The organism is Thiothrix subterranea (assembly GCF_016772315.1).
Classification (GTDB): domain Bacteria; phylum Pseudomonadota; class Gammaproteobacteria; order Thiotrichales; family Thiotrichaceae; genus Thiothrix; species Thiothrix subterranea.
The window spans coordinates 2358777-2472837 of the sequence record NZ_CP053482.1 but is presented as its reverse complement, the minus strand read 5'-3'; the positions used below and the strand labels follow the sequence as shown (position 1 = coordinate 2472837).

Sequence of the window (114061 nt, the reverse complement as noted above, 5' to 3'; positions counted from 1 at the left end):
GGTGAAACGCTCGGCATTCGCACTCGGTGCTAATGGCTCGATGCTTTTAGCGGTTTTGTCGTGTTTGCCCATAGCGGCAGGATTGCTGGTATGGCAAGTCGCACAACTCCAGTCGTTGGCGTGCGTCTTATTGAAAAATTGCTCGCCGCGTTGCGAATCAAACGCTTTGAAATCAGGGCTTTCTGCTTGTGCCTCCGCCTTGTAACCGTCCAACAGTTGTTGCGGCGTGTCTGCCCATGTTGGGGTACTGCCGCACACGCTGCCTACGAGGATAAGCCAGCCGTATAATTGATGACGTTGCATCTCAAAAACTCCATAAACCTAACAATAGGCTTAGAATGCGCTAACATCAGCAGTTAACGCTATCCGCCAACCGTCCATTAGCCGTCAGGCATTTAACCGATAGCCAAGGCTTGGGACAGTTGCCTACAATGCTTTACCCACACATTAGCGAGAAATGTCACCACCATGGCGCGTTACAAAGATCACTTTTTGCTGTTTATTTTGATTTTACTGGCAGCTCCCTATCTGCTTAATTTTATTCATGAATTTACTGAAGATTATCACGGTATCAATTACCTGATCATGGAAGGCATTATCACCTTGCTGGCGCTGTGCGGTGCTTCTATTGTGGTTTGGCAAATGCGGCAGCGTTACCAAGAAAACAAGGAATTGCACCGTACCTTAACGCTCACTCGTGCCGATTTACAACACGCGCATAGCGATCTTGACGCGCTCAATACAAAATTACGTGATACCAGTAAACAATACAGTGCCGTGATTCAAGAACAACTCACTGCGTGGGATTTAACCCCCAGTGAAAAAGCCGTGGCACTGTTATTGCTTAAAGGTTTGAGCTTTGAAGAAATCTCCAGCGTGCGCGATACCAAGGAAAAAACCGTGCGCCAACAAGCCAGCAGCATTTACCGCAAATCGGGGTTGAATGGACGGCATGAATTTGCGGCGTGGTTTTTTGAAGATTTTCTCGGTTAAGGAGCTTTTCATGCACAATACGGTTATTAACACCACACGGGAGGCGCTTGTCACCATCAGTAGGCATTCCCGCAGTTTTTCAATGTTGGTCATTCAAGACGATTCGGCGCTGAAAAACTTGATTTGCAGCTTTTCGGAACAGGATCAAGAACTCTATGCGGCGGTCATCGCCCCCGCTGATGATCGGCAACGGCTGGCACACCGTGTGGTGTCGTTTTTGAGTGCGCATTTGCGCATTAGCGATACACACGCGATGGAACGTGAAATTTTGCGCTGCATCGAAAGCTGTTTATCGCACAGCAAGGCGTATTCAAAATGACACTTGCCGTCGGATTTATCTTAATGCAGGAAATCCTCAAAAAACCATGCCGCAAATTCATGCCGCCCACTCAGCCCTGATTTGCGGTAAATCGCGGTTGCCTGCTGGCGCACGGTTTTTTCCTTGGCATCCCGAATACCGGCGATTTCGTCAAAACTCAAGCCTTTGAGCAACAGCATGGCAATCTCTTTTTCGCTGGGCGTAAATTCCCAAGTGGTTAATTGCGCTTGAATCACCTCGCTGTATTGGCGGCTGGCTTGACGTATTTTGTCATCCATCGCGTTCAAGTCTTTGCGGGTCGTTTTTAGCTGACGCCGTAACACATCCGCTTCGCGACTTCGCTGCTGAATCACGCGAATCAAGAATGCAATCCCCAACGTCGAGGCCAGAATCACAAAAGCTTCTAAGGTAAGATTCCAAATACCGTAATCACCGTCGAGATACTCGCCATAATCGTTGTAAAAATCGTAGATATTCAGCAGGGTAATAACGACCAATAAACTGATAAAAAACAACTCACTAGCACGGGGCATGTCGTGCACTCCTTCCTTGGCAGCTATTGAAAAAACAAGCACTTTGGTTGGCTAGTTAAGCCCCGGTGCTGATCACAACACCGGGGCTTTTATTGTCATCATTAGCCAGAAGAGATTACGCGAAGGTGTCGTTAAACAGATTCGTTGTCCAATCAAACATGCGGTTGTAATACTTATTGCTGGGCGCAGCGGCAGCACCGAAGGATTCCGGCACCAGTTTCATTGTGCCACTTGCCAAATCATACGCATACACGGCGGTTAACCACGAAGCCGTATCACTGGAAATCGGGCTGTAACACGCCGAATTGGTCACAGGCGCAGCATAAGGTTGTTGACCTGCCAATAAGCGCAAAATCGCATCCGCACACACTTTGGCTTCTGCATTGGCAATATGCCCCGCCTTGGGTTGCCCCGTGCCTTGCGAGTCACCCAATATGTGAATATTCGGCACGGCAGTGGATTCATAACTCAAAGGATTCACCCCAGCCCAACGCCCGCCACCCACATTTGCCAACCCTGACTTCGTGACCAAATCGCCCGCGCGGTGCGGTGGAATCACGTTCAACACGCTGGCTTTGAATTCGCCTGCACTGGTGTACGCAATCTTTTGATCAGAATCGACGCTCTGCAAGGTCGCATTCGGTACATATTGCACCCCGTATTGCGCAAACGCAGTGCCAAAAATGGTCGGCTCAACCGTAATCGCGGGGTTAGCATCCAACACCACAACTTTGGAGCCGGGTTTATTGATGCGTAACCAATCCGCCACCACGCAAGCCCGTTCATACGGCCCCGGCGGGCAACGGTAAGGGGCAGCAGGAATGGTCATCACAAACGTGCCACCGGCTGGCATCGCCGCGATTTGTTGTTGCAACAACGTCGTTTGCGCCCCCGCTTGCCAGGCATGAGGGATTTTATTGCTGTCTAAACCCGGTACATCCATGAACTGAATTCCCGGCGCAACAATCAAGCGGTCGTAATTCAGCACCGCGCCGTTGCGCAAGGTAATCGACTGGTTGGGCGCATTAATGCTGTCCGCCCATTCCTGAATCACTTTCACCCCGTATTTTTGCGCCAAGGTGTTGTAATTGAAACTGATCTGCCCAAGGTTGCGTTGGTTGTTTAACACCAGATTGCTGAGAATCGGGGAGTAATACGTGGCATTACCCTCGACCAACGTCACATCAATCGCGTTTGACCAATAGCGCAAATATTTCGCAGCGGTTGCGCCAGCAAAGCCACCACCGACCACCACCACATGCGGACGAGCATCGGCTGCTTTGCTCAGTTGGCTAAAGGTTAACGTTGCAGCAGCGGCGGATGCCAACCCTAAGGTTTGTAAAAATTGACGACGATTTAGGTTAGCCATTAGTCATTCCCTCCATTGGGGTCTTTTGGCAGAGCAGACAAGTATTGCGCCATGGAGCGGATTTCGTCTTCGCTATAGCCTTTGGCTTGGTAGTGCATAATGTCGACTTTGGTGCTGTATTTCATTTCCAGCATTTCTTCCACCAAACTGGCGGCGCTTTCTCCGGCAATGCTCTCAATACCGCTGGCAGAAACGCCATTCATGCCGTGGCATTGGAAGCATTGCGAGGCCAGCAAGCGTGAGCCATCCGGGGCGGTGATCGCAGGGGCAATACTGCCGCTCGCCGTGGTCGTGGTTGTCGTGGTGGTATTAGCTGTCCCGGTTGTGCCGGAATCATTATCACCACTGCTGGTAGTGCCGGTAGTGGTGCTACCGCCGCCACCGCAGGCGACAAGTAAAGCCCCTAGCGCAAGTGCTAAAGGAATGTTTATACTGGCTTTCATGAGGTTTTCTCCATTTGCCATTTACCAAAGTGCTTACCCAATCACTGGGTGAGTTGTTGAATGCTCCGGTACTCGTAATACCGGAGCATTTTTTTAAAAACCAAAATCTTTGAGTGACACTTCATCCGCCACCAACACGCCTTGCGCATTGATTTGTCCGTCTACTTCCACCAAAGCGTTTAAGCGCAGCGCACTGGCAGCACCATCCTCGAATTCGGTATTCGCCGTCGTTACCACGGCTTGCCGATTGACGCTAAAATCAGCGATAGAAACAAAGCGTGTGACTACTCCTTCCAATTCCACCTCCACACCCGCATCAAGGCGGTCGTGGTCATCTTCGAGTTCCACCTTGCTGGCTTGCAGCTTGCTACCTTGCAGAGGTTGAAGGGTTTGCACTTCCACATACTGGTCATTGGCAAGCGCCACCGCCCCAAAGTCTTCCAACAGCGCCTGCGAATAATCCACGGTCAAACCACCCATTTGGAACGTCTTATTCCGCCCATCCAACTGGCGGATGATGCCTTTGACTTCCAGCGTCGCCCCCGGCACATAGTTGGTTTGTTTGAGGGTAATACTGGTTGCTACCAATACATCCTGCCCGTCGCGCACCCCGGAAACTTCCACCACATTGCCCGTCATCAGCTCGGCAAGCAGGGTAAAACCGTGGAACACCGTCAGAGCATTGACCCGAATCACCTGCCCCATAATGCCAACCGTAACCCCATCGGTGGAAACATGCGTAACCGTGCCTTCCAGCTCATTGCTGAACGCCACCTCGCTGGCCTTGCCTGTCGCACCGTCGGGGTTAATCTGGCCTTTGACCGTGACGTATTCACCAATGCGGTATTCGTTCTGCCCGCTGGCAGGCTGACCGTTGCGAATCAGGGTCGCCTGCTCAATGTCGTATTTCACACCATTGACAACAATGCTCCCAAAACCGGTAATCGGCCCGCTCGAAATCCCTGTGCCGCCAATGCCACCCGTCGCAAGCTGCGTGAAGTTGCTTTCGCCACACGCCATCAACAGCGTTCCGAGCAATAAAGTGGCAAACCCTGTTTTAAACGTCATCGCTGTTCCTGTCCTCTGGCTGCGCGGCAACCGGCTCCTCGAAATAGTAAATGCCGACCCCGGCACGCATACAGCCCGTACCCTCAACCTGCGGGTTACTGTCCCGGTCTTGGGTAGCGAGGTATGCATTGAATTTGATGAGCAAATCCAGCCCATCCCTAGCAACCATTGCCTTGAAAACCGGCAATGCTTCCACGGGTAAGTTGTCATAGCTGACCTTGCGCTGGAAATGCAGTTGGCTGCGTTCCTGAGTTGTCAGGTTATGAGCAATGGTATTCATCAGGGCTGCCACGTCAGTTCCCAAAATCGACAGCTTTTCTGCCTCATCCGAATGCGGAATGTAGCCAGCCGCCATCAATTGCACCTGCCCCGCCGCATCCCGTTGCACCGCCCCTACCCGTTCCATTTCCTGAAACATGGCGCGGGTCGGCATATCCCCGCTGTAGCGACTGACCAACGCCGCAAAACTGCCGCGCTCACCGTGCAGCGGCAAGTGCGCCGGTTTGCCCTCAGCATCCAGAAATTCGGCATCAGCCAGCCAGCCGGTCATGACCCGCGCTCCTCGGTTATAGCTGCCGGTAGGCGCATCCACGTCCACCGCTATTGCCTGCCGTAACTGGGCAACTTCCTTGCGGGTCAGCCCGGTAGCAATCGCAATCCTTGAGGTAGTGGGACGTTCGCCCGCTGCTGCCAACACGTCTTCTGATACCTCCACGTAAATCTGCTTCAACATCTCATTCAGCTCACCCACTGCCACACCCTTCCGGTGCAGGATGCGCACCAGCGGTTTTAGGATGTGGCGAATGGCGTACTTCAGTATGTTTTCCATAATTTGGGAATTTAGTCCCAAAATTACCCCCCTGTCAAAGCCGCATTGCTGCCAGAATTACCACCTGAGACATTTGCGCGATAAGGCGGCACACATGTACCACGCCCCGTTTATCCACGCGCGGGCAGCATCCGCAGCAAGGTGTTGTCACGCTGGATGTAATGGTGATAAAACCCCGCCAGTGCATGGAAGCCGATTAGGAAATAACCGCTGGTTCCAACAATCTCATGCAAACCCTTCAGCGATTCCGCCAATGCCTTGTCAGGCGCGATCAGTGCAGGCAATTCCAACCCCAACCAGATCACCGCTTTGCCTTCGCCACTCAGCACCGCCCAGCCCAATATCGGCATCGCCAGCAATAAGGCATACAGCGCAACATGCATCACGCTTGAAAATAACCCTTGCCAATACCCAATAGACGCTGCCTTGGCTGGTGGTGGGTTCATCCAACGCATGACCAAACGCAGCAAGGTCAAACCAAAGACGCTCAAGCCCAGCATGAAATGCCAGCTTTTCAGGGCATTGCGCGGGTCACTGCCTTTGGGATAAAACTCACGCAACTCAATGCAGGCATACACGGCAATCAACAGCAGCAAGGTCAGCCAATGCAAGGCGATAGGGAACGGTTTGTAACGGGACATCGTGTCAGACATGGTATTTCTCCTGGGTTCAACGTAAATGGTGTTCGTTGAGGTAGCTTGCGGGAAACATTCCGTGTTACCAACCGACAAACCTCACAAACCGTAAGCCAATGCATCAGCCAAACGGCTTACACGGTTTGCCCCATGAATCACACGCGGTAAATATTGCCCGGCATACCCCCCAATAAGACATTCGCCGGATTCATTCAGCTCGATTGCTGTTAGAATGCGCAGTTTTTAGCAATATTCTGGCATCACCGTGTTTTTGAAATTCCCCTGGTCTCCTGCTCGTCTCATTACTGTTGTCGCCTTGTTTGTGACAGTGGCTTACAACCAAACCTTATTTGCAGAATTGCATTCACGCCTCAATGTCTTCTCATGGGATGCGGGTGGTTTTGTGGTAACGCTATTTGCCTTGATGTTGGCATTGTTGGGGGTGCCGCTGTTGCTGCTGGCGCAAAGCGTTTTACTCAAGCCGTTATTGATGAGTGTGGTGATGTTGGCGGCGGTATTGAGCTATTTCACCGATTCACTGGGTATCGTGTTTGACGTGGATATGATCCGTAACACTGCCGAAACCGTGCGTGACAATAATCAGCAAGAAGCACGCGAACTCCTGTCCCTCCCCCTTATTTTGCATGTTTTACTGTGGGGCGTAGCACCCAGCATTGTCATCGCACTAATCCCCATGAAGCGCCACCAACGTTGGTGGCACGGCGCGGGCATTCGCACCGCTTATGCCGTCGGCTTGATAGTCATCGCGACGGGCTTGTTTGTGGTGAATAACAAATATGCGACATTTTTCGGGCGTGAGAACGCCGGGTTAAAAGTGTATATCACCCCGTTGTTTGCACTGCATTCGAGCTATCGCTACTTCGACACCTTATACGCAGGCAAAGCACAACCGTTTGTCACCCTCGGCAATGATGCTCGCCAACAAAAAGCAGCCCCACGCCGCACCATCGGCATTATGGTGGTCGGCGAAACGGCGCGGGCGGATCACTTTTCCTTGAATGGTTATGCTCGCCCGACGAATCCGCGTTTAAGTCAGGAAACCTTGGTCAGTTTTGCAAACGTCGCCTCCTGCGGTACCTCCACCGCTTATTCCGTGCCGTGCATGTTCTCGTTTCTTGGGCAGGCCGATTACTCCCCTGAAGCCGCCGATAGGCAGTCGAATGTGTTGGATGTGCTGCAACACGCGGGCGTTAAAGTGGTCTGGATTGATAACAATTCCAGTTGCAAAGGCGTGTGTGCTCGCATTGAAAATACCAATATGACCCAAAACGCCAATCCAGCAGATGATCTGTACAGCGATCACGGTTATTACGACGAAGCGATGCTCACCGATTTGCCGCGTTATGTGGCGGGAGATCAGGACGTGTTAATCGTCTTGCATACCCTTGGTAGCCACGGCCCGACTTACCACAAACGTTACCCGCCGGAATTTGCGCAATTTCAGCCGTATTGCCAACACGACACCCCGCACACCTGCTCTTCCGAAGAGGTGATTAATGCCTATGACAACACCCTTTTGTATACCGATTACGTGTTGAGTAAAGCGATTGACTGGCTAAAATCACAGAGCGCTCAGGCCGATACGTTCCTGCTGTATGCGTCTGATCACGGGGAATCGTTGGGTGAAAACGGCATTTACTTGCACGGCTTGCCTTATTTACTCGCCCCCAAAGCACAAACGCACATCCCGATGTTATTGTGGCGACCCGAAAGCTATTGGCAACAAAATCCGCAAGCTTGGTCAACCTTACAGACCAAAAAATCAGTGGAATTGTCGCATGATAATTTGCCGCATAGCCTGTTAGGGATATATGCAGTGCACACCGGCGTATACCAAACGGGGCTTGATTTGTTACGTTAACTTAAAAATTCAAGGTAAATCTTGCAAAACGTGTTAGCCATCACAGAAACGGCGCAATAGTTGGGAGATAATTCCTCCCATGCAATCACTGCAACCCATTAATGCCAGATGACCTGATTAAACCGTAGCGTAGGAGCGATAAAAATGTTCAAGTTTGCCGTCACACTCACTTTATCACTGACCGTTTTTGCTGCGGTTGCAAGCTCTGATCAACTCGCATCGGCTTCCGCTACCAAAAGCACTGTTCAAGTTATTGTTCAAAATGAGGCGATTGCACCAGGGTTGTGCCGCCTGCATTTTGAAGATGCCAGCACCAAAGACGTTGCTTGCAAGTAAACCAACACCGCGTCAACACGGTTTTTATGTCCCCGCTTTACCTCTCTGATCGACTCCGGAGAGGGGGCGGGGATTATTTTGTTTGTTCACGCCATTCCCCACTCGCCAAACCATCCAGCGTCCACTGCCCAATCCGATAACGAATCAAGCGCAAGGTAGGAAAGCCAATCGCGGCGGTCATGCGCCTTACCTGCCGGTTACGCCCTTCACTAATGGTAATTTCCAACCACGTATCAGGAATGCTTTGGCGCACCCGAATCGGCGGTACACGCGCCCACAAACCGTGCGGCTCAGCCATGACGCGCACTTCTGCCGGACGAGTCATGCCATCTTTCAAACGAATGCCTTGGCGTAAGGGCTGCAAATCGGCATCGGTTGGCGCACCTTCGACTTGCACCCAGTAGGTTTTGCTGGTTTTGTGTTTGGGGTCGGCAATGCGGTGTTGCAAACTGCCATCATCGGTTAGCAGCAGCAAGCCTTCGCTATCGCGATCAAGACGCCCGGCGGTGTAGACATCCGGCACGGGAATGTAGTCGGCGAGTGTCGCCCTGCCTTCCTGATCGGTAAATTGGCAGAGTACGTCAAACGGTTTGTTGAATAAAATAATGCGGGGCATAACAACACTGGTGAATCCATGACGCCAGTATCATACCAACATTATGCCCCGCCTGCCCCCTTTGCCCTTCCTTATCCTTGGTGATGCAAAGCTTGCATGACTTGCTTATTGCGAATTTCCAGCCTGACTTTGCCATCACCTAAATCTTTGAGCGTGGCTTCGTCGGTCTCGCGCTGCCACAACACACCCGTGGCTTTTGCCTCATCGGGCTTGCCAAACAGATTCAGAATTTTTTTGCCGTGCGCGTCGTACAAGGCTTCGTAATCACCGCTCGTATTCAGTTGCAATTCCAAACTGCATAACTGGTCTTCCACAAAGACAGCTTTGAAGAAACCGAGTGGCTCATTCCATAATTTGCCGACAGTGCCATTGGTTGGCGTGGCGGTGCATTCTTCCAAGCGGTAGGCTTTGCGTTTGTCGCCTAGGCCGGTTTTGCCGGGTTTGCATTCCATCGGCTGATTGAGCAACGCCTGCAATTGCTTGGCTGCCTCTGGGCGTTTTTCGCCTAGCTTCACGGTATCCAAGCCGTAACGGTCAATCGAGGTATCATCGGGTGCGGATAGCATGTCTTGTTCCAGCCGCTCACATCCCGCTAAGGCGAACAAGAGCAACGCTGACACACAGTAATGAATTATTTTCACAGTAGCCCTCATAAGCTGTGGCGGAAAAATACCTCCCCGCCTAATGTTCGGGGAGGAAGATTGTCGGAGGAGTCCACGACTTGATACCAGCGTATCAATGCCTGTATCACCGATTATGACCGATGATTATTTAAAATGTTCAACGCAACTTGAATATTAAGAAAATGTGATATAAATTTGAGAATCATTTTCAGATGCAGGTAGCCAGCGCATGAGCTTAGCCGATGCCCAACCTCTCTCGACCTTGACGGAAAGCAGTTCCGCCCACATCCACGTCATCCAAACCGACAATGCCACACGCATCCGCTTATTAGGCATGGGTATTGGCAAAGGTTCACGCATCGACGTATTGCGCAACCGCAATGGCGATATTGTCTTGGGCAATGGTAACAATCGCATCAGCCTTGGGCGTACTATTACCGATCACATTATGGTTCACGTGCAGGAGTAAGCCATGGCGCAGGAATGTTGTAACGCCAACGAAAAACGGTGTCCCCGAAACGCCCTGCATCGTGAAGTTGCCTTGCTCGGCAACCCCAACGCGGGCAAAACCACGCTATTCAATTTGCTCACCGGCGCACGCCAACGCACCGGCAACTGGCCGGGTGTCACTGTTGAACGCAAAGAAGGCCAATGCCGTTTGCTCAACGAAGATTTAAATGTCGTTGACCTCCCCGGCACGTATTCACTCGATTACAGCGACACCTCGGCGGATGAGTTGGTGGCGCGTCAGTTTGTGCAGCAATACCCGGATTACTTGTACATCAATATTGTGGATGCCAGCACGCTGGAGCGCGGCTTATACCTCACGCTGCAATTGCGCGAGTTGAACGTACCCATGATCGTGTTACTCAATATGATGGATGTAGCCGAACGGCGCGGCAGAAAAATTGACGTGCAAGCCTTGCACGAGCGGCTGGGTTGTCCGGTAATCCCGGTTTCGCTGCGCCAAGACAAGGATTTGCACCCGGTTCATCACGCGATTTGCCACTACATTCCCAGTTATTCCACCCTGCATTTTGACATTGCCTACCATGCAAGTATTGAAAACGCGCTGCAACACTTGCAAAAGCAAGGCATGTCACGGGTTGACGCGCTGTTAGCCTTGCAAACCCAGCAGACCGCGCCAGAAATTGCGCCCCTGCATCAACAAATAGAAGCGGAAACGCACGAGGAACTCGATTTTTTGCTGGCAGATGCCCGCTTTGATCTGGCAACCCGCATTGCGCAAGACGTGACGCAAGAACGCGGTAAAATCAGCCGCACCCTTTCCGATAAAGTCGACCGCTGGGTGCTGGGTCATTGGACAGGCATTCCCATTTTCTTGGTCATGATGTACTTGCTATTTCTGTTCAGTATCAACCTTGGCGGCGCGTTCATTGATTTCTTTGACCTCAGTGCGCAAACCTTGGCAGTCGATGGGGTACGGCATCTGTTGAGCAGCATTAGCACGCCCGAATGGTTGATTACCCTACTGGCAGATGGCTTGGGTGGTGGCTTGCAAGTGGTGGCAACCTTTATCCCAATTATTGCGGCACTGTATCTATTTTTGACCTTGCTGGAAGAATCCGGTTACATGGCACGCGCCGCCTTCGTAATGGATCAGTTTATGCGCAAGCTGGGCGTATCCGGCAAAGCATTCGTGCCACTGATTGTGGGCTTTGGTTGCAATGTCCCCGCTATCATGGCGACTCGTACTTTGGATAGCCCACGCGAGCGTATCCTCACCGTGTTAATGGCACCGTTCATGTCATGCGGCGCACGCTTAGCCGTTTATGCCTTATTTGCGGCAGCTTTTTTCCAGAGTGGTGGGCAAAATATTGTGTTTCTGCTGTACTTAATCGGGATTGGCTTTGCGATTCTCACCGGCTTGATTATGCGTAAAACCTTGCTACAAGGCGGCGCTGATCATTTCGTGATGGAAATGCCAACCTACCAAGTACCGGGTTTACGCAATATTTTGATCAATACCTGGAACAAGTTGCGCGGCTTTATTGTTGGCGCGGGCAAACTGATTGTCATGGTGGTCATGGTGATTAACGTGGTCAACAGCTTGGGTACTGACGGCAGTTTCGGCAACCAAAATACCGAAAAGTCGGTGTTGAGTGCCGCCGCTAAAACCATAACGCCGGTATTTGCGCCAATGGGGATTCAGCAAGACAATTGGCCTGCCACCGTTGGCATTGTCAGCGGCTTGCTGGCAAAAGAAGTGGTTGTTGGCACATTGGATGCGTTGTACAGCCAGATGAATACTGGCGCGGAACTTGCGCCCGAAACCGCGCCCGTTTTCAGTGTCAGCGCGGGTTTGCAAGATGCCTTGGCAACCATTCCCACCAACCTCGCCGAGGCGCTGGCGAATGTGGGCGACCCCTTGGGTTTTGGGGCGATTGATGCCGAACCTGAAGTCAGCAGTGCCACGTTTATTGCGATGAATCAGCATTTTGATGGCAAAATCGGGGCGTTTGCTTATTTGCTGTTCATCCTCATGTATTTTCCGTGCGTGGCAGCGACTGGCGCGATGTACCGCGAAGTTGGGGCGCGTTGGGCATTGCTGGGTGTCACTTGGAGCACCGGCTTGGGCTACGGGGCGGCAACGGTGTTTTACCAGAGTGCGACCTTCAGCCAACACCCCACACAATCATTGTTGTGGGTAACAGCGATGCTTGGTACGTTTGCGGCGGCGGTGTATGCTTTTTATCGAGTGGGGAACAAATCAGATGCTATTAGGGGAAATTCGCGATTACCTGCAACAGCGCGGTAGCGCCAACTTGACGGAAGTTGCTACCCATTTCGACATTGCGGCGGATACGGCGCGTTTTGCACTGCACTATTGGCAACGTAAAGGCAAAATTCGCGAACAAGCAGCGGGTACTTGTAGCAGTGGCGGCTGTGGCTCAAACAGTTGTGGCGGCACTAAGGCCGCCACACACTACGAGTGGGTGAAGCGCGATGTGCCGCTCCACTGGTTTCCTACCCGCTCTTAATCAGCGATCAGACGGATGTGGTCATTGATCTGATCAACCATGTTATGCGCTTTAATTTGACCGTTTGCCAATTTATTAGAGAAGCTTACCGCTTCGCGTTGCGACGGCGCCCCAGCAACTGCGGTAGCAGACCAATATGCATACACAAACGGACGACCATCGGTATCGCTACCATCGAATGCAGTACTGCCCAAATCACTGTAAATATAAGGTGCAGTGGTCTTGCTAGTATCCAGCAATCCTAACAATTCAGCCGATGTAGGTAAGCGCCAAGTTGTTTTGTTACACAAGCCTTTGCCAGTATTCATCGCATTCACAGCCTTGACATAAGCGTCTGTATTACACTTGGTCAATGCGGAACCCACACCCGAACATGCACTTGTCGCTACAGTCGCATTGGAAATGGCAGGCGTACCAGCGGTGGAGCCGACATTAACACCCCAGAAGTAACCGTAATCGACATCACGGAAATCAGATTTTGCTACATCAGCAGCATTGGTTTTTACTTCCCAGAACTTCTTGGTTTGAGAGTCCTGAACACAACCGATCGTTTGAACGCCATCTGCCACGTAAGCAGCACCTGTGAGATTTAGCTTAGTAAATGTTTTCGCCGCAGGCGTTGTGGGAGTAGTCGTAATCGGCGTTGTAGGGGGAGTCGTAACAGGAGTAGTTACAACTGGTGTTGTTGGAGTAGTTACAACTGGTGTTGTTGGAGTAGTTGTAATCGGTATTGTATCAGCCGTTGCCGCCGTGCCACCGCCGCCGCCACAAGCAGTCAGTAGAGAAGCGGAAAGTGCGACTGCCAAGAAAAGCCCACTTTTCTTATAAAAATTAACGTTAGATTGTACTGTTGTTAGCTTAGTCATTATCCTGCCCTATAAGATGATTAGTCGATGAGTTACATTTAATAGATAACAATAATATTTATAGCATAGTATAGAAGAAAAGCAGATTTTTTTGATATATGCGTAATAATTTTTATGATAAGTGGTGGACAGGGCGACAACATGTAGAGCGAAGGGAAGCCCCTTCGCCCTTACTTAAAGCATATTATTCACAAATCAAGCGAATGTGACCAGCGAGATCTGACCCAACCGCCGGAGCCATTCCCAATAAACTAATCGCATCAACGCTGCTGCCAGCGGGAATTGAAACACCGTAAGCAACTTGGCGTGCATCACCAGAGTTAAAGTAGAAACCATCAGCCACAATATCAGGGAAGAAAGCAGCCGGTGGCATATAACCCGTAGCCGTGCTTGTCACTTTGCCAGCAGTGGTTGGCACACCCGCAACAACAGGTGTTAAGAATGCGTCAGGAAAGCTCAGATAAATCAATTCTGGATGCGTGGGCAAACGGCAAGTCCGGGCAGTGCCGCAAGGAGGAGCTGCCGCTGCATTCACTGCTGCAACATAAGCATCAGGCGAACATGCCGTTAATTTGTCACCGCACGCACCGGCTGCACCTGTTTTCGCATAAGTCCAGTCCTTATCACGCAAACCAGCATCGTCAGTTTTGACTTCCCAGAAGTTACCAAGCAGCTTGTCTTGCACACATGACCACGATGTTGCAGAGTCATCCAGCAAAGAACCGGTGCTATCAAACTTGCAGAAACGGGGATCAGCACATTTGGCGGCGGCTGGCGGTACTACCGGTGTAACGGGTGGTGTAACCACTGGAGGATCAACAGGCGTAGGCGCAGGAACGGTAGGGCTAACCGCATTATTTGCACTGCTTGCATCACAATCGCCGTCACAATCACACGCACTCAGTAGGGATGCACACAAAACCATCGCCAACACCAGGCCACTTTTTTTAATTACTGGGATTTCTTTGGGAGCAAAAACTTCTGGCATAACTATTATCCTAATATATTCTAAACAAAGAAATTTCAGCCATAATCATTCAGGCTAAAAAAGGTTATAGCACAGCCCAGAAAAATCGCTGGCACATTTTCATCGCAGCGATACACACCAGATTAAATATCAATTAAAAACAATAAGATAATGATTGATCAAAAACAAAACAGTCGCCAAAAATCAGGCAAAGCTATTGATTAAAATAATTGAGTTATTTGAGTGATCTTGCTACTTTTTACTCAATACCTGCCGAAAACCCACCGTATCGGCTGTTTCAAACCCTTCGTCAGTTCGCCAAATAAAATAAGCATTAATGCCGTGTGTGTCAGCAAATGTTTTGCCCTGCTGTTCGCCCAAGGCCATTAACAATGTCGCATAAGCGTCTGCCAACGTTGCATCCGCCGCCACTACCGATACCGATGCAAGATTATGCGTCACCGGAGAGCCTGTTACCGGATTCACGGTATGCGAGTAGCGTTTGCCACCCTCGACAAAAAAGTTGCGATAATCACCAGAAGTCGCCAAACCCGCCTCTTGCAAATTCACACCCTGCTGAATCACCCGCCCCTCTTCCACCGGCTTTTCAATCGCAATGTGCCAGGCATCCCCACGCGGACTCAAGCCACGGGTGCGTACTTCTCCCGCAATTTCCACCATGTAATCACGCACGCCCAACGCCTCAAGGTAGCGCCCTGCTTGATCAGCCGCGAAGCCGTCCGCTACTGAAGCAAGATTTACCAGAATATCCGCTTGCGACTTGCGTAAGGCAGGTGGCTCAAGACGTACTTGCAATTTTTGATAGCCCACTTTTGCTCGCGCAGCATCAATAGCCGTCTGCTCAGGCACGGCTGTTACACCGGTGTGCGAATTAAATCCCCATAATTTGATCAACGGCCCGATGGTTACATCGTATACGCCGTTACTTTGCTGACTGAGTTGCAACGTTAGCTCAACCAACTCCGCCAATTCTGGGGCAACGGCAAACCAGTCCGTTCCTTGATAACGGTTAAATTGCGACAATACCGAGGTTTCATCCCACGTTGCCAACCATTGGTTAGTTTGTGCGAAAGTCTGATTTAAGCCCGCCTGTAATTCAGCCTGATTGAGGGTAGCGGGCGGATGCGTGAGAGTGACGTGCCACAGTGCCGTGCCCTGCATTCCCTCCAGATACCATGCAGGGCTACGTTGCTCACATGCCGCAAGCAATAGCAATACGCTTAGGCATAGCGCTCTAAGCAGACTTAGGTTTCTGATTTTCACCGGAAGGGCTGGTAAAACGGTCATTCAAGTGCTGCACAAAACGGTCAGTGGCGTGACGAATAGTATCCAACCGTCGCCGCGTTCTACCACCCCAACCTGCTGGCGATGATTGGAAAATACTCCGCCAGAAAGGGGTACTTTTCAGGAAAGCGGCTGACAGATTGCCATAAGTTTCGCTCTTACTAAGGGTTGCCGCGATGCGCTTTGCCAAACGCTGACGAATCCAATAGTGCAGTCCTAAAGCCAATCCAGCAATCACCGCTAAAACGCCGATAGTTGCCCACAGGTTGCCCGCAAACGCTGCCAGCCAAGGCGGATTGAATAGCAACCCTTCCCAATAGCCAAACTCAATGCTCATCGCCACTAACGCCACGGCTAATAAGCCAAACACCAGCGCATCCGCTGCCAATACTTGTTTGCGCCAACGTTGTAACGCCTCGCGAATGCGCGGTACAGCTTGCTGTTCAATCGCGTTGGCTTGGGATTCCATCGCCCCCACAATGCGGTAAACACGTTCAATATTCACCCCGTTCACACGCGCCATAATGCGCTGGTAATCGGCATCGCGCTTCGCCACGTAACGTGCCCAGACATTCTCATTGGCGACGGGTACAGCCAATTTGTCGTTGAATAAAATATGGAAACTACCGGCAGAAAGCCCTTGCTGTACCAAGGCTTTTTGCCAAGCCGATACGATGTCTTCAAGGTTGTCTTCACGCGCTGAGGTATCAATTTGATTCAAAATAAACAGGAATTTGCTGCTGTCATTGCGACGCATCGCGCCTTTGACCAAATGTTCCAGTGTATCTTGCATCGCGCCCGGTTCTGGGTGGCGGGCGTCAAAAAACACCATCACCAAATCGGACAACTCAATGATGTGGTCAGTGATTCTCAGGGTGGCTTTGCGTTGCTCATCAGCATCAAACCCCGGTGAATCAATCAAAATTTTGCCACGCAGCTTTTCACTGGGGGCAACTTTCATCTGAAGATAGCTATCAATCTTCGCGCCTTCACCTTTGGAAACGTGTTCAATGTCTTCACTGATTTGGTAAAAGGGGAAGCGCGGGTCGCCATCCAAAGCCAAACCGGGCAAAGTCCGCACCTGGTTATCCGGGCTAAAAGTAATCACGGTGAACCGATCATCCACCGCCTGATTGCCGGTGCGTTGCAGATCCATGTCCAAAAAGGTATTGATGAAACTGGATTTACCCGCTGAAAAAGTCCCCAGCACCGAAATCATCGGCCACCACGAAATCTGCGTCGCGTAAGATTCCCCGCCATGTAACAAACCAAGCTTTTGAGCAACAGCATCCAGTTCGCGGTACTGGTTGACTGCCTCGACTAACACCGGATTTTCACGTTTCAGGTGTTCCTGCAACCGTTTCAGGCGTTGCTCCATGCGCTTGGCTGGTGTCATAGTTATCCTTTAACCTCTAAGGAGGCGAATTTTTCATCTTCCGTTATCAGCGAACTGTGACCATCTTTTGCAGTTGTCGAGTCATTCGACGGCGGTTGAGTCACAGGGATTTCCACTACTGGTTGCACCGCATTCGTAGCAGGCTGCACTTCGATAGTGGCAGCAGTGGGAGCAGGTGGTTGCACGGCTTGTGGCTGAACCGCTACGCCTTGCGCAACCGTACCGGCAGGGGTAGTGTAGTAATTATAATAAGGGGTGGCGACCGCTGGCGGCGGTACAACATAAGGCGAGGTGGTGTCATTACCGAATGGGCTGAATTTGTTAAACATTTTCATCGGCCCGGAGATATTTTTATTCATGCTCCACATATCGCGCTGCATATTGTACGTGGAAACAGCCATATTTTGGGTCGAAGCATTCATCTGCTGGATGTTGCCTGCCATGTCTTGGGTGCTGCTATTCATGCCAACAATATTGTTGGTCATTTGACCGGTTGAATTCACTAAACTCCCCATTTGGGAATTCATCGACTCAATAGAACCCGTCATTTTTGTCATATTGGTATCAACCGAATTGTGCATATTCGCAATGGTTGAGGTGAGATGATGGACATCCGTGGTTAAAGATTGCACCAAATAGAAGCCATAGGCGGAAAGAATAATGAAAGCTACCATGGCGGGGTAGACAATCATTTGCAAGGTTCGGGTTACATTAACCTGGCGCTCCTCAAAATCCTGCAATTCGTCTTCGACATCGTGTAAATTGCTTTCAATGTCGTTAATCCCTGCGGATTTTTCATTCGTTTTCATACCTAACTCCTGATTTCGACGTGCCATCTATCTCCTTAGATAACACCTCGGCTACTGTGAATGCGTATCACGCCCTATCCAATGCGTTCTTCATGAATTTTGTCTCCCGAACATCTTTGGTATTCAATCTTATTCTTTTACTTGCCATGTAACAGTAGCGGCAGGTCAAGTTATTGCAACTTAATCCTGCACAACTACTGATACATCGCCGCTACCCTGCTTTATTTTTTCAGGGCAGCATCAATTTGCTTCGCAAGCTCAGGGTTTACCATATCCACATACAACTTCATGTTTAATGCTTCAGTAACACGACCTTGTTCAGCCAGCTTGGGCGCTACTTCAGCAAACAGAGTCGCGGCTTGCTGAGCATTGCCTTGCTTCCAATACACGTTCGCCAACTCACCTTTATATTCCAATGAATCAGGCGTTTGCTTGAGCAAATCACTGTATAGACCTACAGCTCTATCCAATTCATTTGCCCAATACGCTTCACGTGCCGCACGCAACAGATCCGCTGGATTATTAGCCGCAACAGGCGCTGAAGCCGCTGCTTGAACGGGCTGTTCTGCAACCACTGGTGCAGGTGCTGCCGCTTGAACTGGCTGCTCCGCCACTACTGGTGCGGGTTCAGCCGCTGGCGCTGCCGCTTGAACGGGCTGTTCTGCAACCACTGGTGCGGGTTCAGCCACTGGCGCTGCCGCTTGAACTGGCTGTTCTGCAACCACTGGTGCGGGTTCAGCCACTGGTGCTGGAGCCGCTGCTTGAACGGGCTGTTCTGCAACCATCGGTGCGGGTTCAGCCACTGGCGCTGGGGCTACTGCTTGAACTGGCTGTTCTGCAACCACTGGCGCAGGTGCTACCGCTTGCTGTTCCGCAGCAGGCTGTTCATGCCCAGCGGCAACGTCGTTACCGTGTTCAACTGACTTAGTGCCCATGCTGAAGTTCAGCAGGATAGCCACAATCGCCAGCAACCATGCCAGCAAAATTGGATGTTTCATTAACCAACGTAAAATATGCATCTGAATCTCCTTAAAACCCCAGATTTATTAAAAATAATGTTTATACCGGATACAAAGCACGTCCCAATGCATCCAGTTCTACCGCCGCTTTAGAACGCGGCTCCATTTCAAACACTGCCAAACCTTCACTAAACGAGCGCCGATACGTAGTACGCATGTATAGACGCTGCTCCAGCAAACGCAATCCGGGCAACATTTGCATCGCTTCAGCCGCTTCTGATGTCTCGCGAACGGCGTGATGGGTATCCGCCCGATTGATAACGCCGAGTATTTCAACAGGGCGTCCCTGACGAATATCCTCGATCATTTTCAGAAAACGTTGCGTAGACCAAATATCTGCCTGACTCGGTGCAACCGGCACCACAATACGTTCTGCTTTGCTGATCGCCATTTCAACCGCTGCCATATCAGCCAGCCCCATGTCCACCAATACTTCAGAGGTATTGTCTTGCGCACCCAAATCACTGACGGATGTCAGCGGCGCAATCGCAGGCAAAAAACCTTCTTCCTGACGAATTTCAAAGGCATCGGCTGTGGTTCCTTGAGGGTCAAGGTCATACACCACCACATGCTTGTTGTGACGGGTAGCCACCCACAACGCTAGGTTAAACGTTATGGTGCTTTTACCGGTTCCCCCCTTGAGGTTGCCAATCAGCGTAATCATTCAAGGCTCTCTTCGTTTGGTTGCATCGGCAACCCGCCCTCATGGGCGGGCTACGGGTGTATATTATTGCTGCACAGGTGGTTGCTGTGGTGGCATTACGTAGCCACCACCTTGCGGCATTGGAATTGCTTGCACAGGCGGCATCATCTCTGGTGCAGGTGGAGTACCCGCGCCATTGCCGTAACCGGGTACACCTTGTGGCATTGGAATCGCGTACAGGTAGTAGTAAGAACCGGGCGGCAGAGGCATCGGTGGCGGCGTGGGTGCAGCCGATACTTCAGGTGCTGCCGGTTGTGCCGGAGTCGCTGGAACAGCAGGTACTTCAGGTTGTGCTGGCGCAGCAGGTACAGTAGCTACCGCAGGTGCTGCCGGAACTTCAGGAGCTTTTACCTCTGATACCGCAGGAGCTGCTGGTGCTTCCGGGGCTTTTACCTCTGGAACCGCAGGTGCTGCCGGAGCTTCGGGGGCTTTTACCTCTGATACCGCAGGAGCAGCCGGTTGTGTCGGAGCTGCCGGTACAACCGGGGCGGCCGGTGCAGTCGAAACCGCCGGTGCTTCTGGGGCAACCGGCGCAGCAGGTGCCGCAGATGCAGCCGGTGCACTCGCAGAACTGGCCATCTGCTCAGAACCCTCGGTCATAAAAGGGCCTGGCGGTGGCGGTGGTAAGTCTGCCGCTTCTGCCCATACGTTGGCACTCAACAGAAATACCGCCGCAGAAGTTACTGCGGCAACAGCGGTAGCCCGTTGCTTATTGTTAAATATCTTCATGCTAGTCTTCCTTCCAGATTAAATATCCGTTTTGAGTTTTATGCCCCGTCTAGCGGAGGATTTCTTGCGCTCTTGAGGTTCGGCTGAACCCAAAGGCATCTCATCTTGTGGTAGCGCAGTGCTGACAAGCTCAGGCTCAGTGATTACCGTCTCTGGCGCTGCAACAACACTGGGCGTTTCCGTGACAGTCTGCTGCTTAGGCGCTTGACGCACCGCCTGCGGTTTTGCCACCTGGCTGGGTTTGGGTTTTTGTAACAACTTTCGCAATGCGCCAAAAATACCGATGATGCCCATTATCAAATGACCCAATAGGGACAATAGGTACATACCGATAGAACCCAGCGTATTCTTCGCAACTGTCCCAACACTTTTACCAGACTTCACCGCTTGCGTGTTACCGGCTGGGGCATGACCACTGTGGGAACCACCGCCATTGCCACCACTCGGCGGCAATCCGCTTAAAGAATCACCCGCGCTAATACAACCCAATGGGATAATCAGCAACGTGAGTAGCGTGGCAACTGCCCCACCGAAAATCAGTGATACCGCCATGCCTTGGAAAATGGGGTCTGACAAAATCACCATTGAGCCACCAAATAAAGCCAACGCCGTAATGATAATCGGACGTGTCCGCGCTTCACAGGAACGAATGACTGATTCCAGCACGGTCTCACCACTGAGTACCGTTTCGCGGGCAAAATCCACTAATAAAATGGAGTTACGCACAATAATTCCCGCCAACGCAATGAAACCGATCATTGAGGTTGCGGTAAATTCCGCATCCATCAGCCAGTGACCCGGCACAATCCCGATCAACGTCAAGGGAATCGGTGCCATAATAATCGCAGGCAAGGTAAAGTTACCAAATTGCGCCACAATCAGCATGTAAATCAACACCAGTGCTGCTGCAAATGCAATACCCATATCCCGGAACGTTTCCCACGTTACCGTCCATTCACCACCCCATTCAAACGCCGACTTGCTTTCAACGCCTTGGGGCGATTTTAACCAGTATGCCTCATCCAGCAACAACGTGCCATCGGGTGAACGATAACCTTCGCCATTATTAAATTCCGCCAGCAGTGTTTCCACCTGTCCTTGACCGTATACCGGTGCCGCTAAACGCCCCACGGTTTCAGCGGTCACGTATTCGACGGCGCGTAAATCTTTGCGGTAAATCGGCTTGTCTTGTTTATCAAACACAAACGTACCCAATTCATGCAACGGCACAAACTGCCCAATATGATTCGTCACCGGCAACTGGGACAAACGGTAAATCTGTGAACGCGCACTCAACGGCACCTGCATCACAATACGGGTTGGGTCAATCAAGGCATTTTTCTTAATATCACCCAGAATAAAGCCGCCCATCGCCATTTCCAGCGTGCGGTTGACCGTTTCAGCGGTAATGCCATTGCGTTGGGCTTTGTCGGAATCCACGATGAAACGCAGGATTTCATGATCCTCTTCCATCAGATTATCCACGTCATCCAAATTTTCCGCCTGCTCAAACAGCTTGGTCAAATCAGCCGCGACTTGACGGCGGGTATTGGCATCCGGCCCGTAAATCTCCGCCACAACAGATTGCAATACCGGCGGGCCAGGCGGCATTTCCACCACTTGTAATTTACCGCCCGTCGCTTTCAGCAAAGGTTGCAACAAGGCACGGGCTTCCACCGCAATCTCGTGACTGGTGCGCTTACGGTCGTGCTTATCGGTCAATTGCACTTGAATATCGGCCTGCCAAGACTGCTGACGCAGGTAATAATGGCGCACCAAACCGTTAAAGTTAAACGGTGAGGCTGTACCCGTGTACGTTTGCAGGGCAGTGACTTCGGGAATTTCTTTCAATTTAGTAGCCATGGTATGCACTAAATTTGCCGTCACAGGTAATGCAGTACCTTCCGGCATGTTTAAGACCACGTTGAACTCTGGCTTATTATCCAGTGGCAACATTTTCACCCGCACCGCTTGCATCGGGTAGAACAACAACATGAAGGCGAAAAACACCATAATAATAGCCAGCAAGAAGGCGTAACCTTTCTTTTTATTGGTCACCAACGGCACAATCAGCCCACGGAACAACTTTTCCATACGCGCTGCTTGTTTGTGTTCCTTCTCTGCCGCTTCCCGCAAACTCTTCAAGGAAGGTTTAAAGCGATTGGTCAACCAAGGCGTAAACGCAAAAGCCGCAAACAGAGAGATCACCATCGCTACCGAACCCAAGACCGGGATAGGTAACATATAAGGTCCCATCATGCCGCTCACAAAGCCCATCGGTAACAAGGCCGCAATTACCGTACCGGTTGCTAAAATCGTTGGGTTGCCCACTTCGCGTACCGCATCGACTGCTGTTTCAACATCGGTATCTTCGATCATCAACCAGCGGCGGTAAATATTTTCCACCACCACAATCGCGTCATCCACCAGAATTCCGATGGAGAAAATCAACGCAAATAAGCTCACCCGGTCAATGGTCATGCCCATGAGCCATGCGGAGAATACGGTGGTGGTAATAACCGCAGGAATAACGATCAATACCACGCCTGCAGCACGGAAACCCAAGAAGAACCACACCAAAACCGTCACAATGCCAGTCGCGACGAAGAGTTTGAAAATCAGCTCATTAACTTTCGCCTTGGCAGTTTCACCGTAGTTTCGGGTTACTTCAACATTCACATTGTCAGGAATAATGCGGCCTTTTAACGCTTCCAACTTCGCTAATACCGCCTCGGCGACATTCACCCCATTCGTGCCGTGTTTCTTTGCAATCGCCACGGTTACAGCGGGTGCGTTATCCGCCTTTTCTACGCCATCGACCAAAGCCGTGCCGGTGTAATACCCGACAGAACGCCCGGCATCACTCGGCTCTTCAGTGACTGTCGCCACATCACGCACGTATACCGGTCGACCCTCAATCATCGCCACCATCAAACGCTTGACGTCTTCGGCAGAACTCAAGAAGGCGCCACTGTAAACTTTAAAGACACGCTCATCGGGCTCAACTGACCCGGTATTGCGTTCGGAATTTGCCATGCGGATAGCATTCGCCACCTGTTCCAATGACACCCCGAAGGTTGCCAGACGCTCCGGCAGAATTTCCACTTTAAGCTCTTCATGGCGACCATCCACAATGAAGCTTTGGCTGGTATTTTCAACTTCACGCAAACTTTGCAGCACATCCAAGGCCACCAAGCGCAAGTTGGCATCATCGACCTGATTCGACCACAAAGTTAACGTCACCAATGGCACATCATCCGCACCTTTGGGCTTCACTAGCGGCTCTGGCACTCCTAATGGCATACGGTCTTTATTAGACGCCAATTTGTCATACAGTTTGACCAGTGACGATTCCAGTTCCTCACCCACAATGAACTGCACTGTCACCATCGACTGCTCACGCGCCGAATAGGAATAGACATGATCGACACCTGTCATTTCCGACATAATGCTTTCTAAGGGGCGGGAGATGAGGTTTTCGACTTCCTGCGCTGATGCACCGGGGTAACGCACGAAAATATCCACCATCGGCACCGAAATCTGCGGATCTTCTTGACGCGGCGTTACCCACATCCCCAACACACCTACGGCAAAGAAGGCCAACAGCAACAGTAACGAGAGCGGCGAGGTAATAAAGGCTTTAGCCATTGCCCCCGCCATACCCAAATTGTGGTGTGGGTGCTGAGGTGCTGCTGCATTGTGCGGAGAATCATTCATAATTAGTTACATTCCTAGCGGGGAAATCATATTCATCTTTATTCTACCGGTGGCATCCAACCGGAGGAGGCCGTAGCCGGTGGTTTATCCACCACCCGCTCGTCTGCACTTAAACCGGAAACCACTTCTACCTTACCATCTTCTTGTTCAGCACCCAGTCTTACCAAGCGCAATTCGGAGGTATTATCATTTTTCACAACCAATACGCTTGGCAGGCTACGCCCCCGGAGCAAGGCTGTTTTGGGAATAACCACAATTTTAGCGTCACCCGTTTGCGTTTCCGGCAAGTATACCTCAGCATACATACCCGGCGCTGCTACTGCATCAACAGGCAAATCAAATTTTACCGTCACCGTATGGCGGCTGGGGTCGGCAACCGGATAAATTTGCGAGAGCTTGACCATAAGCGTGGTCTTACTGTCTAGTTTAGCAGGAATAATCATCCCCACCCGCAAATTACCCACCAAGCCAGAAGGCACATCCGCCTGCAAACGCTTGTATTTAACATACCCAAACTTAATTAAGGGCTGCCCCGGCTGCACCGTATCGCCAACTTCGACCAGCTTTTCCAGCACAATCCCTTCAAACGGCGCAACGGACTTGGCATCACCCAAGGCCGCATCAATTTCTTGCAACTGCGACATCGCTTGCTGCAAATTGCTTTGCGCCTGCGAAACGCCAGTGGCACTGCTCATTAAATCCGAATAACGTCCCATATCCGAATCATAATTACCCATCATGGAATCGGCAAACGGGCGCACCATCGTCATATCAAACATGGCAGGCAAACCAAAACCCGGCATCGCACCAATGTCTTTGCTGCGCGGTGAGATTAGCTCACGGGTATACTGCGCCTGAGAATTTTGTACCGTTGCCTGAGCAATCGCAATTTGCGCCAACACCGCATTGCGCTTTGCGGTTAATTGCGACTCATCTATGCGCACAATCACGTCACCTTGATTAAAGCCAGAGCCTGCCTCACCCGCCACAAATTTAACCGCTCCTGGCACTTGAGCGGACAAAGTGACCTCGCGATAAGGGATAACTGTACTCCCCAAGACCGAGCTAGACAACGACGTCACCGCTTCCACGCGCACAATTTCGGCAGCTCGCGCAACCGCCAGCATTTCACCGACAATGCTAAGCATCAACAAGAGCAACCTCAGTGTATTTGTTGTTATCCTCATTAGCGGTCTTATTCCTCAAAGCGGTACGATCTCGAAGGCGCAAAGAGGAAACAACCGACTACATTACCTGTACTCGCCCCCTCTCCAGACCCTCTGAATAATCTAGGCGGAACTATAGCGTCTAACGCCATTGAATTCCAGTAACCCACGAATGAATATTAGTATATTCTTATAAATACACAGTAAAGACCCGCCGCAGCACCCCGAAGCGCTTGTGCTGCACTGAAAACTCTACCGCCGTTAACAGCGAACGTTCTGCTGGCAAGCTTTCCTTAAACTCGCCGCTTTTTCCTGCCTGAAACCGCAAGCGTGGCTCACCTTCTATGTCTGTCAGCAAGGTCAGCGACACGGGTTCTGCTTGCTCGACGTGATCCACCAAATTCCACGTTTGCCGCAATAACTTACCTTCCTCCACCACATAACGCACTCGCTGCAAACCACTGCGCATTTGCCCCGAAGCCCGCAACTGCCAAGCCACATCCGGGTGTCCACCGCGTGTAAACTCCAGCAATACCCCCATATCTTCCGGCTGAGCAATGCTATTGCTAGGCTTCGGTGCACCGATTGGCTGAAAACTCTCCTGCTGAGGCCGCAACAACGCCAACTGGCGCATATCCCGCTCAATAAACACCATAGCCCGCTGCAACTGCTGCAACTCGGCCTGTGGCTGCTCCACCTGCCGCCCCACATCCAGCAACATATTCACCGACTGATACGCCAAGGAAATCATCAGGGAAAAAATCGCCAATGAAATCATCAATTCCACCAACGTAAAGCCACGGTTGCGCAACCTCATTGCCCGACACTCCGCACTTTAGGCTGAGGGTTCGCCACATAAGCCAATTCCACCGCCAGAATTTGTTGCGGCTGCCCTTCGCGGAACACGCTTACTTTCACTTTGCGCAAATCAGGGTCAGGCGTTGCTAAAATTTCCTGCTGCCATTGCCACTTATCCAGCCCCATATCGGCTTTGCCCTCAGATTTACCCGTCGCCGGAAAGCCTTTACTCGTTTGCACCACCGCAAGCTGGTTGAACGCCACCCAACGCGCCAACGTCGTGTCTTTCATGCGCTGGTAACTGGCAAAATCACCGCTACTGGTTTCCACGCTGACCGAAATGACCAACCCTAGCAACAGCAACGCAAACATAATTTCGATCAAATTAAAACCTTGCTGCCGCATCTCAGTTGGCCTCCGCCGCGCGCGCAACTTCGCGCCCGACATTATCGAACATCACGATTTGCTCACGTTGGGTGTTATCACGCAAATGCCATTCAAACGGCATCATCTCCCCGGTGGGCAAAATGAAAACCTGCGGGCGAATGTTATCATTATCCGGCAAGCTAACCGCCTGCCCTTGTAAATACAGTACCTGCTCATAACCGCCGCTCCACGCATGGGCTTTCAGCAAACCATCTTTATCCAACGCCTCCCACTGAAGCTGATCATTTTGCGCAAAAAAAGCGTAACCCGTTTCCCCAAAGCCCAACGCCAAGGCTTGAGAGCGCACAATGCTTTCATCCTGCGCCATTAGTACGCGCTCACGTAAGCGAGTCACCTCTTCGTTCAATGGGTCAGACATCGACAAATTCAACATTGACCCCGCCAAGGCATACAAAATACCGATGACCATGATCACAATCATCATTTCCAGCAAGGAAAACCCCTGCTGGTGAGCGCACGAGTGCTTATAACTGCCAGCTACCCACATCGTCTTCATTGCCTTCGCGTTTGTCCGGCCCAATGCTGTAAACTTCCATTTCATCACCGTGCGTACCCGGATTCAGGTAGCGGTAATCATTGCCCCACGGGTCTTTCGGCAACTCTTTCATGTATTGCCGCCAGCGCGGTGCATTCCCCGGATTATTCACCAAGGCATTCAATGATCCAGAAGCCGGGAAAGTGCCATTATCTGCCCGATACATTTCCAGCTTAATCTTCAAATCACCGACTTCTTTTTTGGCTTTCAGGTTTTGCGCATCCCCCATCACATTCAGATTGCTGAACACCAAACCCAACAAAATTCCGATGATCACAATCACGATCATTAATTCGGTTAAGGAAAAACCCGCCTGACTTGGCTTACGTTGCCCGGTCTTCTTCATACTCATGCCCACTCATCCTCATAAACAAGATTTGATTCTCACGATTCTGGCATACTGTTTACCATGTTGCACACGTCAGACGCCACCGCCATGCTCCGCAAATGCACCCATACGGGCATTATCGCCATCATTTTCACGGTGTTGCTGCCATTATTACAATTTTTTCATGACAGCTTATTGTATTACCGTCACGCCATCGTTGCCGGAGAATATTGGCGTTTCTGGTCAGGCAGTCTGGTTCACACCAATCACTGGCATTTACTGCTGAATTTAGCGGGCTTGTGGCTGCTAACGTTTATTGCGCCCCTGCCGTTCCGCACCCACACGCAACTGCTGCAAATCGGCTGGCTGGCACTCTGTGTCGGCGCGGGTTTGTGGTGGTTTAGCCCCGCTGTCATTTGGTACGCAGGCTTTTCGGGAATTCTGTACGGCTTGTTTATGCTCGGTGGTTTACACCGTTTGCAACAGCGCGATTGGCTAACCGCCACGCTCATTCTAGTAGGCATTTGCGGCAAAACGGGGTGGGATTGGTGGCTCGGCGGTGAATCAGCCTCCGCCAATTTAATCGAAGCCCCCGTGATTTACGCCGCGCATATTTACGGCATGACAGGCGCACTGTTCCTGAGCATTTTCACGCGCTGGCAAGGCATTACCAAACCGTGAAATACCTCGCACAATCTTGGCAAACACTGCGCCATCACCTCAACCCCAGTTGTGCTTTTTGCGGGGAAACCCGTATTCCAGGCTACCCACTCTGCCAGCATTGCCATGCTGAATTGCCTTGGTTATCCGTCGAAGATCAGCGCCCATTACCCGGCTGCACCGCCAGTGTGAGCGCATTTGCTTACCAAGCACCGATCAGCAGCTTATTACTTGGCATCAAATTTGGTAGAAATTTACGCGAACTTGCCACCCTTGGTGAATTAACCGCAACCGGCATTCTGCCACAATTAACGCAAGTGCCGGATGCCATCCTGCCGGTGCCGCTGCATACCGCCCGCTTGCACAAACGCGGCTTCAATCAAGCGCTGGAACTGGCACGTCCACTCGCCAAACAGTTAGGCATTCCGCTCCTAACACGCCCCATTCAGCGCCGTAAATTCACCCTACCACAAACCGAACTGGACGCCAGCCAACGCCAACACAATGTGCATCAAGCCTTTCAATTGCACACACCACTCCCATACCGTCACATTGCTATTTTCGATGACGTGATCACCACTGGCGCAACTGCCCGTGAATTAGCCGCCGTATTACGCGCACAAGGCGTTGCTCAAGTTGACATCTGGTCATGCGCCCGCGCTATCTTGCGCCAAAAGCATGAACTTGATGCACAAATCGACTACCATTAAGCCCTACCCCCAATAAACCGGAAGCAAACACCCATGATTCGCAGCATGACGGCCTTTTCTCACCGCGAACTGACCATTGAACACGGCACACTCCAATGGGAAGCCCGCACCGTTAATCACCGCTACCTCGACATCAGCCTGCGTTTGCCTGAAGAATTCCGCAGTCAAGAAAACAGTTTCCGCGAAACTATCCAAACCAACCTCAAGCGCGGCAAGTTTGAAGCCAGCTTGCGCTTCACGCCCACCACCGGCAATACCAACGAAATTCGCATCAATGAACCGCTGGCACGCGCCCTGATCATTGCCTGCCGCCAATTGGAAACCATTACCGACAACCCCGAACCCCTCAAAGCGGTCGATATTTTACGCTGGCCGGGCGTGGCGCAAGACATTGCTCCCGACAAAGACATTCTCAGCGCCCACGCTAAAGCTTTACTGCAAGACACGCTCGATGATTTGCAGGAAATGCGCGAACGCGAAGGCAAACGCCTTGCCGAATTCATCTACCAACGCCTTGACCAAATTGCCGAAATTACCGTGCGGATTCGCAAACACCGCCCCGGTATCGTTGCCGCGCAACGCGAAAAAATCCTCAACCGTATTGAAGAACTCAGCATTTCCCCCGACTACAACCGTATTGAGCAAGAACTGGTTATCTTGGCGCAACGGCTGGACGTGGAAGAAGAACTCGACCGCCTGATGGCGCATTTGGATGAAATCAATGCGGTATTGGAACGTGATGAACCCGTCGGGCGGCGCTTGGATTTTTTAATGCAAGAACTCAATCGCGAAGCCAATACCCTCGCGTCTAAATCGAATGATTCCGACACCACGCAAGCCGCCGTTGATCTTAAAGTGATGATCGAACAAATCCGCGAGCAAGTGCAAAACATTGAATAACGGTGATAAGATCAGTGCATAGTTCGTCAGAAAACGCCGCGCCTGCGGCGTTTTTTGTCGTAGACTCCGGGGCAGAGGTATGAAATGGAATACAAGGACTACTACAAAACATTAGGGGTGGAACGCAACGCTGATCAAGACAGCATTAAAAAAGCGTTTCGGCGCATGGCAGCCAAATACCACCCTGACCGCAATGCAGAAAAAGGCGCAGAGGCACGCTTCAAAGAAATCAATGAAGCCAACGAAGTCTTAAGCGACCCGACCAAACGCGCCCGTTACGACCAACTGGGTGCTGAATGGCGTGCCGGTCAAAACTTCAAACCGCCGCCAAGCTGGAATAATAATTCCCCGCAATTCGATGCGTCTTTTTTTGAAGGCATTGCGCGGCGTGGTGTCAATAATCAGCAGTCCGCTTCTGGCTTTAGTGATTTTTTTGAAGGCTTATTCGGTGGCAGTTTTCGACGCAATTCAAACGGAAATGCCAATGCCGCACACGCCGCATCAGCCGCTGCGACCTTAGACATTGGTATAGAAGACATTTACCGTGGGCTAAAAACGGTGCGCTTGCCAACGGGAGACAGTGTACAAATCCGCATTCCACCCGACATTTCCGAAGACAAAAGAATTCGCATTCCCGGAAAAGGCGCACACGGAGCCGATGTATTTTTAAAAGTTAAGCTGACGGAACACCCGCTGTACCGACGCGAAGGCAGCCACATTTACCTCGACCTACCGATTGCACCGTGGGAAGCGGCACTCGGCGAAACCGTCACCGTCAAAACACTGGCGGGTAAAATCAGTTTAAAAATCCCCCCCGGCTCGCAATCCGGTAGAAAAATGCGCCTGAAAGGACGTGGCCTTGCAGGGCAGGAAACGGGTGATTTATACATCGTCTTGCAAGTTAGCACCCCGCCTGCTGATACGGCGGAACAAAAAGAGTATTATGCGAAAATGAAAACGCTGTTCACTTGGAATCCCCGACAGCACATCACTTGACAAGGAACCTTATCCTCGGATAACTGTCTGAAAACATTGAACACTCCATAACGAGAAAAGTAAAACATGGTTATGCTACCCATCACGTCCAGGATAGTTTTATTGGCAGCATTTATCCTGCCGATTGCCGTACCTAGCACGGTCTGTGCTGCGCTACCGACCGAAGTCAATGGGCAAGCCTTGCCTTCGCTGGCAACGATGTTGGAAAAAATCACCCCAGCCGTCGTGAATATTGCCACCGAAGGCCGCCAGCCGATCAATGATTCATTGCTCAATGACCCTTTTTTCAAGCGCTTTTTTGGCGATACGCCGCCGGGTGAACGTCAAATCAATGGCACGGGTTCGGGGGTGATTATTCATGCACAGCGCGGTCATATACTCACCAATTCGCATGTGGTTGAAAGTGCCGACGCTATCCACGTTACTTTGAAAGATGGGCGCAAATACCTTGCAGAAGTTGTGGGAATTGACCCGCGTGCTGACTTGGCTGTGTTGCAAATTCCAGCAGAACGCTTGACGGCTATGCGCTTTGGTGACTCAGACCGTTTACGGGTGGGGGATTTTGTTGTGGCTATCGGCAACCCTTACAGCATTGGTCAAACGGTAACATCAGGGATTATCAGCGCCTTGCACCGCAACCCTGGCATCAGCGAATACGAGAACTTTATCCAAACAGATGCACCGATTAACTTGGGTAACTCCGGTGGCCCGTTGGTGAACTTGAGTGGTGAGTTAATCGGCATTAATACCGCGATTCTCGGCGATCAGGGCGGCGGCAATTTAGGAATTGGGTTCGCGGTTCCAATCAATACCGCTGCGGGCGTCATCACCCAAATTGTCCAATATGGAAGCGTTGAACGTGGTCAGTTAGGGGTTGAAGTACAAGACGTTGATAGCACCATGGCGCGTGATTTCGGGATCAAACCCAATGAAGGTGCTATTATTAATCAAGTGCTTGCAGGTTCTCCTGCTGAAAAAGCCGGTGTCGAAGCCGGTGACATTATCATCAAGATGAACAATAAAAATGTTCAAGGCGCTGTTGATGTTAAAAATATTATTGGTGATTTGCGAGTGGGTACAGAAGTCAATATGACATTGTTACGTGCAGGGCGTCCAAGAAACATCACGGTGATTATTGCGCAGCCTAAGACAGAAAAATCAGCCGCGCCGCTTCGCGCTGACAATCTTCAAAAGGCGACAGGCCAACCTTTTTGGGAAAAAAGCTTGCGTTGAATTTTTGAGACATGCAAATCACAAAAAATATTCGAGCCATTAAACTATTTTATTTTTATAGCACGTCGGAATGCGCTACTATTCAGATAGATTTAAGAAATGTATATTTAATCTATTAAAAGTTTCCGTGAAGTATCGAAAAATGCGCAGGATGATGCTTAAGCCCGGCATCGGTGTTTTTCGTTTACGGACACAGGTTTGGTTTCCCCAATCCAGACCTGTTCGTTAAACCCCGGCTTTTTAGACCCCCTGTTTGGCCGGGGTTCCTTTTTCCCCGCAGGAAGAAGGATACCCTTAAAGAAATGAACTCTTCCTGAATGACTCAGGCACCTTTCCCCAACCACTTATCCAAAACTTCCCAACATTCGTCCAGCCCTTGCCGGTTAAGTGCAGAAAATGTCTGTACCGACGCCATTCCATAATCAGCCAACGTTTTACGCACTTGCAACAGTACGTTCAGTCCGGCACCGCGCGTCAATTTATCCGACTTGTTCAGCAATACATGCACCGGCAGCATTCGATTGCGTGCCCAGCGCAACATTGCCTGATCGTAATCGGTCATCGGGTGACGAATATCCATCACTAACACCATTCCGCGTAAGGTATTCCGCTGCGTCAAATACGATTCGATAAATTTCTGCCATTCCAGCTTGATCGCTTCCGGCACTTTCGCATACCCATAACCGGGCAAATCCACTAAAAAATGCGCATCCGGTAACTGAAAAAAGTTGATTAATTGGGTTCTTCCCGGCGTTTTACTGGTTCTTGCCAACGACTTTTGCGAGCACACACGATTGATTACACTGGATTTTCCAGCATTAGAGCGCCCGGCAAAAGCGATTTCCAAACCGCCCTCGTCGGGCATGGTCTTACGGGTTGTGGCACTTTGCAGAAAAGTGGCCTGTTGGTAATAGTTATTCATAATGTTAGCGTTCTCTAATATTTTTTGCGGAATACAAGCAGAATATGTTGTACAATTCATTCGTTTTTTTCAGAATACCCTTCCCGTTACCGCGAAAGGGGGACACTGGGAAAACTGTAGAGCGTGTGGATTATGGTATGCCTGCGTCAGGGTGAGTGCAGATTAAGATGCACTCGGTATGATTGCAAGTAATTGCCGCAACCGCGAAAAGACGGTTAGGCAACGCATCACATTCAGTGAACATGGGGAGTCACCGGGTGTCATGCAAAAATATGACAGATTTTGTAGATATTAGGAGCACTTCGATTATGAAAAAAGTACTCATGCTTGTACTGAGTGGCTTAGCTGTTAGCATCGCTGCCTCTGCTTGGGCAGAAGGTGGCAATGCTGAAGCAGGCAAAACCAAATCCGCGACTTGTGCAGCCTGCCACGGTGCAGACGGCAACAGCGTTAACCCTGAATGGCCTAAATTGGCAGGTCAACACCCAAGCTACATTTTGAAGCAGTTAATGAACTTCAAACATGATGAGCGTGTTAACCCGTCCATGACCCCAATGGCAAAACCATTGAGTGACGCAGACATGGCTGACTTAGCGGCTTACTTCTCCTCTCAAGTGAAGAAAGCGGGCGAAGCCGACCAAACTAAAGTGGCATTAGGTGAGCAAATTTACAAAGGTGGCAATAATGCGACTGGCGTTGCGGCTTGTGCGGCTTGCCATGGCCCTAACGGCGCGGGCAATCCTGCGGCCAACTTCCCAGCCCTCAATGGTCAACATGTAGCTTACACCAAGCTGCAATTGCACGCTTTCCGTAAAGGTGAACGCGCTAATGATGCGGGCAAAATGATGCGCAATATCGCCGCAGGCATGACCGATGCTGAAATCGAAGCCGTTGCTGAGTACATTGCTGGCTTGCAGTAATGATATTACCATTCGGTAATGCTTTGCGGTAAAACGGGGGGTGGCTTTTGCCACCCTTTGTTGTTTTAATGCATTCATTCTGTCAAGACGATTTTGTGGTATGAGAAACTCGCCAAGCTCCAACGCACGCCTCATTAGTTTTTTAGGTTCGATGAACTTAGCCATCAGTTTGTTGGTGGTGGTTGCCATTGCCTCCATCATTGGCACTGTATTGCAACAGAACCAACCCTACACCAGCTACCAAATCAAATTTGGCCCTTTCTGGTTTGATTTGTTCAAATCGCTGGAATTATACGATGTGTATTCAGCTTTGTGGTTCTTGGCTATCTTGGCGTTTTTGGTGGTGTCGATTGCCACCTGCTTAGGGCGCAATACCCCCGGTATTATCCGTGAATTACGCCATTTTCGTGAAAATGTGCAGGAAAAATCCTTGCGTGCCATGAAACATCAAGCCGCTATCAACAGCGTGCAAGATGCGACCGTTACACAAGCGTTGGCAACCCGAATTCTACACGCACAAGGTTTCAAAACTCGCCCAAAAGCGGGTGAAGATCATACCGTTGTAGCAGGCATGAAAGGCGGCGCTAACCATTGGGGTTACTGGCTAACACACCTTGGCATGATTGTTATCTTCCTCGGTGGTTTAATGGATAGCCGCCTTCCCATCATGATTGCGGAATGGCAAGGCAATCTAAAACCCGAAACCCGCGATATTCCTGCATCGGAAGTCCCCGCTGTCAGCCAATTATCGGACAGCAGTTTTTCTTATCGTGGCTCCGTCGACATACCGGAAGGCAGCCGCGCAAATATTATTTTCCAGCCGGTACGTGATGGCTACTTGGTACAGCATCTGCCGTTTGAAGTCGAAGTTAAAGAGTTTCGCGTCGAACACTATTCCACCGGGCAGCCCAAATCGTTTGAAAGTGACATTGTGATTCACGACAAAACGCTCGATGCACCGTTGGAAACCACTATTTCCGTGAATCACCCCTTGATTCACAACGGCGTGGCAATCTACCAAGCAAACTTTGGGGATGGCGGTTCGGAACTCAAACTGCGCCTGCACTCACTCAGCAATCGCTATGCCTCGCAAGACGTTGATGGCAAAGTCTTCCGCGACTACACCTTAACCAGCTCTGACCAGCAATACAAACTGGAAGTTAACGACTTTCGCCTGTTTAACATCAACGACATGGAAGACGGCAGCGGCAAGATCGAAAAGAAAAACGTCGGCCCCAGCGTTACCTTCAAATTACGTGATGCCACCGGACAAGCGCTCGAATACCAAAACTACATGAACCCGTTGAGTATCAAAGGGCAAAACTATTTCATCAGCGGGGTACGCACCACGCCGAATGAACCTTTCCGTTATTTGCACATTCCCGTTGACACCAAAGGCAGCATGGAACGCTTTATGCGGTTTTTGTCCAATATACAAAATACCGAATTGGTGAAACAATCCGCGCTCCAGACCACCCGTAACTCCATGCAACAAACCACGGTTGCTGATCCGGCGGTCGAAGCACAAATCGTGGAGTCGATGCAGCGCTTAACCGAACAGTTTGCGACCAAAGGTTCAGAAGGCATCATGGCTGAAATTGCGGCAAAGTTTCCGCAAGATAAGCAGGAAAGCGCCGCCGAAGCTTTCATGAAAGTGCTGAATGCCGCCTTGCGTGAGGTCTATAAAGAGACGCTCAAGCAAGAAGGCATGACCGCTGAACCGACTGAGGCTGACTGGTTATTCTTCGATGATAGCTTACTAGCAATTGATAAATTGCCCGCTTACGGGTCGCCTTGGCTGATCCACATGGACAGCTTTAAACAGATTGAAGCGTCTGGTCTACAAATCACGCGCTCGCCCGGCAAAGATGTGGTTTATTTCGGCAGTCTCATGTTAACAATAGGGGTATTTCTCCTGTTTTACGTGGCGCATCGTAGAATATGGGTATGGATTAAACCGCTGGACAATAACCAAGCGGAAATCGTCCTGGCAGGTAGCAGTAACCGCAATCAGCCAGAATTTGAGCGTTATTTCCAACAGTTGCAGGGCCTGTTCCAGCAAGTGATGAAACAAGAGGTGAAACATGTCGACTCCCCAACAAACCATTGACTCGCTCATTGATCAACCCAGCCTATTCCAGCAACTGCGTTTGTCGGATTGGCTGTGGGCAGCATTAGTCATTGCTGCCAGCGCATGGGTATTCTTCCAATACGGTAGCGTAATGGATGAATACGAAATCGGTATTCTTGCCCTCACCACCCCGTCCTTGGTGGGATTAGGTTGGTACTGGAAAGCCTTCCGCCCCTATACCATCGCCGTTGCGCTCTTAAGTTTATTGGGCATTTGGTTGTATGGCGGCAATTACGCCAATGCTGAACAAATGTTCGGGCTGAAATTTTTAGTCTCCAGCCAATCTGCCGTAATGTGGATGAGCGCTTTATTTGTACTGGCAACGGTGACTTATTTCGCGGGTTTATTCACAAACAATGCATTTACCTTGAAAACCGGTTCAGCCATGACATGGGTTGCCTTGGTAATGGGTTTCACCGGATTAATGGTACGCTGGTATGAATCTTATCTGATTGACCCTGAATTTGGTCACATTCCCGTTAGCAACCTTTACGAAGTTTTCATTCTATTCTGCATTATCACCGGCCTGCTTTACATGTTTTATGAGGGACGTTACAAAAATCGTTCACTCGGTGGCTTTGTATTGATGGTAATCAGCGCAGCAGTTGCCTTTCTGCTGTGGTACAGCTACACCAAAGGCGCACATGAGATTCAGCCGTTGGTTCCCGCCTTGAAAAGCTATTGGATGAAAATTCACGTACCCGCCAATTTCATTGGTTACGGAGCGTTTGCTTTGGCAGCCATGACCAGTATTGCCTACCTCTTGAAACACCATGGGCAACAACGCAATCCCAATGGTTTGCTGGCAACACGCCTGCCTCCCATTGAAATGCTCGATGATATAACTTACAAAGCGATTGCACTGGGCTTTGCGTTTTTCACTATTGCGACCATTCTCGGCGCAATGTGGGCTGCCGAAGCATGGGGCGGCTACTGGTCGTGGGATCCAAAAGAAACTTGGGCATTAATTGTCTGGTTAAACTATGCTGCATGGCTGCATTTGCGCTTCTCGAAAGGTTGGCGTGGTACACCCATGGCTTGGTGGGCTATCGTTGGTTTATTCGTCACTTTGTTTGCATTCCTCGGCGTGAATATGTTCCTCTCCGGTTTGCATTCTTACGGTGAACTTTGAGTGCCGCATCGTCTCTAAATAGGGCGAGTTATAGTAGTAACTGGTTGATAGTATTTTTAATAAACACAAAAGGGAGATAATAAACCAATGAAACGCACATTAAGCCACACCCTCGGCTTTATGATGGCAGCACTGTTTGCCCTGACTGGCTGTATTCCCGAAGCCAGTCAGGCACAAGACTTTAAAGAAGGCACGCATTACGTCACCTTACCGTCGACTATTCCCACGCAAGCCGCCGAAGGAAAAGTCGAAGTCGTTGATTTGTTCTGGTACGGCTGCCCGCATTGCTATTCGCTAGAACCCACGATTGAGAAGTTCCTCAGCAAGAAGCCAGACAATGTGGTTTTCCAACGTGTGCCAGCCACCCTCAGCCCACGCTGGGAATACCACGCAAAACTGTTCTACGTTGGGCAAATGCTCGACGCGGATGGCAGCAAACGGGTACACACGAAAATCTTTGAAGCCCTGCAAAAACAGCGCCGTAAAATCAATGACGATGAGGCGATGACGCGCTTTTTCACCGAACTCGGCTTTACGGCTGATCAAGTGAAAAGCGCTCTAAACTCCATGGAAATGAAGACCATGATGGCACGCGCCAAAGAAGTGGGTGAAAAATCCAAAGCAGATTCCGTGCCTGTTATTATTGTGAATGGCAAATATCGCACCAGCCCAAGCATGGTGGGCAGTGAAGAAACCTTGTTACAAGTCGTTGATTATTTGGTAAAACGCGAAACCAAATGATCATGGGAGAATGAGATGCGCACACTCAGCCTGCTGGATAAAGTCCTGACCGAAATTGATCAATCGTTGCGCGTGGTTCATGCCACCGCACCGACCACGGAACGCCCGAATCCAGCGGCTGAAATGCCAGAAACCGCACCACTTAACGAAGATGAACGGGTTCTGGTTGCCAAGCTGATGCGCATTAATCATGCGGGTGAAGTGTCTGCCCAAGGTTTATACCGTGGGCAGGCATTAACCGCTAAACGCGAAGACATCCGCGAACAGATGGAACGTTCCGCCATGGAAGAAAACGACCATCTCAACTGGACAGAAAAACGCCTGCACGAACTGGGCGGACGCAAAAGCCTGCTGAACCCGTTGTTCTACTGGGGTTCATTCACCATCGGCGCAGTTGCAGGCAAAATTGGCGACAAATGGAGTTTGGGTTTTGTCAAAGAAACCGAAGATCAAGTCATCAAGCATCTGGAAGAACACATCAATCGCCTGCCCCCACATGCCTTGTCCGACATGGCTATTCTGCAAAAAATGAAAGCCGACGAACAGCATCACGCGGATATTGCCATGCAATCAGGTGGCGCTAAATTGCCATTCCTTGCCCGCAAATTACTGATGCCGCTACTGTCTAAAGTAATGACCAAGAGCACCTATTACGTTTGATCTTGCCCCCAAATTAACGCGGGGTAATCTAAGCGCTGTGCAAGGCACTCACACAATTCATGGGCTAAGGTTGCTAAAGGTTGCTCAATGCCTAAATCTTCGCACTGCGTCACCTGCAAGCCCGCGTAACCACACGGGTTAATGCGCTGAAAGGGTTCTAAATCCATCGCCACATTCAAACTCAAACCGTGGTAAGTACAGCCTTTGGAAATGCGCAGCCCTAACGCCGCAACTTTGCGACCCGCCACGTAAACCCCCGGTGCTTCTCTGTCGCCTAAAGCGGTAATGCCATAATGCGCCAGCAAGTCGATTACCGCTTGCTCAATCGCTGTCACCAACTCGCGCACCCCCAGCGCTTTACGGCGAATATCCAACAACAAATAAACCACCAATTGCCCAGGGCCGTGATACGTCACCTGCCCACCGCGATCAATTGGAATGACGGGAATATCACCGGGCGCTAACACGTGCGCCATTTTGCCATTACGCCCCAAGGTGAAAACGGGTGGATGTTGCACCAACCAGATTTCATCGGGCGTATCCGCTACACGCTGCTGGGTAAATGCCTGCATTTGCTGCCAAACCGCGACATAATCCAACAGCCCTAATTGACGAATGGCTAACGTTGTCGTTAAATCAGCGGCGCTTACAACGCCCACAACACTAACTCACAGGCTTTTAAATCCTGATACACCGCGTCAATCTGCTGCTTACTGGTTGCCCGCAACTTCACGGTCAAGCTGTGGTATTTACCCGCCGAACTGTCACGACGCTGCACATGTGCTTCGGGGTCAAAATCGTTGTCATGGCGGCACACAATTTCACAAATGCGCACGTGAAATTCCGCATCTGCTCGCCCCACTATTTTGATGGGGAAATCACAGGGAAATTCCAGTATTAACTCTTCCTGCTGTCCGAAACGTTCCACCGCTCACCTCACGCTTGCGCTATCAATCCGCGAACAACTTCTGGATACCATCCATCACCTGCCGCCACCAGCCGCCCTCACTGACATCTTCCAACGCCAATAACGGGGTTTCCTTGACGACTTTGCCTAATTCCTGATCCGTAATAATCACTTTGCCCAGTGCGTCACCGCGTTTAATGGGGGCGTCAATGCCTTTATCAAGCTGTATGCCGCCTTTCAATTGGTCATAGCGGCCTTTCACGATGCTCACAAACAAATCATCCACCACCCCGGCAGGCACTTGCGTGGTTTCACCCTTCCAGACGCGCACATTATCGAGCACCGCGCCCGCACCGTACAACTTGTGCGTTTCAAACGTGCGGAAACCGTATTCCAACAATTGCTGACTCACGTTAGCACGAGCCTCTTCACTTTTCGTGCCCAATACCACTGAAATCAAGCGCATGTTGTCACGCTTGGCGGAAGCCACCAAACAATAACCCGCCGACTCGGTATGCCCCGTTTTCAAGCCATCCACAGTGGCATCGCGCCACAATAAGCGATTGCGGTTTTGCTGCTTAATATTGTTGTAGCTGAATTCTTTCTGCGCATACAGCTTGTAATACTCTGGGAAATCATTCACCAATGCTTCGACTAACCGCACAATATCACGCGCCGTGGTGTAGTGATCGTTGGCAGGCCAGCCAGTAACATTCATGTAACGGGTATCTTGCATCCCCAACTCCAGCGCGGTTTGATTCATGCGCTGTACAAACACTTCTTCACTGCCCGCCACGTGCTCCGCTAACGCCATCGCCGCATCGTTGCCGGATTGAATAATCATGCCTTTGAGCAATTTCTCAAACGATACTTTTTTACCCAGCTCAACGAACATGCGCGAGCCTTCCATTTTCCAGGCTTTTTCGCTGATAAGTACTTCATCTTCCAGCTTGACTTTGCCCTTGCCCAAATCCTGATAAATCAGGTAAGCGGTCATCAATTTGGTGATACTGGCTGGCTCCACGCGCATTCCGGGGTTAATACCCGCCAGTTCTTCGCCACTTTGGAAATCGACCAGCAAATAGCTCTTCGCCTCAATTTCGGGAACACCGGGTGCCATCGCAATAATTTCCGGCGGAATATTCGGGTCATTATACGGCGCAGTCGACATATCTTTAGGAGCGGGTTCACCCGTACTCGGCGCAGCCGACTCAGGGGCAGCCATCACGACACCGCCAGCCAGCAACCCTGCCAACAATAACGGTTTAAGAATCCTTATAAACATTAACAGTCCTTTTACTGAATTACTTACCAGCAACCACCTTGAAGTTCGCTAAGCCGTTACTTTGCAGTATATCTTTCACATTATCAATTTGATCTTGATTATACAAAGGCCCAACCCTTACCTGATACATTTCGCGCCCCTCTTGCTGCGCGGTCGCCATCTCTGTTTTTGCCAGCCCCACCGACGTCAAACGCACAAACATATCCAGCGAGGTATTTCGATCCGGCCATGTACCGGCGATCACATAATAAGGCTTAGACTTATCCACCGGCTCTGCCGTTTTAGCCAGAGGCGGCATCGCTTTAGGCTTCGGCGCGGCCTGAAGTTCCGGCGGTAATTGTTCAGGCGGAATAGCAGCCACTTCAACAGGCGCACCGCTTTTCGCCTTAATCCCCAGCGCATTAGCGGCGGCAAACGATAGCTGAATCAAATCACCGCTCTCGAACGGGCCACGGTCATTAATGCGCACAATAATATTCTTACCGTTTTGCTGATTGGTCACTTTGGCAAAACTGGGTAAAGGCAAGGTACGGTGTGCCGCAGAATAACCATACATATCAAACACTTCACAACCAGCCGTCTCAGTACCTTGGTATTCAGCACCGTACCACGCCGCCGTGCCTCGTTCGGCGTAACCCGCCGCAGAATCGAGTACTTGGTAAGTTTTGCCTTCAATCGTGTAAGCGGGGTCATTACCACACTCCGCACGGGCTTCAGCACTCACGCCAGCAGGAACTGGTGCTGACTCTACCGCTTCTTTTTTAGCGCTATTACCGCTACAAGCAACCAAACTCATGGTCATGGAAGCCAATAAGACTCCCGAAAATCGCCAGTTTATTGTCATCGTATTGTCCAGCTTTTTATCATCGCCCATTAGAAAAACTGACCCACGCCACAACGCGCGAATCAGCCTCTATTATTATCACTATAACCCTTAAAAACCAAACTTACGCTTACGGATTTCCTGCGCAAGCTGATGCACCGCCATCGCATACTTTACACTGGGATTATAACGGGTAATCGCGTAGAAGTTTTCACCCCCCACCCAATATTCATCCGTCGTGCCTTCCAGCTTAATTAAACTCACTTTAGCCGAGTTGATAGCTGCCTGCGGTCGCACGCCTTTTGCCGCCAAATCAGCCAAAGTGCGCGAAGGTTTTTTCGGCGTTGCCTCAGCAATACTAGCATAGCCACCGCCAGAAACAGAAGCCGGAACCGCCACCCCTGTTCCGCGCTTCCAGCCATTTTTCGCAAAATAATTCGCGACACTGGGAATAGCATCTTGCGCATTCCACAAGTCACGCTTGCCATCGCGGTTGCCGTCAATCGCATAGCTGCGGTAACTGCTGGAGATAAATTGCCCTAAGCCCATGGCTCCGGCATAAGACCCGTTGAAAATTTGTGGGCGCACTTTTTCTTCACGCGACAACAACAAAAACTGTTCCAGTTCTTTCTGATAAAAACTGGCACGGCGCGGAAAATCAAAGCCCAAGGTTGTCAATGCCTGCAAGGTATTGTGCTTGCCGGTATTTTTACCGTATTGCGTTTCCACCCCAATAATTGCCACCAAATACTCCGTATCCACCCCGTATTGGCGCGTCGCCGCATCCAACAAAGCAGCGTGACGGTTCCAAAAATCCACCCCACCGTTAATGCGCTCTTCGGTCAAGAAAATGGGGCGATAGGCACGCCATACCTGCCCTTCCGTCGGTGCGCCAGCCTTGGTCAGCGCCTCTTTATCCCGCTGCACCCCAGAAAACGTCTGTTCCAAAAACGCAATATCGAAACCGTGTTGGTTATTCATTTTACCAATAAACTGACGCATCGCGGGGTAATTGGCGTAGTCGCCACGCAATCCGGCTGGAGAATTCACCGGTTGGCGCGGTGTTGTTGAAACGGGAGGCTGCTGAGCAGGAATATTGCCACTGACAGGAGGAGGCGTTACCACCGTCTGCCTAATTGGTGGGTAACTTTGCTGCTGACTGGGCGGCGCATTCGCAACCGGCGGCGCAAACACCCAAGGCCATTGTGGACTCGCGGCGCAGCCCCCCAATACCCCACCAATTAATACGACGCTCACCAGTTTACCCAGTGATTTATTCCATTGAACCGAATCGTGCATGACTTTCATAGCCTCCGTCTCCAAACTGCTGAAGGGAGAGCATGAAAATCCGTCTTCAGCCATCCCGTTGATAAATGCGTTTACGTTTCTTCATTCCCATAATGATACCGAAAGCCATCATCAGCGTAACCACCGAGGTTCCCCCGTAGCTCACTAATGGTAACGGCACACCTACCACCGGCAGCATTCCGCTGACCATGCCGGTATTCACAAACAGATAAAAGAAGAATGACACACTCAAACTGCCGCCCAGTAGACGCGCAAAAGTATCTTCGCCCTTGCTGGCTAAATATAAGCCCCGCCAGATAATAAACAGGTACAAGCCCATTAAAATCAAATTACCGACTAAGCCAAATTCTTCACCAAAAACCGCAAAAATGAAGTCTGTGTGCCGTTCGGGTAGGAAGTCCAGATGCGCCTGATCGCCTTGCATCCAACCTTTTCCATAAGCCCCACCAGAACCAATCGCAATTTTTGACTGATAAATATGGTATCCAGTTCCCAACAAATCCGATTCTGGATTCAAAAGCGTATCAACTCGCCTGCGTTGGTAATCGTGCATCCCAAAAAAGTACAATAAAGGCGCTGCAACCGTCACAAAAGCAATCGCCCCGCCGATCAGCCACCACGACATTCCCGCCAGATAAATCACGAAAAAGCCAGACGTCGCAATCAGCAAAGACGTTCCCAAATCCGGCTGCTTCATCACCAACAGCATCGGCACTAACACCAACAACAGTGCAATCACAATATCAATAAAACGAGGCGGCAGCGGTTTCTCAGAAAAGTAATACGCCACCATCATCGGCACCGCTAATTTCATGATTTCCGCAGGCTGTATATCAACCCCAATGTACAACCACCGGGTTGCCCCTTTTTTAGTGACCCCGATAATCAGCACTAAAACCAGCAACACAACACCAATCCCGTACAACCAGATCGACCACTGCCGCAGGGTTTTGCTCGAAATTTGCGAGAACAGCACCAACAAACCCAAGCCAATCGAAAAATGCACCATTTGCCGTTGCACCTGCTCCATATTGCCATCACTGGCACTGTAGAGCGTCGCCAACCCCAAGAACACCAATAACGACAATACCGCCAGCAATACCGCATCCACCCGCTGTAACGCGACAATCAACCACGAAGGCAACAAACTGTTAATCACCGATTACCCCCTGTGGTTTTCTTTTTCGTGGATTTTTTCTCCGCTTTAGCAGGTGGCGTTTCCGAAGCTGGGTCTGATGCCACCTCCGGTTGCGCGGCTTCACCGGCGGGTTTTAACATATCCTCACCGTACTGCTGAAATAAGTAGGCATCCATCAGTTTACGCGCCAAGGGCGCAGCCGTCGCACCACCGCCACCCATCGCATTCTCCATAATCACTGCTATCGCAATTTTAGGATTATCCGCCGGTGCAAACCCCACAAACAAAGCGTGGTCACGTAAACGCTTGGCAATGCGCCCCGCGTTGTATTTTCCACCCGCCAAACCGAACACCTGTGCCGTACCGGTTTTACCGGCAATGCGGTAATCCGCGCCAGCGCCAGCGGCTCGCGCCGTACCGCCGGGACGCATCACGTTTTCCATCCCCTGAATGGTCAACGACCAATAGTTATCCTTTGCCTCAATCGTTGGAAACGGCTCCGGTTTGAGAATACTTTCTTCCTGATTACGCGCAGTTCGCACCCCGCGCAATACATGCGGTTTCAAGCGCACCCCACGGTTCGCCATAATGGTGGTGGCATGAGCCAATTGCAGCGGTGTTGCCAGCCAATACCCTTGCCCGATACCGATATTGACGGTATCACCGGGGAACCAACTGCGCTTGTGGCGTTTTTCCTTCCACTCTTTGCTAGGCATTAAGCCGGACGCCTCCGATGGCAAGTCAATGCCGGTTTTTTCACCGAAACCAAAACGGTTCATCGACTTGGAAAAACGGTCAATTCCCATCCGATACGCCAGATCGTAAAAATACGTATCACAAGATTGTTGGATCGCATACTTCAAATCCACTGAACCGTGCCCGCGCTTATTCCAACACCGAAACGCATGTTTCTGGCCTTGCAAGCGGAAAAAACCAGGGTCATACACCCGACTGCCGGGGGTAATCACCCCTTCAATCAAACCTGCCACCCCCACCATGGGTTTAATTGTCGAACCGGGTGGGTATGTTCCCTGTAATGCGCGATTAAATAAGGGGCGACCGGGGTCTTCACGCAATGCGCTGTAATCTTTCTGCGAAATGCCGTTGATAAATAAATTCGGGTCAAACGTGGGAACACTTGCCAAAGCCAACACTTCACCATTACTCGGATCCATTGCCACGATTGCGCCACGCTCATTTTTTAATAGTTTTTCGGCGAAAATTTGCAGATTAATATCCAGCCCAAGAAACAACTCCTGCCCACCGACAGGATCTTTTTTGCTCAACATTTTTTGTTGCTTGCCGTGCGCATCCACTTCGATTAATTGATAACCTGCCTGCCCGTGCAAGCGCGTTTCATGAGAGGCTTCGATACCCGTCTTACCGATATGGCTGGTACCGATGTATTCATCTTTATTGAGCTTTTCTAAATCACGGGCGTCAATACGTCCCACATAACCGATCACATGGCTGGCGGTTTCCACCAAGGGGTAATAACGCTCCATGCTCTTTTCCACTCGCGCACCCCGAAAACGCGGGCCATTCACCGCCAAGACCGCTTGTTCTTCTTCCGTCAAATTGCCGCGAATCGGAATAGGCTGGTATTTAAAACGCCGCGCCTGTGTTTTGAATAAACGCACATCTTTTTCTGCCAAAGGAATAATCGCACCCAAGCGCTCCACGAATTTATCCACATCGGCTAAAGTCGACTTGCCATCACCGTCTTCATCACCGATGTTGTCACGCACTACTTGAAGCACGTATTGCGTGTGGCTATCCGCCAATAGCACGCCGTTGCGGTCATAAATTTGACCACGATTCGGGGGAATCGGGATGCGTTTCTCGTAATGCTGGCGGGAAAGTTCAGAATATTTGTCGTGCTCGGAGACTTGGAGTTGGTAAACCCTCCCCAAGATCGCCAGCAGAGCAAACAGGATAATAATACCCGCAACCATAGCCCGCACATTGAACATGTGCTGTTCGTCACGTTCCAATTTGATTGGTCTATCGCTCATACCCTAACGAGCATCCTGTCTGCCCTAATGAAAACGGGGCGACTATAACAGATTAAGAGAACGGAATCTCCTCTGGTTGCTCCGTATTATAACGCTCAATACTGTCTAAAATTTCTTGCTTAGCTTCTTCGATACCTGCCCAGCCTTCAACCTTTACCCACTTGCCAACATCCAGCTCTTTGTAGCGCTCAAAGAAATGCTGGATTTGGCTCAGCAATAAAGCTGGCAGTTGCTCGTAAGACTCAATATCACGATACCCAGACGACAACTTGTGCGCCGGAACTGCCACAATTTTGGCATCAATCCCCGACTCATCCGACATTTTCAGCATACCCACTGGGCGTACTGGAATCACACAACCGTGCATCAACGGCGTAGGGCTGACCACCAATACGTCAGTAGGGTCGCCATCCTGTGCCAAGGTGTGCGGAATAAATCCATAATTTGCGGGGTAAAACATGGGTGTCGACAAGAAACGGTCAACGTACAATGCCCCGCTTGCCTTATCCAACTCATACTTCACGGGCGTAGACAATGCCGGAATTTCAATGATGACATTAATGCAATGCGGAACGTCACGCCCGGCAGGAACTTTATCAATATTCATGGTTTACTCTACTCTTGTGTAAAAATCACGGTATTATAACGCTTGTTAACGAATCTAACAGCAACTAACCACCACTACTTGTCGACAATTTCAAGAGAACAGCATGGCACACTCACTACGCGACCAACTCCTCAAAGCCGGGTTAGTCACTACAGAACAGCTTGAAAAAGCCAATCAACCCAAACCCGCCCCCTCACGGCAAGCGCCACCGCGCGACAAAGCCCCGCGTCGTGACAACCGCCCTGTCCCCACGGTAGAAAAACCGCAACGCACTGAAAACAAAGCGCCACGCCCAACGCCAAAAGAAAAAAGCGACCTCGAACAATTTTACGCGGCCCGAGCCAAAACCGAACGCGAAGAGCGCGAACAAGCCGAACAACGCCAACGCGAAATCGCCGCTCGCCGCAAACAAACCCGCGAACAGGTTGCTGCACTGATCAACGCCAACGTCAAAAATGTCGACGATGCTGACATTCGCTATAATTTTGTGGTCGGTGACAATATCAAATACCTCTACGTCACCGAAGCCCAACAGCAAGCCCTAGCCGCTGGCGAACTCGCTATTATCTTCCTTGGCGGCAAACGTTGCCTGATTCCGCTCGACATTGCGCAACAAATTTTAGCACTCGACCCCGAAAAACTCATCGTCATCAATAGCCCCGAACCCGAAGAATCCAGCGAAGCGCCAGCACCAGCCGCCTAAACCATCGCCAACGCTTGTTTATACAACTGGTTTTTCGGCAACCCGGTCAAACGGGCAGCAATCACCGCTGCCTGTTTCACCGGCAACTCTTCCAACAATACCGCCAAAATACTGTCCGCACGCAAAGCACTCAGTTGCTCCTGATCCTCATTCGCCACCTTGCCTGCTATCACCACCACGAATTCACCGCGTGACATATTCGTATCGGTACTCAGTTGCGCGACCAATTCCCCGGCACTGCCCCGGTAAATGCTTTCAAACAGCTTGGTCAACTCGCGCAATACCACCACCGGGCGCTCCTCACCCAAAGTGCTTGCCACGTCCGCCAGCATCTCGGCAATGCGGTGGCTGGATTCGTAAAACACCAAAGTGCGCGGCTCATCCTGTAAACTTTCCAGCCATTTGCGCCGCGACACCGCTTTTGCCGGTAAAAAACCCTCAAACACAAACCGATCCGTCGGCAAACCCGCCACCGATAGCGCCGCAATCAAGGCACTTGCCCCCGGAATCGGCACAATTTTGCACCCTGCATTCCCCAAGGCATGAACCAGTTTGTAACCGGGGTCACTGATCAACGGCGTACCCGCATCGCTGACCAACGCCAATTGCATTCCCTGCTCCAATTCGGCTTGAATGCTGGCAACACGCCCCGCTTCATTGTAATCGTGCAAACTCGCCAACGACCCTTGAATGCCAAAATGGGTCAGCAAGCCACGGGTCACGCGGGTATCTTCCGCATAAATTTTATCCACTTCCGCCAAAATACGCTTGGCGCGTTCTGTCATGTCCGCCAGATTACCGATGGGCGTTGCCACGCAGTATAAAATGCCTTGTTTCATCCACTTCCCCAAACAACGAAGCCCACCACGAAGGGCGGGCTTCTGGTTTTGGCTGGCAACCCCAGCCGTGCACTACCTTACGCCAACAACGGCACAATCAGCAACGCGACAATATTAATGATTTTGATCAACGGGTTGATTGCCGGGCCTGCGGTATCCTTGTACGGGTCGCCGACGGTATCGCCGGTAACAGCGGCTTTGTGCGCCTCCGAACCTTTGCCACCGAAATGGCCTTCCTCGATGTATTTCTTGGCATTATCCCAAGCACCGCCGCCGGTTGTCATGGAAATTGCCACGAAAATTCCCGTCACAATCGTTCCTACCAACACCCCGCCCAGTGCTTGTGCGCCCAAGGTCAGCCCCACAATGACCGGCACTGCCACCGGCAATAATGACGGCACAATCATTTCCTTAATCGCCGATTTGGTCAACATATCCACGCAAGTGCCGTATTCCGGCTTACCCGTGCCTTCCATAATGCCCGGAATCGTCTGGAACTGGCGGCGCACTTCCACCACCACCGAACCCGCCGCACGCCCCACGGCCTCCATCGCCATTGCCGCGAACAGATAAGGCACCATCCCACCAATAAACAGACCGATAATGACCAAGTGATTGGAAAGGTCAAAGCTCATTACCGTCTGATGTGCCGCCGACAATGCATGGGTATAATCCGCAAACAACACCAACGCCGCCAAGCCCGCTGAGCCAATCGCATAACCTTTGGTCACGGCTTTCGTGGTATTGCCCACCGCATCCAACGGATCAGTAATATTGCGAATATCATCCGGCAAACCCGCCATTTCCGCGATCCCACCTGCATTGTCAGTAATCGGGCCGTAAGCATCCAACGCCACCACAATCCCCGCCATTGACAACATGGACGTTGCTGCAATCGCAATCCCATACAAACCCGCGAGTTCATAAGCACCCCAAATGGCCAAACACACCGCCAACACCGGCGCTGCTGTGGAACGCATCGACACCCCAAGACCCGCAATCACGTTAGTGCCATGCCCGGTAGTAGACGCTTGCGCAATATGCCGCACCGGGCTGTATTCGGTAGCGGTGTAATATTCCGTAATCCACACCATTGCCGCCGTCAGCACCAAGCCAATCACCGCCGAGCCATACAGTGCGTTCACCGAATAATCCGGGTTATCCCCCATCATAATCACGGTAACAGGGTAGAAAAAGATCAGTGATGCCCCGCCTGCCACCGCCAAACCACGGTACAGTGCATTCATAATCTTGCCGCCGGTACGCGCTTTCACAAACATAGCGCCCAAAATCGACGCCAGAATGGAAAAGCCCCCCAACACCAGCGGGTACACAATCGCATTTTCCGAACCATTCATCAGCAAGCCGCCGAGCAACATGGTCGCAATAATCGTCACCGCGTAAGTTTCAAACAAATCTGCCGCCATCCCCGCGCAATCGCCGACGTTATCCCCCACATTATCCGCAATCACTGCCGGGTTACGTGGATCGTCTTCGGGAATTCCCGCTTCTACTTTACCCACCAAATCCGCGCCAACATCCGCGCCCTTGGTGAAAATACCACCGCCCAACCGCGCAAAAATCGAAATCAATGAACCACCAAACGCCAAGCCCACCAGCGCATGAATCGCATCGGTCGATGACGTACCGGTCATGGTCAATGCCGCGTAATAACCCGCCACACCTAGCAATGCCAAGCCGACCACCAACATGCCGGTAATGGCTCCGCCTTTAAATGCCACATCCAACGCCGCATTCAAACCGTCTTTGGCGGCTTCCGCCGTGCGCACATTTGCCCGCACCGACACATTCATGCCGATATAACCCGTCGCACCGGATAGCACAGCACCCAAGGCAAAACCCAGCGCGGTTTGCCAGCCTAATGCAATAAAAATAACCGCAAACAGCAGAATTCCCACCACCGCAATCGTGGTGTATTGACGATTCAAATAGGCTTGCGCCCCCTCCTGAATTGCCTGCGCAATCCGCCGCATTTCTGCATTCCCTTCCGGGCGGGCAAGCACCCAGCGCGTCGTCACCAGACCGTAAACGAGTGCGGCAAGCGCACACAAAATGGCAACAGCCAAACCTGTGGACATTAGAACACCTCCATTACTTATTAATAGAAACTCTCTCTCGCTAACAAGCATAGACCTATTTCCAGCATCCAACCGGATTGTTAATGGGCTTCATCAAACATGCAGCATACTTGGTAAAAAATGCTATATTCTGGCAACCATACCCCATTACTAGGTACTAGGACTGACCATGCCATCACAACGCCACCCAAGCATTCTGAAATATTGCGCTATCGCATTATTAACTGTCACATTCATGTTGCAAGGCTGTTCGCCCAACGACTTCATCAATAGCGACGACACTTCGGCTGTGCAAGGCAATGCCACGGTTGAACAAGCCAACGCGCTCTTTAATCAGGGGAAAAAACGTGAAGCCGCTCAAGCCTATTTTGCTGCCGCCACCCGCTACCCCACCCCGCAACGCGAGCGTGTCATTTTGCAAGCGGCGGAAATTGCTGCCTCTATCGGCGATGCCAAATTAACCAACACTTATCTGGCAAAAGTTCCCGCTTCCGCGCTGGATGGCGAAAACCGCGCCCGCCAAGCCTATGTCAAAGCACTCCTCGCCTTGCAACAAAACAACCCAACACTTGCACTGCGCAATTTACCGACTAATTTGGATGAGTTATCCCCCGCTTTGCGTGAAAAAGTCAAACACATTCAACAACGCGCCCAAGCAATGGCCAGTGGCAAGGGCGGCGGCGCACCCGGCGTTCAAAATGTACAAGCCGCTCTCGTCCCTACCAGCGTCACGCGCGTCGCCGCACTGCTCCCGCAATCCGGCTCATTGGGCAGTGTCGGGCAAGAAATCTACCGGGGTATCGACGCCGCCCGTAACAGCGTTGCCCGCGAAACCAGCGTACAAGTTTATGATGTGAATGCCGGTGGAGCCGTGGCGCAATACCAACGCGCCGTGGCGGATGGGGCGGATATTGTCATCGGGCCATTGGATAAAGAATCCCTCGCCGACCTCCTCGCGCAACCGCAAGTGCTCTCCAAACCTTTGCTCAGCCTGAATTACCTGACCAATAGCCGCAATATCCCCGGTGCGCTGTACCAATTCGGCTTATTGCCAGAAGATGAGGCAAAACAAGTCGCCGAAACCACCAGCGCACGGGGCTTACGCACCGCCATTGTATTAGCACCCGCCTCCAGTTGGGGGGATCGCATCTCCGGGGCATTCCGTGCCGCCTACCAAGCCAAGGGTGGTCAAGTCATCAATATTCAACAATTCCCCGACGCACCGTCTAACGCTTATCTGCAAAACGTGCAAAATGCGTTAGCGGCGACGCAAGGCCGTGCCAGCATGGTATTTCTTGCCGCCTCCCCCAGCCAAGCCCGCCTAATGCGCCCTTTACTAGCGGCACAAGCACCGGAACTGCCGATTTACGCCACCTCGCATATTTTTTCTGGGCGCACTAACCCCGGTAAAGATGCCGATCTTGACGGCATTTTGTACACCGAAATTCCGTGGGTCATGGAAGGCTTGCAATCCGGCACACTCAACAACTCACAATTCCCGCGCATGTTTGCACTGGGGATGGATGCGTTCCTGATTGCCAAAAACCTGCCCAGCATTGCGCGTAACCCCAGCACGCAAGTCAACGGCAAAACCGGCAATATCCGCTTGGCAGGCAATCGCCAAATCCAACGTACCCTGTTATTCGCCACCTTTGTGAACGGTGTGCCGCAAGCTGTTGGACAATAAGCCCACCGCGCCGCACCTCATACGCGGCGTCAGCACCGAACAACTGGCTTGTGAACACTTACAAGCCAGCGGTTTGCACCTGCTGCACCAGAATTACCGCCTAAAAATGGGCGAAATCGACCTGATCATGCGCGACGGCGACATTATCGTATTCGTCGAAGTCCGTTACCGCAAAACCGCCCGTTACGGCGGCGCATTGCTCAGTATTGACCCACGCAAGCAAGCGCGTATCATCCGCACCGCACAACACTACCTGCAATACCGCGCCCCCAACGCCCAAGCGCGTTTCGACGTGGTAGCGGTGGAAGGTGATAACGCCATAAATTGGATCAAAAACGCTTTCGAGGCGGGCTAACGCATGACATTACACACACGCATCCAACAACATTTTACCGACAGCATCGCCACCAAACAAAAGGCGCTCACGCTGTTGCAAGACCCTATTCTCGCTGCCGCGACATTGGTTTTTCACACCGTGCAACACGGCGGCAAAATCCTCAGTTGCGGCAACGGTGGATCGGCGGGTGATGCGCAGCATTTTTCATCCGAAATGCTCAACCGTTTCGAGCAAGAACGGCGGGGCTTGCCCGCGATTGCGTTGACCACGGATACCTCCACCCTCACCTCCATCGCCAACGACTACAGCTATGAGCGAGTATTTTCCCGCCAGATTGAAGCCTTGGGGCGTAAGGGTGACGTGTTGCTGGCAATTTCCACCAGCGGCAATTCCACCAACGTGAATCGCGCCATCGACGCAGCACACGACTGTGGAATGCAAGTGATTGCCCTCAGCGGCAAAGCGGGCGGCAGCATGAAAGACCTGTTGCAAGCGGATGATGTGGAATTGCGCGTCCCCGCCGATAGCACCGCGCGGATTCAGGAAACCCATTTGCTGCTAATTCACTGCATCTGCGACCTTGTTGACCAGATGTTGCTAACCCAAGGATAGCGCGATGAGGTCAGCACCTAGCCCGCACAGCGTCACGTTTTTCCGCGAAGCCGCGCCCTATATTCACAACCATCGCGGCAAAACCTTCGTGATCGCGTTTGCGGGTGAAGTGATTGCCACGCCACGCTTTCGGCAAATTGTGCAAGATCTCGCCATTATTTCCAGCCTCGGCGCACGGCTGGTGTTAGTGCATGGCACGCGCCCGCAAATTGATGAACGCTTGCACCGCACTAATACGCCGATTCGTTTGCACAAAGGTATTCGCATTACTGACAGCACTTCGTTGCTCGCGGCGCAGGAAGCCATTGGTTTTTTGCGCATCCGCATCGAAAATTTGCTGACTCATGCCCTCAATCAACCATCGCTGAATAATGAAGGCTTGGGGATTGTTTCCGGCAATTACATCACGGCACGTCCACTCGGCATTTGCGATGGCATCGACTACGGCTACAGCGGACAAGTGCGCAAAATCAACCACACGTTGATGCAACAACAACTCGATTCCGACAATATCGTGCTGCTCTCGCCGATGGGTTATTCGCCGACGGGCGAAGCCTACAATTTGCGTTACGAGCAAGTTGCGGTTGCTGCCACCCAAGCGATTCAAGCGGACAAACTGATTTTCCTCAGCCACCAACCGCTGAATTTGCCGCACGAACTCACCCTTGAGGAAGCCAAAGCGAGCTTGCCCTACAACCCGCTGCTACCCGCCGTGATTGAAGCCTCCGAAAACCAAGTGGAACGCATCCACCTACTGGATGCCGAGATTGATGGCGCATTGCTGCTGGAATTGTATACCCGCGACGGCGTGGGCAGCATGATTGCCGCCGAACAATTTGAGCGCTTGCGAGCGGCAACGATTGAAGACATTAGCGGCATTATGGAACTGATTCGCCCGCTGGAAGAACGCGGCATTTTGATCAAACGTTCCCGCGAACAACTCGAACTGGAAATCGACAACTTCCACATTATCCTCCGCGACCGCGACGTGATTGCGTGCGTGGCTTTGTATGATACTGATGATGCACAAGTCGCCGAACTCGCCTGCCTTGCCGTTAGCCAGCAAGATCGTGGCGGCAATCGCGGCGATAAACTCCTCAAACACGTTGCACAACTCGCGAAAACGCAAGGTAAAAACCGTTTGCTAGTGCTGACGACACAGACAACGGATTGGTTTCGGGAACGCGGCTTTGAGAAAGGCAGCGTGGATGCACTGCCTGCCAATAAGAAATCGCTGTACAACTACCAACGTAATTCGCAGATTTTGTTCAAGACTATCAGCTAGTAAGCAAACTGTTAACGCTCGTCCCCCCAATGCTATACGCAAGCCTACTGCTGGCATAAGTTGTTGTTAACTTGATGTCTTAGAAACACGAGGGACAGCTATGCTAGACCAACCAATGATACCTAAACTTGCGATGCAAGCACGGATTCCCCGCGTTATTCACCAAACGTATTACACCAAAACCGCGTTGCCGCCACCGCTACAAGAAAATACCTGCCGGATTCAGCAACTCAACCCTGATTGGGAATACCGCCTTTACGACGATGCGGATATTGAAACCTTTATTCTGCAACACTACGGGGAAGACTTGCTCAACATCTACCAACGCATCGACACCGCTTACGGTGCGGCGCGGGCGGATCTGTTTCGGTATTTGTTGATTTATGCCGTGGGTGGGGTCTATCTCGACATGAAAAGCACCATCACCCGCCCGCTCGATGCGGTATTGTTACCCGACGACCGTTACATCCTTTCCAAATGGGATGACGACAACTACTACGGCTGGGGGCTACACCCGGAACTTGCGGGAATTGAGCGCGGTGAATTTCAGCAATGGCATGTGATAGGCGTTGCCGGACACCCTTTCCTGCAAGCGGTCATCCAACAAGTGCTCCACAATATTTTACACTACGACCCCCATACCGTTGGCGTCGGGTTCAAAGGCGTGATTCGCACCACGGGGCCGATACCCTATACCTTGAGCATTGAAGCGCTCCGACCATTTCACCCCTACCGTCAAGTCGAAATCGAACGAGATTTGGGCATTATCTACAGCATATACGACTCTCAGAGCACTGACCGCAACCAGAATCATCGCCACATTTCCAAAAAACACTACACCGAATTAGACATCCGGGTCATTGCTCCACCTGCAAATGCTTACCCGCCGCCCATACCAACCATAGAACGGGAATCCCGATCAGGGTGGTAAACGTGAAAAAGCCGGGGTAGCCAATATTATCCACAATCGTGCCGGAATACCCGCCAATGGTTTTCGGCAACAAGGTCATCAACGAGCTAAAAATCGCGTACTGCACCGCCGTAAACGACACGCTAGTCAGTGACGACAAAAACGCCACGAATGCCGCACTTGCAAACCCCGCTGCCAAATTATCCGCCGTCACAGCGGTATACATCACCGTCACGTCATGCCCCACATACGCCAGCCACACGAACACCAAATTCGTAAACGCAGTCAAAATCGCCCCCAACATCAAGGTACGCATCACCCCATAACGGGTCGCAAACAGCCCGCCCATGAAACCACCCGCAATACTCACCACCACCCCAAAAGTTTTCACCGCCGTCGCAATTTCCGGCTTACTAAACCCCAGATCCTGGTAAAACACATTAGAAATCACACCGGGGACAATATCGGTAATCCGATACAAACCAATCAATGCTAACAATAAAAACGCCGTGCGCACCCCGTAGCGGCGGAAAAAATCCGCAATCGGTGCAATCCACGTATCCCGTGCCATCACCTTATTGGCTGCACCAAGCCGCACCAACACCCACCCAACCAACAATCCCAGCGCCAGCCCGCTCAATAAATGCAACGCTTCCAAACCAAAACCGACAAACGCATCATCAAACCGTTCCTGCCACACGCCAAACATGCCCTTGGTATACGCAAATACCAACACAAATCCCGCCACACCTGCCGCAAATACCAACACCAAGCGCAGATAATCCAGCGCCGCATAATGGTAACGATCCGCCTGCTTTTGCTCCGGTTCGGGAATCACCAACGTTGTCACCACGCCGACCAACATCGTCGCCGCCATTGCCCAATACGTCCACTGCCAAGCCGTGTACACATAATGTTCTTTTTCCGACCCCAGCCAAGACGCCAAAAACAACGCGCCCGCGCCCGCCACAATCATCCCCAGCCGATAACCCGCGATATAAGTCGAAGACATCATCGCCTGCAAGCGTGTTTCCGCCGCCTCAATCCGGTACGCATCAATCACCACATCCTGCGTTGCCGATGAAAAACCCAGCAACACCGCCGCCCACGCCATTAACACCAAGTGATCTTGCCCCAAAGACGGGTCGATATTGCCCATCAACACAATCGCCAAAATAATCAACGCCTGCGCGACCAACAACCACGCCCGCCGTTTCCCCAACCATGCGGTTAAAAAAGGCAATGGCAATTTGTCGATTAACGGTGCCCACACAAATTTGAACGAATACCCCAACGCCGCCCAACTGAAGAATGTCACCGCTTTGCGCTCCACCCCCGCTTCGCCCAACCATAACGACAAGGAAGAAAAGATCAGCAAGATCGGAATCCCTGCCGAAAATCCTAGGAACAACATCGTGATAACGCGCGGATGCAGAAACGCCTGCAACGCTTCAGCCCAGCTCAACGGCTTGGCAGGAGAGGATTCAATCATGAGGCAGCGACCTTCTGAGGTGATGGATTAATGCTTAAGACCGCATCATCAACGAATCATTCGCCCTTGTAAACGTTCAAACAACACCTGCATTTGCACCGCTCGTAAGCGAGTTTGCAACTTTCATCCCTCCTGCCATCACGAACCAAAAAAGCTTGACACATACTCCAGAACATCGCGCAACGCACCACAACCCCAAAGCAGAGCGCAACAAAATTTATTCTGCGTGAAACAGAAACAGGACGTCTGATATGGATTTTCTGGCACGTCTGTTGACCCTGAACCACTCAGGCTGTTGCACACGGAATAATAAAAAGCGGCTGAAATGACTTCAGCCACGATTAGTAAAGGCAAAGGAGCAAATAAATGTCCAATCTCACCCCTCTCAATGGCACTAGCAATCACTCAGTGATTAGCGGCAGCTATGGCAGCAACAATACCAATTCGACTTCTGGTTCAGGCACATCTACCTCATCCATGACAGGTGGCTCAAGTGCATTACCCGGACTAAGCGGTAATACCAATCAATTATTTATGCAACTACTGCAAATGATCATGCAGTTGCTGCAACAAATGCAAAGCGGCGAGCAAGGCAGCCAAGGCAACCAAGGTGGTCAAGGCAGCCAAGGTGGTAGTGGTTGTTCTTGTGATGGTTCAACTGGGACTGGCGGTACAGGTTCTGGCACTGGAACTGGCGGTACAGGCTCTGGCACTGGAACTGGCGGTACAGGCTCTGGCACTGGAACTGGCGGTACAGGTTCTGGCACTGGCGGCACAGGTTCTGGCACTGGGACTGGCGGCACAGGTTCTGGCACTGGGACGGGCGGCACAGGTTCTGGCACTGGAACTGGCGGTACAGGTTCTGGCACTGGGACGGGCGGTACAGGTTCTGGCACTGGGACGGGCGGTACAGGTTCTGGCACTGGGACGGGCGGTACAGGTTCTGGCACTGGGACGGGCGGTACAGGTTCTGGCACTGGGACGGGCGGTACAGGTTCTGGCACTGGGACGGGCGGTACAGGTTCTGGCACTGGCGGCACAGGTTCTGGCACTGGGACGGGCGGCACAGGTTCTGGCACTGGGACTGGCGGCGTAAATGGCGATCATGACAATGGTCGCGGTCATGGACGTGGACGTGGACGCGGGCGTGGTCATTACGGCCCTCGTGGTCCACAAGGTGCAACCGGCAGCACTGGTGCTACCGGCAACACTGGCGCAGCAGGCGCGACCGGTAATACTGGTGCGACTGGCGCTACTGGCAACACTGGCGCAGCAGGCGCGACCGGTAATACTGGTGCGACTGGCGCTACCGGTAATACTGGTGCGACCGGCGCTACCGGCAACACTGGCGCAGCAGGCGCGACCGGTAATACTGGTGCGACCGGCGCGACCGGCAACACTGGCGCAGCAGGCGCCACCGGTAATACTGGTGCGACCGGCGCGACCGGCAACACTGGCGCAGCAGGCGCCACCGGTAATACTGGTGCGACCGGCGCTACTGGCAACACTGGCGCAGCAGGCGCCACCGGTAATACTGGTGCGACCGGCGCGACCGGCAACACTGGCGCAGCAGGCGCGACCGGTAATACTGGTGCGACCGGCGCTACTGGCAACACTGGCGCAGCAGGCGCCACCGGTAATACTGGTGCGACTGGCGCTACTGGCAACACTGGCGCAGCAGGCGCGACCGGTAATACTGGTGCGACTGGCGCGACCGGTAATACTGGTGCGCGGCGCCGGACACTGGCGCAGGCGCGACCGGTAATACTGGTGCGACCGGCGCTACCGGCAACACTGGCGCAGCAGGCGCACCGGTAATACTGGTGCGACCGGCGCTACCGGCAACACTGGCGCAGCAGGCGCGACCGGTAATACTGGTGCGACCGGCGCTACTGGCAACACTGGCGCAGCAGGCGCCACCGGTAATACTGGTGCGACCGGCGCGACCGGCAACACTGGCGCAGCAGGCGCCACCGGTAATACTGGTGCGACCGGCGCGACCGGCAACACTGGCGCAGCAGGCGCCACCGGTAATACTGGTGCGACCGGCGCGACCGGCAACACTGGCGCAGCAGGCGCCACCGGTAATACTGGTGCGACCGGCGCTACTGGCAACACTGGCGCAGCAGGCGCGACCGGTAATACTGGTGCGACTGGCGCTACTGGCAACACTGGCGCAGCAGGCGCGACCGGTAATACTGGTGCGACTGGCGCTACCGGCAACACTGGCGCAGCAGGCGCGACCGGTAATACTGGTGCGACCGGCGCTACTGGCAACACTGGCGCAGCAGGCGCCACCGGTAATACTGGTGCGACCGGCGCTACTGGCAACACTGGCGCAGCAGGCGCGACCGGTAATACTGGTGCGACCGGCGCTACTGGCAACACTGGCGCAGCAGGCGCCACCGGTAATACTGGTGCGACCGGCGCTACCGGCAACACTGGCGCAGCAGGCGCGACCGGTAATACTGGTGCGACCGGCGCTACCGGCAACACTGGCGCAGCAGGTGCTACCGGTAATACTGGTGCAACTGGCGCTACTGGCAACACTGGCGCAGCAGGCGCGACCGGTGCGACTGGTTCTAGCGGCTCAAACGGTCAAGGCTTCTTCGATTGGTTCAAAGACACTATCGGTGATTTTGATGGAAGCGGCAGCACTGACCAGAATGACGTCCGCGCATGGCTGAAGGGTGACACTGGCGCGACCGGTGCAACAGGTGCTCAAGGCGCAACAGGTAACACTGGTGCGACCGGCGCGACTGGTAACACTGGTGCAGCAGGCGCGACTGGTAACACTGGTGCGACCGGCGCTACCGGTAACACTGGTGCGACTGGTAACACTGGTGCTCAAGGTGCAACAGGTAACACTGGTGCGACTGGCGCGACTGGTAACACTGGTGCAGCAGGCGCGACTGGTAACACTGGTGCGACTGGCGCAACAGGTAACACTGGTGCTCAAGGTGCAACAGGTAACACTGGTGCGACCGGCGCGACTGGTAACACTGGTGCAGCAGGCGCGACTGGTAACACTGGTGCAACTGGCGCAACAGGTAACACTGGTGCGACTGGCGCGACTGGTAACACTGGTGCGACTGGCGCAACAGGTGCTACCGGCGCAACAGGTGCTACCGGCGCAACGGGTGGAACTAGCAACCCAATGCCGCCGATGATCACTCCAGGAACACACATGGGTACCACTACTGGTGGTCAATCTGTCAAATTCATGGATTGGACAAGCACTACCGACACCACTGGTACACTCTGGAAGAGTATCAACGGTACAGGTGACATTTCCCTGACTGGCCTGCACAAACTGGCTGACGGCACACTCGTCGCTACCGGCGGTAAAGAGTACGTTAATGGTCAGTGGAGAACATTAGGTGATGCCAACGGTGACGGTTACGTCTTCAAAGTCAGCCCTCAAAATGCGAATGGAACATTCAATTTTGAAGTTGACCGCGCGGCTAACTGTGGCCTGCAAGTTCTGAAAGGAACACTCAACTAATGTCCGCACGATAATCCGCAAGGTTTATCCCTGAGAAAGGGGGAGTTCTTCCCCCTTTCTTTTACTCAAAAATGCCAAGACATCTCAAATCTTCTGAAATAAAACCACCTGTTAAACAATAACCAAGAGGTGTAAATGATGTTCACATCACCCAGCATTTGCTTAAACATGATCGTCAAAAATGAAAGCAAAGTTATTACCCGCTGCCTCGACAGTGTTAAAGACAAAATCGACTACTGGGTAATCAGCGACACCGGCTCAACGGATGGAACCCAACAAATCATCCGCGACTATTTTGCACAACACAATATTGACGGCATTCTCATAGAAAATGAATGGCGTGACTTTGCTCACAACCGCAATATTGCACTCGAACACGCCAAAGATAAGGCCGATTACATCCTGATTATGGATGCCGACGACTGCCTGATCGCCGCCGATGATTTCCAATTCGGCAATCTCACTGCTGACGGCTACAACCTCAACATACGTTACAAAGAACTCAAGTATGCCAATTTCAAACTGATTCGCGCCAGCCTTCCATGGAAATGGCAAGGTGTCTTACATGAATACTTGGAAACGAATACCCCATTCACCACCGAAATTTTGCAAGGCGACTATTTCATTCGCGCCTCCACTGAAGGAGCAAGAAGTAACGACCCCAACAAATACCTAAATGATGCAAAGGTCTTAATCAAAGCCTTGCAAGATGAACCCAACAACACCCGCTACCGTTTCTATCTGGCACAAAGTTACCGCGATGCCGGTGATATTAAAGCCGCCATTGAAAACTACCAACAACGTGCCGCCATGGTTGGCTGGGAAGAAGAAGCGTGGTATTCGCTATTTGAAATTGCTCGTCTTAAAGAACAAGGCAATTACCCACCAGAAGACATTATAAATACCTATTTAATAGCCCATGAAAACCGCCCACAACGCGCCGAAAGTCTATACCATCTGGCACGTTACTTACGCACACACAACCGCTTTGCACTCGCTTACCCCTACGCATTAGCGGCTGCACACACCCCGCTTCCCAACGACATCCTATTCGTACTGCCTGATATTTACCGCTGGAAAGCCAAAGACGAACTCGCCGTCATTGCTTACTGGCTAACGCATTATCAAGCGTGCATGGACTTGTGTGATAATCTATTATCAGACCCCGAATTACCGGCTGAAGAACGTGCACGGATACAGCAAAATCTCCAATTTGCCGCAGATAAGCTGACCACACCTATCAGCTAATCCTAACCCTGTACGGACATGGAAAACCTGACCAATGGAAGACTCACTCCCACTGCGCGACCGCCTCAATTTAGAAACTGCCCGTATTAGCTGGCCTGAGTTGGAGCGCTATTTTGCTAGTGGCAAAGTCATTCACGTGATTGCCGCGCTTGACCTCGTTGAAGTGGCCACCACCCTCGCAGAAGATAACACCCACAAACTGCAACAATGGTTGCAAAATCAGCAAGTTGAACAGCTTCGCGATGAAATCGCTATCGACTGGGCAAACCGCCACCCTGATAATCTATGGGCAGTCGTGGTGGCTCCATGGGTTTTGGTTCAAGAGCGTTTAAGCGCCTAAATATAAAAAGCCAGCAGAAGCTGGCTTTTTATTATTCCGATCAAACTGACGTGCTTATTTTGCAGCGACAGGTTTAACCGTCGTCAAACCAAGAATCGCCCAATCTTGCATCCCACCGCGATACCATTTGAGTTTATCCGCTGGATAGCCAAACTTCAGCAAGGTCTTAATATTGGTTGGAGACTGACCACACCACATACCATTACAGAACATCACCAGAGTTTTAGCCTCGGAATAATCAAATACTTTACTAACCGCGTCGCCACCAGCAGCGACTGCTTCGTCCACCGCAAGCGCGTCAGCGTCTTTAGCCAATTTCGCACCGAATTGCTCAGTGAGGATTTTAATAATGTCATCGGTACTCGCGCCTTTATCGGGTGCTAAATTTTCCCAAGGCAGGTTGACTGCACCGGGGATCGTACCCTTTTCAACCCAGTCGGCAGTACGGGAGTCAACAACCAAAATACTGGCATCGCCACCGCTCATCTTTTCAAGATAATCCAACATGCCCATTTCGGCGATGGTTTCAACACCTTTCGCAATGGTATCAGGCTGGATGCAGAATGGCGGGCAAGGACGTGATGTCTTGGCGAAGTCATCAACCACTACTGCTTTATTGTCTTGATCGCGCTTGATTTCTACCGACTCACCGCCGTGTTTGACGGTAACGCTCATTTTTTCTGCGGTAATGCCCACAGGTTTAGCATCTTCCGCCAACAATACGTTGGATACGCTCAAACCTGCCATTAAAGCAACCGTACCAAATAATTTAGTTAATTTCATGCCTATCCTCCAGTTAATAGATTTTATAATAAATGTGCGCACAAACCTAATTGCAGTCAGGCTCATCACCGCCTGCGGCTTTTTTCTCCTCTTTAGGTTTAGCGTCAGTCGAAACGGCTGCTTCACCTTCCGCTTTCTTTTCGCCACCGGCAGCGGGTGCAGCAGCTTGATCAGTTTTCGTCGTTGGCGCAGGTGTCTCAACTTGTTCGGTCACGGCGGGTTTAACAACCTCCGCTTCGGTTGCTGAGGTTGCCGCTTTCTCTTCTGCTTGAGCAGAAAAATAGAACAAAGATAATGTGGCGATTGTTACCAATAAGAATAGTTTTTTCACAATTTTCATCCTAAGCACAATGATGCTTGCCGTTTTTACAAGGTGGGGTATGTTTAACAGAAACGATTTCCATACACAAGAAATCGTTTCTAATCAAAACTTTATAATATAATTAATTACTAATTTGAATTGATGACTGGTAATTACGGTGTAACTTTACTTTTTTATGATTGTTTTTCAGTTTCAGTAACAGGAAAGCGTTCTCTCACTTTACGTGCCGGATTTCCTGATACAAAACTGTTGGCCTTGATCGGACTCATCACAATGGAATAAGGCGCAACAAAGCATTCATCTTCGATAGTGACAGCGGGCAAAATCACTGCACCCAAACCAATCCCCACATTATTGCCAATCACAATAGGGGCGGATAACTGCGCCAATTCCCCGCCCCAACTGTAACAAACGCGCCGTTCTGGATTAGCCGAATCTGTCGGCAAGTTAGTAAGTGAGTAAATTTTTGCCCCAGAACCCGTACCACAATCATTCCCAATCTGCACCCCGCCATGCGCCTGAATCAATGAAAACGGCGTAATATGCACATTACTCCCCACATGCAACTCACCAATTTCATGCTGATAATTCGGATTTTCCAGCACTTTCGCACCTTGCTCTAAGGACACTTTACCCGCCATTAAGATGCAATAACGGTCAATCCACACGTTATCGCCTAGGTGAATATCCCTAGCGCCCTGAATAATCACGCCCTCATCAATGACAAGGTTTTTTCCACAACTGCCAAAACGACGGCTGTAATACCAAGAACGTACAGTACGCCCCGCCGAACCACCCAGCGGGCGAATCATGCTTCTCAGCAAGTTATCGAAAAATAATGCAATCGACTTCAACATGAATCATCCTTTTCTAATCGCTATGGGAAAAATCAAGACATCACCTGCCCGCCGTTGACGCGAATGGTTTCGCCCGTCAAATAGTCGGATTGACGCGAAGCAAGGAAAGCCACAACGCCCGCCACATCATCGGGCTTGGCAATGCGCCGCAGAGGGACACGAGCCGCCGCCATTAAGCGGATACGTTCCGGCACTTCCGCCAATTGCGCGGTATCGGTCATACCGGGAGCAACCATATTCACGCGAATCCCTTTGGGGGACAGCTCAATCGCCAACGCATGACTAAAGCCATCCAACGCGGCTTTCGCGGTAATAAACGGCAACAAATTCCCCATCGGCGCTTCGATCAATTGCGCACTGATGTGGATAATTTTACCGTAATTTGCCACTTCCATTTGCGGCGTCACATGGCGCACGACATGGAACGCACCTTGTAACGCGGTCTGTAAGTGCGCCTCAAAATCTTTCCACTGCACATCTTCCCAGCGAATCGCTGCCATCGGAGCCGTGGTGCAATTGACCAGTACCGTAATATTGCCCAAATGCCGCTGCACATAATGCGCCATATTCGCAACAGCGGTTTCGTTGCGAATATCCGCCGCCACCATCACCGCTTTTTGCCCGGTTGCTTCAACATCGCGCAGCACAGCTTCCGCATTCGCTACTTGCGTGAAATAGTGAACCGCCACATCAAAACCGGCTGCTGCCAAGTGACGGCATACCGCGCCGCCAATGCCGCCCGAACCGCCCACGACTAATGCCACCGGACGCGGGGGTTCTGGCTCGATACTGGGATCATCCTCGATTTCCACGACTTTAATTTTCGCCACGCCAGTGGTGACTTTTTGACGGTGTTGATTAAAAATGTCCGTCTGCAATTCAATAACTTGCATTCGATCAATTTTACGCAACACCTCGGCGCGAACTGTCAGAGTATCGCCCACCCGCACCGGCAACAGGAATTCGAGATTTTGGGCGAACCACAACGCGCCATCGCCCGGCAAGCGCGTGCCGATAATGGTGGAGATAAACGATACCCCCAACATGCCGTGCGCCACCGGCTTTTTGAAACTGGTACGGGCAGCGTAAGTGGGGTCAACGTGCAAGCGATTATCGTCGCCGCTCAATTCCACAAAACGTTCCAGATCTTTATCTGTTACGACATGTTCCAGTTCGGCAACCTGCCCAACCAGAATTTCATCAAAACGCGCCATGCCCGCCCCTTCTGCTGCTCAATGACATTATGAGATTAATAATAGCTAAACAAACCATCATCAGCCGGTGCTGACGTTTCATTCTCACACTTGTATAAAGTCAGCGCCACAATATCTGCCGCCGTTTCCAACTGAGCAAACTCTTCTTCGGTATAGCGAATATTGAATTCTTCTTCTAACAGCAGCAAGATTTCCACCTGCTTGAGTGAATCCCAATCCTTGCGTCCGCTCATGCTTAACCATACGCCCTCATCAGCGGCAACCGGCTTACCCAAAATAGCGACCAGCGCCTGCTTCAGGGTATCCTTAATTTTTTGTGAATCCATGTTTTGTTATTCCTCAATTAATCGGACGCTTTGTACAGGCGTGAACTGTTCAAGGGTTTGTCTGGGGATACCGTTCAGCCCTTCTTGAACGGCATCGGGCGCTACTTGCAAATGCCCTGCCAACCATGCCTGCGCAGGCTGATTACGCGGGCCGTGTTGCACACGGAAACACACTTGTTCGCAGGTTTGAAACTGCGGCAAATTGCGAATCGTCCACAACACAATGGTGTCTTCCAATTGTCGCCCTAAAGCGCGGCAACTGATGCATAATTCCTCAATTATGAGCAAATCACCATGACGCTCAGCCACAATAACCGCAATGATACCACTATCCGATAAACGGTCTTTCAATTGCACGCAAGCGACAGCGGAATTTTCACTGTTATAGCGCTCGGTCAACTCGGACAAACTAAACCGGCGCATCGCCAAATTAAACTGGTTGGTTTTCTTACACAAATCAGCCAAACGCGACAAATGTTCTTGCGGTGCATGGTTAAACACCAGCGTCACCTGCAAATTACGCAAATATTCTTCGGGGTCGGTCACTTCCGTCAGCAACGATTCGCGTAAAGCATTGGCTTTCATATCTTGATTGCGCTTCACGTCATCAGCGGTCACTTTCCAACGCCACAATGCAGGGTAATGTTCAAGCGCTCGACGGGTCAATTCAGCATTTTCGTGCGCATGAATCGCGTGTACTTGGGGTAATTGGCTGGTCACTGCGACGAGTTCGCCGAGATTATCATCCACGAATAACACCGCGTCAGGGGAAATCCGCAACGCTTGCGCTACCCGTGCAATCGCACTGGCTTTATCGCCCCACGACACTTCGGTTGCCGCGAAATCGTCCCATTTCAGTGGGAAATCGTCGCGTTGTGCAAACAGATCTTCCACATCCACCCGTTCATTGCGTGAAACGAGTGCGAGGAAAATACCTTTTTGCTGCAACGCTTTGACGGATTCTTGCAAGGCTTTGTGCTGCGGGGTTAAGGCCACCCCGTGAATCCCGTCTTCACCCAAAATACCTTGGTGCAAGGTATTATCCAAATCCAAGGCCAATGCCTTAATCGGTGGCGATAACGCCGCTGGCAACCAATGGCAAGCCAATTTACGTGCCAATAACGGCTGTGCCGCATTGCTAACCGGTGAGCCGGTTGCCACGGCAATGCGCATATCCAGCAATTCCACCCTCGCTTCGGCGCACACGCTGCCAATATCCGCAAAGTAAATATCCGGCAAAGTATCGACCAGCGCCTGCATCTGCTGGTGTTGTTCCGCGTTTTGCAACCAAGTCGCCACAATAATCGGCACGTTTGACGCAGCACGCAATACGCTCAAGCGCGTCAACAGCCATTCACTCCACGCCGCAAAATCGGTGTTCGCCAAATAACGGCTGCTATCCAGCCACAACAATTCCAGATCGGCGGCTTCGCGCCCAGCAAACATCAAGGAATCGTCATAATCGCCGAAGTTAAACGCCACTTGCCAACGCCCAAACGCAAAATACGGTTGCGCCAAACTCACAATGGATTCTAAGGCGTGATTACGCCAAACATTCACGCTGACCGACCGATTTTGCTCAGCCCCTAAACTCAGTTGCTGTAAAGATAAACGGGTAGGACGCGCCGTAAACAAGGTCGGCTGACTTTCCATCCGTTTGATAATTAAAGACATCTCAGGAATCATCACATCCCGCTCCAGACAAATTTCATCAAGTATTGACACTTTTTAACATACATACCGCTACCTTACCTGATTGTCAGGATGCAGTAACAGAATGACCCGATCAACTGTCATAAGGGGCTTAATTGACAAATGACGCTTATTTATTATAGGCGGCGGTTAGCGCATCAGCAACACACTGCTTATTTATATAGAAGTCCCCACTCAAACTTGCAACCAAAATGTCACCGGGCCATCGTTGGTGAGTGACACCTGCATATCCGCGCCAAACACCCCGGTTTGCACCATTGTCAACTGCTGCCGCGCCTGTTCCACAAAGTAAGTAAACAGCGTTTTACCCTGATCGGGCGGCGCTGCGGGCGTAAAACTGGGGCGCATTCCCTTGCGGGTGTCGGCGGGCAACGTGAATTGCGGCACAATCAACAATCCACCGCTAATTTCACGTAATGAAAGATTCATTTTCCCTTGTGCATCGGGAAAAATGCGGTAGCCCAACACCCTTTCCAGTAAACGCTCGGCCTGTGCCTCGGTGTCCGCTTTTTCCACGCCCAGCAATAACAAAATCCCGCGCTCAATCTGACCAACGGTCACACCATCAATGTCAACTTGCGCATGAGAGACGCGCTGAATTAAGCCAATCATGCCAAATAATCCACCAATGCATCGGTCGCTTGTACCAAAGCTTGCTGAATCAACGCTTCACTCGCCGCATGACCACTGTCAGGAATCACATGAAAATCCGCGTTAGGCCATGCCTGATGCAGCGCAAATGCCTGTTCCAATGGGCAAATCATGTCGTAGCGCCCGTGAATAATACTGCCCGGCAAATGCGCAATCCGGTGCGCATTCGCCAGCAATTGATTCGGTTCGAGGAAACCGTTATTGATGAAATAATGTGCCTCAATACGCGCCACGCTCATGGCGGTATACGGGTCGGTGAAATGCGACAACACGCTTTCTTTCTGTTGTAAATTCGCGCAACGCGCTTCCCACGTTGACCACGCTTTCGCCGCTTGCATTCGCGCAATTTCGTTGTCACCCGTCAAGCGCCGGTAATACGCCGCCACCATATCGCCGCGTTCCGCTTCGGGAATGGGTGCTAAGTAATCTTGCCAATAATCGGGGTAAATACGCTCAATGCCCTGCCCCACTTGGTAAAACCAATCAATATCCCGTGGGCGACACAGAAAAATACCGCGCAAAATCATCCCGTTCACCCGCGCCGGATACGACTCCGCATACGCCAGCGCCAAGGTCGAACCCCACGAACCGCCAAACAATACCCACTGATCAATCCCCAAATGTTCGCGGATCAATTCCATATCGGCGACCAAATCCCACGTCGTATTGCGTTCCAACGACGCATGAGGTTTGGAACGCCCACAACCGCGCTGGTCAAACAGAATAATGCGGTACAAATTCGGATCGAAAAATTGCCGATGCCAAGGTTCACAACCCGAACCGGGGCCACCGTGCAAGAACACCACCGGCAAACCGTCCGGGACGCCGCATTCTTCCACATAAAGTTCATGCACATCATCCACCTTCAGGTAAAAATGATGGTTATCACGGATGGGGGGGTAAAGCGCACTCACGCATTCGTCTCCTTGGTTTAGCAATCGCTGACAGCATCCAGCTAGTATAAAAGAAAATTGTCTGTCAGGTTTGTCGTATATCGGTGTAGCATACGCCGCAATAGATAAACCAATGGAAATCAGGAGTTTTGCATGGCGGGTGGAAGCCTTTTAGCCTTACTCGATGACATCACCACCGTTCTGGATGATGTTTCCCTCATGACCAAAGTCGCCGCGAAAAAAACCGCTGGCGTATTGGGCGACGACCTCGCATTGAATGCGCAACAAGTAGCCGGTGTCCAAGCTGAGCGCGAATTACCCGTGGTGTGGGCGGTTGCCAAAGGCTCATTCCTCAACAAACTGATCCTCGTACCCGCAGCACTGCTGATCAGCGCGATTGCGCCTTGGCTGATTACCCCGTTATTGATGATCGGCGGCGCATTTTTGTGTTACGAAGGCTTTGAAAAAATTGCTCACAAACTCTCTCACCACCACGAGAAAGATCAAGCCGAATTACTCGAAGTCGCACGTAACCCCGATGTCGACATGGTGGCATTTGAAAAAGACAAAATCAAAGGCGCAATCCGCACCGATTTTATCCTCTCCGCCGAAATCATTGTGATTGCGCTCGGCACGGCACAAGGCGCGTCGTTTGCCATGCAAGCGGCGGTGGTATCTGGCATCGCGATTATTATGACCATCGGCGTATACGGCTTGGTCGCGGGTATCGTCAAACTCGACGACCTCGGTTTTCACCTCATCAAAGACAACGCCACCGGCTTCCGCCGCGCCTTGGGGAATGGCATTTTGTGGTTCGCGCCTTGGCTGATGAAAACCTTATCCGTGGTGGGCACTGCCGCAATGTTTCTTGTCGGTGGCGGTATTTTGCTGCATGGCATCCCGCATTCGCACGATTTCCTGCACGGCGCAGAACTGTTTGTGCAGCAAGTCGGTGGGATAGGCGGCGCACTCAAAGCCATTGCGCCCACGCTGTTGAGTGGGGTATTCGGCGTATTGGCGGGTGCGGTAGTGCTGGCAGTGGTTACGCCTATTTCCTCCCTTCTGCAACGAATGCGTCAAGGTTAAATTAGGGCTTAGTGGGTTATGTAGAGACGCAAGATTTTGCGTCTCTACCTCAATTTTCCCAGCAATGCTTTCAGCCGCCGGGTCGCCTGTTGCCCGTCGGCTGACGGCGCATAACAAATCCCCTCATACACCTGCGTAAATTCGCGGATTACCCCCGCCACCGCAGGCAATGCCTCCGCCGCTTGTGCCGCAAACACCCCCGGCGCATCCCCCGGTTCGCGCAACACCCCACGCTTTGCCAACGCCGCACAAAAACGCCGGTACAATTGATGCTCCAACGCCTCACGCTCACGCCGTGGCGTCATCCCCAACAGCACCAGCCACAACAAGCCAATCGCTGCAAGCCCCCCCCCATGAGCAACGCCACCCCTTGCACCGAAAACGTTCCCAGCAACGACTTTAACAGCGCCGCCTGTTCCGCCCCGTCATACCCAAGCACCCAACGCCGCCAGCCGTATTGCACGGTATCAAGCTGCTGCCGGATGCCATTCAACCAAGCAATCTTACGCACCGAAAACATCGAATCTGCCAGAAAACTGCCTTCTGCTTGCATTGCGGCTTCCAAGCCTTGCTCGGTACGGCTCGGCGCAACCATCGTGGTCGGGTCAATTCGCACCCAGCCTTGCCCCGTCAACCACACTTCCGCCCACGCATGAGCATCGTATTGGTGAATCGCCAAATAATCACCCGCTGCATTCCATTCGCCGCCCTGATAGCCCACCACGACCCGTGCCGGAATTCCTGCCGCCCGCATCAGAAACACGAAGCTGCCCGCGTAATGCGCACAAAACCCGCGCTGCGATTCAAACAAAAACGCATCAATCGTATCGCTTGCGCTCAAGGTTGGCGGCTTCAAGGTGTATTCAAAACGTTGATCCCGAAATCGTGCCAACACCCTATCCAAATACGCCTGTTCCGTGCCGGTTTCGCGCCATAACTGTTGCGCCAAATCACGAGTCCGCGCATCACCCGTTTCCGGCAAATGCAACGCCAACTGCCGCAATTCCGGGGCAAGCGCCAGATCGCGCTGGGAATCAGGGTAACTCACCGCCTTCAACAAAAACGGCGCTTGCAAATCTTGCCGTGCCATCACCCGATAATCCGCACCGCGCAATACGTCGCCTTCGACGTCCACCGCTGGCGTCAGGGTAAACAACCAAGGCTGCCCGGTTTTTTCGTAAACCGCCTCATAAGCAATCGGTTCGCCTTGCAGCCGCAGCGCGTCGGGCTGCCAGCGGTAATTCGTCAGCAACGCACTTTGCACTTGCTGCGGGTCAATATCGCGTTCAAATTGCCGCCATTCGCGCCCGTCAAAATGGTTAAACACCATGCCGCGCCAATACAATTCGTGCTGAGCGGGTTTTTTGCCTTTAAACGTTACCCGAAACGCCAGCGCATCCGATTGGCTAAGCTTCTCAATATCACCGGGAGCCATGCGATCCGACACGCCCATTTTCGCCTGTCCGGTCGGCATCGGCAGCGACCACAGCGGCGGCAAACGCGGCGCAAACACAAAAATAACCAACATCAATGGCAAACATTGCAGCAACATAAACACCGACAAGCGCAAATTAAAACGCACCTGTTGCCCCGCCGAAAACTCCGCGACCGACTGTTGCACCCCGACCAATGCACCCGTCAACACGATCATCGACACCATGCCATACAGCGCGGCGGTAATGGATTGCGCGTACAAAAAATGCAGCGCCACCAAAAAATACCCGATGAAAATCACCACCAGCGCATCACGCCGCTGCGCCACTTCCAACGATTTGAACGCAAACCCCAGCAATAACAAGGTTGCCATCGCATCCAACGAGGGAAACTTCAAACCGCTTAATACCAAACCGCCAATGCCCAACACGATCAGCAATGCCTTGATCACATTCCCCGGCTGCAACGCCGCCCCCGATAACACCCGCAAACGCCAACCTGCCGCAAACAACAGCACCGGCAGTAACCAAATCGGCAGGTCGAAGAGAAACGGCAACATCACCACGACTTGCGCCGCCAGCAACCAAATCATGCCGGTGTAGGTAATCTGCTTATGCATCCTGCACCCCAAACAGCGCCAATGCCTGCAAGCAACGCGCTTTGTGCGCCTCACCCTTACCCGGTTCAATCAAGATGCCGGGAATTCGCAAACCGTATTCGCGCTGTTCCTGATGAAATTCCAGCACCTTGCGGCACAAATGCGACAAGCGCACCTCGATACCGGGCATGGGCAGTTCATCCCATTCCAACCACAGCGCATGGCTGGCGTAATCGACGAAAGTTTTAGTATAGAGCTTGCCGGTTTGCGCATATTTAGCCCAATGGATACGTTTCGAGCCATCGCCCTGCTGGTAATCGCGGATGCCGCCGAAATCGTTGCTGCCACCCGCAATTTCACGCCCGTCTGCAACATTCTCACGCTGGGCATTGCCACTGGGTTGAAACGCTTTTTCAACCGGTGCGGGGTACACCAAGCCACGCACATCAAAGGTCACATACGACCATGCCAGCGCTAATCCGGTGGGGAACTGGGTCGCAATCCGCAACCGAGGTGGTTTGAAATAGCCACGTCCGCTGGTGCTGTGTGACAGTTTTACGCGCAAGGTTTGGGCTGTCACCAGATCCACCTGCACCTGATCTTCGCCTTCCCACGCCAATTCCAGTGCGTATTTGGGCTGATGGGCGGGGCGCGTTAGCTCCACTTCCAACACCGCTTTTTCCCCTGCAAAACACGGTTCCACACCCAAGGCGGTAAGGGTCAAACCCGCCAGATTGCGCCATGTGTAAAAAATCGTGAGCAGCAGCAAAGACAACAGCCAGAAACAAATAATGTACACCAGCGAATTTTGGAAATTAATTCCCAGCAAAAACAGCAGCGCAATCAGCATCAGCAACCCGACAGCGGTTTTGCTGGGTACAATAAAAATCTTGCGTTGATTGAGTGTGGTTACACGGGCGGCAGGCAAACGTTGCTGCACCCAATTTTCCCAGTGTCCGCGCAGTGCCTCAACCATGTTTACCGCCGACCACATCGACTTTGCTGAGAATTTGGCGTGCCAATTGTTCGCCTTGCGCCTCTTGCCGCCCGACGAGGCGATGCCCAGCGACTGCCACGAACACCGCTTGCACATCTTCCGGCAACACATGCCCGCGTGCTTGCAACAATGCCCAAGCTTGCGCACTTTTCACCAATGCCAATGCGCCACGCGGGGATAGCCCCAACTGGCAGATGTCCGGCTGTCGGGTGCAGGCGATTAAACGTTGCACATAATTCAGCAGGGTATCGGTCATTTTCACTTGTGGCACGAGCGTTTGCAGCGCTTTCAGGCGCGATTCGTTCAACACTTGCTGCATACTTGCGAGTAAGACGCGACCATTACGGCCTTTCAGCAATTCGCGTTCCGCCGCCGGTTCGGGGTAGCCTAAAGAAAGGCGCATGAGGAAACGGTCAAGCTGCGATTCGGGCAGCGGGAAGGTTCCCGATTGGCTTTGCGGGTTTTGGGTGGCGATCACGAAAAATGGAGCGGGCAAAATATGCGTCGTGCCATCGACACTCACTTGGCGTTCTTCCATCGCTTCCAGCAAGGCGCTTTGGGCTTTGGGAGTGGCACGGTTGAGTTCGTCTGCAAGGAAGACTTGGCTAAAGACAGGGCCGGGGTGAAAGCAAAATTTACCCGTTTGCGGCTCGAAAATTGCCGCACCAATCAAATCGGCGGGCAGCAAATCACTGGTGAATTGCACGCGCTTGTATTCCAAGCCACACACCTGCGCCAGTGCGTGCGCGAGAGTGGTTTTACCCATACCGGGCAAATCTTCCAGCAGCAAATGACCGTTTGCCAGCAAGCAAGTCAGCGCGAGTTGTATCTGCTGCGGTTTGCCGTGAATGACCTTGTTCAATTGCGCAAGCGTCGCCTGAATCAATTGCGGGGCTGCGGTTGTCATGGTGTGTCCGTTATTGTTATTGATTGGGGTTTTGGGGGGACTTTACCTGATGGGCGATGGCTTGACTACGGCGGGGCGACGGGCTGCTTTTTAGGAACAAAGCGCAATGGCTTAACACCCATGATCAAGGCATCGTGCAAACACAGCGTTGCCCATTCTTCTACCGGGTCATGGTCATTCGCGATATGACCAAAGCGATTGCGAACCGCCAAACCTAACCAACGTTGCACCACGAATTTTGTTTCCAACGCTTGCGGCATCTGCCCCAAATGCAGGGCTAATAGCTCAAGTTTCACGGTGTCTAATGCCACGATAGCGAACCGATTCTGGAAATAAATACGACACTGTGTCTTCAAGCACTTCGCTCCGTAAATGACCACCGTTGCGCTCAACGTTGAAAGCGATTCTGACAAGTGCCGCAGAAATATTGCTCTAATCCGCCCAGCCACAGGCGTTCCCACCAACTAGGGCGAGCTTTATTGGCGCGGGCACCGCAACGCGGACAAGTCGTCACATTTGGTCTCATACACTCGGTCTACTGTGTTGCTCGCAAGGCGCAGCAGTACATAAAAAATAACCAGCCAACGGGGAGAGTTTAAACCGATTGGCTGGCTAATTGAGGTGCTTGCATTGCTCGGAGGAATCAAAAAATCTGCAAGCAGCACGGATTGTAACATACTTATTACAAAATCAACAAAATAAATGGTTATTAAATAATCATTTCGTGACAGACAAACCCAGCAGCGCGGTTTAAGAATCGTTGTGTGTAAAACACTTCACGTTCAGATGACTGGGCGGCGGACGGCGAAAGACTGCCTTCAGTGAAAATATTGCCTTGCGTTTGATGCAATACCCGAATATCTGCACGCACGTCTGGCTTCTTAAGCGCACGGTATCACTGCTTAGCACAATGCCATCGCGAGGCGGCAAGTGTTTCACCAGTAAATCTGCAATTTCCTGAGACATCCGCGCCAATTGCTCATCATCAAACGCCACTGCTCCATTATCCAGATTATCCCGCTTCAGCAATGTCGCTACCCCCTTATCCAGAAACGATTATCACAGCTTATGTACCCAATGCAGATACTAACGGAAAATCGGCCAATTGCAGCACATTTTGTCACTAATTGTAACAGCTTTTAGCGGATAGAGCGCTGCCTCAGACTAAAATATAAACGATATTGTACTACGCTTATCTTGTGTGGAAATGACACGGATCGTTGATTTTCAGCCAGGAGAACGCCATGCCCAGCATACTTAACAGACAACGCAAAACCGATGCATTGTATTTGCGCCCCATCCAATCAAGCATTTGGACAAAAGCCCCCTGCCCCCATTGCGGCAGTTTCACGTGGACGAAACGCCCTTGTATCTGGTGGAAAAAACTCTTGCACCCCAACCGCCAACGGTGTTTCTGCCGACAGTGCCGCGAAGAGTTTTGGCTGAAAAAAGGTAACTGACCACACACGGCGGTGGAGTGTGGTCGCAAGGGCGACCGGCAACTTTTACGAAGTGAGACAGTTGGTGTAATATCTCCAAAACTTGGAAGATTTGCACCATGATAAAACGCTACATCACAGAACACGTTAAAGATGCCTTACAGCGGCAAGCTGCTGTGGCACTCATTGGGCCTCGTCAAGTAGGCAAAACGACCTTAGCCTTGGAAATTGGTGAACAGCACAACGCTCTTTACCTCGACCTTGAGGACAGGGATGACCGCAACCGTCTCGATAACCCGGTACTTTTTCTGGAAAGTGTGGAAGATCGGCTGGTGATATTGGACGAAATTCACCGAGTTCCCGAAATCTTCCAAACCTTGCGCGGTGTTATCGACAAAGGTCGCCGTAAACAAAAAGGCAAAGGGCGCTTTTTAATCCTAGGTTCCGCGTCTATCGAATTATTGCGGCAATCAGGGGAAAGCCTTGCTGGGCGTATCGCCTACATCAATATGTCACCGTTGTCGGTGATTGAAATCGCACATACCCGTGTCGCTAGAGAAAGCTTGTGGTTGCGTGGGGGCTTCCCCGACAGTTATCTGGCGGAAAACGACAAAAATAGCTTGGCATTGCGCAAGGACTTCATCCGAACTTACCTAGAACGTGACATCCCCTTGTTCGGCTCACGGGTTCCCGCCACTACACTTGAACGTTTATGGACGATGCTTGCCCACCGGCAAGGCAGTGTGCTGAATGCCGCAGAATTGGCGCGTTCCTTGGAAATCAGCGCCCAGTCGGTGACACGCTACATTGACTTACTGACTGATCTATTACTAGTCAGACGTTTACCGCCTTATACGGTCAATGTGGGAAAACGCCTGACCAAATCCCCAAAAATTTATTTACGAGACAGTGGTTTACTTCACGCACTGCTGGGCATAGAAAATTCCGTGCAACTGGCTGGGCATCCGATAGTTGGCATGAGTTGGGAAGGTTTTGTACTGGAAAATTTACTGGCGGTACTGCCTTGGCGGTCATCGGCTTTCTTTTACCGGACAGCTAAGGGGGTTGAGATGGATCTGCTGATTGAACGGGCCGATGGCTCGCTGTGGGCAATTGAAATCAAGCGTTCATTGTCGGCAAAAGTAGAACGTGGATTTTATGCAGCCTGCGAAGATCTCAAACCGCAACGGGCTTTTGTCGTCTATGCAGGTGATGATCGCTACCCGATTGCAGAAGGGGTTGAAGCAATCAGTATCAGGGGGATGGTCGAAGAACTCCTTGCGGATAACCTTATGGTATAACCATTTTCCTGATGAACAGCATGAGGGTAGTGTTTATAAGGAAAGGTTTCTTCGTTGACCCATTTAGGTTAAATTCCCTGCATTGTTCATAATGGGTTACAGGGGTGTGAAGCAGCTACCACAAAACCCACCCAAACCTCTCCAATCTTTGTCATTTTGGAGAAGTTGCAAGGCACAGACTACCGTTCATCTGTCGATAGCAACATCAAAAACACCCACCCCTAGACACAAAATCTGCTGTATTGCATCCTATTCCTCATGATTATCAGCCACAAAATCCGCCTAGACCCCAACAATAAACAAGCCACGTACTTGGCGAAAGCCGCAGGTACAGCTCGGTTTGCTTACAACTGGGCGTTGGCGGAATGGCAAAGCCAATACGCGGCATGGAAAGACGACAACACCCAGCCCAAACCCAACCAAATGAGCTTGCGCCGCCAGTTGAACGCCATTAAACGCGAACAATTCCCGTGGATGCTCGAAGTCACCAAAAACGCTCCACAAATGGCGATTATCCAACTGGGGCAAGCGTTCAACAACTTTTTTGCCGGACGTGCCAAGTACCCGCAGTTCAAAAAGAAAGGCAAGAGCCGTGACAGTTTCACCCTCACCAACGATCAATTTTCGCTTGATGCTTCCCGCATCCGCATTCCCAACCTTGGGTTAGTACGGATGCGGGAAACGTTACGCTTTTTCGGCAAAATTCTTTCTGCCACGATTTCCCGCACCGCTGACCAGTGGTTCGCCAGCATCACCGTGGATACGGATCAAAACCATCTCCCGCCTGCCGAAAACCAAGGCACGGTGGGGGTGGATTTGGGCGTATCCGCACTGGCAACCCTGTCAACGGGGGAAAAAGTGACAGGAGCAAAGCCGCATAAAGCCTTGCTTTCACGCCTACAACGGCTCTCACGCAGCCTGTCGCGCAAGGTCAAAGGCAGTGCCAACCGCCACAAAGCCAAGGCAAAACTGGCAAGGCTTCACGCCAAGATAGCCAACATCCGCCAAGACAGTTTGCACCAACTCACTACGGATTTAACCCGCTGTTTCCACATCATCGGCATTGAAGACTTGAACGTATCGGGCATGGTGAAAAATCGCCATTTATCCCGTGCCATCAGTGATATGGGGTTTTTCGAGTTTCGCCGTCAACTGGAATACAAGGCGGGAATGCGTGGGGCTGTGGTCGTGGTGGCTGATCGGTTTTTTGCCTCCAGCAAGACTTGTTCTGCCCCCGGCTGTGGGCATAAAGTGGACAAATTGCCACTATCGGTACGCGAATGGACTTGCCCCGTTTGTGGCGCAGTTCATGACCGTGACGTAAACGCTGCCAAGAATTTGCAAGAGTATGCTTCGGCTACGCTCAGCAACCACGCCGTGAGTTCCACGGTGTCGGCCTGTGGAGGGGAAGGCGCTGGTCTTGGGCGCAAGCCGAAGACGAAACCAGCCCCAATGAAGCAGGAATTTAACCGCAAACTTGACCTTGGTTAAGTTTGCATAAGTTTAAAGGAACGGTGAAGGGTATAAATCCGCTCAATCTGGGAACTTTGGTAGAAATCTGCAAGTTGATCGGTGCAGATCCACGCAAAATCTCCCCAGAGATAACTAAAGACCTACCAGATATACCTAGCGACGGCAGTGAACTAATATCTAAGATCAATCGACTCTCCCCCAATGATCAAGCTATTGTCGCTAGTTTTGTAGATTGCCTTCTTTCACGCACCATATGAATTTCAGTTTGAACAGCTTTCACCATACCGACAAACTGAACTGACTAAAAGGCTTCCCCGAACAAATTACTCCCGAATAAAATGCGCCCGGTAATACGCCAGCTCATCAATCGAATCCCGCACATCCGCCAATGCCAAATGCTGTGATTCTTTCTTAAAACCTGCCGCCAACCCCGGTTTCCAGCGATTCGCCAACTCTTTCAGGGTGCTCACATCCAGATTGCGGTAATGAAAGAATTTCTCCAATTCCGGCATTTGCCGCGCCAGAAAACGCCGATCCTGACAAATGCTATTACCACACATCGGCGACGCACCCGCTGGCACAAATTGCTTCAGGAAATCGAGGGTGGCTTGTTCGGCTTGCGCCTCCGTCCATTCACTTGCTAACACGCGCTGAATCAGCCCCGAACCGCCGTGTTGCTTCTGATTCCAATCATCCATTTTCGCCAGCGTTTCAGCGGTTTGGTGGATGGCAATCACCGGGCCTTCTGCCAATATATTCAGGTCTTTATCGGTGACGACGGTGGCAATTTCGATAATCACGTCGTTGACGGTATCTAAGCCCGTCATTTCCAGATCAATCCAGATCAAATTTTCCTGATTCACGCTCATTCGGGTACACTGTACTTACTTTAAGGAAGCTGGAATATAACAGAGATTATGCAAACCTTTACCTACATTTTCCTGGCGTTTTTGCTGGCATCGACCGTGGTACAACTGTACTTGTCGTTGCGTCAGAAACAGCATGTCAGCGCCCACCGTGCCGCTGTCCCCACCCCATTCGCAGGCAAAATCTCGCTGGCAGAACACCAAAAAGCCGCCGATTACACCCTCGCCAAAGGCGGTTTAGGGCGCATCGACCTGCTGATCGGCTTGGTAATCTTGCTGGCCTGGACGCTCGGCGGCGGGCTGGAATGGCTGGATGCACAATGGCGCAGCCTCGGCTGGAACGAGCTATACACCGGCACGGCGGTCATGCTCAGCCTAATCCTGATTGGCAGCGTATTGGATATGCCGCTCTCTCTCTACCGCACTTTTGTGCTGGAAGAACGTTTCGGCTTCAATAAAATGACCGCCATCACCTTTATCACTGACCTGTTTAAAGGCGCAGCACTGGCGTTGATTATCGGCATTCCAGTGATCATGCTGATTTTGTGGCTGATGACCTCGGCGGGCAGCTTATGGTGGTTGTATGCGTGGGCAGCGCTCACCGCATTTTCACTGCTAATGACGTGGGCATACCCCAAATTCATCGCACCTTTATTCAATAAATTCAGCCCCTTGGAAGATGGCGAAGTGGCCGAACGCCTCAATGCCTTATTGACGCGCACCGGCTTTAACAGCAAAGGCGTATTCATCATGGATGGTTCGCGCCGTTCTGCGCACGGCAACGCTTATTTCACCGGCTTTGGCAAAAACAAGCGCATTGTGTTTTTCGACACCCTGCTCAAACACCTCACCCCCGCGCAAGTGGAAGCGGTACTCGCGCATGAATTAGGGCATTTCAAACGCAAACACATTGTCAAAGGCATGGCATTGTCAATGCTCATGACCTTGAGCGGTTTCATCGTCTTGGCATGGTTAATGACGCAGGCGTGGTTTTATACTGCACTCGGTGTCAGCCAACCCTCAACGTACATGGCGCTGGTGTTATTTATGTTAGTCAGCCCAGCGTTCACCTTTTTTATCGGCCCGATCATGGCGTGGTGGTCGCGCAAACACGAATTTGAAGCGGATGAATTCGCCGCGCAACAATCGAGCAGTGCGGAACTGATTGCAGCATTAGTGGGTCTTTACAAGGAGAATGCCAGCACCCTGACACCTGATCCGTGGTATTCGGCATTCTATGACTCGCATCCGCCCGCAGCGATACGGATTGCGCATTTACAACAACAAATGTAACAAGAGTAGTGAAATGAAAGCGAAAGCTCTTATGATTCTCTGTAGCGGTCTACTGCTGATGCAGACAGCACAAGCCGCCCCTAACCCGGCTAACGGACAAATACTGTTCGTTAATTCACCTTGTGATACGGAGGTGTTAACTACGCCCAACCCCGCTATCACCGACACAGCCAGTTTGGAAAAAGAGGTTCGTCAATGCGACATTAGCCGGAACATCAACTGGTATGACGATGAAATCAAGGATGTAGTGGCTTATCTCAACCAAACGTATTACAAATTTCCGTAATACATGGGCAACGCCGACGTTTTCCGTCACAATAGGACGTTATGACGGAAAACTTATCTCACCCTGCCTCCACTGCACCAGAAAACGGGCAAATCATTACCCGTTTCGGCGCTGATTTCTTAGTAGAAACAGCGGACGCTGAACTATTGCGCTGCACCGCCCGCCGCAAACTTGACCATCTGGCTTGCGGCGACTACGTGCAATGGGAACGCCAAGCCCAAGGCAACGCCGCTATTACAGCGATGCTCCCGCGCCGCAACGTATTGGAACGCCCCGATTTTCGCGGCAGATTGCGCCCCATTGCTGCCAATATCGACCTATTGATTGTGGTCGCCAGTTGGCAACCCGCCCCCATTTGGGAAACGCTCGACCGTTACCTGATTGCTGCCAACCGCCTTCCCGCCGACGTGCTCTTGGTTTTCAACAAAGCCGACTTGCGCCAGAGCCTCGCCAGTACCGAAGCTGAAACCTGTTTGGCAGAATACCAACGCATCGGCATTCCGATTCTGCATGTTTCCGCCAAGCAACAGCAGGGCATTCAGCCCATCCTTGAAGCCATTCAAGGGCGCACCGCGATTGTGGTTGGGCAATCCGGGGTGGGCAAATCATCGCTTGCCATGCAATTACTGCCCGAAACTGATATTCGCGTCGGCACGATTTCTGAAACCGGCGAAGGCCGCCACACCACCACCTCGGCAACCCTGTACCGCTTACCGTCGGGCGGCTCGCTGATCGACTCCCCCGGTGTGCGCGATTTTGGGTTGACCGGCATGGACTTTGCCACGCTGGAAACCGGCTTCCCCGAATTCCGCCCGTTTCTGGGCGAATGCCGCTTCCACAACTGCACCCACAACCATGAGCCGAATTGTGCCATTAAAGCCGCCGTCCAAGCCGGGCAACTGCCACCGCGCCGCTTTGCGCGTTACCTGAGTTTATTGGCGAATATTTAACACCTGCCTGCCACCCATCTGCCTTACACACCCATTATCGGCTCGCTTATCCTGATTCATCTGGGATCGGGTCTGCGCGTTACTATAATCACGGTAAATAAATTAAAAATAAGGCGAATCACTAAATCGGTCGGTTTTCAAAACGATTCGTTAGGAAAGTGATCATCATCACTTAATGATTCGGAACTTTTCAGTAAAGTCAAGAGCCTGAACAATGAGACTTCCTAGAAAACACCCTAAGCCAATGAGGTAACACCATGAACATCCATCAATTACACCTTGCTGACAAAAACAGCGTTCACGCCGGTATGCAAGAATGCACCCCTTGCGAAACATCTCCCCGCCCCGAAACATCGCGCTACTGGCCTAAAGTCAGAATGCAGCGCCGCTACCAGAACGGAATGCCCGACGAACGCTTAAGCATTGAAATTGCCAACCCTTGTTCTGATATTATTCTCCGCCACGTCAAAATCGCCTTCCTCTCCACCGGCCCGCAAAATCACCTGAAAAACGGCAACCCTGTTGTCAAATTTGCCCCCACTCACGGTATTGAATTCGGCGACATTGCTTGCAGCAGTGACGCCCACAAACTCAGCAGCGTCACCCGCGACATCATTATGATCGAACACCAAGCCAATGCTGACGGTCGTCAAATCTATGCCGGAATCTGCTTTACCGCTTGCACCAAAACCGGCGAAGTCAAACATTACGGCTATTTGTTGTTCAAAAGCAATGTATTGCCAGCACAAGTTGCTTTCGAGCAAGCTGCCTGAGCACAGCATTCATTTGTATCCATGACGGCATTTATGAGACTCTTGACGCACGATTGGTAATGATGATTCTTGTTAATGAGCCGACTGCTTCTCACGTTGATGTGTTGCGCGTTATCCAGCACCCCGCCCGCCCTAGCGGAGTCGCCGGAAAACTCACGGATGCAGCGCCAATTATTTCAGCAAACCTACAGCGACCTGCAAGCCGGAAATCCTGACACGTTTGCCGCACTTCCCGCTGCGATGCGCCAATACCCGCTTTACCCTTGGCTGGAATACACCGATCTTAAGCAGCGCCTCGACACCTTGCCCGATGCCACGGTACTGGATTTTATCCGCCGCAATCCTGATTCGCTGATGGCTGATGCGCTCAATATACAACTCGCCAAACGCCTTGCCGCCAAACAAGACTGGCAAACCCTGCTTGCCACCATTCCCGCGACGCTGGATGACACCGACACCCAATGCTACCGCACCCAAGCACTCGCTGCCGTGGGGCAAAAAGACGCCGCACTGGAACTGGGTAAAAAAACTTGGATGAGCATCAGCAAATCGCTTTCAGACGCTTGCATCCCTGTCACTGACTTATTGCGCCGCCATGTCATGCTTTCCACCAGCGATTACTGGGAACGCATTCGAGCCGCACTCGACAAAAATCAAACCACGCTTGCGACTCAACTGGCGGCTGCTTTGCCACCTGAAGCGCAAATGGCGGTCACGACCTGGATACAAATCCGCGAAGCACCCGCCGCCGCGCTCCCCGCTGCCATGCAGCAACCGGATAACGCTTACCTGCGCGATGCGATTGCTTTTGGGCTGGAACGCCTTGCCAAAAAAGAATCCCAGCAAGCCGAAGCCCTCTGGCAAACCGCTCGCCAAACCCTAAAATTTACCCCAGAAGAAAGCGCTAAAGTCGAAAGCGCATTGGGCATACAACAAGCCCTGCGCCATGACCCCGCTGCGCTGAAACGCCTTGCCGCCATCCCTGCCGCACAGCGCACTCAAGACGCGAATTTGTGGCTGGCACGCACCGCCGCCCGTCAAGGTGAGTGGAAAACCTTGCTGGATGCCACCCAACACCTGCAATTCGAGCACGAACGTGACGCCGCCGGTTGGCACTATTGGCAAGCCCGCGCCCTCGAACAAACCGGCAAAAAAGCCAAAGCCACCACGCTTTACACCCAAATTGCCCCGCAAGCCACGTTCTATGGGTTTCTTGCTGCCGACCGTTTGGGGCAAACCTACACCAGCCTGAAAACCCCAGCCGTTGACCGCAGCCAGCGCATCGCCGGATTGCAAAAAGTCGCCGCCATCCAACGCGCTTTCGAGTGGTTTGCCCTAGGCAACCGCGAACAAGGCCGCAAAGAATGGTTTCGCGCCCTCAAACAAATGGATAAGGAAGGTGCTCTTGCTGCCGCTGATCTCGCCATCCGCAGCAATGACCACAACCTCGCCATTTGGACAGTTGCCCGCGCCAAAGAATGGGATGAAACCCACCTGCGCTTCCCCGTGGTACACACCGACTTGGTCATGGCGCAAGCCCGCAACCAAGGCATTCAACCCGCTTGGGTCATGGGGGTCATTCGCCGTGAAAGTGCCTTTGATGCCACGGTCGAATCCAGCGCCAAAGCCCTTGGTTTGATGCAACTGATTCCCTCCACGGCAAAAGCGGTCGGCACCAAACTGGGCTTAAACATCAAGGGGCGCGACGATATACTGCCGCCCGCCACCAATATTCAGCTAGGCAGCGCGTATTTACGTGAAATGCTCGGCAAATTTTCCGGCAACTACGCGCAAGCCACTGCCGCCTACAACGCCGGGCCCGGTCGCCCCCCGCAATGGGCACCGCAACAACTGATTAATGCCGATCAATGGATCGAAAGCATCCCCTTCACCGAAACCCGCGAATACGTGCAAGCCGTCATGGGCTACACCACGATTTACGATGAAAAACTGAATCCGGGTAAAGGTCGCCGCCTGTCCGAACGTTTACAACCGATAGCACCCCATGCACCCAAACCAGCGCCAAGCCCCTAAGCCCCGCCGCCAGCAACGCGGGATCGCCATCCTCTCGGTATTGGTGATTGCGGTATTGGTCGTCACCTTAGCTGCCGCCGTATTTGTACGGCAAAGCCGCGCCGTGCGCCAAACCGACAATTTCCAATCGCTGGAACGTGCTTGGCAATACGTGCTCATGATGGAGCAATACGCAGGTTTACAATTGCAACTGGATGCCAAAGACAATAAATACGATGCCCTCACCGACCGTTGGGCGTATCAATTGCCGACCCAGACCCTGAACGAAGAAAGCGGCGCTGTGGTCAAATTCACCGGCAAACTGGAAGACCTGCAAGCACGTTTCAACCTCAATAACTTGATTAATCAAGAGGGTGAATTGCGCGGCAAACAAAACGGGGCGGCGGTTGAGCAACTCAAGCCGTTTGTAACCGATGCAGGCTTACCCCCCGGCTTCGTCAGCGCCATCGTCGATTGGGTAGACATTGATAACCAACCGCAAGGCTTGGAAGGTGCCGAACGCGATTATTATATGTCGGGGGAAATTGCTTACCTCGCCGCCGATATGCCGTTTGCCGATACCAGCGAAGTACGCCTGCTACGGCTGGAGATGCAAGACCCGGACGCAAAAAACAAAGCGCTCAACCGCTTTCTGAGCACTGTCACCGCGCTACCCTTTAAACAAACCACCATCAACCCCAACACCGCCAGCAAAGCAGTGTTACGCGCCATGCGACTGAGCGATAGCCAAATTGCCAGCATTCTCGACAAACGCAAACTTAAGCAAGCCTACAAAAGCAAAGCCGATTTTGTGCAGGAAATGGCCTTCACCCCCGGCAAAGATGATGTACTGCTAAACAGTTTTGACGTGACCACGCAATATTTTCGCCTAACGGGGGAGGTGCAAATCAGCCGCGCACGGGTTTTCGTCAATAGTCTGTTATTGCGTGACGCGAAGGGGAGTGTTCGTGTCATAATGCGCCAATTCGACCGGGTTAACGAACAACCAATGCCAACCACTGACAATGCTAGTAATACGCTTACAAACGCCGAATGACACCGAACCCGCTTGGGCAGTGCTGAGCAATAAGCCTGCTGACTGGCAACACGGTTCGTGGGAAAAGCTCCTGCCTGCGGCACGGGGGCAAGACATTGTATTGCTGATTCCCAGCCGCGAAGTGCTGTTAACCCAAACCAGCGTCAACACCCGCAACCAACGCCAATTGCAACAAGCCGTGCCGTTTGCGCTCGAAGACAGCATTGCCGATGACCTTGATCACCAGCACATCGTCTGGCAAACCCGTGCGGATTCCACCCAAGTCGACGTGGCTATTATCCGCCGCGACCGCCTGCGGGTATGGGTCAATGCCCTGCAAATGCACCACTTGCGTGCGAATAGTATTTTGCCCGACGTGTTTGCGTTGCCGTGGGAAGCGGAAAGCCTGACACTCTGGCAACAAGGCGAGACGATTTGGATCAGAACCGGCGACTTATCCGGCTACGCCAGCAGCCCCGCCGCCTTGCCGTTGTTGCTGGACAGCCTAACGTCTGGAAAGACCGAAGCACTACCGTTGTGCCTGTACAGCGACCAAACCGAAACGTGGGCAGCCGATGCACGCTTTGCGCTGCTTGCCGAAACCCAAGCCGAACAACTGTTACCCAGCAGCCTGCAACCCGCGCTCAAGCTCAATTTGCTGAACGGTTTGCAGGACGAAAACCGCGCCAATTTCCGTGAGCATTGGCAACGTTGGCGCTTAGCCGCGAGTTTAGCTGCCGTTACCGCGCTACTCGCCATCGGCATTTACGGGGTGGAAAGCTACCGTTTGCAACAACAACTCGACGCGGTGGATGCGCAAAACGTGGCATTGTTCGGCGAGCTCTTTCCCAGCGTCAGCGACGTGGATCCGCGCAGCCTGAAAAATCGCTTAGCCTCGGAACTGGTGCGGATGAAAGGTCAAAACAATGCCGCTAACACCAGCACCAGCCCCTTACCACAATTAGCGGCGGTGGCAGCAGCGATGCAAACGGCGGGTGGTTTAACGGTAGAAGACATTCGCGCCCAAACCGGCACGCTCACCGTCAACTTGCAAGCGCCTAACCAGCAAGCCATCGAAACCTTACGCGATACCCTCGAAACCGCGTTGGGCAACCCGGTAGAACTGCAATCGTCGCGCACCGCTGACAGCGTAAAAGCCACCCTAACCCTAGGAGGCAAATCATGAAAGCCTGGTGGCAAAACCTCGCAGCCAATGAACGCCGCTTACTAAGCATTGGCGCAGCGCTGATCGGCTTAACCCTGCTGTGGCTATTCGTGTGGAAACCGCTCAGCGCCCATCACCAATTGCTGCAACAAGACTTGGAAGACGCACAAGCTGCCCACGCTGAAATGCAACGCCAACGCGCCGAAATCTTCGCCCTGCGCGGTGCAGCCTCTAACGCGCCAACCGCCACCAACGGCAGTTTGCACACCAGCGTGATTGCTGCGCTCAAACAATTTCAACTCGACGGCACCGACACCAGCTCCGAAGAGAAAAACAAAAATACCGTCACCCTCAAATTGAAGACCAAGCCTTTCGACACCTTGGCGCAATTCCTCGCCGCGATGGAAACCCAATACGCCGCCAATACCACCAGTATGACCTTGAAACCGGCAGACAAACCCGGCACGGTTGACGCGCAAATAACGCTGGAACGATGAAAACACGCACCCTCATTCTCGCAGGCACGCTCAGTTTCCTGCTAACCTCCTTGACACAATTGCCCGCCAAACTGATATTGGCGCAATTGCCCGCTGACTTGCCGGTGCAATTGCAAGGCATCTACGGCACGCTGTGGGCGGGCGGCGCAAGCAGCTTGAGTGCGCAAGGCATTCAACTCAATAACCTGCAATGGGATCTGCAAACCCGTGCCTTGTTGAAAGGGCAACTCGCGGCAGATTTACGCGGCAGCTTGGCACAAGGTGGCGACATCGACGGCTTGTGCAGCATTAACCTCGCGGGTACGTTGAATTGTGCCCCATTGAACCTGAGCAATCTGCCCGCACAAGTGGTTTCACCCTATTTGCAAAACCTGATGATTCCCCCGTTGAGCGGCACTTTTCACGCCAATCTCAACAGCGTGGCGTGGGATCAGCAAACCATCCCCCAACTCAGTGGTCACGGCGAATGGCGCGAAGCCGGTGTGCAAATGTTGCCGCAACGTTACGGCAATTACACCGCGATTATTAGCAGCAGCGAAAATGACGCGCAGCAAATCAGCCTTGCCTCTGCACCGGATGCCGCCTTCGGTTTGAATGGCACGATTACATTGGAAGCCAACGGACAGTACCAAACCCAATTAGACATTAAACCGGGCAACAACATTGATGAGGGCACCAAGCAATTCCTCACCAGTTTCATCGTGCCACCGCAAGCCGATGGCACTTATCAAATCCGTGAACAAGGGCAACTGCCCAAATTTTAAGCCCACTAATTGCACATAAAAAAAGGCGGGAGTGTTAATCCCGCCTCAAATCGACTCGAAGAATAGTCAGTTGAACATTAAATCATTACATGGAATAAGCGCGTTCCCCGTGGGAAGCAGTATCTAAACCTTGGCGTTCTTCTTCTTCCGATACCCGCAGCCCCATGGTCATGTCGATCAATTTGAACAACACAAAGCTCACGACACCAGACCAAACGACGGTTAATAAAACACCTGATGCTTGGGTAATTACTTGCCCACCCATCGAGTAGTCGTCTACACCGACACCGCCTAAGGCTGGGGAAACAAAGATACCCGTACCAATCGCACCAATGATACCGCCCAGACCGTGGATACCGAAAACGTCCAAGCTATCATCGTAGCCCAGCATTTTCTTCAGGCCAGTCACGCCCCACAAGCACAATGCACCGGCGATAGCACCCAGTACGATAGCGCCCATCGGCCCCACCAAACCCGCAGCCGGTGTTACCGCCACTAAGCCTGCGACTACGCCAGAAGCTACACCTAACATGGATGGCTTGCCGCGCAATAACCACTCAGTCAACATCCACGCCATACCACCAGCCGCTGTCGCCAAAATGGTGTTGATGAACGCCAAACCTGCGCCGCCATTCGCTTCCAGATTAGAACCAGCGTTGAAACCGAACCAACCAACCCACAGCAACGATGCACCGATCATGGTCATTGGCAGATTGTGTGGTTGCATCGGGTCACGCCCAAAACCAACTCGCTTACCCAGTACAATTGCACCCACCAGTGCTGCGATACCCGCATTGATGTGTACGACTGTACCACCCGCGAAGTCCAAATCACCGGCTTCAAACAAGTAACCGCCTGTCGCCCACACCATGTGCGTGATTGGCAGGTAAGAGAAGGTGAACCACAATGCGCCGAAGATCATTAGCGCTGAAAATTTCACCCGTTCAGCCAAACCGCCCACAATCAGTGCCACGGTAATTGCCGCAAACGTCAACTGGAAGGACACGAATATCAATTCAGGAATGACCACGCCATCCGTAAAGGTAGCGGCGGTGCTATCAGCGGTAATGCCCGCCAAGAACAGTTTGGAGAAATCACCAATCATCCAATTCAGGCTGCCACCATCGCCGAATGCCAACGAATAACCGTAAATCGCCCACAACAGCGAAATCATGCAGAAAATAGCCATCACCTGCGTCAACACAGACAACATGTTTTTAGCGCGAACCAAGCCGCCATAGAACAGTGCCACACCCGGTACAATCATCAGAATAACCAGCAAAGTGGACAGCATCATCCACGCGGTATCCCCTTTATCCGGCACAGGAGCCGCAGCCGCTACTTCGTCAGCCATTGCCACACCGGAAAAACCCAGTAATGCCGCCAACATCATTAAACCAAGACGAATATTCATGGAATTCCCCCTTCCTTACAGTGCATCTGTACCGCTTTCGCCGGTGCGAATGCGGATAACTTGTTCTACTGAAGTGACAAAAATCTTGCCATCACCGATTTTGCCCGTATTCGCAGATTTAGTGATCGCTTCAATCACCTGATCCACTTGCGACTCGGCGACTGCGGCTTCCAGCTTAATTTTAGGTAGAAAATCCACCACATACTCTGCGCCACGGTACAATTCGGTATGACCTTTCTGACGCCCAAAACCTTTTACTTCAGTGACTGTGATGCCTTTAACGCCAATATCCCCCAACGCATCACGCACGTCGTCGAGTTTGAATGGCTTAATAATGGCTGTAACCATTTTCATAGAACTAACTCCTTGCTAGTTAGGGATGCCAAATTTAATTGCTTAACGCCAAGCATGTTGCAATTGACGTGCCAATCACTTAAAAGCCGCATAACCACTATTTAGCGGCTTTATCCCTGTTTCGGAGCGTTGCAAAGCACCATAACAGTGCATCACCCTCATTTAATGCACTAAGCCCACGGCATACCCGCACTGTTATCGAATTTGCTACAATCCGAAGCATCCACTCAGCATTAAGGAAAACGTATGCAAAACTTTGGCAATCTTGACGATCTGGCAAAAAAATTATCGGCACTCTTGCCCGAACCCGTGCGCAATATGCAGGAAGACGTGGAAAAGAATATGCGTGGCCTACTCGAAGGCGGCCTGCAAAAGATGAATCTGGTCACGCGAGAAGAATTCGATATTCAATCAGCCGTACTATTGCGTACCCGTGAAAAGCTGGAAGCCTTGGAAAAGCGGCTTGCTGAACTCGAAGCCCAGCAAACCCAATAACCTTACATTCGCAACATTCCCTTGTGGACGATAAAATCGATAATCGTCTGCAAGCCCAGCTTTTCTTTCAAGTTGGTAAACACAAACGGACGTTCACCGCGCATCCGTTTGCTGTCGCTTTCCATCACTTCCAGCGACGCGCCTACGTAAGGTGCTAGGTCGATCTTATTGATCACCAGCAAATCGGAACGGGTAATGCCGGGGCCACCTTTGCGCGGAATCTTTTCGCCTTCCGCCACGTCAATCACGTAAATGGTTAAATCCGCGAGTTCAGGGCTAAAGGTTGCCGACAGGTTATCGCCACCGCTTTCAATGAAAATCAGGTCGAGGTCGGGGAAACGGATTTGCAGATCTTCCACCGCCGCCAGATTCATGGAAGCATCTTCGCGGATGGCGGTGTGTGGGCAACCGCCAGTTTCCACGCCGACAATACGTTCGACGGGTAGAGCTTCGCTACGCATCAGAAATTGCGCATCTTCCTGCGTGTAAATATCGTTGGTCACAACGGCAATGTCGTAAGTGTCGCGCATGGCTTTGCACAGCGCATCCAGCAGCGCGGTTTTGCCAGAACCGACGGGGCCGCCGACACCGACACGTAAGGGGTTAGACATGGTATTTCCTTTTTTCACGATCTAAACAAACGGGTGTATTGGGTTTCGTGGCGGCTGCTGGCAATCGCCAGAGCGGGTGATGACGCGCCAATATCGTCATCTGCTACTTGCAAGCCTTGCGCCACGATAGCAGGTAGCAGTGCCGTCATTTCATGCAAAATTCTTTGCCCCTGTGTTTGCCCCAGCGGGATGATTTTCACCGCCGACAACACCAGATTTTCCAGCCAGCTCCACACATAGCCGTAAGCGGTTTGTTGCAGCGGGATTTGCCAATGCATGGCGGCAAGGGCGAAAGCGGCGGATTGGCTTTGTGCCAGCAGCGGTTTCCAGCGAGCAGCATTGGGGATTTCCAGCGCAATCAGCAAATCGGTGAGCGCCCGCCCACGATTCTTTTCTTCCAGCAATAACTCGCTGGTTTCGCGGCTGGCGTTGAGGGTGTGAATCCAGTATTCCAGCGTTTCCACATCAGCGCGTTCCACTGCGTGATACAGGCGTTGCAACACCGGAATATCCAGATGCGTCATGCCGCTGTGCAACTGGCTTGCCAGCCAGTTTTGCAAATCAGCGGGGGTAGCAATCCAACCGCATTCCACCGCCCATTCGATCCCCTGCGAATAGGTGAACGAACCAATCGGCAAGGTCGGGCTAACCAGATGCAGCAGGCGCAGCAGTGCCAGATCAGTGATCATGGGAATGCGTGTGATCATGCTCATGATGATGTCCGTGCGAATGCCCGCCACCATACGCGCCTGCTTCCGGCTCAAACGGTGCTTGTTCCACCACCACATACAAGCCTAAACCGTGCAACATGTCATCCAGCACATGGTCGTGTTGATAGCGGATCATGCCCGGCATGATTTGCACTGGCACATGACGGTTGCCGAGGTGGTAGCAGGCACGCGCTAATAGCCACGGGTCGGCGCACGTCAGGGTAGATACCGTTTCGGGCGCGGCTTGAATGCGGATCAGTTCACCGCTGACACCTTGCAGGACATCGCCGTGTTGCAGGCTGGAACCGCGTGGCAGGAATAAACCTGCATCGCTGCCATCGTCCAAGGTGACACGCTGGCGGCTGATAATGCGGCGTTCGTGCGGCAGGGTCAGCGACAGGTGCGGCTGACGGGGCGGTACGCTGCTTTTATCAAGAATACGTTCAATTTTGAGCATTACTTAACCTAGGTAGAGGAAATATAACGTTTGCATTTTCACAGAGCAGTTTTCATGCCAACACATAATACCCCGCCCTTGCATCCAGTCGAGCTTTTACCTCTTCCCAACTGGGCATCACCTGAGACAGCAAACGGTAAAAGCGTTCGCTGTGATTATGTTCAGCAAGATGACACAACTCATGCAGAATCACGTAGTCAATGCACTCGCGTGGGGCCTTGACCAGATGCGGGTTCAGTGTCAGCCTGCCTTGGGGTGAGCAACTGCCCCATTGGGTGTGCATGGTAAAAATGCGTAACGGCGGACGTTCAGCCACCCAAAGTGCCTGTTCCAGCATGGCATCCAGCCGTTTGGCAAACACTTCTTTAGCACGCACTTTGTACCAATCGCCCAGAAGCTGCTCCACCTTCGCTGTACTTTTCTGATGTAGCGTCACTTCCAGTTTGCCGCGTAACAATTTCACTTGTGGCGTGGCGTTGGGGTCCTCCAACACTTTCAGCAGGTATTGTTTGCCCAAGTAATAATGGCTTTCACCGCTGATGTATTGCCGTGGGGTGACGTAAGCGGATTGTTGGCGGAAATCGCGCAGTTGTTGGTAAATCCAGCGACCGCGTTTTTTCACCGCTGCCAGCACTTCGTTATCATCCGCTTGGGCAGGGGCTGCCACTTCTACCCGGCAGTCGGGGTGAATCTTGATCAACACACGCTGGATGCCTTCGCTGCGGGGCAAACGCTCAAACGTAATCTGTTCATCGCCATAGCTAAACTGAAGCATCCGTTTACACCCCACTCAAACCCACGCGCACAATTTGCACCACCCGCTCGACCATTGCTTTAGCCTGATCCATGCCACCACCAATCGCTTTGCATTCCTTGAACAGCAACGGCAGCAGTTTTTTGCGGATGTCGGCTTCGATGTTTTGCGGGTTAATGGAATGTTCGGCGACGGATTGTTCCACATGCGCATCCAGTGCGAAGGCGAGTTGCGCCCACTGGTCTTGCGTGGCTTGACCGGCAGCAGCGAATACTTCCGGCAAGGTTTGTTTGAACACGCCGAAATACGCCTGCGCATGGTGATTGCCTGCAAACACATTCGGCATATCCGGCACGCGCCGCTGTTGCACTTGCTCGGCAAAATCGTGGAACAGCAGGTATTGCTTGAGCGGGTGATCGAACAGCTTTTCTGCGGCGGCAATGGCTTGGCGCAACAGTTTGGAAAAGGCTTCCTGTGCGTAAGGGTCATCGCGCAAATCCTGCTCGATCATGCGCGTCACGCGGGTTTTGATAATGTCGGTTTCGTTGCGGGTTTTGTCCGCGCTCCAATCTTCGGGGGCTTGCTTTTGCCCCAGTTTGTTGACTTCGTAAACGCCTTGCGCGTCTTTGATGTCAACGCCGACCACATGCTTATCCAGCAGCTTTTTTACCTGCGCGGCGTATTGGTCGTACTGGATGGTTTCGCCTGCGTCCTGTTTCGCTAATTGGCGCAGGCTGGAAAATTGCTTGAGGGTTTCTTTGTAATGGCGGCGGTCAGCATCGCTGAAACTGGTATCGGCAAAGAAGGTGGCAGATTGCAGTGCGACTTTCAGGCAACTGGCAAAGGCGGTCAGGGCTTCGTAGAAGTCTTCGCGCACTTTGAGGTTGGCATCGACCAACTCGTCGCTTTGCTCCACCATTTTCGGCACTAACACTTGCCGTAATTGCTCAATGTCGTGCTTGTTTTTAACCCCAGCAAAAATCGCCCACAAGGTTTTGTAAAGTTGCGGCAAACGTTTGTATTCGGTACTCATCTGGCTATACAAACCCGCAATATCATTGATGTCGTAACCGCCTTGGGTACGCGCTGCCAAATCCTGATATTTCTGAAGGGTGGTATCCAGTTCCGCCAGAATGCCGCGATAGTCGATCAGCAAGCCAAACTTTTTCAGTGGATGCAAACGGTTGACCCGCGCAATCGCTTGGATCAGGTTGTGTTGCTTTAAGGGCTTGTCGATATACAGCACGGTATTTTTCGGCTCGTCAAAACCCGTCAGCAGCTTATCCACCACAATCAACAGCTTCAACGCCTCGTCTTTGTCGAAACGCTCAATGATGGCTTTGGTGTAGGTTTGTTCGTCGGCTGAACCGATATTGTCTTTCCACCATTTAGTCACGGCGGGCAAGGCAACTTCGTCCACATCGGTATTGCCTTCGCGGGTATCGGGCGGACTCATGACTACGGCGGATTCAAATAACCCCGCTTCGTCGAGGTATTGTTTGTACTTGATCGCGGAGGCTTTGCTGTCGCAAGCGAGTTGCCCTTTCAAGCCGTCGTCGATGTTTTTCACGAAGTGGTTGGCAATGTCGAGCGCAATCAGTCGGATGCGGTCATCCACACTGTAGATTTCACCTTTGCGGGCAAACTTGCGTTTCAGGTCGGTTTTTTGTTCAGCGGTCAAGCCTTCGGTAATACGCTCAAACCAGCTATCAATGGCGCGTTCGTTGACATCCAGATCGGGGATGCGTTCTTCGTACAACAAGGGCGTAACGGTTTGGTCATCCACAGCGCGTTGCATGGTGTAGGCGTGAATGATCTTGCCAAACTTGCCTTCGGTCTTATCGTCTTTCAGCAAAGGCGTGCCAGTAAACGCCACAAACGCGGCTTTGGGCAATGCCTGTTTCATGCGGATGTGGTTTTCGCCGCCTTGGCTGCGATGACCTTCGTCGATCAGCACAATGATATTCGGGCTGGCATTGCGGCATTCGGGCAGCTTGGTGGCACTGTTAAACTTCTGAATCAGCGCAAACATGATGCGTTCCGTGCCTTTACCAATCTGTTCGGCAAGGCGTTTGCCGGAGGTTGCCATTGCCGCTTCTTTGTCTTTTTTGCTGGCTAACTCGCCGCCGGAGGTAAAGGTTTTGCTGAGTTGGCTTTCCAAATCTACCCGGTCGGTGACAACCAGAATGCGGCAGTGTTTGAGGGAATCGTGCAGGATCAGGGCTTTGCTCAGGAATACCATTGTGAAGGATTTGCCTGAGCCGGTGGTGTGCCAGATCACGCCGCCTTCGCGTCCGCCGTCTGAGCGTGGCGTGTTGATTCGCTCAATCAGCCGTTTGATACCGAAAACTTGCTGGTAACGGGCGACAATTTTCCCAACCTTTTTGTCGAACAGCGTGTAAAACCGCACCATTTCCAGCAAGCGTTGCGGCTGTAACAGGCTGATAAGCAGGTGATCTTGACCTGTCACTGCCAATTCAGCCGCACACCAAGCCTGATACCACGCCCAATCTTGGGCGGTGCGGTGGGCAAACAGGAGTTCGGTTTGCAGCGCGGTCAGTGGGCGGTTTTTGATGGCGTGCATTTCCGCAGGGCTGATGTCTTCCTCGCGCCATGCTGACCAGAATTTGGTTGGGGTGGCGCAGGTTGCGTAACGGCCTTCTGCGCCATTGATGGAGAGCAATAATTGGCTGTAGGCGAACAGATGCGGGATTTCGTCGGGGCGTTGATTGCGCAGGCTTTGTGAAATGCCTTCGTCGATGGTGGGGGCTTTTTTCGCGTGACCATTGGGGCGTTTGGCTTCGATGACCACCAAAGGGATGCCGTTGACGAAACACACGATGTCCGGGCGGCGCGTATCGACACCGCCAGCGCGGGTAATGCTGAATTCTTCGGTAAAGCTGAAATGGTTGTTGGCGGGGTTGTGCCAGTCGATCAGGGCAATGGTCGGGTTGGCTTTTTTGCCGTCGACAAATTCGGTGATGGAAATACCGTACAGCAGGTGGTTGTAGAGCTTTTCATTGGCAGACAGCAAACCTTCATTGAGGGCGGGGCTGCACACTTCGCCAATCAGGTTATCCAGCGCGTGGCTCGACAGGGCGTATTCACGACCCGCGAAGGTGAAACGGCGTTTTTGCAATTCGCTGCGCAGGATGTCACGCAACACCACTTGGTCGTAGTGACCGTGGCGGGCAATCACGGCCTGTTGTGGGGAGAGGAATGACCAACCCAATTGGCTCAACAGTGCCAGTGCGGGGAGTTTGGCACTGTATTCTTCTTGGAATTTGGGCATGGAATTCATAATAAAATCCCTTGCTGACGTAACCAGACAATGGCTGAAAATTGGTTAGTTAAAGTATCACTCGTAAATACAGGCGCACTTAATCCAGCCTGCTCTAGCAAGCGCCGCATCGTGCGGATACCTGAGCCTTTGGTTTCGGCAAAATCCAGATCGTACAAGACGGCTGCCAGAATCGGGTTACGCAGTTTAGACCCCATTTCCCCCAACACGACCTCTGGCTTGAGCGAATAACCTGCATTGCGAATCTCCAGCCGATTACTGTAGCGCACTACCAATGTGGGTTGATTGACTTGGTAATCGCGATGCATCACTGCATTGATGATGGCTTCACGTACCACTTTTTGTGGTAGCAAAGGCTGATCCGAACGTTGCGTGTCGCCTTCTTTCAAACGGAAGTGGCGGGGCATATCGTCCAAAATGGTCGCTTCCAATTTTGGAATCAAGCGCAATAAGGGTTCACGAAGATCAAATGTGGTCATGAAGCGTTGTTCAGGATCTTCTACCCATTGTGTTCCTTGTATGCGCACGTAATCCACACGCACAGCGGGTAACAAACGGCGCAATGCTAATGGTTTAGCCAGCAACAACAGCCCTGCAACATTGGGGACATAAACACCGTTTTGGCGTTTAACCAGATTCAACGCACGTAGCATTTCTGGATCATCAACTTGCAACTCTTCCGCATGAGGGCGAACTTTTCTGCGTAAAGTGCGATACAACGCGATAGCCGCAGGGTCAAGATCATCTGTTTGCATGACGGAAGCACCGATCTCGCTAGCGCGTTTGGCTTCAATGCGCGGGTGTTCGTCTAGTTCGCGTAGCTGTTCCAGTAACTGTTCGGGGGTGAATTCTTCCATGATTAGATGACCTCGAAACGGCTGCGGTGCAGATAACGCTCATGTAACCCTTCTAACCCCGCAATATCTGAATCTTGCGATGCCAGTTCCAAATCGTGGCACTTGGCGCTGGCAAGGTGGAACACATCAAACTTGCGCTTTTCAATATTGCGTTGCTGGTCTGTATTCTCTGCACGGTCAAAGCGGAATAAGTTGGCTGCCAGTTCGGAGACATTGCGATTAACATCCAACTCGGTCAAACCATCCAGTGATTGTTTCAACTGGGCAAAACGTACCTGATCTTGCCAGCCAATGCCGCGCAGCACTTCGTAGCGAATCAATGGGGTGATAATCAGCGTCACCTCCTCATTGCTCAATAAGGCTGCCAAAGTCTGCTTGGCTTTGGTACGTTCGGTTTCGGAAGTTGTGCTACCGTCATCCAAGGCGGCGATCAATAAGTTTGCGTCTAATAAAACCTTGCGCATGGTCATTTAAACCCCTTGCCCATTGATCAGATTCAACAACTGTTGTTTCGCTTGTTGTTGATCAGCGGGAACGAGACTGTCCAGCTTCAGACGATTTAGATCAATATCAAAGGCTTCTTGCAGCACATCAATCAACGAGGTGGTATTGGGTGAAGTAATCGCTTGGGTACGCACCACGCCATCGGTATCGCGTTGCAGGCGATAGGCTTCTCCTGCCTTTAGCTGTGACAGCACGATGGAAGAATGGGTGGTGATGTAAAAGGTGGTATTCGGGAATAAGTGTTTGAGCAAGGGGATGATTTTTGCTTGCCAAGACAGATGCAGGTGGCTTTCGATTTCGTCAATCAGCACGATACCCTTCACCTGTTGCAAGCGGGTTTCATTGGTGAAATAGCCGTAACCGGACACAATCGCCTGTAGCATTTTCAGGATGGAGGCAAAGCCGGTACTCAGATGGGAAAGCTCACGCGGCTGACCATCAATTTTCAGATTGACCCGACCATCACCGCTGATTTGCATGTATTTGGGGTCGATGCGGCTGTCGATTTTGTTTAGCAACTCCAGTACTACACGGATTTCGATGTCGCGGTTATCTTCCTGCTTTTGGTAAGGGTTAGCGGATTGGGCTAGGGTGACAAACCATTCTTCAATGCCCGTATCCATATTCAGGCTGGTGAAATTGTTGTTCATGCCTTGAATCAAACGCTGGAAATAGGCATTACGGCGTTGTTCTAGCGTCCCAATAGCTTGGGCAGGTTTGTTGTCGTGTTGAATAAATCCCCGGTTTTGGGAAGCAAGAAAAACAGTAGGTGAGCTATGGGACAGAAGTTGTCCTATACCATTCTTTATTAGCGAAACATGGTTTGATTCAATGCGAACACTGCTTTCACCTATATGTACTGTTTTAAAGCTCCAAGTATTTGGTGTGTTTGTGTTAGAAGCAAGTGATTGCCATACATTTTGATGACTAAAAAATAAAATCTGAAACAACACTTCGAGTGTTTTGGTTTTACCGACACCATTAGCCCCTATCAGGGTATAAACCCGCTGGTTTTCCTGTAGGTTTAACTCGATGCTGCCTACGCCTTTGAGTCCTTCGATTTTAATTGGGTATGTCAACATACGTTTTTCCTCATACTTTCACCCGCCGTTTCCCCGTCAACAACTGCTGCATCAGGGCTTTCTTCTCCTGCTTCAAACCCTCAAGCTTTTGCTGCAAAACCTCAATCTCACGATCAGCCGCCGAAAGCACGGCTGCGATTTTTTGCTGCTCTTCAAAACTTGGTATATTGATCTTTAAATTGAAAAAATCACTTGGTTTTACATTTAACAACCCATGCGCTCGACCACCTTCATTTGCGATCTGCATCAGTCCTTTGATCATTAAACCGGATTCAAAGTAATGCTCAAAAAAATCAGCGTCTGCTCTATCTTTGTCACTGACTTCAAAGCAAATATACAATGTTGTCACAACGCCATCATCGTAACGGTTCAATCGCTTGATAGCTCCCATCGGGTATCCATTTGAATAACTCTTGTTATAAGCAAATTGTCCTTTCCTCAGAAGAAAATATTCATCCAGAATATCTGAAGCGATACTTTTTTTGAAAAACTCATCTTGGCGAATCAACCCTTGCTGACCAGAAATTGTCACAACATTAATGCTTTGACCATTGTTTTTCTCAGTAACACGGCTAAAAAATTCACCTAGTTTATTACTCTTCCATTCGCTACCAACCCCCTTCAACCGTTTTTTCCCCGTCAGCAATTGCTGCATCAGGGCTTTTTTCTGCTGCTGGCTGTTGGCAAGTAGTTGTTCGGTGGTGGTGATGGCTTTGTCCCAAGTGAAGAGGATTTGAGCGATTTTCTTTTGTTCGGGGAGTGGTGGGATATTTACAATAATCTCACCACAATCAGGAACTCGCATATGAGCAACAGTTCCACCATTGCTAAAATCTTCGATTTGCTTCTGACAAAATCGACTCTGTAACGAGTAAAACAAGAAATAATTATCGGCTTTTTTTAAGTTGGCACGATACATCATTGTTCTTTGTCCTAGGAAAATGCCGTTGTCATCCTCTAATACCCCGATCTCACCAACTGGTGCTTCACGTGTAAATATCAAATCACCTACTTTAGGTGCTCCTCTTCTAACCCATTCTTTGTAAGTGTATTCTGTAACATATCGAACATCTTTTGTATTTACTCTGCCATCACGAATATTAGTGGTTCTGAGCATTTTAAATGGGGTTTTATAATCAACCACGGGTGCGGTCTTATTCACACAATCAATGATTGAGTCACAAACATCTTTGATTGGTTTTCTTTCCCATTCTTTAGGCAGCATAAATCCTCCGTGATTCTTCAATCTGCGATTCCACCAACGTTTGTTCGCGTTCCAACTCGCGTTTAAGTTCTGCTTCCGTCGGCAAATGGGATAAATATTTGGAGGCAAACAATTGCTGGCTATCGGTGAGAGCCGAATACTTCACCACCACTTCGTTTTTCTGGCGGCACAATACCAACCCAATCGTCGGGTTATCATCCTCTTCCTTGCGGTGCTGATCATAGATGCGAATGTAGGTATCCATTTTCTCCACATCTTGCTGCGTGAGCTTGCCCAGCTTGAGATTAATCAGCAGAAAGCATCTGAGTTTGATGTTGTAAAACACCAGATCAATGTAGAAATTCCGATCTTCAATGCGGATGCGTTGCTTGCGTCCCACAAACGCTAACCCCTTGCCCGATTCCAACAGGAACTGTTGCAGGTTGCTGATGATGTCATGTTTTCGGGACATTGGTTTCATAGCTCGAATACCGGGTGAATATTGACCATTTTCGTGACGTCACGAAAATGGTTTGCACGCCTAATTATGGCAGATTCGCCGTAGTTACAATCTGGGCTGTAGATGCTTTCCCATCTACCCAAACATGCTGCTACGCTTCTATTTTGAGTCATACCCCAACTCCTCCAAATACCCCGCCATCTCCGTTTCCAACGCCGCCAACTGCTGTTGCAGTTGCAGCCGCTCGCGCCGTACCGCCATCAAATCAATGGTTTCCTCTTCCTCAAACGTATCAACATAGCGCGGAATATTGAGGTTGTAATCGTTCTCGCGGATGTCGGCAAGGCTGGCGAGGTAGGCGTATTTCTCCACGCTTTTGCCGGTCTGGTACGTTTCCAGCACCTTGCGGATATTCTCTGCCGTCAGCAAATTCTGGTTCTTGCCCGCCTTGCATTCGCGGCTGGCATCAATGAATAACACGTTGGTATCGTGCTTATCCTTGCGGAACAACAGAATCGCCGCCGGAATGCCCGTGCCGTAAAACAGCTTTTCCGGCAAACCAATCACCGCATCCAGCAAGTTTTCCTCAATCAGCTTCTGGCGGATTTGCCCCTCGGATGACCCCCGGAACAACACCCCATGCGGAACCACCACGCCCATGCGCCCGGTATCCGGCTTCAGCGTTTCGATCATGTGCAGGATGAACGCATAGTCGCCTTTGGTTTTGGGCGGAATGCCGCGCCGGAAACGGCTGAACTTGTCATTTTCCGCGTCGTCATGCCCCCATTTGTCCAGTGAAAACGGCGGGTTGGCGGTCACGATGTCAAACAGCATCAGGTTGCCGTTTTTATCCAGCAATTTGGGGTTGCGGATGGTGTCGCCCCATTCGATCTTATGATTGTCTTCGCCGTGCAGGAACATATTCATCTTCGCCAGCGACCAAGTAGAACCAATCGCCTCCTGCCCGTGCAGCGCGTATTGCCTGCTGCCGAAGTTGGCGACGATCTTGCGCCCACACTTCATCAGCAACGACCCCGAACCACACGCCGGGTCACAAATGCTGTCACCCGGTTGCGGCTCTAATAGCTCCGCCATCAAATCGGACACTTCCGGCGGGGTATAAAACTCGCCCGCCTTTTGCCCACCACTGGCGGCAAAGTTTTTGATCATGTACTCGTAGGCATTGCCAATCACATCCAGCGTTCCCACGCGGCTGGGTTTGAGGTTGAGTTCCGGCTTGGCAAAATCTTCCAGCAAGTGGCGCAAGATGGTGTTTTTCTGCTTTTCCTCGCCCAGCTTGTCGGTGTTAAACGAAATATCTTGGAACACGCTTTTGCCCGCATCCTTGAGTTTTGTGCCATTGGCTTCCTCAATCGCGTGCAAGGCTTGGTCAATGCGCTCACCGTTGCCCGGTTCATGGCGGTGCTCATACAAGGCGTAGAAACTGGCGATAGGCGGCAGCACAAAGCGTTCGCTTTTCATCATTTCAGTAATCAGTTCCGGCTCATCGCCGTACTCCGCCTGATAGCGTTCGTAATGATCCTGCCACACGTCTGAGATGTACTTGAGGAACAGCATGGTGAGGATGAAATCCTTGTAAGTATCGGCGCTGATCGTGCCGCGAAAAGTGTCGCAGGCTGCCCACAGGGCTTTGTTGATGCTGTCTTGGCTGATGGTGTCGTTCATGCTGTTATTGATCCTTTTTGCCTAATGCTTTGCTGCCAGTTTCCAATTGTTTAATCGCCTTCTCTGGCGTAGGCAGGTTTTCTGGCATTGTTCCACCCAGTTCCTCAATGGTTTGCCTGACTTTCCGACCCACTGCAAAATGGGTTTGGTTAGCCTGATGCTTGCCTTGCACATTATCACGCTTTAGTTTTTCTTCTGTTTGCGTGGCTCGGAATAGATTGGCTGCCAGTTCGGTTGACCCCATGTGATCGAGGATTTTTTGGCTTTTCTTCAGCCCTTTGCGGGCATGAATACCTTTTTGATCAAGCCCACCGTACAGCCCTTTGTAACCGTGATTCTGAAAAATGGCGAAGTCCAAGTTGGTCGCCACCCCCGCCTGTTGGGCTGCTTCAACCAATTGCTTATTGTGTTCCCTGAGTTCATTGCGTAAAAACAGGCGTTTTTCATCCTCTTTAAGCTGCTTGAATGCGTCATCGTCCGCCAGCTCTTGCCGCCGTGTTTGCACCGCAAAGTACGTCTGTCCAGCGGCGATGACAGGTTTGGAGGGATCGCCATTTTGTACCACCAGATAGCAGGCATAACGGGACAACTTCACATCATCAAGCTTGCGTTGCGCTCCTGACCCAATTTTAACCATTGCGAGGATGTCCTCGAAATGGTCATTGATGGCATGTCCACTATTCAGGCACGCTTCTTGGGCTTTGCTGAGAACTGGCAGAAAGTGACGATATTCTGAGTATCCAATCAACTTTGAAAGTTCACGGGCAGACCAGTATTCAATACCGTTCTTATCTAGGTGTTTACACTGTTCAAACAGTTGATGTTCCTTGTCCATAATTAAACCTCCTTAGTGATGTAACAAGTCATTGGCAATGGCATTCATCAATCGCTCACCATTGTGCAGTAGTTGCTCCGCCAGTTGCCGTTCCTGCTTCAAAGTGTTGGCAAGGCCAATAATGGCATGTTGTCTATCCGGCGAAGGTGCAACGATAGGGGTATTTTCCAACACACTGCGGCGGATGCTTTTGGTCACACTGCCTTCGGCTTCGCGCTGGAAATACTGCTGGCTGGGGTATTGATTGAGCCACCATGCTAGAAATGCAGGTAACACGCTGGGTGTTGTCAGACGTAATACATAAAAGTGAGGGGCTACCACTGCTTGGTAGTTCGCAACCGCCGCATCGACTAACACGGCATAATTTTTCGTACCGCGTGCTACAAACAAAATATCATTTTCTGATAAAAAGTCCGCTGAGCGTTGGCTGGGTAACTCTGTGCAAATACAAGCCGACCACTCAATAGCTTGATCGACAAAGGTATCTTTCATTTGCACCACCCGCACTGCTGCGTTGGGTATTGCCGTGATTGCCCCGCGAAACGGATAACCTGCTTTGGCTGACACAATATCCTTGAGCAACATTTTCTACATCCTCAATGGTGACGTAGACACAATAACAAGCCAAAACAGGAATGGCAACATGCTTTTTTTGCGTAAACAGCAATGATGCAATGAGTGAGTGGCAGACAGAATCATTGTCTACCACCCACTCAGGAAGAAATCAGAACAGGAAGTAACGTTGTGCCAACGGTAATTCGCTCGCCGGTTCACAGATCAGCAATTCACCATCCGCCCGCACCTGATAGGTTTGCGAATCGACCTCAATCACTGGCTGGTAAGCGTTGTGAATCATGCTGGCTTTGCTGATAGTACGGCAGTTTTTCACCACCCCAATCAGGCTTTGTAAGCCCAATTGCTGATGCACGCCTGCGTTGTAGCCTGCTTGCGAGAGGAAGGTCATGGTGGTGGCGTGTTTGGCTTTGCCGAATGCGCCAAACATTGGGCGGTAATGCACGGGTTGAGGCGTTGGAATAGAGGCATTCGGGTCGCCCATTGGTGCGGCGATAATCATGCCGCCTTTGATAATCAGGCTCGGTTTTGCGCCGAAAAACGCCGGTTTCCACAGCACTAAATCCGCGAGTTTGCCGACTTCGATCGAACCGACTTCGTGGGAAATGCCGTGCGTAATCGCCGGGTTGATGGTGTATTTGGCAATGTAACGTTTGGCGCGGAAGTTGTCGTGTGTGGCGGGGTCAGTGCCAAGGCTGCCGCGTTGCACTTTCATTTTGTGCGCGGTTTGCCAAGTGCGGATGATGACTTCGCCCACGCGCCCCATTGCTTGCGAGTCCGACGAAATCATCGAAAACGCGCCCAAGTCGTGCAAAATGTCTTCGGCAGCAATGGTTTCGCGGCGAATGCGGCTTTCGGCAAACGCCACGTCTTCGGCAATCGCAGGCGACAGGTGGTGACAAACCATCAGCATGTCGAGGTGTTCGTCCACCGTATTGATGGTGTAAGGGCGCGTCGGGTTGGTCGAGGACGGCAAAATATTGGCTTGCCCACACGCTTTGATAATGTCGGGGGCATGTCCGCCGCCAGCGCCTTCGGTGTGGTAAGTGTGGATAACGCGCCCTTTCATAGCGGCAAGCGTGTCTTCGAGGAAACCGGATTCGTTCAGCGTGTCGGTGTGGATGGCGACTTGCACGTCCATTTCATCCGCCACTGTCAGGCAGTTATCAATCGCGGCAGGTGTCGTTCCCCAGTCTTCATGCAGTTTCAAGCCGATTGCACCCGCTGCAACTTGTTCGCGCAAGGGGTCGGGCAGGCTGGCATTGCCTTTGCCCAAGAAACCGAGGTTCATCGGCAAGCTGTCGGCGGCTTCCAACATGCGGTGCAAATTCCAGATGCCGGGGGTGCAAGTGGTGGCATTCGTCCCAGTCGCGGGCCCCGTGCCACCGCCGAGCATGGTAGTCACGCCGGACATTAAGGCTTCGTCGATTTGTTGCGGGCAAATGAAGTGGATGTGCGAATCAATCCCGCCAGCGGTGAGAATGTGGCCTTCGCCCGCAATCGCTTCCGTGCCTGCGCCGACCAGAATGTTCACACCTGCTTGGGTGTCAGGGTTGCCTGCTTTGCCGATGCCGACAATGCGCCCGTGTTTGATGCCGATGTCGGCTTTGACGATGCCCCAATGGTCGAGGATCAGCGCGTTAGTAATCACCACATCGACGACTTCAGCATCGTTGCGCTGGCACTGCCCCATGCCGTCGCGGATGACTTTGCCGCCGCCGAATTTGACTTCATCGCCGTACACGGTGTGGTCGTGTTCGACTTCGATAATGAGTGCGGTGTCGCCTAAACGCACGCGGTCGCCCGTGGTAGGGCCGTACATTTCAGCGTAAGCCTGTCTGCTAATCCGTGCCATTATAATGTCCCCATGATTTTGCCTTGGAAACCGTAGACTTCGCGTGTACCAGCGAGTGCTACCAGTTCGACTTCGCGGGTTTGCCCCGGCTCGAACCTTACGGCAGTTCCCGCCGGAATGTTCAAGCGAAAACCGCGTGTGGCTTCGCGTTCAAACGCGAGGGCGTTGTTGGTTTCAAAGAAATGGTAGTGCGACCCGACTTGAATCGGGCGGTCGCCGGTATTGGCAACGGTGAGGGTAACGGTTTCGCGCCCTGCATTGAGTTCGATGTCGCCTTCAGCAGCGAAAAGTTGTCCGGGAATCATGGGGTACTCCTTACACAATCGGGTCATGCACGGTGACGAGTTTCGTGCCGTCAGGGAAAGTGGCTTCCACCTGCACGTCGTGGATCATGTCGGCGATGCCGTCCATCACGTCGTCACGGGTCAGCAGGGTACGCCCGTAGTCCATCATTTCGGCGACGGAACGCCCATCGCGTGCGCCTTCCATAATCGCGCAACTGATGTAGGCAATCGCTTCAGGGTAGTTGAGTTTTAAGCCACGCGCTTTGCGGCGTTCTGCCAGCAATCCGGCGGTGAATAGCAGTAGCTTGTCTTTTTCGCGGGGGGTGAGTTCCATTGTATTGTTCCTCCTAAGTATTCCAGATGCGAGGCGGGGTGGCGGGGCGTCCCGTAACTAGCGGGCGGATAATGTGCCATAGATGCCGGAATAAGCGGTGCGCTTGCGCGGTGCTATTGCCGAGATAACGCACGACCAAGACATCGTTGAATAAGGTTACGCCAGCACTGCCGTTGGCAATGTCTTGGCAATGCGGGCGCACGGCTTCGAGTAGCGCAGGCGTGGCGGGGGTAGCCAACAGCGTTGCCATGACAGGTTGTCCGCGTAATCCGGCTGCGGTATGCAAATCGGTTTCGCTGGCAATCAGCAAGCGATCGAGCAATAGCGGTTTGCCAGCGCGGTACAGCGCGGTTTTGAATAATGCCCTGCCTTGCGCGAAAGTTTCGCCAATCACGGGGCGACCGAGGCAGTGGATTTCCCAGCCGATGTATTGCGCCGCTGCATCCAGATGAATCGTGCTGTGCAAGGCGGTATTTGCGCCGGGGAAAAAGATGTTTTCCTGCGGCAACCATTCCAGACAGCCTTGCGTGACGTGGAAATGTTGGTGTTGTTGCGCTTGTAATCCGGCGCTGCGGTAAAACTTGGTTGCGCCGGGTGTCGTCAGCAAGGCATGGGCATTGGGAGCAACCTGAAAGTGCATTTGCAAGCAATCACCGCCCACGACACCGCCGGGCGGATGCAGCACGTAGGCGTGGCAAACGTCACCTTCGGGGTAGAAGGGGCGTTGCACGGCTAAAGGGCCGCGCTGTTGGCGGGTTGCCAGCACGGTTTTGGTGCTACGCTGCTCGAAACCGAGGCGTAATTCCGCTTGCCAGCCTTGGGTCGTGGCGGCTTCAGCCACGCTTGCGCAGGACGGCACGCTTGGCAATGAATCGTTTTGCACCCCAAATCAGCAACCATACCGCGATGACTACCGGTAGCGCCATCAAGGTGTGCGCGGCGAAATGCGCCAGTTCGTTGTGGGTTTCAGCGTGATGGGCGATGCCGTCGTGGGCAGTGGCGATGCCGGTCATCATGATGAGGAAACTGGTTATGAACCCAGTGGCTATTTTCAACATAAGGGGTTGCTCCTAAGAATATTGTGAGTAACAGGCAAATTTCGTACCAGCATCAACCGCCATGTTTCGCGACCAGTCGGCGGGCGGCTTGCTGGTGTTCGTGCATCAGGGCGCGAATATCCACGTCGGGCAATTGTCCATCCACCACTTTCCACTGCCCCGCGACCATCACGCGATCGGCTTTGTGTGCGCCACACAATAACAGTGCCGCCACAGGATCATGATGCCCCGAAAAGCGTAATTCATCCAGCTTAAACAGCGCCAAGTCCGCCTGTTTACCCACAGCGATTTCACCAATATCGCTACGCCCCAATACCCGCGCCGAACCTTGCGTCGCCCAACGCAACGCATCGTAGTGGGTAACGTTCGCCGCCCCATAGCGCAACCGCTGAATATACATCGCCTGACGCACTTCACTGATCAGGTTGGAATGGTCGTTGGAAGCCGAACCATCCACCCCAATGCCTACCGGACTTCCTGCCGCTTCCAGTTCACGAATCCGGCAAATTCCCGATGCCAGCATCATGTTGGAATTCGGGCAATGGCAAACGCCAACTCCCGCCGCACCCAAACGGCGAATTTCGTCGTCATCGAAATGTATACCGTGCGCCAGCCACGTTTGCGAACCTAACCAGCCGACACTTTCCAGATAATCCACGGTGCGCATTCCAAACATTTTCAGGCAAAAGGCTTCCTCATCGAGCGTTTCCGCCAAATGGGTGTGCAAACGCACGTGATGTTGCCCCGCCAGTTCCGCACTGGCTTTCATCAAATCGGTGGTGACGGAAAACGGTGAACACGGGGCAAGTGCGAGTTGCACCATCGCGCCTTCGTTAGGGTCGTGATAAGCGCTGATCAAGCGGGCGCTGTCATCCATAATCGCCGTTTCGGTTTGCACGGTACTTTGCGGGGGCAAGCCGCCTTGATCCTTGCCCAGACTCATTGAACCACGGGTCAAAGTCACACGTGTACCAACTTGAGCTGCCGCTTCCACTTGCACATCAATCGCGTGCTCCATGCCTGCGGGGAACAGGTAATGGTGGTCGGCGGCGGTGGTACAGCCCGACAACAGCAATTCAGTTAACGCCAAGCGCGTTGCCACCTCCAGCATCTCCGGTTCAAGCCCTGCCCACACCGGATACAGCGAAACCAACCACGGGAATAGCTCCTGATTCAACGCCCCCGGATACGCACGGGTCAGGGTTTGGTAAAAATGGTGATGGGTATTAATCAACCCCGGCAAGACCACGTGTTCACTGGCATCAAATACGTGTTCCACCGCTGTCTGTGGCTGCTGACCGGATGCAACCAACTCAACCAAGCGGTTGCCTTGCACCACCACGCCACCACCCGCGTCTTGTCCACTTAAGGTGAACATTGCTAACGGATTCTTAATCCACAACCGATCACTCATGCCCCGTCACTCCTTAAAAAACATGGCAAGCATTTTGCATAAAAAACCTGACCAAGTAGACAACTTTTTCACAAGCCCTGTCAATTTAAGGAGCTACGTTTTATGAGTACATCGGTTCACCCTGTTGATGAAATACTCCCCGTCGGCAAAATGGCAACATTAGGACTTCAGCACGTCCTGATCATGTATGCGGGCGCGGTCGCCGTGCCGCTGATTATCGGGCGGGCGCTGCAACTCAGCCCGGAACAAATTTCCATGCTGATTTCGGCTGACTTGTTCGTGTGTGGCATTGTTACCCTGATCCAATCGTTTGGGATGACGCAATGGTTTGGCGTTCAGCTTCCGGTGATGATGGGCGTAACCTTCGCAGCGGTTGCACCGATTGTGAGCATGGCAAAAGCCACACCGGGCGTTGAAGGTGCGCAACTCATCTTCGGCGCGGTCATTGGCGCGGGGCTGATTTCGATCCTGATTACGCCGATTGTCAGCCGCATGTTGCGGTTTTTCCCGCCAGTCGTCACGGGTACAATCATTGCGGTGATCGGCATTACCCTGATGCGCATTGGCATCAACTGGATTTTCGGCAATCCGGTGGGGCCTACCGCACCGATGATTATTAGCCCTGAACACGCGCAATGGCTGGAAGCCGTCAAAGCCGCTACAGATTCCGGCGCAAGTATTCCTGCCCCACCCACCAATCTCGCGTTAGCTACAACGGCTCCAAACCCTAAATATGCATCGCCTGCCAACGTTGGTATTGCAGCTATCGTGCTGGTTTCGATCTTGCTGATTTCGCGGTTTGCCAAAGGTTTTTTGTCGAATATTGCGGTACTAATCGGCATTCTGGTTGGTGGTGTGATTACCGCCGCGCTGGGAATGATGACCTTTGAAAAAGTCGCCAAAGCGGATTGGTTTGGCTTGGTAATGCCTTTCCAGTTCGGAATGCCGGTTTTCGACCCAATGCTGATCCTGACCATGAGCTTGGTGATGATTGTGGTGATGATTGAATCCACCGGGATGTTTTTGGCACTAGGCGAAATGACCGGGCGCACGGTTGATCAGCCACGCTTGTCTCGCGGCTTGCGTACCGATGGTTTGGGTACATTGATTGGCGGGATTTTCAATACCTTCCCTTACACCAGCTTTTCGCAAAACGTGGGGCTGGTCGCTGTCACCGGCATCCGCAGCCGTTTTGTGTGTGTGGCAGGCGGTATTATTTTGGTGGTGCTGGGTTTGCTGCCGAAAATGGCGGCGTTGGTGGAGTCGTTACCAACCGTGGTATTGGGTGGCGCAGGTTTGGTCATGTTCGGCATGGTAGCGGCAACCGGTATCCGCATCCTCTCGCAGGTCGATTTTAAGACCAATCGCAATAACGCCATGATCGTGGCGATTTCCATCGGCATGGGCATGATTCCACTGATTGCACCCAACTTCAAACAGTGGATGCCGCACGGGATTCATTCGCTGATCGAATCGGGCATTTTGCTGGCATCGTTTAGTGCCGTCTTGCTGAACCTGTTCTTCAACGGGGTAAGCAACGATACCAGCGCGGCAGTACGGGCGAGTGCGGAGGCAGAAACGCATTAAATCAACTCTTACTCCCTTCACCCCTCGCGGGGGAAGGGTCGGGGATGGGGGGGAAGGTTATATAAACCTCCTCAACAAACCGATACTCATCGCAATTCCCCCCATACCCACCACTGCGGTCGATACACAGAAAATCCCGCACCTCATCCAGACTAAACTGGTAGTGATGCCAAACCCCACGATGGTAATTTACCCCCTGATCCGCCCCGACGGCAAACAGCCGCAACTGTTCCAGCAACGGCTGCTCACCGGGTGGCGCAACCAACACCAAAAACGGCTTACGCTGCATGGAAAGAAACGCCTGACTGCTGTGCGGATGGCGTTCCATCACTTCCACTTTCAGCGGAAACTGTGCCGGTTGCGAGCGAAAAATACTCACGGTAGGTTTGCCACCATTTTCCAGCACATCCAGTTGCGCCAGATCGTGATAGCGTTCGGTACGCCCGTAATTGATGGCGTAATGCGTGCGTTCATCGCCCACCTCAATCACATCGCCAAACGGCGCAAACGCTGCCGCCGTCAACGGTTCCGGTATCAGAATCATTCCACCCTCCGCACCTTGCCAAATGCCCGCAAACGGCTCACCCCACCATCAGGGTAAATATTCAAACGCAAATGCGACACCGGCCCAATCTGCCGCAATTGCTCGATAAAGGTAAACTCGGTATCCGCCGCCATGCGCTGGGGAGGCAGGATTTGATCCCAGTAAAGGCTTTGCGTGGCAATGCTATCCTCGTTGCCGCCCTGATACAGCGTGCCACACACCGAACATTCATACGGGTAATTACCTTTGAAATGCGCGGTATCAATCACCAGCCGGGTAATTTGCCCCACATACGCCAAGCGCAAAATAATCCAGTCAAACCCCGGTTCGCGGCGGCGACGGGTTTCCCAACCATCGCCCATATTCACGCCTTTGCCGGGCGCAATCAGGTTGCTGATATGCCCGAAATGCATGTCGCTGGCACACAACGCCCGCCCACCATTAAGCATTGCCGCGAGATCAATTTCACCATCCAGCTCATCAGCACTGAGTTCGCGGCGCACTTGCCCGTAAACCCGCAACCGTGCAATGCCGCCATCGGGGTAAATATTCAGGCGCAAATAATTCCACACCTCACGCGAACCAATTTCAAACGTATTGTGTGAATTGCCCTGCAAAGCCCGCGAATGCAGCAATGGAAACCAACGGGTATTCTCATCCGGCGGGGTTTTGCTGTAACACGCTTCAATGCTGGCAGAAGGCGCAAAATTACCGGTGAAATGGGCAGTATCCAGATCCACCCCGTAAATCACGCCGGAGCAGATTTTGATAATCGCGTAATCGTAACCGTCACCGCGTTTGCGGCGGGTTTCCCAACCATCCATCCACTTGCCGTTATCATCGTACTTGCCCGGAATAAACACCGGCTCTTCTGGCTGGATCAGGCGTTCCAGTGGTGCAAAAAATTCATCAGTAGCATAGACGGCTTGCGCCCCCAAACGCGGTTGGGCAAGGTCAATCCAATAGTTTTGCAAGGTTTTCAATAAATCATTCATGGCTTACTCTACAAGGTCAGCAATACGGAAAGCGGCAATGCGGTTGATCTGCTCCAGCGCGGTAGCGAATTCTAGCTCCGGCGTATTATCAATCCGCTGTTCAAAACCGCTAAGAATCTGGTGTTTGGTGGCGTTTTTCACCGCCATAATGAACGGAAATCCGAAACGGGTGGTGTAACGCTCATTCAGTTCAGTGAAGCGGGCAAACTCGTCTGGCGTGAGTTGGTCGAGTCCAGCGCCTGCTTGTTCACGGGTGGATTCCGCCGTCAATTCGCCGCGCAACGCCGCTTTGCCTGCAAGATCAGGATGCGCCCGAATCAACGCCAATTGCTCGTCGTGATCAGCTTGCGCCAAGGTTGCCCGCATCGCTTGCAACAACGCATCCACATCCGCAAAGGGCAAGTAAGCAAAGCTACGTTCCGCCATCCACGGAGAATGCTCGTATACGCCGCCGAGCAGCGCCACAAACGCCGCCTGATCCAATTGATTCAATGCACTGAGGGATGTTTTCATGGGGCTGGGTGCTCCTTGATCCAGTGTTGAGCAATGTCGATGCGACGGCAAAACCACACATCCTGATGTTGCTGAGCGTATTCGACAAAGCGTTGCAGGGCGCGAAACCGTCCGGGGCGACCAATCAAGCGGCAATGCAAGCCAATCGACAGCATCTTCGGCGTTTCCAGCCCTTCGGCGTACAACACATCGAACGCATCTTTGAGGTACTGCAAAAACTGTTCGCCGCTATTAAAGCCTTGCGGGGAAGCAAAGCGCATGTCGTTGGTATCCAGCGTGTACGGCACAACCAAATGATCCTTGTCGCCAACCTTAGTCCAGAACGGCAAGTCATCGCTGTAATCATCCGCGTCGTAAAGGAAACCACCCTGCTCTACCAGCAATTCGCGGGTATGCGGACTATTGCGCCCGGTGTACCAACCCTTGGGTTTCTCGCCCGTCATGCGCTCGATAATCGCAATGGCGCGTTGCATGTGCTCACGTTCTTGCTCGCGACTCATCCATTGGTAATCAATCCAGCGCCAACCGTGGCTACAAATTTCATAACCGTTTTCCAGCATGGCTTCGACCGCACGCGGATTGCGTTCCAACGCCATCGCCACGCCGAAAATGGTCAGCGGAATACCGCGTTCTCGGAAGTAACGGATAATGCGCCAGAAACCAGCACGGCTACCGTATTCGTAAATGGATTCCATACTGGGATGCCGCACGCCTTCGTAAGGGCGAGCAGCAACGATTTCGGACAAGAATGCTTCAGAGGCAGCATCACCGTGCAGCACACAGTTTTCGCCGCCTTCTTCGTAATTCAACACAAATTGCACCGCAATACGCGCACCGCCCGGCCAATTGGCATGGGGTACGTGATCGGCGTAACCGACCAAATCGCGGGGATAGGCTGTTTGTTCAGGCATAGTGAATACTCATGGTTGAACCTGACGCGCCCATTGCACCAGCAACTGGCGTTCGTCTTCGGTCATGCCCGTGGTATTGCCCAGCGGCATAATGCGCGATGAAACCTGCGTGGCAATCTGAGTAGCTTGGCTACGCGCTTGCGCCTCAGTTTCCAGCATCACGCCTTTGGGTGCGCTGGTAAACGCGGTGCTGGTGGGTTGCGCCGCATGGCAACTGATGCAGTGTTGTTGCAACAAGCCTTGCACTTGCGTGTACTGAATCTCACCCGCCGCCTTTTGCGACAACGCCGGATAACTGGCAACTAACGCCGTGCCAATAAACACGACAAACGCCACCACCAACATCCAACCCGCTTTGAAATTGCCCTGCTTATCGCGCACATTGAAGTAATGGCGTACCAACACCCCAACGGCGAACAACGCAATCAGAATCAGCCAGTTCCACTCACCGCCAAACGTCGCCGGGTAATGGTTGCTGAACATGGCAAACAGCACCGGCAAGGTCAGGTAATTGTTGTGCAAGGAACGTTGCCCCGCATCGTTGGCAAGCTGTTTATTCTGAGGTTGCCCTGCCAAGGTCGCCTGCACCAGTTGCCGCTGGGCGGGCATGATCACGAAAAACACATTGCCGCTCATCCACGTTGCCAGCATTGCGCCAACATGCAGGAATGCACCACGCCCGCTGAATACCTGCGTCAGCACAATCGTCATGACGGTAATGAATACCGCCGTCAGTACCACGCTGCGGGTCTGGTTGCTGCGCCCAAACGCTGAATTCCACAAGCCGTGATACACCAGCCAGCTACCCGCCAAGGTCGCCAGACTAATCGCAATCGCCTGCCACGCGGTCAGCGCCATGACCGCCGGATCAATCAAATAGGCTTCCGCGCCAAAATAATAAACGATGACCAGCATCACGAAGCCACTGATCCACGTCCAATACGATTCCCACTTGAACCAGTGCAGCGGTTCGGGCAGTTGACCCGGCTCGATATTGCGCTTTTCCACATTGAAAAAGCCCCCCGCATGGAGCGCCCACAATTGCCCCGCCACTTTCGGGTCATCCGAGGTCAGCAGATGGTTGAGCAACCAGTTGAAGTAAAACGATGCGCCGATCCACGCAATGCCCGTGATAATGTGTATCCAGCGAAATGCCAGACCTAACCATTCCAGAATAAGGGATTCCATCAGCCAAGACTCCTTAACGGCTAACTGCCGCGATAGGTGGAATAACTCCAAGGGGAGACAAGTAGCGGGACGTGGTAGTGGGCGCTGACATCGGCAATCCCGAAACGCAGGGTAATCACATCCAGAAACGGCGGGTTATCCAACGGCGTATGGCGCTGCTGGAAATAGTCAGCGGTGTGGAAGACCAACTCCCAAATGCCGGTTTGCATCTCATCCGCACTCAGCAAAGGGCTGTCGCAACGCCCGTCAGCATTGGTAAACGCCTGTTTCACCAGAATACGGGTCGCGTTTTCCGGGCAAGCGTACAGCGCCAGCTTCACCCCCGCAGCGGGGCAACCATTGGCGGTATCCAGAACATGTGTGGTTAATCCGGTCATGTTAGTGATTCATTTCCTTAGTAGGGGTGAAACGGTTGTACGCCGCAACCGTTGAGGATTACGTGCAACAAGGTTTGGGTTGCCCGCTCGTAGTCTGCGGCTTGCAGCGTTTGACCGGGTTTGCCCAGTGCCGCACTGATCTGGCAAGCGAAATCGGCGTAATGTTGGGTGGATGACCACAGCAGGAAAATCACATGCGCCGGGTCGAGCCGATCCATTTTGCCTTGCGCCATCCATGCCTCAAATACCGCCGTCCTGCCTTTGAACCATTCCAGATAACCTGTTCTGAAATATTCCTGCAAGTAAGGTGCGCCGCTCATAATTTCGATACCGAAAATGCGTGAGGCTTGCGGGTGTTCCTGTGCTAAACGCATTTTAGCGCGGATATAGGCTTCCAGTTCCACCGCCGGGTCGCCTGCTGCATCCAAACTCACCAGCAACTTGTCCCACATATCCAAGATGTGTGCCAACACCGCCACGTACAGCCGC

General features: G+C 52.0%; 122 protein-coding genes (2 of these 122 only partly in view). 43 read left to right on the top strand and 79 right to left on the bottom strand.

Going from position 1 to position 114061, the window contains the following annotated elements; translation table 11 throughout:
- Positions 1-303 carry the 5' portion of a DUF1924 domain-containing protein gene (locus tag HMY34_RS12190; protein WP_202715758.1) on the bottom strand. 114 nt of this gene lie to the left of the window's left edge, so the window shows 303 of its 417 coding nt (coding positions 1-303); it begins with the start codon at positions 301-303; its stop codon lies off the left edge, out of view.
- A 165-nt stretch (positions 304-468) separates the two neighbouring features.
- On the opposite strand from HMY34_RS12190, the gene HMY34_RS12185 reads away from it, so the two are divergent.
- Together HMY34_RS12185 and HMY34_RS12180 are read left to right on the top strand one after the other, a co-directional pair.
- Entirely contained in the window at positions 469-993 is a 525-nt protein-coding gene (locus HMY34_RS12185; RefSeq protein WP_202715757.1) for a helix-turn-helix transcriptional regulator, read from the top strand.
- 10 nt (positions 994-1003) lie between these two features.
- Complete coding sequence (locus HMY34_RS12180; RefSeq protein WP_202715756.1) at positions 1004-1312, top strand: hypothetical protein; 309 nt, start codon at positions 1004-1006, stop codon at positions 1310-1312.
- Positions 1313-1332: 20 nt separating this feature from the next.
- Here HMY34_RS12180 and HMY34_RS12175 read toward each other — a convergent pair whose 3' ends face one another.
- The 6 genes from HMY34_RS12175 to HMY34_RS12150 all read right to left on the bottom strand — a co-directional run bounded on the left by HMY34_RS12175 (position 1333) and on the right by HMY34_RS12150 (position 6207).
- Positions 1333-1845 (bottom strand): helix-turn-helix transcriptional regulator, encoded by a 513-nt coding sequence (locus HMY34_RS12175; protein WP_202715755.1) that lies wholly within the window; start codon positions 1843-1845, stop codon positions 1333-1335.
- Positions 1846-1960: 115 nt separating this feature from the next.
- Complete coding sequence (locus HMY34_RS12170) at positions 1961-3214, bottom strand: FAD-dependent oxidoreductase (protein WP_202715754.1); 1254 nt, start codon at positions 3212-3214, stop codon at positions 1961-1963.
- Complete coding sequence (locus HMY34_RS12165; RefSeq protein WP_202715753.1) at positions 3214-3657, bottom strand: c-type cytochrome; 444 nt, start codon at positions 3655-3657, stop codon at positions 3214-3216. The genes HMY34_RS12170 and HMY34_RS12165 overlap by 1 nt, the downstream gene beginning before the upstream one ends.
- A gap of 93 nt (positions 3658-3750) precedes the next feature.
- Positions 3751-4725 carry a DUF5666 domain-containing protein gene (locus HMY34_RS12160; RefSeq protein ID WP_202715752.1) on the bottom strand — a complete coding sequence of 325 codons (975 nt, stop codon included), beginning with the start codon at positions 4723-4725 and terminating at the stop codon, positions 3751-3753.
- Complete coding sequence (locus HMY34_RS12155; protein ID WP_202715751.1) at positions 4715-5554, bottom strand: DUF6502 family protein; 840 nt, start codon at positions 5552-5554, stop codon at positions 4715-4717. The genes HMY34_RS12160 and HMY34_RS12155 overlap by 11 nt, the downstream gene beginning before the upstream one ends.
- Positions 5555-5664: 110 nt before the next feature.
- The gene (locus HMY34_RS12150) at positions 5665-6207 is read right to left on the bottom strand and encodes a cytochrome b (protein ID WP_202715750.1); all 543 of its coding nucleotides are present in this window, start codon (positions 6205-6207) and stop codon (positions 5665-5667) included.
- Positions 6208-6460: 253 nt separating this feature from the next.
- On the opposite strand from HMY34_RS12150, the gene HMY34_RS12145 reads away from it, so the two are divergent.
- Both HMY34_RS12145 and HMY34_RS12140 read left to right on the top strand, forming a co-directional pair.
- Positions 6461-8071, top strand: coding sequence for a phosphoethanolamine transferase (locus HMY34_RS12145; RefSeq protein WP_202715749.1), 1611 nt, complete (start codon positions 6461-6463; stop codon positions 8069-8071).
- Positions 8072-8215: 144 nt separating this feature from the next.
- Positions 8216-8407, top strand: coding sequence for a hypothetical protein (locus HMY34_RS12140; RefSeq protein WP_202715748.1), 192 nt, complete (start codon positions 8216-8218; stop codon positions 8405-8407).
- A gap of 73 nt (positions 8408-8480) precedes the next feature.
- On the opposite strand, the gene HMY34_RS12135 is transcribed toward HMY34_RS12140, so the two are convergent.
- Both HMY34_RS12135 and HMY34_RS12130 read right to left on the bottom strand, forming a co-directional pair.
- On the bottom strand, positions 8481-9023 hold the full coding sequence (locus HMY34_RS12135) for a pseudouridine synthase (protein ID WP_202715747.1): 543 nt from the start codon (positions 9021-9023) through the stop codon (positions 8481-8483).
- Between the two features lie 71 nt (positions 9024-9094).
- Positions 9095-9664, bottom strand: coding sequence for a hypothetical protein (locus HMY34_RS12130; protein WP_202715746.1), 570 nt, complete (start codon positions 9662-9664; stop codon positions 9095-9097).
- 211 nt (positions 9665-9875) lie between these two features.
- Here HMY34_RS12130 and HMY34_RS12125 point away from each other — a divergent pair, with 211 nt between their 5' ends.
- The 3 genes from HMY34_RS12125 to HMY34_RS12115 are packed head-to-tail and all read left to right on the top strand — an operon-like array spanning position 9876 to position 12648.
- On the top strand, positions 9876-10115 hold the full coding sequence (locus tag HMY34_RS12125) for a FeoA family protein (RefSeq protein WP_202715745.1): 240 nt from the start codon (positions 9876-9878) through the stop codon (positions 10113-10115).
- A 3-nt stretch (positions 10116-10118) separates the two neighbouring features.
- Positions 10119-12425: a Fe(2+) transporter permease subunit FeoB gene (gene feoB, locus HMY34_RS12120; protein ID WP_202715744.1), complete on the top strand. Its 2307-nt coding sequence runs from the start codon at positions 10119-10121 to the stop codon at positions 12423-12425.
- A complete protein-coding gene (locus tag HMY34_RS12115) occupies positions 12382-12648 on the top strand; it encodes a FeoC-like transcriptional regulator (protein ID WP_202715743.1) in 267 nt (88 codons plus the stop codon). The genes feoB and HMY34_RS12115 overlap by 44 nt, the downstream gene beginning before the upstream one ends.
- On the opposite strand, the gene HMY34_RS12110 is transcribed toward HMY34_RS12115, so the two are convergent.
- The 14 genes from HMY34_RS12110 to gspG form a co-directional block, all read right to left on the bottom strand.
- Positions 12645-13514 carry an Lcl domain-containing protein gene (locus HMY34_RS12110; protein WP_202715742.1) on the bottom strand — a complete coding sequence of 290 codons (870 nt, stop codon included), beginning with the start codon at positions 13512-13514 and terminating at the stop codon, positions 12645-12647. The genes HMY34_RS12115 and HMY34_RS12110 overlap by 4 nt on opposite strands.
- A gap of 184 nt (positions 13515-13698) precedes the next feature.
- The gene (locus HMY34_RS12105) at positions 13699-14502 is read right to left on the bottom strand and encodes a hypothetical protein (protein ID WP_202715741.1); all 804 of its coding nucleotides are present in this window, start codon (positions 14500-14502) and stop codon (positions 13699-13701) included.
- Positions 14503-14733: 231 nt separating this feature from the next.
- On the bottom strand, positions 14734-15789 hold the full coding sequence (locus tag HMY34_RS12100) for an FAD:protein FMN transferase (protein WP_202715740.1): 1056 nt from the start codon (positions 15787-15789) through the stop codon (positions 14734-14736).
- Complete coding sequence (locus HMY34_RS12095; RefSeq protein ID WP_202715739.1) at positions 15737-17182, bottom strand: dynamin family protein; 1446 nt, start codon at positions 17180-17182, stop codon at positions 15737-15739. Before HMY34_RS12095 ends, HMY34_RS12100 begins: the two co-directional genes overlap by 53 nt.
- 2 nt (positions 17183-17184) lie before the next feature.
- Positions 17185-17991 (bottom strand): hypothetical protein, encoded by an 807-nt coding sequence (locus HMY34_RS12090; RefSeq protein ID WP_202715738.1) that lies wholly within the window; start codon positions 17989-17991, stop codon positions 17185-17187.
- Positions 17992-18212: 221 nt separating this feature from the next.
- Entirely contained in the window at positions 18213-19010 is a 798-nt protein-coding gene (locus tag HMY34_RS12085; RefSeq protein WP_202715737.1) for a tetratricopeptide repeat protein, read from the bottom strand.
- A 40-nt stretch (positions 19011-19050) separates the two neighbouring features.
- On the bottom strand, positions 19051-19674 hold the full coding sequence (locus tag HMY34_RS12080; RefSeq protein ID WP_202715736.1) for a nucleotide-binding protein: 624 nt from the start codon (positions 19672-19674) through the stop codon (positions 19051-19053).
- Between the two features lie 63 nt (positions 19675-19737).
- Entirely contained in the window at positions 19738-20442 is a 705-nt protein-coding gene (locus tag HMY34_RS12075; RefSeq protein WP_202715735.1) for a hypothetical protein, read from the bottom strand.
- An 18-nt stretch (positions 20443-20460) separates the two neighbouring features.
- Positions 20461-24159, bottom strand: coding sequence for an efflux RND transporter permease subunit (locus HMY34_RS12070; protein WP_202715734.1), 3699 nt, complete (start codon positions 24157-24159; stop codon positions 20461-20463).
- 38 nt (positions 24160-24197) lie between these two features.
- The gene (locus tag HMY34_RS12065; protein WP_202715733.1) at positions 24198-25307 is read right to left on the bottom strand and encodes an efflux RND transporter periplasmic adaptor subunit; all 1110 of its coding nucleotides are present in this window, start codon (positions 25305-25307) and stop codon (positions 24198-24200) included.
- A gap of 208 nt (positions 25308-25515) precedes the next feature.
- The gene (gspJ, locus tag HMY34_RS12060) at positions 25516-26142 is read right to left on the bottom strand and encodes a type II secretion system minor pseudopilin GspJ (RefSeq protein WP_202715732.1); all 627 of its coding nucleotides are present in this window, start codon (positions 26140-26142) and stop codon (positions 25516-25518) included.
- Positions 26139-26528, bottom strand: a complete 390-nt coding sequence (gene gspI, locus HMY34_RS12055) for a type II secretion system minor pseudopilin GspI (protein WP_202715731.1) — start codon at positions 26526-26528, stop codon at positions 26139-26141. The genes gspJ and gspI overlap by 4 nt, the downstream gene beginning before the upstream one ends.
- 1 nt (position 26529) lies before the next feature.
- The gene (locus tag HMY34_RS12050) at positions 26530-27066 is read right to left on the bottom strand and encodes a GspH/FimT family pseudopilin (RefSeq protein WP_202715730.1); all 537 of its coding nucleotides are present in this window, start codon (positions 27064-27066) and stop codon (positions 26530-26532) included.
- Positions 27035-27457, bottom strand: a complete 423-nt coding sequence (gene gspG, locus HMY34_RS12045; RefSeq protein ID WP_202715729.1) for a type II secretion system major pseudopilin GspG — start codon at positions 27455-27457, stop codon at positions 27035-27037. The genes HMY34_RS12050 and gspG overlap by 32 nt, the downstream gene beginning before the upstream one ends.
- 57 nt (positions 27458-27514) lie before the next feature.
- Between gspG and rrtA the strand changes: the two genes are divergently transcribed.
- The 5 genes from rrtA to HMY34_RS12020 all read left to right on the top strand — a co-directional run bounded on the left by rrtA (position 27515) and on the right by HMY34_RS12020 (position 31932).
- Positions 27515-28114, top strand: coding sequence for a rhombosortase (gene rrtA / locus HMY34_RS12040; protein WP_202715728.1), 600 nt, complete (start codon positions 27515-27517; stop codon positions 28112-28114).
- The gene (locus tag HMY34_RS12035; protein ID WP_202715727.1) at positions 28111-28803 is read left to right on the top strand and encodes a ComF family protein; all 693 of its coding nucleotides are present in this window, start codon (positions 28111-28113) and stop codon (positions 28801-28803) included. The genes rrtA and HMY34_RS12035 overlap by 4 nt, the downstream gene beginning before the upstream one ends.
- Before the next feature lie 33 nt (positions 28804-28836).
- On the top strand, positions 28837-29703 hold the full coding sequence (locus HMY34_RS12030; protein WP_202715726.1) for a YicC/YloC family endoribonuclease: 867 nt from the start codon (positions 28837-28839) through the stop codon (positions 29701-29703).
- An 84-nt stretch (positions 29704-29787) separates the two neighbouring features.
- Entirely contained in the window at positions 29788-30699 is a 912-nt protein-coding gene (locus HMY34_RS12025; RefSeq protein WP_202715725.1) for a DnaJ C-terminal domain-containing protein, read from the top strand.
- A 102-nt stretch (positions 30700-30801) separates the two neighbouring features.
- Entirely contained in the window at positions 30802-31932 is a 1131-nt protein-coding gene (locus tag HMY34_RS12020) for a Do family serine endopeptidase (protein WP_228287843.1), read from the top strand.
- A 322-nt stretch (positions 31933-32254) separates the two neighbouring features.
- On the opposite strand, the gene yihA is transcribed toward HMY34_RS12020, so the two are convergent.
- Entirely contained in the window at positions 32255-32854 is a 600-nt protein-coding gene (yihA, locus tag HMY34_RS12015; protein ID WP_202715723.1) for a ribosome biogenesis GTP-binding protein YihA/YsxC, read from the bottom strand.
- 308 nt (positions 32855-33162) lie between these two features.
- Between yihA and HMY34_RS12010 the strand changes: the two genes are divergently transcribed.
- The 5 genes from HMY34_RS12010 to coq7 all read left to right on the top strand — a co-directional run bounded on the left by HMY34_RS12010 (position 33163) and on the right by coq7 (position 38438).
- Positions 33163-33774, top strand: coding sequence for a c-type cytochrome (locus HMY34_RS12010; protein ID WP_202715722.1), 612 nt, complete (start codon positions 33163-33165; stop codon positions 33772-33774).
- A 151-nt stretch (positions 33775-33925) separates the two neighbouring features.
- The gene (locus HMY34_RS12005; RefSeq protein WP_228287842.1) at positions 33926-35884 is read left to right on the top strand and encodes a cytochrome c biogenesis protein ResB; all 1959 of its coding nucleotides are present in this window, start codon (positions 33926-33928) and stop codon (positions 35882-35884) included.
- Positions 35859-37037, top strand: coding sequence for a c-type cytochrome biogenesis protein CcsB (ccsB, locus tag HMY34_RS12000; RefSeq protein WP_202715720.1), 1179 nt, complete (start codon positions 35859-35861; stop codon positions 37035-37037). The genes HMY34_RS12005 and ccsB overlap by 26 nt, the downstream gene beginning before the upstream one ends.
- Positions 37038-37124: 87 nt before the next feature.
- Positions 37125-37778 carry a thiol:disulfide interchange protein DsbA/DsbL gene (locus HMY34_RS11995; RefSeq protein WP_202715719.1) on the top strand — a complete coding sequence of 218 codons (654 nt, stop codon included), beginning with the start codon at positions 37125-37127 and terminating at the stop codon, positions 37776-37778.
- A gap of 15 nt (positions 37779-37793) precedes the next feature.
- Entirely contained in the window at positions 37794-38438 is a 645-nt protein-coding gene (gene coq7, locus HMY34_RS11990; RefSeq protein ID WP_202715718.1) for a 2-polyprenyl-3-methyl-6-methoxy-1,4-benzoquinone monooxygenase, read from the top strand.
- Here coq7 and lipB read toward each other — a convergent pair.
- The 8 genes from lipB to ppa form a co-directional block, all read right to left on the bottom strand.
- On the bottom strand, positions 38429-39097 hold the full coding sequence (lipB, locus tag HMY34_RS11985) for a lipoyl(octanoyl) transferase LipB (protein WP_228287841.1): 669 nt from the start codon (positions 39095-39097) through the stop codon (positions 38429-38431). The genes coq7 and lipB overlap by 10 nt on opposite strands.
- Positions 39085-39366: a YbeD family protein gene (locus HMY34_RS11980; RefSeq protein WP_202715717.1), complete on the bottom strand. Its 282-nt coding sequence runs from the start codon at positions 39364-39366 to the stop codon at positions 39085-39087. Before HMY34_RS11980 ends, lipB begins: the two co-directional genes overlap by 13 nt.
- Before the next feature lie 22 nt (positions 39367-39388).
- A complete protein-coding gene (locus HMY34_RS11975) occupies positions 39389-40630 on the bottom strand; it encodes a D-alanyl-D-alanine carboxypeptidase family protein (protein ID WP_202715716.1) in 1242 nt (413 codons plus the stop codon).
- A 19-nt stretch (positions 40631-40649) separates the two neighbouring features.
- Positions 40650-41474, bottom strand: coding sequence for a septal ring lytic transglycosylase RlpA family protein (locus HMY34_RS11970; RefSeq protein WP_202715715.1), 825 nt, complete (start codon positions 41472-41474; stop codon positions 40650-40652).
- Positions 41475-41564: 90 nt separating this feature from the next.
- Positions 41565-42761, bottom strand: coding sequence for a lytic murein transglycosylase B (mltB, locus tag HMY34_RS11965; RefSeq protein ID WP_202715714.1), 1197 nt, complete (start codon positions 42759-42761; stop codon positions 41565-41567).
- Between the two features lie 46 nt (positions 42762-42807).
- Complete coding sequence (gene rodA / locus HMY34_RS11960; protein WP_202715713.1) at positions 42808-43920, bottom strand: rod shape-determining protein RodA; 1113 nt, start codon at positions 43918-43920, stop codon at positions 42808-42810.
- Positions 43917-45914 carry a penicillin-binding protein 2 gene (gene mrdA / locus HMY34_RS11955; protein ID WP_202715712.1) on the bottom strand — a complete coding sequence of 666 codons (1998 nt, stop codon included), beginning with the start codon at positions 45912-45914 and terminating at the stop codon, positions 43917-43919. The genes rodA and mrdA overlap by 4 nt, the downstream gene beginning before the upstream one ends.
- 52 nt (positions 45915-45966) lie before the next feature.
- Positions 45967-46521 carry an inorganic diphosphatase gene (ppa, locus tag HMY34_RS11950; RefSeq protein WP_202715711.1) on the bottom strand — a complete coding sequence of 185 codons (555 nt, stop codon included), beginning with the start codon at positions 46519-46521 and terminating at the stop codon, positions 45967-45969.
- 103 nt (positions 46522-46624) lie between these two features.
- Between ppa and HMY34_RS11945 the strand changes: the two genes are divergently transcribed.
- Entirely contained in the window at positions 46625-47224 is a 600-nt protein-coding gene (locus tag HMY34_RS11945; protein WP_202715710.1) for a DUF2058 family protein, read from the top strand.
- Here HMY34_RS11945 and rsmI read toward each other — a convergent pair.
- Together rsmI and HMY34_RS11935 are read right to left on the bottom strand one after the other, a co-directional pair.
- Complete coding sequence (gene rsmI / locus HMY34_RS11940) at positions 47221-48063, bottom strand: 16S rRNA (cytidine(1402)-2'-O)-methyltransferase (protein WP_202715709.1); 843 nt, start codon at positions 48061-48063, stop codon at positions 47221-47223. The genes HMY34_RS11945 and rsmI overlap by 4 nt on opposite strands.
- 77 nt (positions 48064-48140) lie before the next feature.
- On the bottom strand, positions 48141-50162 hold the full coding sequence (locus HMY34_RS11935) for a sodium-translocating pyrophosphatase (RefSeq protein ID WP_202715708.1): 2022 nt from the start codon (positions 50160-50162) through the stop codon (positions 48141-48143).
- A 169-nt stretch (positions 50163-50331) separates the two neighbouring features.
- Here HMY34_RS11935 and HMY34_RS11930 point away from each other — a divergent pair, with 169 nt between their 5' ends.
- The 5 genes from HMY34_RS11930 (at position 50332) to HMY34_RS11910 (ending at position 55014) form a co-directional block, all read left to right on the top strand.
- A complete protein-coding gene (locus HMY34_RS11930; protein WP_202715707.1) occupies positions 50332-51849 on the top strand; it encodes a penicillin-binding protein activator in 1518 nt (505 codons plus the stop codon).
- Entirely contained in the window at positions 51839-52204 is a 366-nt protein-coding gene (locus tag HMY34_RS11925) for a YraN family protein (RefSeq protein WP_202715706.1), read from the top strand. Before HMY34_RS11930 ends, HMY34_RS11925 begins: the two co-directional genes overlap by 11 nt.
- Positions 52205-52207: 3 nt before the next feature.
- Positions 52208-52798: a phosphoheptose isomerase gene (locus tag HMY34_RS11920; protein WP_202715705.1), complete on the top strand. Its 591-nt coding sequence runs from the start codon at positions 52208-52210 to the stop codon at positions 52796-52798.
- A gap of 4 nt (positions 52799-52802) precedes the next feature.
- A complete protein-coding gene (gene argA, locus HMY34_RS11915) occupies positions 52803-54083 on the top strand; it encodes an amino-acid N-acetyltransferase (protein WP_202715704.1) in 1281 nt (426 codons plus the stop codon).
- Between the two features lie 100 nt (positions 54084-54183).
- The gene (locus HMY34_RS11910) at positions 54184-55014 is read left to right on the top strand and encodes a glycosyltransferase family 32 protein (RefSeq protein WP_202715703.1); all 831 of its coding nucleotides are present in this window, start codon (positions 54184-54186) and stop codon (positions 55012-55014) included.
- On the opposite strand, the gene HMY34_RS11905 is transcribed toward HMY34_RS11910, so the two are convergent.
- On the bottom strand, positions 54941-56485 hold the full coding sequence (locus tag HMY34_RS11905) for an AmpG family muropeptide MFS transporter (protein ID WP_202715702.1): 1545 nt from the start codon (positions 56483-56485) through the stop codon (positions 54941-54943). The two genes, HMY34_RS11910 and HMY34_RS11905, sit on opposite strands and share 74 nt — an antisense overlap.
- A gap of 553 nt (positions 56486-57038) precedes the next feature.
- The gene (locus HMY34_RS20635) at positions 57039-57659 is read right to left on the bottom strand and encodes a hypothetical protein (RefSeq protein ID WP_503663874.1); all 621 of its coding nucleotides are present in this window, start codon (positions 57657-57659) and stop codon (positions 57039-57041) included.
- 649 nt (positions 57660-58308) lie between these two features.
- Here HMY34_RS20635 and HMY34_RS20495 point away from each other — a divergent pair.
- From HMY34_RS20495 to HMY34_RS11870, 5 genes are all read left to right on the top strand, one after another.
- On the top strand, positions 58309-59172 hold the full coding sequence (locus HMY34_RS20495; protein ID WP_323127441.1) for a hypothetical protein: 864 nt from the start codon (positions 58309-58311) through the stop codon (positions 59170-59172).
- Positions 59173-59175: 3 nt separating this feature from the next.
- Positions 59176-59655, top strand: a complete 480-nt coding sequence (locus HMY34_RS20220) for a hypothetical protein (protein ID WP_228287840.1) — start codon at positions 59176-59178, stop codon at positions 59653-59655.
- A gap of 17 nt (positions 59656-59672) precedes the next feature.
- The gene (locus HMY34_RS20215) at positions 59673-59990 is read left to right on the top strand and encodes a hypothetical protein (RefSeq protein ID WP_228287839.1); all 318 of its coding nucleotides are present in this window, start codon (positions 59673-59675) and stop codon (positions 59988-59990) included.
- Positions 59991-60125: 135 nt separating this feature from the next.
- On the top strand, positions 60126-61238 hold the full coding sequence (locus tag HMY34_RS11875; protein WP_202715701.1) for a glycosyltransferase: 1113 nt from the start codon (positions 60126-60128) through the stop codon (positions 61236-61238).
- 34 nt (positions 61239-61272) lie between these two features.
- Complete coding sequence (locus HMY34_RS11870) at positions 61273-61578, top strand: DUF2288 domain-containing protein (RefSeq protein ID WP_202715700.1); 306 nt, start codon at positions 61273-61275, stop codon at positions 61576-61578.
- 54 nt (positions 61579-61632) lie between these two features.
- Here the strand turns inward: HMY34_RS11870 and HMY34_RS11865 are convergent, their stop codons facing one another.
- From HMY34_RS11865 to pip, 8 genes are all read right to left on the bottom strand, one after another.
- Positions 61633-62361: a rhodanese-like domain-containing protein gene (locus tag HMY34_RS11865; protein WP_202715699.1), complete on the bottom strand. Its 729-nt coding sequence runs from the start codon at positions 62359-62361 to the stop codon at positions 61633-61635.
- Positions 62362-62407: 46 nt separating this feature from the next.
- Positions 62408-62692 (bottom strand): hypothetical protein, encoded by a 285-nt coding sequence (locus HMY34_RS11860; RefSeq protein ID WP_202715698.1) that lies wholly within the window; start codon positions 62690-62692, stop codon positions 62408-62410.
- Positions 62693-62856: 164 nt separating this feature from the next.
- Positions 62857-63540, bottom strand: coding sequence for an acyltransferase (locus HMY34_RS11855; RefSeq protein ID WP_202715697.1), 684 nt, complete (start codon positions 63538-63540; stop codon positions 62857-62859).
- Between the two features lie 32 nt (positions 63541-63572).
- The gene (locus HMY34_RS11850) at positions 63573-64754 is read right to left on the bottom strand and encodes an SDR family oxidoreductase (protein WP_202715696.1); all 1182 of its coding nucleotides are present in this window, start codon (positions 64752-64754) and stop codon (positions 63573-63575) included.
- Positions 64755-64789: 35 nt separating this feature from the next.
- Positions 64790-65080: a phosphopantetheine-binding protein gene (locus HMY34_RS11845; RefSeq protein WP_202715695.1), complete on the bottom strand. Its 291-nt coding sequence runs from the start codon at positions 65078-65080 to the stop codon at positions 64790-64792.
- Positions 65081-65086: 6 nt separating this feature from the next.
- Positions 65087-66754: an HAD-IIIC family phosphatase gene (locus tag HMY34_RS11840; RefSeq protein WP_202715694.1), complete on the bottom strand. Its 1668-nt coding sequence runs from the start codon at positions 66752-66754 to the stop codon at positions 65087-65089.
- A 213-nt stretch (positions 66755-66967) separates the two neighbouring features.
- On the bottom strand, positions 66968-67405 hold the full coding sequence (gene dtd / locus HMY34_RS11835) for a D-aminoacyl-tRNA deacylase (protein WP_202715693.1): 438 nt from the start codon (positions 67403-67405) through the stop codon (positions 66968-66970).
- A complete protein-coding gene (pip, locus tag HMY34_RS11830) occupies positions 67402-68358 on the bottom strand; it encodes a prolyl aminopeptidase (protein WP_202715692.1) in 957 nt (318 codons plus the stop codon). The genes dtd and pip overlap by 4 nt, the downstream gene beginning before the upstream one ends.
- A 132-nt stretch (positions 68359-68490) precedes the next feature.
- Between pip and HMY34_RS11825 the strand changes: the two genes are divergently transcribed.
- Entirely contained in the window at positions 68491-69423 is a 933-nt protein-coding gene (locus HMY34_RS11825) for a DUF808 domain-containing protein (RefSeq protein WP_202715691.1), read from the top strand.
- A 44-nt stretch (positions 69424-69467) separates the two neighbouring features.
- Here HMY34_RS11825 and HMY34_RS20210 read toward each other — a convergent pair whose 3' ends face one another.
- The 6 genes from HMY34_RS20210 to HMY34_RS11800 all read right to left on the bottom strand — a co-directional run bounded on the left by HMY34_RS20210 (position 69468) and on the right by HMY34_RS11800 (position 74388).
- Positions 69468-69728, bottom strand: coding sequence for a DUF4129 domain-containing protein (locus HMY34_RS20210; RefSeq protein WP_228287838.1), 261 nt, complete (start codon positions 69726-69728; stop codon positions 69468-69470).
- Positions 69725-71476, bottom strand: a complete 1752-nt coding sequence (locus tag HMY34_RS11820) for a transglutaminase TgpA family protein (protein ID WP_228287837.1) — start codon at positions 71474-71476, stop codon at positions 69725-69727. The genes HMY34_RS20210 and HMY34_RS11820 overlap by 4 nt, the downstream gene beginning before the upstream one ends.
- Complete coding sequence (locus HMY34_RS11815; protein WP_228287836.1) at positions 71469-72449, bottom strand: DUF58 domain-containing protein; 981 nt, start codon at positions 72447-72449, stop codon at positions 71469-71471. The genes HMY34_RS11820 and HMY34_RS11815 overlap by 8 nt, the downstream gene beginning before the upstream one ends.
- Positions 72424-73359, bottom strand: coding sequence for an AAA family ATPase (locus tag HMY34_RS11810; RefSeq protein ID WP_202715690.1), 936 nt, complete (start codon positions 73357-73359; stop codon positions 72424-72426). Before HMY34_RS11810 ends, HMY34_RS11815 begins: the two co-directional genes overlap by 26 nt.
- 65 nt (positions 73360-73424) lie before the next feature.
- Positions 73425-73715, bottom strand: a complete 291-nt coding sequence (locus HMY34_RS11805; RefSeq protein WP_202715689.1) for a hypothetical protein — start codon at positions 73713-73715, stop codon at positions 73425-73427.
- A gap of 394 nt (positions 73716-74109) precedes the next feature.
- Entirely contained in the window at positions 74110-74388 is a 279-nt protein-coding gene (locus tag HMY34_RS11800) for a hypothetical protein (RefSeq protein WP_202715688.1), read from the bottom strand.
- Positions 74389-74603: 215 nt separating this feature from the next.
- On the opposite strand from HMY34_RS11800, the gene HMY34_RS11795 reads away from it, so the two are divergent.
- The 3 genes from HMY34_RS11795 (at position 74604) to HMY34_RS11785 (ending at position 77590) form a co-directional block, all read left to right on the top strand.
- Positions 74604-74819: a hypothetical protein gene (locus HMY34_RS11795; RefSeq protein ID WP_202715687.1), complete on the top strand. Its 216-nt coding sequence runs from the start codon at positions 74604-74606 to the stop codon at positions 74817-74819.
- A 98-nt stretch (positions 74820-74917) separates the two neighbouring features.
- Positions 74918-76099, top strand: a complete 1182-nt coding sequence (locus HMY34_RS11790; RefSeq protein WP_202715686.1) for an ATP-binding protein — start codon at positions 74918-74920, stop codon at positions 76097-76099.
- 258 nt (positions 76100-76357) lie between these two features.
- Positions 76358-77590: an RNA-guided endonuclease InsQ/TnpB family protein gene (locus HMY34_RS11785; RefSeq protein WP_202715685.1), complete on the top strand. Its 1233-nt coding sequence runs from the start codon at positions 76358-76360 to the stop codon at positions 77588-77590.
- Positions 77591-77895: 305 nt separating this feature from the next.
- On the opposite strand, the gene orn is transcribed toward HMY34_RS11785, so the two are convergent.
- Positions 77896-78441: an oligoribonuclease gene (gene orn, locus HMY34_RS11780; RefSeq protein WP_202715684.1), complete on the bottom strand. Its 546-nt coding sequence runs from the start codon at positions 78439-78441 to the stop codon at positions 77896-77898.
- A gap of 48 nt (positions 78442-78489) precedes the next feature.
- Here orn and HMY34_RS11775 point away from each other — a divergent pair, with 48 nt between their 5' ends.
- The 9 genes from HMY34_RS11775 (at position 78490) to HMY34_RS11735 (ending at position 87215) form a co-directional block, all read left to right on the top strand.
- On the top strand, positions 78490-79731 hold the full coding sequence (locus HMY34_RS11775) for a M48 family metallopeptidase (RefSeq protein ID WP_202715683.1): 1242 nt from the start codon (positions 78490-78492) through the stop codon (positions 79729-79731).
- A 13-nt stretch (positions 79732-79744) separates the two neighbouring features.
- Entirely contained in the window at positions 79745-80017 is a 273-nt protein-coding gene (locus HMY34_RS11770) for a hypothetical protein (RefSeq protein WP_202715682.1), read from the top strand.
- A gap of 41 nt (positions 80018-80058) precedes the next feature.
- Positions 80059-80967 carry a ribosome small subunit-dependent GTPase A gene (gene rsgA / locus HMY34_RS11765; protein ID WP_202715681.1) on the top strand — a complete coding sequence of 303 codons (909 nt, stop codon included), beginning with the start codon at positions 80059-80061 and terminating at the stop codon, positions 80965-80967.
- A gap of 257 nt (positions 80968-81224) precedes the next feature.
- Positions 81225-81740, top strand: a complete 516-nt coding sequence (locus tag HMY34_RS11760; RefSeq protein WP_202715680.1) for a hypothetical protein — start codon at positions 81225-81227, stop codon at positions 81738-81740.
- Between the two features lie 75 nt (positions 81741-81815).
- A complete protein-coding gene (locus HMY34_RS11755; protein WP_202715679.1) occupies positions 81816-83774 on the top strand; it encodes a transglycosylase SLT domain-containing protein in 1959 nt (652 codons plus the stop codon).
- Positions 83746-84810, top strand: a complete 1065-nt coding sequence (gspK, locus tag HMY34_RS11750; protein WP_202715678.1) for a type II secretion system minor pseudopilin GspK — start codon at positions 83746-83748, stop codon at positions 84808-84810. Before HMY34_RS11755 ends, gspK begins: the two co-directional genes overlap by 29 nt.
- Positions 84779-85975 carry a type II secretion system protein GspL gene (gene gspL, locus HMY34_RS11745; protein WP_202715677.1) on the top strand — a complete coding sequence of 399 codons (1197 nt, stop codon included), beginning with the start codon at positions 84779-84781 and terminating at the stop codon, positions 85973-85975. The genes gspK and gspL overlap by 32 nt, the downstream gene beginning before the upstream one ends.
- On the top strand, positions 85972-86451 hold the full coding sequence (locus HMY34_RS11740; protein WP_202715676.1) for a type II secretion system protein M: 480 nt from the start codon (positions 85972-85974) through the stop codon (positions 86449-86451). Before gspL ends, HMY34_RS11740 begins: the two co-directional genes overlap by 4 nt.
- Entirely contained in the window at positions 86448-87215 is a 768-nt protein-coding gene (locus HMY34_RS11735) for a type II secretion system protein N (RefSeq protein ID WP_202715675.1), read from the top strand. Before HMY34_RS11740 ends, HMY34_RS11735 begins: the two co-directional genes overlap by 4 nt.
- Positions 87216-87300: 85 nt before the next feature.
- Here HMY34_RS11735 and HMY34_RS11730 read toward each other — a convergent pair whose 3' ends face one another.
- Entirely contained in the window at positions 87301-88629 is a 1329-nt protein-coding gene (locus HMY34_RS11730) for an ammonium transporter (RefSeq protein ID WP_202715674.1), read from the bottom strand.
- 15 nt (positions 88630-88644) lie between these two features.
- Positions 88645-88983: a P-II family nitrogen regulator gene (locus HMY34_RS11725; protein WP_093065057.1), complete on the bottom strand. Its 339-nt coding sequence runs from the start codon at positions 88981-88983 to the stop codon at positions 88645-88647.
- A gap of 246 nt (positions 88984-89229) precedes the next feature.
- On the opposite strand from HMY34_RS11725, the gene ubiK reads away from it, so the two are divergent.
- Complete coding sequence (ubiK, locus tag HMY34_RS11720) at positions 89230-89478, top strand: ubiquinone biosynthesis accessory factor UbiK (protein ID WP_202715673.1); 249 nt, start codon at positions 89230-89232, stop codon at positions 89476-89478.
- Between the two features lie 2 nt (positions 89479-89480).
- Here ubiK and ureG read toward each other — a convergent pair whose 3' ends face one another.
- From ureG to HMY34_RS11625, 19 genes are all read right to left on the bottom strand, one after another.
- A complete protein-coding gene (gene ureG / locus HMY34_RS11715; RefSeq protein ID WP_202715672.1) occupies positions 89481-90089 on the bottom strand; it encodes an urease accessory protein UreG in 609 nt (202 codons plus the stop codon).
- A 14-nt stretch (positions 90090-90103) separates the two neighbouring features.
- Positions 90104-90802: an urease accessory protein UreF gene (locus HMY34_RS11710; protein ID WP_228287835.1), complete on the bottom strand. Its 699-nt coding sequence runs from the start codon at positions 90800-90802 to the stop codon at positions 90104-90106.
- Positions 90768-91256, bottom strand: a complete 489-nt coding sequence (gene ureE / locus HMY34_RS11705) for an urease accessory protein UreE (protein ID WP_202715671.1) — start codon at positions 91254-91256, stop codon at positions 90768-90770. The genes HMY34_RS11710 and ureE overlap by 35 nt, the downstream gene beginning before the upstream one ends.
- A 52-nt stretch (positions 91257-91308) precedes the next feature.
- Positions 91309-92031: a M48 family metallopeptidase gene (locus HMY34_RS11700; RefSeq protein ID WP_202715670.1), complete on the bottom strand. Its 723-nt coding sequence runs from the start codon at positions 92029-92031 to the stop codon at positions 91309-91311.
- 4 nt (positions 92032-92035) lie between these two features.
- Positions 92036-95311: a type I restriction endonuclease subunit R gene (locus HMY34_RS11695; protein WP_202715669.1), complete on the bottom strand. Its 3276-nt coding sequence runs from the start codon at positions 95309-95311 to the stop codon at positions 92036-92038.
- On the bottom strand, positions 95308-96168 hold the full coding sequence (locus tag HMY34_RS11690; protein WP_228287834.1) for an ATP-binding protein: 861 nt from the start codon (positions 96166-96168) through the stop codon (positions 95308-95310). Before HMY34_RS11690 ends, HMY34_RS11695 begins: the two co-directional genes overlap by 4 nt.
- A 2-nt stretch (positions 96169-96170) precedes the next feature.
- Entirely contained in the window at positions 96171-96638 is a 468-nt protein-coding gene (locus HMY34_RS11685) for a type II toxin-antitoxin system VapC family toxin (protein ID WP_202715668.1), read from the bottom strand.
- Positions 96639-97754, bottom strand: coding sequence for an AAA family ATPase (locus HMY34_RS20560; RefSeq protein ID WP_228287833.1), 1116 nt, complete (start codon positions 97752-97754; stop codon positions 96639-96641).
- 10 nt (positions 97755-97764) lie between these two features.
- Positions 97765-98979 (bottom strand): restriction endonuclease subunit S, encoded by a 1215-nt coding sequence (locus HMY34_RS11675; protein WP_202715666.1) that lies wholly within the window; start codon positions 98977-98979, stop codon positions 97765-97767.
- Positions 98969-99430 carry a PDDEXK nuclease domain-containing protein gene (locus tag HMY34_RS11670; RefSeq protein ID WP_228287832.1) on the bottom strand — a complete coding sequence of 154 codons (462 nt, stop codon included), beginning with the start codon at positions 99428-99430 and terminating at the stop codon, positions 98969-98971. Before HMY34_RS11670 ends, HMY34_RS11675 begins: the two co-directional genes overlap by 11 nt.
- A gap of 147 nt (positions 99431-99577) precedes the next feature.
- The gene (locus HMY34_RS11665) at positions 99578-101104 is read right to left on the bottom strand and encodes a type I restriction-modification system subunit M (protein WP_202715664.1); all 1527 of its coding nucleotides are present in this window, start codon (positions 101102-101104) and stop codon (positions 99578-99580) included.
- Between the two features lie 4 nt (positions 101105-101108).
- Positions 101109-101939, bottom strand: coding sequence for a DNA damage-inducible protein D (gene dinD / locus HMY34_RS11660; RefSeq protein ID WP_202715663.1), 831 nt, complete (start codon positions 101937-101939; stop codon positions 101109-101111).
- 12 nt (positions 101940-101951) lie between these two features.
- The gene (locus HMY34_RS11655; protein WP_202715662.1) at positions 101952-102524 is read right to left on the bottom strand and encodes a restriction endonuclease subunit S domain-containing protein; all 573 of its coding nucleotides are present in this window, start codon (positions 102522-102524) and stop codon (positions 101952-101954) included.
- Between the two features lie 139 nt (positions 102525-102663).
- Positions 102664-104367 (bottom strand): urease subunit alpha, encoded by a 1704-nt coding sequence (ureC, locus tag HMY34_RS11650; RefSeq protein ID WP_202715661.1) that lies wholly within the window; start codon positions 104365-104367, stop codon positions 102664-102666.
- On the bottom strand, positions 104367-104672 hold the full coding sequence (locus HMY34_RS11645; RefSeq protein WP_202715660.1) for an urease subunit beta: 306 nt from the start codon (positions 104670-104672) through the stop codon (positions 104367-104369). The genes ureC and HMY34_RS11645 overlap by 1 nt, the downstream gene beginning before the upstream one ends.
- A 10-nt stretch (positions 104673-104682) precedes the next feature.
- Positions 104683-104985 carry an urease subunit gamma gene (gene ureA, locus HMY34_RS11640; RefSeq protein ID WP_202715659.1) on the bottom strand — a complete coding sequence of 101 codons (303 nt, stop codon included), beginning with the start codon at positions 104983-104985 and terminating at the stop codon, positions 104683-104685.
- Positions 104986-104998: 13 nt separating this feature from the next.
- Positions 104999-105868 carry an urease accessory protein UreD gene (locus HMY34_RS11635; protein ID WP_228287831.1) on the bottom strand — a complete coding sequence of 290 codons (870 nt, stop codon included), beginning with the start codon at positions 105866-105868 and terminating at the stop codon, positions 104999-105001.
- On the bottom strand, positions 105819-106043 hold the full coding sequence (locus HMY34_RS11630) for a hypothetical protein (RefSeq protein ID WP_202715658.1): 225 nt from the start codon (positions 106041-106043) through the stop codon (positions 105819-105821). The genes HMY34_RS11635 and HMY34_RS11630 overlap by 50 nt, the downstream gene beginning before the upstream one ends.
- Before the next feature lie 52 nt (positions 106044-106095).
- The gene (locus HMY34_RS11625) at positions 106096-107457 is read right to left on the bottom strand and encodes an 8-oxoguanine deaminase (RefSeq protein ID WP_202715657.1); all 1362 of its coding nucleotides are present in this window, start codon (positions 107455-107457) and stop codon (positions 106096-106098) included.
- Between the two features lie 102 nt (positions 107458-107559).
- Here HMY34_RS11625 and HMY34_RS11620 point away from each other — a divergent pair, with 102 nt between their 5' ends.
- Positions 107560-109044, top strand: coding sequence for a nucleobase:cation symporter-2 family protein (locus tag HMY34_RS11620; RefSeq protein WP_202715656.1), 1485 nt, complete (start codon positions 107560-107562; stop codon positions 109042-109044).
- Position 109045: 1 nt separating this feature from the next.
- Here HMY34_RS11620 and HMY34_RS11615 read toward each other — a convergent pair whose 3' ends face one another.
- The 7 genes in view from HMY34_RS11615 to HMY34_RS11585 are tightly spaced (at most 20 nt apart) and all read right to left on the bottom strand, a layout consistent with a single transcriptional unit that may run on beyond the window.
- Complete coding sequence (locus HMY34_RS11615; protein WP_202715655.1) at positions 109046-109588, bottom strand: ureidoglycolate lyase; 543 nt, start codon at positions 109586-109588, stop codon at positions 109046-109048.
- A complete protein-coding gene (gene alc, locus HMY34_RS11610) occupies positions 109585-110583 on the bottom strand; it encodes an allantoicase (RefSeq protein ID WP_202715654.1) in 999 nt (332 codons plus the stop codon). Before alc ends, HMY34_RS11615 begins: the two co-directional genes overlap by 4 nt.
- A 3-nt stretch (positions 110584-110586) precedes the next feature.
- Complete coding sequence (uraD, locus tag HMY34_RS11605) at positions 110587-111096, bottom strand: 2-oxo-4-hydroxy-4-carboxy-5-ureidoimidazoline decarboxylase (protein WP_202715653.1); 510 nt, start codon at positions 111094-111096, stop codon at positions 110587-110589.
- Positions 111093-112007 carry an allantoinase PuuE gene (puuE, locus tag HMY34_RS11600; protein ID WP_202715652.1) on the bottom strand — a complete coding sequence of 305 codons (915 nt, stop codon included), beginning with the start codon at positions 112005-112007 and terminating at the stop codon, positions 111093-111095. Before puuE ends, uraD begins: the two co-directional genes overlap by 4 nt.
- A gap of 9 nt (positions 112008-112016) precedes the next feature.
- Entirely contained in the window at positions 112017-113195 is a 1179-nt protein-coding gene (locus HMY34_RS11595; RefSeq protein ID WP_202715651.1) for a urate hydroxylase PuuD, read from the bottom strand.
- A 20-nt stretch (positions 113196-113215) separates the two neighbouring features.
- Entirely contained in the window at positions 113216-113572 is a 357-nt protein-coding gene (gene uraH, locus HMY34_RS11590) for a hydroxyisourate hydrolase (protein WP_202715650.1), read from the bottom strand.
- Positions 113573-113589: 17 nt separating this feature from the next.
- Positions 113590-114061, bottom strand: the 3' portion of a protein-coding gene (locus HMY34_RS11585; protein WP_202715649.1) for a TetR/AcrR family transcriptional regulator. The gene runs 194 nt beyond the window's last position; the window shows 472 of its 666 coding nt (coding positions 195-666); the start codon falls outside the window, past its right edge — the gene reads right to left on this strand; it ends in the stop codon at positions 113590-113592.

Excerpts from the sequence above, each read along its gene's own strand:
- HMY34_RS11620 (WP_202715656.1), top strand. The coding sequence starts at position 107,560 with ATGAGTACATCGGTTCACCCTGTTGATGAAATACTCCCCGTCGGCAAA.
- uraD (WP_202715653.1), bottom strand. The coding sequence starts at position 111,096 with ATGAAAACATCCCTCAGTGCATTGAATCAATTGGATCAGGCGGCGTTT.
- HMY34_RS11935 (WP_202715708.1), bottom strand. The coding sequence starts at position 50,162 with ATGTCCACAGGTTTGGCTGTTGCCATTTTGTGTGCGCTTGCCGCACTC.
- HMY34_RS20560 (WP_228287833.1), bottom strand. The coding sequence starts at position 97,754 with ATGTTGACATACCCAATTAAAATCGAAGGACTCAAAGGCGTAGGCAGC.
- HMY34_RS12090 (WP_202715738.1), bottom strand. The coding sequence starts at position 17,991 with ATGAAAACGAATGAAAAATCCGCAGGGATTAACGACATTGAAAGCAAT.
- HMY34_RS11920 (WP_202715705.1), top strand. The coding sequence starts at position 52,208 with ATGACATTACACACACGCATCCAACAACATTTTACCGACAGCATCGCC.
- HMY34_RS12125 (WP_202715745.1), top strand. The coding sequence starts at position 9,876 with ATGAGCTTAGCCGATGCCCAACCTCTCTCGACCTTGACGGAAAGCAGT.
- HMY34_RS11855 (WP_202715697.1), bottom strand. The coding sequence starts at position 63,540 with ATGTTGAAGTCGATTGCATTATTTTTCGATAACTTGCTGAGAAGCATG.
- HMY34_RS12115 (WP_202715743.1), top strand. The coding sequence starts at position 12,382 with ATGCTATTAGGGGAAATTCGCGATTACCTGCAACAGCGCGGTAGCGCC.
- HMY34_RS11770 (WP_202715682.1), top strand. The coding sequence starts at position 79,745 with ATGAAAGCGAAAGCTCTTATGATTCTCTGTAGCGGTCTACTGCTGATG.
- HMY34_RS11695 (WP_202715669.1), bottom strand. The coding sequence starts at position 95,311 with ATGAATTCCATGCCCAAATTCCAAGAAGAATACAGTGCCAAACTCCCC.
- HMY34_RS12135 (WP_202715747.1), bottom strand. The coding sequence starts at position 9,023 with ATGCCCCGCATTATTTTATTCAACAAACCGTTTGACGTACTCTGCCAA.
- HMY34_RS11975 (WP_202715716.1), bottom strand. The coding sequence starts at position 40,630 with ATGTTTATAAGGATTCTTAAACCGTTATTGTTGGCAGGGTTGCTGGCT.
- HMY34_RS12180 (WP_202715756.1), top strand. The coding sequence starts at position 1,004 with ATGCACAATACGGTTATTAACACCACACGGGAGGCGCTTGTCACCATC.
- HMY34_RS12150 (WP_202715750.1), bottom strand. The coding sequence starts at position 6,207 with ATGTCTGACACGATGTCCCGTTACAAACCGTTCCCTATCGCCTTGCAT.
- alc (WP_202715654.1), bottom strand. The coding sequence starts at position 110,583 with ATGAATGATTTATTGAAAACCTTGCAAAACTATTGGATTGACCTTGCC.
- orn (WP_202715684.1), bottom strand. The coding sequence starts at position 78,441 with ATGAGCGTGAATCAGGAAAATTTGATCTGGATTGATCTGGAAATGACG.
- HMY34_RS12100 (WP_202715740.1), bottom strand. The coding sequence starts at position 15,789 with ATGACCGTTTTACCAGCCCTTCCGGTGAAAATCAGAAACCTAAGTCTG.
- HMY34_RS11725 (WP_093065057.1), bottom strand. The coding sequence starts at position 88,983 with ATGAAAATGGTTACAGCCATTATTAAGCCATTCAAACTCGACGACGTG.
- HMY34_RS11875 (WP_202715701.1), top strand. The coding sequence starts at position 60,126 with ATGATGTTCACATCACCCAGCATTTGCTTAAACATGATCGTCAAAAAT.
- HMY34_RS11675 (WP_202715666.1), bottom strand. The coding sequence starts at position 98,979 with ATGCTGCCTAAAGAATGGGAAAGAAAACCAATCAAAGATGTTTGTGAC.
- ubiK (WP_202715673.1), top strand. The coding sequence starts at position 89,230 with ATGCAAAACTTTGGCAATCTTGACGATCTGGCAAAAAAATTATCGGCA.
- HMY34_RS12140 (WP_202715748.1), top strand. The coding sequence starts at position 8,216 with ATGTTCAAGTTTGCCGTCACACTCACTTTATCACTGACCGTTTTTGCT.
- gspJ (WP_202715732.1), bottom strand. The coding sequence starts at position 26,142 with ATGAGGTTGCGCAACCGTGGCTTTACGTTGGTGGAATTGATGATTTCA.
- gspK (WP_202715678.1), top strand. The coding sequence starts at position 83,746 with ATGCACCCAAACCAGCGCCAAGCCCCTAAGCCCCGCCGCCAGCAACGC.
- HMY34_RS12070 (WP_202715734.1), bottom strand. The coding sequence starts at position 24,159 with ATGAATGATTCTCCGCACAATGCAGCAGCACCTCAGCACCCACACCAC.
- HMY34_RS12095 (WP_202715739.1), bottom strand. The coding sequence starts at position 17,182 with ATGACACCAGCCAAGCGCATGGAGCAACGCCTGAAACGGTTGCAGGAA.
- coq7 (WP_202715718.1), top strand. The coding sequence starts at position 37,794 with ATGCGCACACTCAGCCTGCTGGATAAAGTCCTGACCGAAATTGATCAA.
- HMY34_RS12160 (WP_202715752.1), bottom strand. The coding sequence starts at position 4,725 with ATGACGTTTAAAACAGGGTTTGCCACTTTATTGCTCGGAACGCTGTTG.
- HMY34_RS11625 (WP_202715657.1), bottom strand. The coding sequence starts at position 107,457 with ATGAGTGATCGGTTGTGGATTAAGAATCCGTTAGCAATGTTCACCTTA.
- HMY34_RS11945 (WP_202715710.1), top strand. The coding sequence starts at position 46,625 with ATGGCACACTCACTACGCGACCAACTCCTCAAAGCCGGGTTAGTCACT.
- HMY34_RS12170 (WP_202715754.1), bottom strand. The coding sequence starts at position 3,214 with ATGGCTAACCTAAATCGTCGTCAATTTTTACAAACCTTAGGGTTGGCA.
- HMY34_RS11775 (WP_202715683.1), top strand. The coding sequence starts at position 78,490 with ATGCAAACCTTTACCTACATTTTCCTGGCGTTTTTGCTGGCATCGACC.
- HMY34_RS11760 (WP_202715680.1), top strand. The coding sequence starts at position 81,225 with ATGAACATCCATCAATTACACCTTGCTGACAAAAACAGCGTTCACGCC.
- HMY34_RS11710 (WP_228287835.1), bottom strand. The coding sequence starts at position 90,802 with ATGAGCATGATCACACGCATTCCCATGATCACTGATCTGGCACTGCTG.
- HMY34_RS11755 (WP_202715679.1), top strand. The coding sequence starts at position 81,816 with ATGAGCCGACTGCTTCTCACGTTGATGTGTTGCGCGTTATCCAGCACC.
- HMY34_RS12010 (WP_202715722.1), top strand. The coding sequence starts at position 33,163 with ATGAAAAAAGTACTCATGCTTGTACTGAGTGGCTTAGCTGTTAGCATC.
- HMY34_RS12075 (WP_202715735.1), bottom strand. The coding sequence starts at position 20,442 with ATGAAGATATTTAACAATAAGCAACGGGCTACCGCTGTTGCCGCAGTA.
- HMY34_RS11995 (WP_202715719.1), top strand. The coding sequence starts at position 37,125 with ATGAAACGCACATTAAGCCACACCCTCGGCTTTATGATGGCAGCACTG.
- HMY34_RS11795 (WP_202715687.1), top strand. The coding sequence starts at position 74,604 with ATGCCCAGCATACTTAACAGACAACGCAAAACCGATGCATTGTATTTG.
- HMY34_RS12030 (WP_202715726.1), top strand. The coding sequence starts at position 28,837 with ATGATTCGCAGCATGACGGCCTTTTCTCACCGCGAACTGACCATTGAA.
- HMY34_RS12025 (WP_202715725.1), top strand. The coding sequence starts at position 29,788 with ATGGAATACAAGGACTACTACAAAACATTAGGGGTGGAACGCAACGCT.
- ccsB (WP_202715720.1), top strand. The coding sequence starts at position 35,859 with ATGTCGACTCCCCAACAAACCATTGACTCGCTCATTGATCAACCCAGC.
- HMY34_RS11645 (WP_202715660.1), bottom strand. The coding sequence starts at position 104,672 with ATGATTCCCGGACAACTTTTCGCTGCTGAAGGCGACATCGAACTCAAT.
- yihA (WP_202715723.1), bottom strand. The coding sequence starts at position 32,854 with ATGAATAACTATTACCAACAGGCCACTTTTCTGCAAAGTGCCACAACC.
- HMY34_RS11870 (WP_202715700.1), top strand. The coding sequence starts at position 61,273 with ATGGAAGACTCACTCCCACTGCGCGACCGCCTCAATTTAGAAACTGCC.
- HMY34_RS12165 (WP_202715753.1), bottom strand. The coding sequence starts at position 3,657 with ATGAAAGCCAGTATAAACATTCCTTTAGCACTTGCGCTAGGGGCTTTA.
- HMY34_RS11630 (WP_202715658.1), bottom strand. The coding sequence starts at position 106,043 with ATGTTGAAAATAGCCACTGGGTTCATAACCAGTTTCCTCATCATGATG.
- HMY34_RS12080 (WP_202715736.1), bottom strand. The coding sequence starts at position 19,674 with ATGATTACGCTGATTGGCAACCTCAAGGGGGGAACCGGTAAAAGCACC.
- HMY34_RS12050 (WP_202715730.1), bottom strand. The coding sequence starts at position 27,066 with ATGAAGACGATGTGGGTAGCTGGCAGTTATAAGCACTCGTGCGCTCAC.
- puuE (WP_202715652.1), bottom strand. The coding sequence starts at position 112,007 with ATGCCTGAACAAACAGCCTATCCCCGCGATTTGGTCGGTTACGCCGAT.
- gspI (WP_202715731.1), bottom strand. The coding sequence starts at position 26,528 with ATGCGGCAGCAAGGTTTTAATTTGATCGAAATTATGTTTGCGTTGCTG.
- gspG (WP_202715729.1), bottom strand. The coding sequence starts at position 27,457 with ATGAGTATGAAGAAGACCGGGCAACGTAAGCCAAGTCAGGCGGGTTTT.
- HMY34_RS11810 (WP_202715690.1), bottom strand. The coding sequence starts at position 73,359 with ATGACAACCGCAGCCCCGCAATTGATTCAGGCGACGCTTGCGCAATTG.
- HMY34_RS11910 (WP_202715703.1), top strand. The coding sequence starts at position 54,184 with ATGCTAGACCAACCAATGATACCTAAACTTGCGATGCAAGCACGGATT.
- HMY34_RS11930 (WP_202715707.1), top strand. The coding sequence starts at position 50,332 with ATGCCATCACAACGCCACCCAAGCATTCTGAAATATTGCGCTATCGCA.
- HMY34_RS11740 (WP_202715676.1), top strand. The coding sequence starts at position 85,972 with ATGAAAGCCTGGTGGCAAAACCTCGCAGCCAATGAACGCCGCTTACTA.
- HMY34_RS20215 (WP_228287839.1), top strand. The coding sequence starts at position 59,673 with ATGGGTACCACTACTGGTGGTCAATCTGTCAAATTCATGGATTGGACA.
- rrtA (WP_202715728.1), top strand. The coding sequence starts at position 27,515 with ATGTTGCACACGTCAGACGCCACCGCCATGCTCCGCAAATGCACCCAT.
- dtd (WP_202715693.1), bottom strand. The coding sequence starts at position 67,405 with ATGATTGGCTTAATTCAGCGCGTCTCTCATGCGCAAGTTGACATTGAT.
- gspL (WP_202715677.1), top strand. The coding sequence starts at position 84,779 with ATGCTAGTAATACGCTTACAAACGCCGAATGACACCGAACCCGCTTGG.
- HMY34_RS11665 (WP_202715664.1), bottom strand. The coding sequence starts at position 101,104 with ATGAACGACACCATCAGCCAAGACAGCATCAACAAAGCCCTGTGGGCA.
- mrdA (WP_202715712.1), bottom strand. The coding sequence starts at position 45,914 with ATGAGCGATAGACCAATCAAATTGGAACGTGACGAACAGCACATGTTC.
- dinD (WP_202715663.1), bottom strand. The coding sequence starts at position 101,939 with ATGGACAAGGAACATCAACTGTTTGAACAGTGTAAACACCTAGATAAG.
- feoB (WP_202715744.1), top strand. The coding sequence starts at position 10,119 with ATGGCGCAGGAATGTTGTAACGCCAACGAAAAACGGTGTCCCCGAAAC.
- HMY34_RS12110 (WP_202715742.1), bottom strand. The coding sequence starts at position 13,514 with ATGACTAAGCTAACAACAGTACAATCTAACGTTAATTTTTATAAGAAA.
- HMY34_RS11825 (WP_202715691.1), top strand. The coding sequence starts at position 68,491 with ATGGCGGGTGGAAGCCTTTTAGCCTTACTCGATGACATCACCACCGTT.
- HMY34_RS11905 (WP_202715702.1), bottom strand. The coding sequence starts at position 56,485 with ATGATTGAATCCTCTCCTGCCAAGCCGTTGAGCTGGGCTGAAGCGTTG.
- HMY34_RS12065 (WP_202715733.1), bottom strand. The coding sequence starts at position 25,307 with ATGCTTAGCATTGTCGGTGAAATGCTGGCGGTTGCGCGAGCTGCCGAA.
- HMY34_RS11670 (WP_228287832.1), bottom strand. The coding sequence starts at position 99,430 with ATGTCCCGAAAACATGACATCATCAGCAACCTGCAACAGTTCCTGTTG.
- HMY34_RS11840 (WP_202715694.1), bottom strand. The coding sequence starts at position 66,754 with ATGTCTTTAATTATCAAACGGATGGAAAGTCAGCCGACCTTGTTTACG.
- HMY34_RS12085 (WP_202715737.1), bottom strand. The coding sequence starts at position 19,010 with ATGCATATTTTACGTTGGTTAATGAAACATCCAATTTTGCTGGCATGG.
- ureE (WP_202715671.1), bottom strand. The coding sequence starts at position 91,256 with ATGCTCAAAATTGAACGTATTCTTGATAAAAGCAGCGTACCGCCCCGT.
- HMY34_RS11850 (WP_202715696.1), bottom strand. The coding sequence starts at position 64,754 with ATGGCGCGTTTTGATGAAATTCTGGTTGGGCAGGTTGCCGAACTGGAA.
- HMY34_RS12005 (WP_228287842.1), top strand. The coding sequence starts at position 33,926 with ATGAACTTAGCCATCAGTTTGTTGGTGGTGGTTGCCATTGCCTCCATC.
- mltB (WP_202715714.1), bottom strand. The coding sequence starts at position 42,761 with ATGAAAGTCATGCACGATTCGGTTCAATGGAATAAATCACTGGGTAAA.
- ureG (WP_202715672.1), bottom strand. The coding sequence starts at position 90,089 with ATGTCTAACCCCTTACGTGTCGGTGTCGGCGGCCCCGTCGGTTCTGGC.
- HMY34_RS11820 (WP_228287837.1), bottom strand. The coding sequence starts at position 71,476 with ATGCATAAGCAGATTACCTACACCGGCATGATTTGGTTGCTGGCGGCG.
- HMY34_RS11655 (WP_202715662.1), bottom strand. The coding sequence starts at position 102,524 with ATGTTGCTCAAGGATATTGTGTCAGCCAAAGCAGGTTATCCGTTTCGC.
- HMY34_RS11615 (WP_202715655.1), bottom strand. The coding sequence starts at position 109,588 with ATGATTCTGATACCGGAACCGTTGACGGCGGCAGCGTTTGCGCCGTTT.
- uraH (WP_202715650.1), bottom strand. The coding sequence starts at position 113,572 with ATGACCGGATTAACCACACATGTTCTGGATACCGCCAATGGTTGCCCC.
- rsmI (WP_202715709.1), bottom strand. The coding sequence starts at position 48,063 with ATGAAACAAGGCATTTTATACTGCGTGGCAACGCCCATCGGTAATCTG.
- HMY34_RS12175 (WP_202715755.1), bottom strand. The coding sequence starts at position 1,845 with ATGCCCCGTGCTAGTGAGTTGTTTTTTATCAGTTTATTGGTCGTTATT.
- HMY34_RS11815 (WP_228287836.1), bottom strand. The coding sequence starts at position 72,449 with ATGTGGTCGGCGGTAAACATGGTTGAGGCACTGCGCGGACACTGGGAA.
- HMY34_RS20210 (WP_228287838.1), bottom strand. The coding sequence starts at position 69,728 with ATGACGCCACGGCGTGAGCGTGAGGCGTTGGAGCATCAATTGTACCGG.
- ureC (WP_202715661.1), bottom strand. The coding sequence starts at position 104,367 with ATGGCACGGATTAGCAGACAGGCTTACGCTGAAATGTACGGCCCTACC.
- HMY34_RS11730 (WP_202715674.1), bottom strand. The coding sequence starts at position 88,629 with ATGAATATTCGTCTTGGTTTAATGATGTTGGCGGCATTACTGGGTTTT.
- rsgA (WP_202715681.1), top strand. The coding sequence starts at position 80,059 with ATGACGGAAAACTTATCTCACCCTGCCTCCACTGCACCAGAAAACGGG.
- HMY34_RS12185 (WP_202715757.1), top strand. The coding sequence starts at position 469 with ATGGCGCGTTACAAAGATCACTTTTTGCTGTTTATTTTGATTTTACTG.
- HMY34_RS12155 (WP_202715751.1), bottom strand. The coding sequence starts at position 5,554 with ATGGAAAACATACTGAAGTACGCCATTCGCCACATCCTAAAACCGCTG.
- HMY34_RS11685 (WP_202715668.1), bottom strand. The coding sequence starts at position 96,638 with ATGACCATGCGCAAGGTTTTATTAGACGCAAACTTATTGATCGCCGCC.
- HMY34_RS11595 (WP_202715651.1), bottom strand. The coding sequence starts at position 113,195 with ATGGAATCCCTTATTCTGGAATGGTTAGGTCTGGCATTTCGCTGGATA.
- ureA (WP_202715659.1), bottom strand. The coding sequence starts at position 104,985 with ATGGAACTCACCCCCCGCGAAAAAGACAAGCTACTGCTATTCACCGCC.
- HMY34_RS12105 (WP_202715741.1), bottom strand. The coding sequence starts at position 14,502 with ATGCCAGAAGTTTTTGCTCCCAAAGAAATCCCAGTAATTAAAAAAAGT.
- HMY34_RS11790 (WP_202715686.1), top strand. The coding sequence starts at position 74,918 with ATGATAAAACGCTACATCACAGAACACGTTAAAGATGCCTTACAGCGG.
- HMY34_RS11700 (WP_202715670.1), bottom strand. The coding sequence starts at position 92,031 with ATGCTTCAGTTTAGCTATGGCGATGAACAGATTACGTTTGAGCGTTTG.
- HMY34_RS11970 (WP_202715715.1), bottom strand. The coding sequence starts at position 41,474 with ATGACAATAAACTGGCGATTTTCGGGAGTCTTATTGGCTTCCATGACC.
- HMY34_RS11865 (WP_202715699.1), bottom strand. The coding sequence starts at position 62,361 with ATGAAATTAACTAAATTATTTGGTACGGTTGCTTTAATGGCAGGTTTG.
- HMY34_RS11735 (WP_202715675.1), top strand. The coding sequence starts at position 86,448 with ATGAAAACACGCACCCTCATTCTCGCAGGCACGCTCAGTTTCCTGCTA.
- HMY34_RS11845 (WP_202715695.1), bottom strand. The coding sequence starts at position 65,080 with ATGGATTCACAAAAAATTAAGGATACCCTGAAGCAGGCGCTGGTCGCT.
- HMY34_RS11690 (WP_228287834.1), bottom strand. The coding sequence starts at position 96,168 with ATGGAAGAATTCACCCCCGAACAGTTACTGGAACAGCTACGCGAACTA.
- argA (WP_202715704.1), top strand. The coding sequence starts at position 52,803 with ATGAGGTCAGCACCTAGCCCGCACAGCGTCACGTTTTTCCGCGAAGCC.
- HMY34_RS11785 (WP_202715685.1), top strand. The coding sequence starts at position 76,358 with ATGATTATCAGCCACAAAATCCGCCTAGACCCCAACAATAAACAAGCC.
- ppa (WP_202715711.1), bottom strand. The coding sequence starts at position 46,521 with ATGAATATTGATAAAGTTCCTGCCGGGCGTGACGTTCCGCATTGCATT.